Raw genomic sequence first — 115,343 nt, forward strand, 5'->3', positions numbered from 1 at the left:
CAGCCACCCTATGAGCTACCCCATGAGGCGCCCCACGGGCCACCCGACGAGCTGCCACATGATGCGGCCCATGGCGCGGTTCTGGCGGCAATTACCGATCTTGCCAAAAGCCGCCGACCCGGTTGGCAGGCAGCACTTGCACGCCTGATGGAGGTCGTGGTTCTGGAAATTCTCGGATCGCAGCTGGGCAAGGATGATTTGCCGCCCGGTGTTTTGGCGGGGCTTGCAGATCCGCGGATCAGTCGTGCCCTAACCGTCATGCACCGCAATCCCGAACAGGACTGGAATGCCGAAAGCCTTGCCCGTCATGCCGGGATGTCGCGGACCCGGTTTGTTGTGCGGTTCGGAGCATGTGTCGGGGTGCCGCCGATGCAATATCTTCAGGATTGGCGCATGATCCGCGCACGCACCATGTTGCGCGACACCAATCTGTCGATGGACGAGGTCGCCCTGCGCTGCGGATATCAATCGATGCCGGCCTTTTCGCGGCGCTTCAAGGCCCGTTTCGGGGAAGGGCCCGGCGGATATCGGCGGGGCTTGCGCAAGCAATCCGGGGCAGGCTGATGGTTATTTGGCGATCATGACCTTGTCGGATGGTTTTTCCGCTGCCTTGTCGGTGCGCAGGCTGGCCAGATAATCCTGGCTGATGTCATGAACCGACATGATGTGCCCATAGAGCAATTCTTCGGCCGCCTTGACGTCGCCACGCAGGATCGCATCGACAATGCCCTGATGTTCCTCGTGCGAGGAGGCAAGCCGGGCCAGACTTTGGAACTGCACGCGGCGAAATGGCGCGACCCGGCGGCGCACCGACAATGTCACATCGACCAGAACATCATTATGGGTGCCGCGATACAGCGCATTGTGGAAGGCCCGGTTCAGGGTTTCATAATTGTCGCTGTCGCCATGGCGGACGGTCTGTGCCAGGTCGTGATGGATTTTTTCAAGATTGTGGCGTTCGCCGCTGGTCATGCGTTTGGCAGCAAGGCGCCCGCACATGCCTTCGAGTTCGGCCATGCTTTCAAACATTGCAGTCAACCGTTCCGGGGTGGCAAGCGACACATAGACCCCACGATTGGGGATCTTTTCGGCCAGTTCGGTTGCGGTCAGAAGTTGCAGGGCCTCGCGGACAGGGGTGCGTGACACGCCGAAACGCTTTGCCAGAAGCGGTTCTTCAAGGCGCTGCCCGGGCGGCAATTTGCCCTTCACGATGTCATCTTCAAGGGCCTGACACAATTGCTGGGCAATGCCGACGGAATCCGGCTGGTCGGAGGCGGTGCTGAGCGTTTGGCGAAGCTCGATCATATGGCGTTTTAACCCTTCTTACGAGGTTTATGCGGTTTCCCTTTAAGGGATGTATACATCAATTTTGCCATCAAATCCAAGAATACCAAGAGTTGCGTATTATTGCTTTTACGCGCCCCGGTTTGCTGCATATTTTATGTGCAATAAATATATGCAGTGCAAGATAATGATTAAATAATAAACATAACTTATTGTTCGGTGGAAGGCAAAATCCAAATAAGTCATTGAAAAATATGAAATGGCACGACGGTTGCAAGATGTATACACAATGCGGAATGCATTCCGTTGAGAGTACGTTTCAAAGAAATAGCTATCTCTATCAGGGAGACATCAATGACGAATGTGAAACGGCGCGACTTTTTGACAAAGTCCGCAGTCGGTGCGGCAGCTGCGGGGGCAGCTGTTGTGGCGGCACCAAATATCGTGCGTGCCCAGGAAACCTTTAACTGGAAAATGACCAATGCCTATGGTCCGGGATCGCCTTTTTATGTGACCGGTCCGGGCAGTCCCGAGGATTTCTGCAAACGCGTGACCGAGATGTCAAACGGGCGTCTGAATATCCAGCATTTTGCCGCAGGCGAGCTGATCCCGGCCCTTGAAGGATTTGACGCGGTTCAGGCCGGCACGGTCGCAATGAATGCGGCTAACGCCTATTTCTGGGCTGGCAAGATCTTTGCTGCCCAGTATTTCACCACGGTTCCGTTCGGCCTGAACTTCCAGGGGATGAATGCCTGGCTTTATCATGCCGGTGGTCTGGATCTGTGGCATGAAGTTTACAAACCATATGGTCTTGTCGCCTTCCCGATGGGCAATACCGGTGTTCAGATGACAGGCTGGTTCCGCGAGCCGATCGAAAGCCTTGATGATTTCAAGGGCCTGAAAATGCGTATTCCGGGGCTGGCAGGCAAAGTGTACCAGCAGATCGGTGTTGAAGTGAAACTGCTTCCGGGTGGGGAAATCTTCCCGGCCCTTGAACGTGGTGTGATTGATGCCGCCGAGTTTGTCGGCCCTTATCAGGACCGTCGTCTGGGTCTGCAGAAGGCAGCGAAATACTATTACACCACCGGCTGGCACGAACCGTCCAACGTCACCGAACTTCTGATCAATCAGAAGGCCTGGGAAAGCCTTCCGGCCGACCTTCAGGCGATTGTCAAGAACGCAGCCCAAGCCTGCAACCTTGACAGCCATTCCTGGTGCGAAGCCAATAACGCAGCCGCCCTGCGTGATCTGGTCGAAAACTTTGGCGTGACCGCCCAGACCCTTCCTGATGAAGTGGTCACCAAGCTTAAGGGCATCACCAAGGAAACCCTCGAAGCCGAAGCCGCCAAGGACCCGATCACCAAAAAGGTCCATGAAAGCTTCATGGCGTTCCGCGACAACCATCACGAATGGGCGGCCGTCAGTGAAAAACCCTATCACGGGATCATTTCATCCAAAGACGGGATGAGCTGACATGACGACGACCCGCACCGAACCGCTTTTTGACCGTGTTCTTGGCCTGATTGTCGATATTGCCGGATGGGGGGCTGCGATCAGTGGTCTGGCCCTTGTTCTGGTGGTCGGCGGCAATGTGTTGCTGCGCTATCTTTTGAATTCGGGAAGTGTGGCAATGCAGGAGCTTGAATGGCATCTGGTCTCGCCGATTGCATTGATGGGCATGGCGTATGGCATGCGTCATGGTGGTCATGTGCGGGTCGATTTTCTCTATGAACGTCTGGGCCCGCGGGCCCGGGCGGTCATTGACCTGTTTTCGGCTGTTCTGATGGCAATTCTTGGCGCGGCATTGATCTGGTTTTCGATCCCCTATGTCGAGCAATCCATCATGATGGGCGAAGGATCCCCCGATCCGGGTGGTTTGCCATATCGCTTCCTGCTTAAGGCATTCATTCCCGTCGGCTTCGGGCTTTTGCTGGTGCAGGCCGTGTCACAGGCAATGATCAATTATCGACAGATACGCGCCGAAAGCGGCGTTCCCACCTATGAGACATCCGCCGCGATACCACAAAGCGGCGCAGGAGACTAATCAGACATGACCGGAAATGAATGGCTGGCCATCGGCATGGTCGGGGGCTTCTTTGGCTTCCTCGTGCTTGGTGTGCCGGTGGCGATCTCGCTTGCGATTTCGGGATTTGCCTTTGGAATTATGGGTTTTGGAACCGGCCTGTTCAATCTGTTGCCTGCGCGCGTTTACGGGGTTGTGACCAACTATACGCTTCTGGCCTTGCCGCTTTTTATCTTTATGGGGGTGATGCTTGAAAAGTCGAAGCTGGCCGAAGAACTGATTGATGTGATCGGTCATGCCATGGGGCGGCTCAAGGGCGGCATGGGGCTTGCGATTGTTATTGTCGGGGTTCTGATGGGCGCATCATCTGGCGTGGTCGGGGCGACGGTTGTGACGGTGGGTTTGCTGTCGCTCCAGCCGCTGATCAATCGCGGCTATGACAAGGGCGTTGCCAGCGGGGTGATCTGTGCATCGGGCACCCTTGGGCAGATCATTCCGCCCAGTCTGGTCCTAATTCTTTTGGCTGATATTCTGGGCGAATCTGTCGGGACCCTGTTTGCCGCGGCCATGGTGCCGGGGCTGATCCTGGCGGGGATGCTTGGGCTTTATCTTGTCCTTTTGGGGATCTTCAAGCCTGAAATGGTGCCAGCCATTCCACAGGATGAGCGCGATGCGCTCAGTTCGCGCGACCTGCTGATCAAGATCATCAAGGTGGTTCTGCCGCCGCTGGCGCTGGTTTTTGCTGTGCTTGGATCGATCGTTGGCGGGATTGCCGCCCCTACCGAGGCAGCATCGATGGGGGCGCTCGGCGCGTTGCTTCTTGCGCTTTTTACCCGGCGTCTAAGCCTTGGCGTCATGCGCGATGTTTTGCATGACACGCTGATTACCAGTGCGATGGTGTTCTTCATCCTGATCTGTGCGCAGCCATTCGGTCTGGCCTTCCGCGGGCTTGGTGGCGAGGGGCTTGTTCATGCGATGTTTGAATGGGTGCCGGGCGGCGATATGGGCAACCTTCTGTTCATGATGGGCGTGATCTTTGTTCTCGGGTTCTTTCTTGAATGGATCGAGATTTCCTATATCGCGCTTCCGATGTTCTTGCCGGTATTCCACAATAGCGGCATCGACATGGCCTGGCTTGCCATTCTGGTGGCGATGAATTTGCAGACCAGCTTCCTGACACCGCCTTTTGGCTGGGCGTTGTTCTTCCTTAAGGGGGTGGCACCGCCGTCGGTTTCGACAGTCGATATCTATCGCGGTGTGATACCGTTTATCGGTATCCAGGCACTGGCCCTGATCTTGCTGTTCATTTTCCCGGAACTGACAAGCTGGTTGCCTGATCTGATCGGCTGGTAGGATTTCTTTCTACGATGTGAAAAGCCGGGCGCCGTTCTGGAAAAACGGCGCTAAGAAGAAATCACCGGACAATGTGCGAAAAGCACGCAGCACGACCGAAAGCATTACGGCAGGGAGGCCGGATTACGATGTTACGTTCAAGAACCGCACTTGGTGGCATGGTTACGGCCCCCCATCATCTGGCAGCCCAGGCCGGGCGCGATATCCTGCGCGATGGCGGCAATGCGGTCGAGGCAATGATTGCCGCGGCCGCCACCATTGCGGTTGTCTATCCGCATATGAATGCGATCGGGGGCGACGGGTTCTGGCTGATTGCCGAACCGGGCAAGGACCCGGTTGCCATTCGGGCTTGCGGCGGGGCTGCGGGGGCTGCGACCCCCGATTTCTATCGTCAGCAAGGCCATGCCGCGATCCCGTCGCGCGGGCCGCTGGCGGCGTTGACGGTTGCCGGGGCGATTGGTGGCTGGATCAAGGCTGCTGATATTGCAACAGGGATCGGCGGGAAAGTTCCGCTTGAACGGTTGCTTGCCGATGCGGTGCATCACGCCCGGGCCGGGGTGCCGGTCACGAAATCGCAGGTCGAACTGACCACAACCAAAATGGCGGAACTCAAAGACGTTCCGGGCTTTGTCGATACCTATGCCGCCAATGGCATTCCCGCGATTGGCGATGTGTTGAAGCAACCAGCCCTTGGCGCGACGCTTGAGCATCTTGGCAAGGTCGGGCTGGATGATTTTTATCGCGGCGACATTGCGCGCAGCAATGCCAATGGTCTTGCCGCCGTCGGCAGCCCGATCGCGCTTGCCGATCTGGAAAGCTATCACGCCAAGGTCATGACGCCGCTTTCGGTCCGGCTGTCGGCCGGCACGGTCTTTAACATGGTGCCACCGACCCAGGGGGTGGCATCGCTTATGATCCTTGGTCTTTTTGACCGGCTGGGGGTGAAGGCGGGTGACGGATTTGATCATGTCCATGGACTGATTGAAACGACCAAGCGCGCCTTTATCGCCCGCAACAATCATGTTGGCGATCCCGATCGCATGACCATTGATCCGATGGCGTTGCTTTCGGATGAAAACCTTGCGCAGGAGGCTGCAAAAGTCAGCATGCAAACCGCGCAACCCTGGCCGCATGTCGCCAAGCCCGGCGATACCATCTGGATGGGGGCGGTTGATGCCAACGGTGTTGCGGTCAGCTATATCCAAAGCATTTTCTGGGAATTCGGATCGGGCATCGTGGTGCCGGAAACCGGCGTTTTGTGGCAGAACCGCGGGGCCAGCTTTACGCTTCATGACGGTCCCAATCAGCTCGGACCGGGGCGCTTGCCGTTCCATACGCTCAACCCGGCGATGGCAAGGCTCAATGACGGATCGGTTCTGACTTATGGCACCATGGGCGGCGAGGGACAGCCGCAAACCCAGTCGGCGGTCTTTACCCGCAATGTCCTGTTTGGTCAGGATTTGCAGGAAGCAATCACCGCGCCGCGCTGGTTGCTTGGCAAGACCTGGGGCGATGAAACCACCACGCTTAAACTTGAAAACCGCTTTGACCCGGCCCTGATTGATCAGCTTAAATCAGCAGGCCACGCGGTCGAGATCGTTGGCCCCTATGAAGACATGATGGGCCATGCCGGCGGCATCCGGTTGCGTTCGAACGGGGTTATGGAAGGTGCAACGGACCCGCGCGCGGATGGAGCCGTGGCCGCCATCTGATTTGGATATTTTGAGTTGTGATCCTGACGGTCTTTTATCGCTGATTAAGTTGATTTTGTGGTTTGATCCGGTAAATTTTGAAAAGCATCACCGCTTTATGGTGATGCCAAACAAAAATATCGGATGGGAAATCCATGAGCAGTGTTGAATTGATTCTGGGCGGCCTTGTCGTTCTGGTTGTCATTGCCTTTGTCTACGGGGTCGGTATTTACAACCGTCTGGTTTTGAAGCGCCAATCAGCAAAGGAAGGTTGGAGCGGGATTGATGTGCAGCTCAAGCGGCGCAGCAACCTGATCCCTAATCTGGTCGAGACGGTAAAGGGCTATGCCGATCACGAAAAAAAGCTTTTTGCAGAGGTTACCGAGCTTCGCGCAAAAACGGCAGCGGCAGAAGAAAATCCTGCACGGCGCCAGGAGCTTGAAGGGCAGCTTTCAAACGCTTTGATGCGTATCTTTGCTGTCTCGGAAGATTATCCCGAACTGCAAGCAGATAAGACATTTCGTGAATTGCAAGTATCGCTTGGCGAGCTGGAAAATCAAATTCAGATGGCACGCAGATACTACAATGGAACGGTTCGGGACCTGAATGTTGCGGTGAAATCTTTTCCCAGCAACATCGTTGCTGGCATGTTCGGCTTTGCCGAGGAAGAGTATTACGAGGTTGAGCACGCGATTGACCGTCAGGTGACAGAAGTGAAGTTCTCCTGATGGGACAGATATGGCGGGTTCCTGTTGCTCGTTACCTTCAGGTTTCTGGAAAACTGGTCGCGATATGCGCTTTTCTGTTTGCTGTCGCGCTGTGCGGGGGGATTGATGCCGCCGCGCGCCCTAACCTGACAGAGCGGATTACCGACTTTTCATCTGACATCCGTGTTGGAACGACAGGTGATATCACTGTGCGTGAACGCATTTCTGTGTTTGCCTATGGCAGGGACATACAACGAGGTATCTTTCGCGATATCCCCTATGTTCGGACAAGTATTCTCGGCTTTTACGAGCAAGGCAATATTACGGTGAACTCGGTTCTTCGCGATGGAAAACCAGAGCCGTTCGTGGTTCGCGATTTCGGTTCTTATGTTCGGATAAGAATTGGCAACCCCGACCGTCATTTGGTTTTGGGGGATCATGTCTATGAAATTACCTATTCGATGTCCGATCAGATTACCTTTGGTTCTGGCATTGATGAACTCTACTGGAACGTCACCGGAAACGGTTGGCAGTTCTGGATCGACCATGCGCGGGTAATTGTACATTTGCCCGATGGCGCACGCTCTGAGAGCCTTGCGGTTTATACAGGCAAGACCGGCGAACAGGGTACAAATTTCGATATCATTTCAGACAGCGGAAATACGATCGAGGCCAAGACATTTGGGCGCTTGAACCCTTATGAGGGGCTGACAATTGCTGTTTCCTGGCCCAGCGGTTTCGTGAAGCCGCCTGATAGGCTTGAGCGCGCACAAGACTTTGTTCTAGATAATAAAGGTATCCTGAGTGGCTTTGCCCTGACGGTGCTATTGGTTGGTTATTTGTGGTGGAGTTGGAACCGGTTTGGTCGGGATCCGGCGATTAAAACGGTAATCCCGCTTTTTAAGCCGCCAGAAGGGCTGTCTGCCGCTGAGATCGGGTTTCTTTGGCGCAGGGGAAATAGCGATGATGGGTTTGTAACCCGCGCCTTTGCGGTAATCCTGACAAGCCTTGCGGTGAAAAAGAAGCTGACGATCGAGGTAACACACCAGGACACCTATATCCTGAAACGCTTGCCTGTTGATAACGGCGGGCTATCGGATGATGAGGTTGCTGTACTTGAAAGACTGTTGCCCCAAGACGGCAACAACTACGCAGCTATTGGGGATGGGTATAACGAGAACCTCTATGATGCGCGTGTCAGCATCGGTGTGGCTTTTGATCGACAGCACCGCGAGAAATATATCAAACACAATCGCGGTGCTTGGAAAATTGGATGTATCATTGCTGTTCTGGCAGTTTTGGCAACGACCCTGCTTGACCCGTTGGTCGGGGCGCACGGGGCGGAAAGTCTTGTCGCAAGTGCGACCATCAGCGTTGTGTTCGTGATTGGGGCAAATTTGATCTTTAATCTGCTTCAGGCGCAGTGGAAAAAGCTACGTCGGCGTGGTGCTATCGGACTGGGGCAATATTTCGGGTTTGTGCTTACATGTATCGGGTTTGCCGCGCCCGTATTTGTCATCGGCTATTTGGCGATTGGATTTGTCTCGCCGATCCCGATCATTATTGCTTTCATCGCCATTGCCATTTGCTGCCTGTTTTATGGTTGGCTTGAAGTTCCCACTAAAGAGTTCAATGAGTTATATGCGCAGATTCTTGGGTATCGGCGTTATCTTTCTGTTGCAGAAGAAACGCGCCTTAATTTCAAAAGTCTGAACGCACAAGACCTGATCGAGCTTTTTGAGTTTCATCTGCCATACGCAATGGCGCTTGAAGTCGAAGACATTTGGTCATCTCGGTTCGAAAACGCTCTGGCCAAGGTGGCGCCTCAAGGAGGCGATAGCATCAAGACCTATAAGCCGGTGTGGTATAACGACCCCAAACATGGCTGGCACGGCCTCGGAACATTCGGTCATCGGAGTGGCAATTACCTGAGTGCCAGTGCTGTCAGCTATGGTGCGCCGGTCGCTTCCACGGCCGGTATTGCGTCGGCTAATATGCCAGGCGGCGGACTTTCGGGGGGAGGTGGCTTTTCTGGCGGCGGCGGAGGAGGTGGCGGCGGCGGCGGTTGGTAGCCGCAAGCTTGTACCTCTTTAGTCAAAAAAGCCCCGTAAATGCGGGGCTTTTTCGTTCATGAAAACTCCCACTCAATCACATGCTGGTAAGTTTCGCCGGGTTTCAGCCAGGGGCTTGGGAAGTCCGGGCGGTTGGGGCTGTTGGGCCAGGTTTGTGGTTCCAGTGCGATGCCGGCGGATGTGTGTAGGGGCACGCCGGTTGCCGATTTCATGGCGTCGATGAAATGTTGGGAAAGATAGAATTGCAAGCCGGCCTCGGTTGAGGACAGTTCGATCGAACGGCCGCTGTCGGGATCGGAAAGGGTGGCGATATGGCGCAAGGCGCCGCGATCCCCGGTCAGGCAGAAATTATGGTCAAAGCCCTGTGTCGCGCGCGGTAGCATGTCTGATATCCGGGCCGGGCTTCGGAAGTCATAGCCAGTACCGGTCACGTCGCGTTTATCGGCAAGCGGGATCAGTTTTTCATCGACCGGAAGCCAATGATTGGCCGTGATTTTCAGGACATGATCGGCCGCCGATTGATCAAATTTACCCGTCAGGTTCCAATAGGCATGGCTGGTCATATTGACCGGGCAGGGCGCATCGCAGGTTGCCGAAATATCAAGACGCACGCGGTTTTCCCCAACAATCGAATATGTTGCCGTCGCATTCAGCGTGCCCGGGTACCCCTGATCCCCGTCAGGTGAGGTCAGCTTGAACGTCACGATTGTTTCCGACTGATCGGCAATATCCCAGACCCGCCGGTCAAACCCGTCCTTGCCGCCGTGAAGGTGGGTTTCACCCTCGTTGGCGGAAAGCGTTATGTCATGACCGTCTGGATCGGTATAGCGGGCCTTTTCGATCCGGTTGGCGTAGCGGCCGCAAATAGCCCCGATATAGCTGTCTTGTGCCAGATAGGCCGCGTCATCTGCAAGGCCTATGGCGATGTTTGTGCCGCTGGAATCTGAATCCTCATACAAATCAAGGGCGCAAATGCGCGCGCCAAGCGCAGAAACCGTAAGGCGAATCTGCGACGTGCGCAGCTCCACACGCGGGGCATTTTCACCCGAATTACGGGTTTCCGAGGATGGTTCTACCATGTCTGATGGTTGGTGGCTTTTGGGCATTTTGTTCTCCCGTAATCTTTGATTTTTCTCGGTTTATCCGATGCTTTTGATCGTTATAGGCGATAGGTGGCGGATCGCAATCACTATATGGTTGAGCGTTAACAAATCATATTGTAATACTATATGGCTTTTAAGCAATAAAACCACACTTAGGGAGGAAATCGTGGTGAAATTCAAAAAGCTTGCAGTGTCAACTGCGGCACTTGGCGTTGCGCTTGGTCTTTCATTTGCGGCACAGGCTGAAATGATGATCGGCTTTTCGCAGATCGGGTCTGAAAGCGGCTGGCGGACGTCTGAAACCGCATCGATCAAGGCCGAGGCTGAAAAACGCGGTATTGATCTCAAATTCTCCGATGCGCAGCAAAAACAGGAAAACCAGATCAAGGCTGTCCGTTCTTTCATCGCACAGGGCGTTGACGGCATTCTTCTGGCCCCGGTTGTTGAAACCGGCTGGGATCAGGTCCTGAAAGAAGCGAAAGATGCCGGTATTCCGGTGGTGCTGGTGGATCGTGGCGTTGACGCCAGCGAAGACCTGTATCTGACCAAGGTGGCATCGGACTTCGTGGTTGAAGGCGCGCTTGCCGCTGCATGGCTTGCGGCGGAAACCAACGCGGTTTGCGATGTTGTCGAATTGCAGGGCACGGTTGGATCATCCGCGGCCAATGACCGCAAAGCCGGGTTTGAATCGGTCGTTTCGAACTTCCCGGGCATCAATATCATCCGGTCGCAGTCGGGCGACTTCACCCGTTCGGGTGGTAAGGAAGTCATGGAAAGCTTCCTGAAGGCCGAAAATGGCGGCAAGGATATCTGTGCGGTTTACGCGCATAATGATGACATGGCACTTGGTGCTGTGCAGGCCATCAAGGAAGCCGGTCTGAAACCGGGGACCGATATCCTGATCGTTTCGATTGATGCGGTGCCTGATATCTTCAAGGCGATGGCCGACGGCGACACCAACGCCACGATCGAGCTGAACCCGCATCTGGGCGGGCCGTCCTTTGACGCGATCAAGGCCGCCAAGGCCGGTCAGGAAGTTCCGAAATGGATCAAGGCAAATGGTCCGCTTTTCCTGCCTGATACCGCAGCAGAAGAATACAAAATGCGCAGCAAATAACATGTCAGTCGGCACCGTGATCCCTGGGTGACGGTGCCGGTTGCGTGGCTGGGTAGCGGGTGTGACGTGCTTCGGCTTTAGCCGGGGTGCGTCGCGCCGTATCAGGAACAAAAATCAAAAAGCAGGGAGAGGGTGAGGAACATGTCAAACGCCGCACTTTCTAACGGGGGACGCGACACCGTACTTTCGGTGCGTGGTGCGGGAAAATTCTTTCCCGGGGTCAAGGCGTTGCAGGATGTCGATTTTGACCTGAAACGTGGGGAAATTCATGCCCTTTTGGGAGAAAACGGGGCGGGAAAATCCACCCTGATCAAGGTGATTACCGGGGTGCATCCACGTGATGCCGGGGCGGTGATGCTCGATGGCATCGAAATCCACCCGCAGCATCCGGGCGATGCACAGGGGTTGGGGATTTCCACGGTCTATCAGGAAGTCAATCTGGTGCCGACCCTGTCGGTGGCCGAGAACCTGATGCTTGAACGCCAGACGCGGAAATTCGGCCTTATTTCATGGAAAAAGACCGAGGCCGATGCCAAGGCCGCCCTTGAAACACTGGGTCTTGATATTGATGTCAATCGGCCGCTGGGGTCCTATTCGGTGGCGATCCAGCAGTTGGTGGCGATTGCGCGCGCGGTTGCGCTGGATGCCCGGGTTTTGATCCTGGATGAACCGACCGCATCGCTTGACGGTGATGAAATCCAGACACTCTTTCGCATCATGCGTGACTTGCGCGACAAGGGGCTGGGCATTGTTTTTGTTACCCATTTCCTAGAACAGGTTTATGCCGTAACCGACCGGATCACGGTTTTGCGCAACGGGCGCCTTGTCGGCACCTTTGTGACCAGGGACCTGCCGCAGATTGATCTGATCAACCATATGCTGGGCCGTGAACTGGCCGAGGTCAGTGCGCACCGCCATCAGGACGAGGGCAGCTATGCCGGGCCCAAACGGACCATTCAGGTCAAGAACCTTGGTAAGAAACGGGTGCTGGAGCCGGTGTCGCTTGATCTGAATGCGGGCGAAATCGTTGGTCTGACCGGGCTTTTGGGTTCCGGGCGGACGGAGCTTTCCGAACTGATATTTGGCAGCCAAAAGGCCGATAGCGGCCTTGTGTTTCTGGATGGGGAGCCGGTGATGCTGCGGTCGCCGCGCCATGCCATCCGGTCGGGATTTGGGCTTTGTCCCGAAGACCGCAAACAGGATGGCATTGTTGCGGAACTGAGTGTGCGCGAAAACATCGTTCTGGCCCTTCAGGGGCGGCGCGGATGGCTTCGCCCGATCCCGCGGACCGAGCAACAGCAATTTGCCGATGACATGATCAGGGCCCTTGGCATCGCAACACCGGACAGTGAAAAGCCGGTCGGGCAGCTGAGTGGTGGCAATCAGCAAAAGGTCATTCTGGCGCGCTGGCTGGTGTCCAAGCCGATCCTGCTGATCCTTGATGAACCGACACGCGGCATTGATGTCGGTGCCCATGCCGACATCATCAAACTGATCAAGGAACTGTGTGACGAAGGATTGGCGTTGCTTGTGGCATCAAGCGAGCTTGAAGAAATCGTTGCCTTTGCCGACCGGGTTGCGGTGATGCGTGATCGCGAAAAGGTTTCCGAACTGGTGGGGGCGGAAATCACCCAGACCCGGATCATCGAGGCGATTGCACGATGACCAGTTTGCAGGACAAAAAGAAATTACGGGAAAGCAGCACCATGTCTGCATCTTCTTTGATAAGTAGGCCGTGGTTTGGCCCGGTCGCGGCACTGGTTCTGATCGTGCTGGGCATCGGGATCATTTCGCCGGACTTTTTCAATATTCGCATTGTTGACGGGCATCTTTACGGATCGCTGGTCGATGTTGTCCATCGCGGGGCATCGACGGCCCTTGTTGCCGTGGGCATGGCGATTGTGATCGGAACCCGCGGCATTGATTTGTCGGTTGGTTCGATCATTGCCATTTCGGGTGCCGTCATGGCGGTCCTGATCCGCGATACCGATCTTCATCCGGCGGTGATCATTCTGGCCGCCCTTGGGGCCGGGATTTTATGCGGCCTTTGGAATGGCATATTGGTCGCATTCCTTGATATTCAGCCGATCATTGCGACCCTGATCCTGATGGTGGCCGGGCGCGGGATCGCGCAAATGATCACCGATGGGCAGATCGTGACATTCCATGGTGCGTTCTTTGAGGCGATCGGCAGCGGCTATTTGCTGGGCATTCCATGGCGGGTGATCATTGCCGCGGCGGTGATTGCGGCAATCTTTTTCGTGATGCGCAAAACGGCCCTTGGCCTGTTTGTGGAATCTGTGGGCGGTAATGCGCGCGCCAGCCGGGTGGCCGGGATTGATGCACGCGGCATCAAGTTGATGGCTTACGGGGCATCCGGGCTGTGTTCGGCCTTTGCCGGGATCATTATTGCGGCCGATATTCGCGGGGCGGATGCCAATAATGCCGGGCTGTGGCTTGAACTTGATGCAATTTTGGCGGTCGTGATCGGTGGCGCGTCGCTGATGGGCGGGCGGTTCTTTATTGGCATGACAGTGATTGGCGTTCTGATCATTCAGGCGCTGAGTACCGGTATTCTTCTTTCGGGGTTGCCGTCGCAATATACCCTGATCGTCAAGGCGGCCGTGGTGATGATTGTTCTTCTGGTGCAGGCACCGAAATCTCGCCAACTGGTCGGGCAGGCGATGGATCGCATCAAACGGGGAAAAGCCGATGAAAATTAATGAACGTTTTTACCCGATCCTTGCAACGCTTGCGGTTCTGGCCTTGCTGTATGGCTACGGAATTTTTGAACATCGCGCCTTTTCCGATACTTACGTTCTGGGCGCGCTTCTGACCGATAATGCGTTCCTGATCATTACGGCCGTGGGCATGACATTTGTCATCCTTTCGGGCGGTATTGATCTTTCGGTCGGATCGATGATTGCCTTTATCGGAGTATTAATGGCCGAACTTGTCACCGGGTTTGGCATGCATCCGTTAATGGCGGCATTGATTTCCCTGATTGTCGGCGCGGCATTCGGGGCTTTCATGGGGGTGATCATCGCCAAGTTCGATATTCAGCCCTTTATCATCACGCTTGCCGGCATGTTCTTTTTGCGCGGTGTGTGCTTCCTGATCAATCTGGATTCCGTTCCGATTGATCATCCGTTTGTCGCAGCCTTTAGCGGGTTTAAAGTGCCGCTGCCCGGACGCGGCTGGCTGACGGCATCGGCGTTGCTCATGCTGGCGACCGTGATTGGCGGGGTGGTGATTGCCCATTACACGCGTTTCGGGCGCAATGTCTATGCGATTGGCGGGGATCGTCATTCGGCCGAACTTCTGGGCATCCCGGTGCATGGCACCATAATTCGCGTCTATACCCTGTCGGGCTTTTTCAGTGCGCTTTCGGGTGTGGTCTTTGCCTTCTATACCGCGTCTGCCTATCCGCTGGCAGCAGTCGGGGTGGAGCTTGATGCGATTGCCGCGGTGGTGATTGGTGGAACGCTTCTGACCGGGGGCATGGGCTTTGTCATGGGCACGTTCTTTGGCGGGATCATCATGGGGGTAATCCAGACCCTGATTGCCTTTGACGGATCACTCAATAGCTGGTGGACCAAGATCATGATCGGGGCATTGCTGTTTGGCTTTATCGTCCTGCAACGCCTGATCACAAGGTCGTTTTCGGGCATGCGGGCCGGGGCGACCTGATTGATGATGCAATCACGCATAATGAAAAACGGGCGCCATTGGCGCCCGTTTCTGTTTGGTTTAAAACCGGCAATCGGTTGCGAATTACAGCCCGATCTTGTCCCAGTCGTGATCGACCGACATGCCAAGTTGCTGGCGGAGCTGGCGCATGGTGCGGCGAAGCAGTTTGTGCATGGTCGCGCGCGCTTCGTCAGGGTCGCGGTGGCTGATGGCGGCATAGACCGCATGATGGTCGGGAAGCGATTGCACATGGGCCTTTGGGCCACCTGACGACAGGCGGAATGATCCGATCAGGGCGGTTTCAATCAGCATACCGAATGATTTCATGAAATCGTTGCCAGATGCATTAAGGATCGCCTGATGGAATTGCAGATCGGTAAGATAGACCGCCTCGGTCCCCGGTTCGGCCTTTTCCATGGCGTCATAGGCATCGCCAATCGCCTTGATTTCCTCGGGCGTTGCGCGCACTGCAGCCATGGCGACCGTATTGGGTTCAATGATCAGACGCGTTTCAAACAGCGCATACAGGAATGCCGGGTCCGGGTCCGGGAAGTGCCAGGACAGGACATCAGGGTCCAGAAGGTTCCAGCTTGACCGCGGTTTGACGCGCGTACCGGTTTTCGGACGGCTTTCGATCAGGCCCTTGGCCGACAGGATCTTGATCGCTTCGCGCAGGGCCGTGCGTGATACATCAAGGGATTCACTTAATGCCGCCTCGGTCGGAAGCACATCCCCCGGCGCCAGCTGGCCCGAAACAATCCGTGCACCAAGATCATGGGCAACGATGCTGTGCAGGCTGCGTTTGGCGTAGGTTCTTGACATCGACGACATTAAATTCCCTCCGGCATGGCCATGGGCCAGGACCTTGTAAAAATGCAAAACGGCAAAAGGCCCGCTTTGATATTATTCATATAATATGAATTAATTTCGAGGGCAACTTATCTGACCCCTCCAACGCTTTGTGTTGCAAAGCATATAATTATTTCGGGCAGGGGTGTAGTGATCGACGGTGAAGTGCCAAAGGTCATGGTGTTATAAACTACTGCGCGACAGATCGAAAGAATTCACTTCACCCGTTTGTCGCTTGACAGGCCCGGATATCCTGATCATTAATGTTATTGTATGAAGAATTAAAAACATAATTTTCAGGAGGAAGCATCATGATCACGGGCCGGATGACAATGCCGCAAAACTGATCCGCACAGTTGCCCGATGCGGGCAATTGGCACCGCAACCCGTTTTACGGACAGGTGTCTTTTGCGCTGCACATATCGGCAATGATGCCTATTCTGAACATTATGGAATGCAAATCCGGATCGCGTGCGGGGTGGAGTCCCCGTGCCGGACCGGCAGAGAGACACCAAAAGAGAAACCACACGACGGGAGAAGCACCGATCATGTCTGATCGCATGCCGACACACTATACCAGCCTTGAAGATAAATCGGTATTCATCACCGGTGGCGCATCGGGTATTGGCGAGGCCCTTGTTACCGCCTTTGTCGAGCAGGGCGCCAAAGTCGCCTTTGTCGATATCATGGAAGATGCGGGCAACGCCCTTGTCGAGAAGCTTTCAAAAGACGCGCGCAATGCGCCGGTCTTTATCAAATGCGACCTGACCGATATCCCGGCCCTTCAGGCTGCGGTTGCCAAGGCCGCTGAAATCAACGGACCGATCACCGGGCTTTTGAACAATGCCGCCAATGATACCCGCCACAAATGGCAGGACGTGACCCCGGAATACTGGGATGACCGCCAGGCAATCAATATTCGTCCGTCCTTCTTTACCATTCAGTCCGTCGCCCCGATGATGCAAAAGGCCGGCGGTGGTGCCATCGTTAATTTCGGGTCGGTCAGCTGGATGATGGGGCAGGGCGGCATGCCGGGCTATACCACGGCAAAGGCCGCAACCCACGGGCTGACACGCGGCATGGCGCGCGATCTGGGCAAGGATCATATCCGGGTCAATACCCTTGTTCCGGGCTGGGTGATGACCCAGCGCCAGCTTGATCTTTGGGTTGATGAGGCGGCCGAGCGCGAAATCGATGAACGCCAGTGTCTGAAGAACAAGGTGATGCCACAGGATATCGCGCGCATGGCGCTGTTCCTGATTTCCGATGAAAGCCGGATGTGTACCGCCCAGAACTTCATTGTTGATGGCGGCTGGGTCTAGGGCGGTTTTGCCCGTGGCGATCAAGCCGACATTCACATAACCGACAAAGATCATTCAGGACGAACTTTCATGAGACTGGTTCAATACAAGGATACCGCGGGTGCGCAGCATGTTGCCGTGGTCGAAGACGAAAATACCCTTATCCCGCTCAAGGGCGTTTCCACCACCCGTGAACTTGCGACCATCGCACTTGCCAAAAACATGACGATGATCGAAAAGGCGAAAATTCGCATGGGGGACGACCGCGTTGATTATAACGAGGTTGTCCGTGACGGACGCCTGTTGCCGCCGATTACCCATGTTGATCCGGCGCATTTCCTTGTCACCGGGACCGGGCTTACCCATCTTGGTTCGGCCTCTGCGCGCGCAAACATGCACAAGGCCAACAACAAGGCCGCCGATGAAACAGATTCTATGAAGATGTTTCGCATGGGCGTCGAAGGCGGCAAGCCCAAGGCCGGTGAGCATGGTGTGCAGCCCGAATGGTTCTATAAGGGCGATGGATCCATTGTTGCCAATCCCGGGGCGGCGATCCCGAGCCCGTCCTTCGCCCTTGATGGCAGCGAGGAACCGGAAATTGCCGCAGTTTATATCATTGACCATGACGGAACCCCGGTGCGCATCGGCTTTGCGATCGGAAACGAGTTTTCCGACCATGTGATGGAGCGCCAGAACTACCTTTATCTGGCGCATTCAAAGCTGCGCCATTGCGCGATGGGGCCGGAATTGCTGCTGGGGGATCTGCCTAGCCATGTCGAGGGGACCTCGCGTCTGTATCGCGATGGCAAGGTGATCTGGGAAAAGCAGTTCGTCAGCGGCGAAGACAATATGTCGCACTCGCTCGCCAATCTTGAATATCACCACTTCAAATACGACCTGTTCCGCCGCCCGGGTGATGTGCATGCGCATTTCTTTGGCACGGCGACACTGAGCTTTGCCGATGGCATCACGACACAGGACGGTGATGAATTCGAAATTTCATCTGCCCTGTTTGGCCGCCCCATCCGTAACCGCCTGATGGTTCAGGCAGAACGCCCGGTGGTGGTCAAAGCCATCTGATTTTTCGGGAATTCTGTGATTCCAAAGGGCGTAAAAGCCCAGTCTCCCTCCGAACGACACCAACTTCCCCGGCGCCGCAATGTGCCGGGGTTTTCTTTTGCCGCATTGGCGATGCAGGCGTAACATGCCTGAAAATAAAGTTCGGCCTGCAAAAAGGAGCGTTCAGATGAGGAAGGTGATTGTATCGGCCTTTGTGTCGGTTGATGGCGTGATGCAGGCCCCGGGCGGCCCGGACGAAGACATCGCCGGCGGATTTGAATTTGGTGGCTGGACTTTCCATTATTGGGATGCGGAAATGGGCAAGATCATGGGGGATCATTTATCCGCGTCCTATGATCTGCTGCTGGGGCGATATACCTACGATATTTTTGCAGCCCACTGGCCCTATGCCGGCGATGATGATCCGATCGGGCAGAAATTCAACAGTGTTGCCAAATACGTCGCGACTTCCGATCCCGACAGTCTAAGTTGGCAAAATTCGGTGGCGCTTGATGGCGACATTATCGATGCCATTCGTACTCTTAAGGCGGGCAATGGACCGGATTTGTTGACACAGGGAAGCAGCAAGCTTGTCCAAGCCCTTATTGCCAATGATCTGGTTGATGAATATCGCCTGTGGGTGATGCCCGCCATCCTTGGCAGGGGCAAGCGCCTGTTTGGCAACGACGGTGCGCCAACCAACCTGAAACTGGTTTCAAGTCAGTCCTTTTCGACGGGCGTGTGCCTGAATATTCTGCGTCCGGACGGGGCTGTTAAATGCGGGTCCTTTGCCCATCACGCCCCGTCGGATGCTGAACGTGAAAGACAGCGCAAAATGCGCATCGCCGAAGGGCTTGCCTGACTTGATCGAAGCCTATGAGCAGGGTGGTCAAATGTAAAAAAAAGCAGCGGATAACCCGCTGCTTTTTCGTTTGTCGTGTGATCTGTGTTGCAGGTGGTGCGAGGGATCAGGCCTGTTCGCTGACAGCCGGGGCGGGGCGCAAGACAGCAGTAACAACGACCGAGGCAACGACAAGGGCGATGCCGCCAAGTTCAAAGACGCCAAGTGCACCGATAAAATCAAACATCACCCCGCCAATGATGGCGCCGGCCGCGATTGCGGTTTGAAAACCGGCAACCAGAAGCCCGCCGCCGCTTTCGGCTTCATCGGGAACCATGCGGGTGATCCAGGTCGACCAGGCGACCGGCACACCGCCAAACGCCATGCCCCAGATCGCGACCAGAACAATGGTCGGGTTAAGCGCGCCATTGATCATCACCATGGCAAGGGCGCAAAGCCCCATGATGAAGGGCATCAGGGCAATGGTCATGCGCAGTGACCGCGCAATCAACGCACCGGCCAGATGGGTGCCGAAAAAGTTGGCGACCCCGAAGCCCAGCAGCACACCGGAAATCCCCGCCGTTGCCACACCCGTGACGTTTTCAAGGAACGGGCGGACATAGGTAAACAGGGCAAAGTGACCGGTAATGATGATGACCAGTGACAGCAGCCCGAATTTCATGCCCGGACGATTGATCAGATCAACAAGGGTGCGCAGCGATGCGCGTCCGCGCGGTGGCAGGGATGGCAGGGTTGCGAATTGTACGACGAAGGTAATGACGCCGATGCCCGCAGCCAGCAGGAAGACCGCACGCCAGCTGATGATATCGCCAAGGAAGCTGCCCACCGGGGCGGCAAACACGGTGGCAGCCGAAACGCCACTGAACATGATAGCAAGCGCACGCGGCACATGGTTTTCGGGCACCAGTCGCATGATGGTTGCTGCCGACATTGTCCAGAAACCGCCAAGCGCGATGCCCAGAAGAACGCGGCCAACCAGCAGGAAGGCAAAATTTTCTGCCGACGCAACGATGATGCTTGAGACCACCAGCAATATCGAGAAGGAAAGCAGGACATTGCGGCGGTCAAACCGGCGGGTGACGGTGGCAATCAGAAGACTTGTGATCAGGGCCAAAAAGGCCGTTGCCGAAATGGCCTGACCGGCGAGGCCTTCGGATACCGAAAGGTCGGACGCAATCGGGGTTAGAAGACTGACCGGCAGGAATTCGGCTGTGACCAGCCCGAATACCCCCAGTGTCATTGAAATGACGGCGGCCCATGCAGCAGGTGCTGGCGCGACGGCGGACGTCTGCGCGGGCCGGGCGTCGGATTGTGGTTCACTCATGCGGAAGTCCTTTTACAGGTGTTTGTGCATTGCACCTAAAATAGACTGGACCGTTCGGACGATCTATGACAGTTTGTCTGGATTAATTGATCAATCGTCCGGAATGTCATGTCCCCCATCCCGAATGCCGCATTCAACAGCCCGTCAAACCATATCGAGGGCCAGTTCAACGAAGCGGGCCATGATATGGTCAATGATCTGCTGTCGGGGGTTCGATTGCGCGGACTGGATTATCGCCGTATCGAGATTTCGGCGCCTTATGGCCTGCGCTTTGGCGAGGATATGGATGACACCCGTGCCTGGTTTCATTTTATCGGGCAGGGTACAGTTCATCTTCGCACCAAAAGCGGGGCGGTGCATGTTCTGGGTTGCGGGGATGCGGTATTGCTGCCTTGTGCGGGCATTCACGATCTTTACAGCGAAGATGGCGTTGCCATGCGCAGTGTCGATGCCTTTGAAAAGGCACCGCTTTGTGATGCGGCGTCTGAAATCCGGGCGTGCGAAGCGGATGCCTGCCGGTCAAAGGACAATCTGATTTTCAGCTGTGCGATGGAATTTGATCTGGGGTGGCTGCATCCGCTGGCGCATCTCAAACCGGAAATCATGCATATCGAAACCGTGCCCGATCATGATCCGCAAATTCCCGCGATCCTGGATGTCATGACCAGCGAATTGCGCGCCAAGCGTCCGGGCTATGGCGTGATCCTGACAAGGCTTGCCGATGTGGTGGCCGCCGCCATCCTGCGGCGCTGGGTCGAGGCGGGTTGTGATGTTTGCGGCTGGGTCGAGGCCGTGCGTGATCCCAAACTTGCGCGGCTGCTGGCCGCCTTGCACAAGGAGCCGGGCCGCAACTGGTCGGTTGCCGATATGGCATCGGAAATGGGGATGTCGCGGTCGGTCTTTGCCGAACGGTTTGTCGAACTGACCAAGGCCACCCCGCAGCAATATCTGACCAATTTGCGCATGCGTCTGGCCAGCCAATGGATCGGGCGTGAAAACCTGTCACTTGACGAGGTTGCCGAACGGCTTGGCTATGCCTCGGTCGCGGCATTCAGCCGCGCGTTCAAGCGCACCACCGGCAAATCACCCGGCGCCATCCGTCATATGGATTACTCCGCGCCGTAAAGGGCCTGGCGGGCGGTTTGTTTGGCCGATCGCAGATGATCAAGCAGACTGTCGCGATGCTGGCCAAGGATTGCGGGGGATGCGCCGAAAACCGAAAAGCCTGAAATCATTTTGCCATGCTGGGTCGTGATCGGAACAGCAATGGCATAAATATCATTTTCACGTTCGCCATTATTGGTGGCAAAGCCCTGTTGACGGATTGTTTGCAGTTCGTCCCGAAGGGTTTTTATGTCGGTGATGGTGTGATCGGTCATGCCATGCAGTTGGGCGTTCTTGAAATAGCGGTCCTGATCTTCAGAGCCCATATGCGCCAGCCATAATTTGCCGTGCGCCGTGCAAAAAGCATCCAGTTTCGAGCCGATCCGGATATCGACATAAAGCGGCCGGTCGGGCAGGGATTTGGCGATGCAGACCGCCATGTCACGATCAAATTCGGTTGCCATGCAGGCTTCCCCGGTGTCACGCGCCAGCTGATCAAGGATCGGTTGCAACAGGGTCGGCAGATTGCCGTCATGCAAAACCCGTTCGCCCAGATCGGCAAACATATATCCCAACCGGAAAACTCCGCGTGACGATGCCCGCAACGCGCCGGCATGGACCAGCGTGTGCAAAAACCGATGTGCGGTAATCATATTGATGCCAAGAGCGTCTGCGGTTTCCTTTGCCGTCAGTTCGGATTTCCCCGCGGCAAAAAGGTCCAGAATTTTAAAAGCCTTCAGGACAGATCCATTGAGCTGGCTGGTCATGATTTTCCATTCACATAAAAACGCCACGGGTCAAAGCCGGACGCGATGCTTGACGCCGCCCGGATTTCAATAATAAACTATATTATAAATCATATTTCAAATATAGAAATATTGAAAGAGCAAAACAAGAGGCGTCTGATGACAAGCGACACGCGTGACAAATCCGGTCAGATTACCCTGACCGCCGGCGGGGCGGTTCTGGCCCGCATGAAGGCGATCGGGATTGATTATATCTTTGCCAATTCCGGCACCGACTTTCCGCCGATCATCGAAGGTCTGGCCGAAGCCGCAGCAAAGGATATCGATCTTCCCAATGCTTTGATCATGCCGCATGAAAATGCGGCGATGGGCATGGCGCATGGCTATTACCTTGCGACCGGAAAAGCGCAGGCCGTTATGGCGCACACCAATGTCGGTCTTGCCAATTGTGCGATTGGCGCGATCAATGCCGCGACCGAACATGTGCCGGTCGTCCTGATGTCGGGCAGAACCCCGGTGATGGAAAAGGGCCGCCTTGGTGCGCGCACCGTTCCGATCGGCTGGGGCCAGGAAATGCGCGATCAGGCAGCACTGGTGCGTGAAAGTGCGAAATGGGAATATGAACTTAAATTCCCCGAACAGGTGCCCGAAGTCGTTGATCGTGCCTATGCCATCGCATCATCGGTGCCCAAAGGCCCGACCTATGTCAGTCTGCCGCGTGAGGTTCTGTGTGAACCCTGCCCAGGGGACGAGATTGACGGGCCGCTTCGCATGCAGCCGGTTCCGGTTGCCCCGCCGCAAGCCAGTGTCGAGCAGGCCGCCGACATTCTTGCCACTGCCAGGAACCCGGTGATCATTGCCCAGCGCGGGACGGGAACAGCCGAGGCATTTGGCCGCTTTTCCGAACTGGTTGATCAGTGGGGCATTCCGGTCGTGCAATATTGGGCGATCCAGCTTGCCATCGGCACCGAACATCCGATGTTTGCCGGGATGGATCCGGCACCCTGGCTTAAGGATGCCGATGCGGTGGTGGTGATTGATTGTCTGGCGCCCTGGTCGCCCGATATCCATACGCTGCGTCCCGACTGCAAGGTGGTTCAGATCGGTCAGAACCCGCTTTATTCCCGTTTCCCGGGGCGTAACTTTGCCGCCGACATCTCGCTTGTTGGCGAAACCGGTGATGTCATCATGATGCTGGCAGATGCCATGGATCGCCGTCATGCCGATCATGCTGCCGTCTGTTCGGATCGTCGGGGCAAAATTGCCACGATCAATGCCGAAACCCGCAAGAAAGCACTGGCGATGGCCAATACCGGGGCGGTGGACCCGATGACCAAGGCCTATGTTTCGCGCTGCCTGTCCGATGCGATTGCCGGTCGTGCGGCAACCGTCTTTTCCGAGCTTGGCTGCCCGCTGGAGCCGCTTTCACTTTCGGAACATGGCAGCTGGTATCAGGAGCCGCATTCCGGTGGTCTTGGCTGGTCGTTCCCGGCATCGATGGGCTACCAACTTGCCGATAAGGACAAGCTTGTGGTCGCCACCATGGGCGACGGATCATACATGTTCGCCAACCCGACGGCCTGTCATCAGATCGCCGAGGCGCTTGAGCTTCCGATCCTGATCCTTGTTCTGAACAATAATGAATGGGGGGCGGTGCGTCAGTCGGTGGCGGGGATGTATCCCAACGGCTATGCGGCGAAAACCAATGAAATGCCGCTAACAGCCCTTAAGCCCAGCCCGGATTTCACCAAGGTTGCCGAGGCCAGCCGCGCTTGGGTCGCCAAGGCCAAACGCCCCGAAGACCTTCCGGGGATCCTGCGCGATGCCATCAAACATATCGACACCAAGCGTACCCATGCGCTGGTCGAGGTAACGATTGCGCCGTAAGGCACGATCGTTGCAGTCGCCATGTTGTAGCGCCCGGCCTTGTGCCGGGCGTTTTGCGTATTAATGCCTGCTTTGTCGGCAGAATGGAATCCCTGCTTGCATCCTGTGCAATTTCATTATTTCATTGCGTAATGCTTTGAATTGCCTGCCCGGAAGGAGCCAGTATGGATCGTGTTGTCGGAACCTCGGGACGGATTGCGTTTGCCAGCGCGATGCGCAACCTGCTTGCAGATGTTTATCCCGAACACGATCACGAAGCATTGGTGCTGCGCGTTTTTGACGAGCTTGGCCTGCCGGTCGAAGGTGACGGGCCGGAACCCAAAGAGGAAAACCTGCGCAAATGGGATCAGCGCGATGCGTTTCTGATCACCTATGGCGACAGCATCCATCAGGACGGCAAAAAGGGTCTGCAAAGCCTTGGCGAATTTCATCGTAAATGGCTGAAAGACTGGCTTACCGGCATTCATATCCTGCCATTTCATCCCTTTACATCCGATGACGGATTTTCAGTCAGTGATTTCAGCCAGCTTCGCACGGAGCTTGGCGATTGGGGCGATGTCGAGGATCTGGCGAAGCATGGCACGGTGATGGCCGATCTGGTGGCCAATCATATTTCGGCGTCGCATCCCTGGTATCAGCAATTTCTGGCCGGTGAAAAGCCCGGTGTCGATTACATCAAAACCGCAAGCCTTGAAGATGATCTTTCCGATGTGGTGCGCCCGCGCAGTCATGCGTTGCTGAATGATGTAGTGACCAAGGACGGCGAAAAGTTCGTCTGGTGCACCTTCAGCTATGATCAGGTTGACCTTGATTACGGCAACCCGGATGTGTTTTTCGAAATGCTGCGCGTGGTGCTGAATTACCTGAAGCATGGCGTGCGCGTGGTGCGGCTTGATGCCATCGGCTTTATCTGGAAAGAGGTCGGAACGACATCCATCAATCTTGATCAGACCCATAAACTGATCAAGGCCATGCGCCTGGCCTGTAATGCGCTTTATCCCGATGTGCTGTTTATTACCGAAACCAATTTGCCGCTTCTGGAAAACCTGTCCTATTTCGGCAATCAGGATGAAGCACACCTGATTTACAACTTTTCGCTGCCACCGGTGATCATTCATGCATTGCTGAGCGGGCGAAGCGACTATATCCGCAAATGCATCATGGCGATGCCGCCGGCCCCGGCGGGCTGTACGTTCTTTAACTTTACCGCCAGCCATGATGGTATTGGTCTGCGCCCGGCCGAAAACCTTATTCCCGATGAAGATATTGATGGCCTGCGCGAGCATGCGCTCAAGATGGGCGGGCAGGTCAGTTACCGTGCGCTTAAGGGGGGCGGGCAAAAGCCCTATGAGCTCAATGTGACGCTTTACAGCATGCTGGCGGAAAACTTCGCCGGTGAAGCGACCATGGGGCTTGAACGGTTTGTGATGAGCCAGGCAATTGCCATGTCGCTTGAAGGGATCCCGGCGATCTATGTTCAGACCATTCTGGCAACGGAAAATGATCAGGCGGCTTATGAGGAAACCGGTATTCCGCGCCGCCTGAACCGCAAGATCTGGAAGCTTTCCGATGCAGAACGGGTTCTGTCCGAAGATGGTCCGGCCAAATCGGCGTTTGATCAGTTGCGCGCGCTTATGTCGATCCGTATGGGACAACCTGCTTTTCACCCCAATGCCACGCAATATACCCTTAATCTCGGTCCGGATTTGCTGGGCATCTGGCGGCAGTCGCATTTGAATGAACAAAGCATTTTCTGTGTCTTTAACCTGACCGAGACCCAACAGGATCTTGATCTTTCGAAGATCAATCTGATCATGACCGAAGGCTGGCAGGATTTGATCACCCAGCAAGTGATCGAAGATTACGACGGGATCATGAAACTGGCGCCCTATCAGATCGTGTGGATTTCCAACCGGGACGGGCGCAACCGTACCGAAAGCCGGTTGCTGCAACGCTATCGGGATGCCATGCCGGTCTGATCGGTTTTTCAGATTGTGCAAAAAATACGCAGCCGATGCGTTTATCGTTGCGTCACAAAATGTGCTTTGCAAAACTCGTGTCCAGATAGCAGGACATAGAGGGCAATTTACGCACATGGCGTATGCGCAGGAAATCGAAATTCCGCACTTGCCCGATGATACAGAAAGCCGCGTAAGATCCTATTTCGAGGTTTGGCAAGCGGCGGCAAAGGGTGGCAAGGTTCCTGACCGAAAGGTGCTGAACGGTCATGTTCTGGCGCCTTGGGTCGATGATATCTGTATCTATGAATATCTTCCGCAAAAGCGTGATTTTATCATCCGCATCGATGCCCCGAACATCATTGACGCCAGCGGCGAAGATTATCATGGCTGTTCACCCCGGCAGATTGATCTGGATTTTGGCACCACATTACACGCGACATTGCTTGAGGTGATCGATCACGGCAAGCCGGCCTTTCACCGCATCGGTTATGAACGCAAGGTCTGGGAAGAATGGCTGCGTCTTTTGTTGCCTATGCGGGCAACCGACCGGCAGGGGCGGGTTATCGAACAGGTTTTCGTCACCCACTTCTTTTATCGCGGGGCATCGTGATTATTTGGCTTTCATACTTGTTTCGGGGCGTGATTTACCCACGTGCATATCTGGGAAAATGCCATGATACCATCACGCGCGCTTGAATCAGCAGACACCGAACTGGACGGGTTGCCCGAGGACGTTGATGTCCGGGTCATTGCGCTTGTCGACACATGGTATGATGCATGGACCCAGACCGGAATAAACAGCGTGCCGTCACGCGCCATTCTGAATGCGGAACGTCTGATCCGCTGGCGCGACGAGATCAGTGTTTATGAATATCTGCCGGTCCGGAATGACTTTCTGGTGCGCATTGATGCACCGTCAATTGTTGCTGCCACGGGCGAAAATTTTCAGGGATCTACCCCGCGCGAGATCGACCTGAAATATGGCACCTGTCTGATGGCGGCATTGCTAAAGACAATGTACGAAAAGCGGCCGACTTTCCATTATGTGAATGTGGCCGGAAATCATGCCAAACACCGTCATTGGTTGCGTGTCCTGTTGCCGGCGCAAACCATGGACCAGTTTGGTGACCCGATCTATCAGGTGCTTGGCGCACGTTTCCCCTACGAGCCGATGCACTATATCTGACGGATGTGCAATGGCCGGGCTTGGTGGTTCGCATGACAAGGAAGTGCCGCTGGATCGGCTTGGCGCGGATGCACCGGCCGGGGCGCATGCGCTTTTGGCATTGTGGGGCCGGGCTGCTGCACGGCGCAGAATTCCGACCCGTTGCGACTTTACCCCGGATACGTTGTCCCCATGGATTGATGATATCAGCATCTATGAATATCACCCGGACAAGGATGATTTTCAGATTTTGCTCGAAGGTGAAAACATCATTGCGCTGACCGGCGAGGATTGGCGCGGTGCCTTTGCCCGTGAAGTGGATTGCCATTTTTCAACTGCATTGCATGCGGCCCTGTCCGCGGCACGCAAAACAGGCAAGCCGCAAATCCATCATTTGCAGATCTTTCAAAAAGACTGGCGCAAAGGGGTGCGGCTGTTATTGCCGGTGGTTCTTGAACGAAAAGGCCAGGAAGACGTTCTTCAGGTCTTTCTGGCCATATTTCCATTCCCCGATCATACGCAATAGCAGCGAGCCGCAAGCGCGTTCGAAACAGCGTGCCGGATCAAGCCCCGCTCTTAACCCTTGCCGATTTCGGTGTCGTTCAGATCGTCTTCAACTGCACTTGAAAGATGTTCGAAAATGTCACCCATCGCACTTTCAACACGCTGCCAGCTTGGGATGAACGGGCTTTCAAGCGGGTTGTCGAGATAGTGCTGACCGGCACTGATGATGACTTCCGACAGGACCTCGACGCATTTTTCTTCTTCGTCGCGATTGATTTTAAGGCCGTTAAACAGGGCATCGGCACGGTATTGCTCAATCAGGTCGAGTGCCGCGCGATAATAGGTTGCCTTAAGGGTGCGGAATGTCTCGTGCGAGAAAATCGTCCCCTGTGTTGCCAGTTTGCGGAACAGGGATTTGGCGATGTCACCCGCCATGCGCGACAGGCCGTCATCTTTTTGCGCCGGGTCGAATTCGCGGTGCTTGTGGTCATAGATATCGGCGATATCGACCTGGGCCAGACGATGGACCGTGTGATTGCGATACATTTCCGAAAGCATGGAAATTTCAAGCCCCCAATCGGACGCAACCCGCAGGCCATAGGCAACATCGGTGCGGATCGCCATTTCACCGGACAGGGAATAGCGGAAACAATCGAGATAATTCAGGAAATCGGTCTTGCCGACCACCTGTTTCAACGCCCGGATCAGCGGGGTGACAAACAGGCGGCATACCCGGCCCTTGAGGGTGCCATTGGCAACACGGGCGTAATATCCCTTGGCAAAGGCGAAATTGAACGCCGGATTGGCGATCGGATACATCAGCTTGGCCGGAAGATCGGGGGTATAGGTCGCAATGTCGCAATCATGAATGCCGATCACGGAACTGCGCCCCGATGCCAGGGTGTAGCCCATGCAATACCAGACATTGCGGCCCTTGCCGGGTTCGTAACGGGCCAGACCAAATTCATCAAGCCGGTCATGAACACCGCGCAGGCGCGGCCCGTCATTCCACAAAATGCGCACATGCTGCGGCAGGTCTTTGAAAAATTCGCGCGCATGAAGATATTGCTGCGCATTGGCGCGGTCCAGACCAACGACGATCTGATCGATATAGGTCGCCTGTTTGAGCCCATCGACAATGGTTGTCATGGCCGGGGTTTCAAGTTCCGAATAAAGGCACGGCAAAATCAGGGTCTGGCGCCTTTGGCGGGCAAAGGCAGTCATTTCATAGGCGAGTTCTTCCGGGTTGCGGTCAAGAATGCGATGAAGGGTTGTGATCGGGCCACCCTGATGGAAATCAGCCATGAAGTACCTCGCTGTTTTTATTGGTATTGGTTAACTGGTCGAGAAGGTCGTTGATCGCAGCGTTCCAGCCCGCAGGACCGGGGGCGGGCGCGATCCGAAGATTGGCATGGTCAAGCAGCGGCGATGTCCGCGCGCCATGTTTGGTTGGAATCTGAATGGCAAAATCGGCCTCGGCCAGCATCGGGATGTCATTGGGGGAATCCCCAAGCGCGATGGTGGTGAACCGTTTGGGCGGGGAGGTTTCGCTTTTGCCGCTTTGCGACAGGGCAAGCCATTGCAGAATGCGTTTCATGGCTTCGCCCTTGGTCGAGGGGCCGCACAAGGTATGGAAACGGCCACCCTTGACCAGTTTCAGTGACCATTTTTCGGCAATGGCGCGCGCCGTGGTGACATCCTGCTTGCTGGCTTGCCAGATCAGCGGGTCGGAACAATGGCGCTGACCGGCGCGAATGGCATCGTCAAGCGGAAGACCGGTTTCCGATGCAATGATTTCCGGCGAGACGGTCCGAAAACTGCCAACAGGGACGGAAACTGCATCGCGGATCTGATTGCGCGCAGCATCGATTGTTTCGGATGACGGGCCAGCCTGTTCGATTTCGCCATTCAGGGAAATGACGCCGCCATTTTCGCCAATCAGCCCGTCAAACAGCATGGATTGCTGATTGATATGTTCAAGTTCGGCAAGTGTTTTCGAGGATACGGCGATCAGGGGGATGGCAAGCTGTTTCACGCGATCAAGTGCCGGACGTGCGGCGTCCCAGCCATAGGTGTCATGATCAAGCAATGTGCCGTCAAGGTCGGTAAAGATGGCGATGGCGCGGCTGTTTGGCATCATCCCGTTCTGTCGCGGTTTTTGACATGTGCAAGACCGTAAACTGGTCTCTTGGTCAGAAGCTTATCACAGTGATCGGGGCGGATCGACCTTTGGGAAGGTTAATTTTTGATCACAGCGATAATTTGATCAAAAAACATGCGATGGCGTCGGGTGCGCAATACCGGTTTGGGGGCGGACGCGCATTTTCCTCTTCAATATCACCAAATGATGCTATTGTTGGTATGGCATTGATCCATCAATGGTTTTTACAGCGCCTGTCACGGTCACATTTTCCGGAGATGCCTATGGGGTTATATCGGGAAGCGCATGTGCGATGGTTGCAAAGAACAGTTGTCATCGGGTTCATATGTGTTGCGGTCATCCTGGATGTCGCGGCAACCGCCCGTGCCGGATCGGTCATTATGCCGGCAAAAGGCCAGAATACCCACAACCAAGCCAACACCCACACCCAAACCAACACCAAAACTGACCCCCATGCCGGTGGCAATGTTGGCGATGATGCCAGAAGCCGGGCAGGGGACGTGATCCGTGTCGGTGATGCCCGGCAAACCGGTCCGGGCAAATTGAAACCCGGATATGAGGTCTGGGTGGCGGTGGGCGAATGGCCGCCGATGATCAGTGAAACACTTCCTGATTTCGGCAAACACGCCAAACGGTTCCAGACGATTTTCAATGCGATGGGATTTGACGTCCGGTTCATTTTCGTGCCCTGGCAACGGGCCTATGAGCAAACCCGCCAGGGCATCTATGTCGCGACATTTCCGTGGCTTCGGACAGTCGAGCGCAGGGATGCCTTTCATATTCCGCGCTATCCGATTGCCCAGGCCCATCAAAAGGGATTTTACAAAAAGTCCCGTTTCCCCGAGGGGATCGATATCAACGCGTTGCGTGATGTTGTCGGGCTTGGACTGCGTCCGGTCGGGATTGCCAGTTACTGGTATGAACAGGAATTCAGACGACTTGGCATCGAAGCCGACATTGTAAATAACCCGGAATCCGCCTGGCGGTTTCTGCATGCAGACCGGGCCGATATCCTGTTTGAAGAGGAAGCCGTGGGCTGGCACGACCTGACCGGGCTTTTGGGCGAACAGGTGGCCGCACGTTATGCCACCACCAACACCATTACAACCAATGACATGTTCATTCTGTTTTCGCGCAAACATCCGTTCGGCGCGGAACTGATGCAGGCCTATGAAACCTTCATGATGTCGGATGACGGACAGGAAATCTGCAAGGAATGGGCGTTGTGCAAATCCGATTTTGTCACAGCCCCCGGGACGGCCGATGGCGGGGATCAGGCGCCGTCGGGGCAATTGAACTGAACCAGACCAGGCGGTGATTTGGCCGCAAGAGCCAAAACCAGATCAAACCCGATCCATAACCAAATGTGGATACGTGTTCGATTTGTCCAATCATTATCCCGGTTTGTCCATTCTGTCCAACTGCGAACAGGCGTATTCTTTCCGCAATGGAATGGTTCTTATTCCAATAAAAACCAACAACCGTGATCTTGTGAGGAAGCCGTCATGCATGTCCCTGTCGTCATTATTGGTTCCGGCCCCGCCGGTTTGCTTCTTTCCCATCTGTTGCATGTGCAGGGAATTGATTCCGTCATTCTGGAACGCAAAAGCCGCGACTATGTCGAAGGCCGCATCCGTGCCGGTGTTCTTGAAATGGGGACAGTCGACCTGATGAAACGGGTCGGGGTTGATGCCCGCATGAACAAGGAAGGCATCATTCACGGCGGCATCTATATCAGTGTGAATGGCAAGCGCACCCATGTGAATATGGAAGAGCTTACCGGTGGATCAACGGTGATGATTTATGGCCAGACCGAAGTCACCAAGGATCTGATCGCAGCGCGTCTTGCCCATGGTGGCGAAATCGTGTTCGAAGCCGAAGATGTCAGCCTGCATGACATTGATGGTGATGCGCCGCGTGTTCGATATGTCAAAGACGGCAATGAAGTCGAACTGCGGTGCGACTATATTGCCGCATGTGACGGGTTCCACGGTGTCGGCCGGAAAACCCTTCCGGGTGTTCAGGAATTCGAGAAGGTCTATCCGTTTGGCTGGCTTGGTGTTCTGGCCCATGCAAAGCCGGTGGCCGATGAACTGATCTATGCCAAGCATGACCGTGGTTTTGCGCTGTGTTCGATGCGTTCGGAAACGGTTGTGCGCCATTATGTTCAGGTGCCCAGCACCGATAAAATCGAAGACTGGTCCGATGACCGTTTCTGGGCCGAATTGCGCACCCGCCTTGGCGAAGAAGATGCCGAGCTGGTCAATGAAGGCGAAGTGTTTGAAAAAAGCATCGCGCCGCTGCGCAGCTTTGTCGCCGAACCGATGCAGCATGGTCGCCTGTTCCTGGCGGGTGACGCCGCCCATATCGTGCCGCCGACCGGTGCCAAGGGGCTTAACCTTGCAGCCAGTGACGTGCACTATTTGTCCGAAGCCCTGATCGCGAAATACAAGAAAAACCGCGAAGACCTGCTTGCGACCTATTCCGATACCGCACTTGCACGCGTCTGGAAGGCAGAGCGGTTTTCCTGGTGGATGACATCGATGCTGCATACGTTCGGGGATCAGAACGAATTTGACGGCCGCATTCGTGATGCCGAATTGCAATATATCCTGTCATCCAAGGCAGGATTGACCAACCTGTCGGAAAATTACGTCGGTTTGCCTTACTGATTGACGTAACGGGGATACCCACCCCCGTCGAAGAGCACCCACTCTTCATTTCCGCCCAGAAATTTCCGACAGGAACATGGAACGGCCCGCAGCCCACGCGGGCCGTTCTTTTTTTGGGCAGTTGGTAATCAATCGTTCCCGGTGCCGAAAATAATCATGAAATCGGTCTGGGCCGGGCAGGCAAAATCACCAATCGCATCGTCATAGGCAAAGCGATAGACATGCGTTGAGACCGGCGGGGCCAGATTGGTGACATAGGTCGAATTGTTTGCGCCAATAACACCGGTCGCTTGGTCACAGGTTTTCGATGATTTGTATTTCCCGGCACAGCAAAACAGATCCTGATTGCTGTCATTATTGACTTTGGCGTAGCTGCACGGGCTCATGCAGCCTTGGTATTTGCCATTGCTGGTGACCGTCAGGTCCCATTTGACGGGCGCATCGCCCTTGTTATAGCCCTGTGGCAATTGCGAGCTGCTTTGACAGGTCTTTTCACTGTCATTGATCCGGGCAAGAAAGATATCCGGGCCATATTTGCCAGCCCCGAGAATATTGGAATTTTCCGGCGGCACGGTATAGGTGCAATAGGTCGGCTTTGCCGGATAGCCGGTAACCGAAATGTTGTATCCGTCGACCGCCGAAATATCAAAATTGGTCGAACCTTCCGGGGAAGGGGCGCCGTTTTTGATCGGGACGGCCTTGTGGGTGAATTCGATCTTGGTGGCATAGGGGGTTTCGCCTTTGCCATATCCGCCGGTTTCAACCCAGTCGTCACTTGCCGACTTTTTATAGGCCGTGACGGTAAAGCCATAGGATGTCAGACCGGCAAGCGGCGTTTGGGCAGGTGTCGTGCCATCCCCATCGACATAAAAGGTCGCACTTTCCCCCTTGGCAATTTCATAAAGATTGAGGTTGTTGGCGCAGTTGGAATTGTCGGGGTTGGCCGAAACCGTGCAATGTTCGCCGATGCGGATCTGGGCGTATTGGGTATCGTTCTTGAAGGTGATCTTGCGTTTGGCGTAATCGACAGTGGTCGGGTTTGTCGGGGCCTGATCAATCGCGGGCCAGGCAATTGCCCCCATCGCCAGCGTATAGACATTGGAATTTGCGACCGGCTTGTTGATCACAGCCCCCGGGCAGGTGGTTGTCGTGGCGATCTGGCCGTTTGTCAGGACCATGTTACAACCGTGCCAGGCCGCATTTGAATCCTGATAGTAAAGGATGAAGTTCGCATTCGTAGCACCCGGCGCATAGTCGCCAAGGAAGGCTTGCTGGGTTGTGGCGTACAGATAATCGACCTGTGTGTCATTCTGATAGACATAGACCGGAAAACTGATCGCAGATCCCGGCAATTGCCACATCAGATAGCTGGTTGTTGTTGCCGCCGCATGGGCGCAGACCGGAAGGGAAAATGTCAGCAAAGCTGCACATAAAGTACCTTTGAAGGAACGCAAGAAACTTCTGAACATTGTTTAAGGCTTTCAATTACATGAATGATGGATTGAGAAGCGGTCGCATTCAGGACGTTTTGCCATGGCAATTGTGATGGCAGCACGCACATCAGGGCAATCGATATCGACCGGGTCGACAGGATCCCGGTGCCACTAAAACATCACAATTGAAGATGGAACCAAAGCCGGGCGGGGGCGTTTAGGGGGTGTTGCTGTTTTCAAAACAACAGGAGAAAACCATGGCGACCAAGACCGAGACGACTGCAGATACCGCAAAGCTTCAGGCCGATGTTGATGCCCTGCGCAATGATCTGGCCGAAATCACCAAGACCCTTAAGGCAATGGGTGGTGATGCGGCACAGACCAGAACCCAGGCGGCTGCAGAACGCATTCGTGAAGTTTCCGGTCAGGCCCGTGAGCAGTTTGATCACGCACGCGGTGTGGCCGTGGATCAGGTTCGCGAGAACCCGCTGGCATCTGTTGCCGTGACCTTTGGCGTTGGCCTGCTTGTTGGCCGTCTGCTGCAGAAATGATTGATCAACTGACAGATAGTCTGGCTGATCTGGCAAGAGCCGCGGCACGCAAGTGCGCGGCTTTTGCCGCCATCGCGATTGTGATGCTGATCGGGGCCGGTTTTCTGCTTGCGGCCATCTATATGGCGCTTGCGGCATCGTTTGGTGCGATTGCTGCTGCCACTGCATTGGGCGGAACGTTGGTGACGCTGGGATTGATTGCACTTGCGATCATTCTGCAACGTGATCCGGGTGATGCGGTTGATCAGCCCGATGCCGATGCGCAGATGGCAGCCGGGCGCAAATCCGAAGACGACATGCTGTTTGATCTTTTGGTGCATTCCGCAGTAACCGGTTACGCCACCGGACAGGGTAACAAGCCGCGCATGCAGACCGGGTTCGAACAGATCGTCGGCGATCTTGAAGCACTGGGCGTTTTTGATCGTCCGCCGGGGCGTGTGGATACGGCGCCGTCAGATGAAAATCACAATACAAAAATGGCGGGATAGCATCAGCTTCCCGCCATTTTAATTTCGATCGGGTCCCGGCCTATTCGCCGTGGAAATGCACCGTGCCGATATAGGGCAGGTTGCGGTTATTCTGGGCATAATCGATGCCATAACCGACCACGAATTCGTCAGGAATATCAAAGCCGCAGAAATCAATCGGGATTTCGACTTCGCGGCGCGACGGTTTGTTCAGAAGCGTGCAGATTTCCAGACGGTTCGGATCGCGGGTTTTAAGCAACCGGACAACTTCCGACAGCGTATAGCCGGTATCAATGATGTCTTCGACCAGAAGCACATCCTTGCCACGGATCTGGCCATCCAGATCCTTGACGATGCGCACATTGCGCGAACTTTCCGTAGAGTCGCCATAAGATGATGCGACCATGAAGTCGACTTCGACCGGAACGGTCAGTTTGCGGGCCAGATCAGCGATGAAAACAAAAGAGCCCCGCAACAGTCCGACAACAATCAGTTTTTCCGTGTCTTTGAAGCTCTCGTTGATCTTGGCGGCAAGCGCGTCGATCTGGGTGGCAATTTCGTCCGCCGTGATCAGCGGCTTGACATCATAATCGGCCATAAATTCTGGTCCTGAAGCGTTGGGTTGTGATGTTTGGCTTGCTAGCACACGAAGGTCGCTATGACCAGCCTGTGAATGGTAACAGAAGTATAATCCCTTAGATTGCAAACAGATTATCGCGCCTTGGGCGAGGCAAATTGCGCCATTGCGCGGCAGAGGTGCGCCACGACGCAGGCAATGCAAAGCCACCCATCAAGATGTTGGCGAGACGAGGCTGTTTTCAATGGTTGAGTGCGGGATAAGTGATTTGAGATTGCGGCTGCGCACCAGGTTCAGGAAAGCCTGGGCGGCGGGTGGTAATGTGCGCCCTGATCGCCAGATCAAGCCGATCTGGCGCAATAGAACCGGGCTTTCAAGCGGCCGGAAAATAAGCGGTGAACGCCCCAGAACCGGCAAGGTCAGCGATGGCAGGGCGGTAATGCACAGACCTTGTGACACCAGCGCACCCGCGGTTGCCAGATGGGCAACTTCAAACCGCGGGCGAAACAGGAAACTGTTTTGGGTGCAGGCCGCGTCAATAACGGCGCGCACACTTGTTTCACGCGACATGGCGACCATCGGCTGTGACAGGATTTCTTCCCACTTATATGTGCGTTCTTCCTGAAGAAAACTTCCGGGTGCCCCGACGGCGATGAACTTGTCACTCAGCAGGCGTTGAAAAGACAGATTGTCGCTGTCTTCGACCACATCGGCGGTAAAGCCGATATCGGCACGGCCCATTTCAACTTCGCGCAGCACACCTTCCGAAAGCATGTCATTAAGCTGAACATCGACATTGGGATGGGCATCCATGAATTCGGCAATCAGCGGCGGCAACAGCCCGGCGGTCACCGATGGCAGTCCGGCAATCGTCAATTTGCCGCGCCGGGTATTGAGATAGGTATCAAATTCAGCCAGTGCGGAATCCGTGGTGTTCAAGATCCGTTCGGCGAGTCTGAGAAACATTTTGCCCTGATCGGTCAGCGCAACATTGCGCGTGTCACGGTCAAACAGGCGGGCCTGCGTGCGTTCTTCGATGCGGCTGATCTGGCGGCTTAATGTTGATCCGGAAATTCCAAGTCGTTGAGCTGCTTTGCGAAAACTGCCCGTTTCTGCCAAAAGACAGAATGATCGAATTTCGTCCGTATCAAGATTGATGCGTTTCATGCATCAATTATCTCACTATTTGATCTTCCTGCAATAAAAAAACTGAACCACACTTTCGGTCCGTCGAAAAAATCAACGTCAAAACAAATCGACGGAACGTCAAACATGCCGTTAAAGGCATAGGGAGGAATACATTATGAAATTCACGAAACTCGCCTTGGCGGGCGCGCTTGCCATTGGTCTTTCCGTACCTGCATTCGCACAGGACAAATTGCTGATCGGATCAACGTCGGCATCATCATCGCATTACGGTTATTTCGTTTCTGTCGCCAAGCTGATCAATGATGCCGATAACGGTATCGAAGCATCGGTTGTCGAAACCGGGGCGACCATGGATAACCTGCGCCGTATCGAGCGCAACCAGATCGACCTTGGTCTGGTGACCACCAACGTCGCCCAGCATGCCTATTCCGGCAGCAAGGGCTTTGACGGCAAGGCGATGGAAAATCTGGGTCTGCTTTGGGTTTATACCGGCGCCCCGCAGAACGTTATCGTGCGCGAAGATGCCGGCATCAACAGCCTGGCCGAATTGGCCGGACAGCGTTTCAACCCGGGTATCAAGGGATCGGCAACCGAAAGCACGACCGAGGCGGTGTTTGCCGCACTTGATCTGTCATCGGATTATGTACGCGGATCGACCACCGATGTTGTCGACATGATCAAGGACAACCGTGTGAGCGGCTATGTGAAATCCGGTGCGGGTCTTAAGCTCGATAGCTCTACCCTTGATATCGCGACCTTTACCCCGATCAAGGTGCTGAGCCTGACCGATGCGCAAAAACAGGCACTGATCGAAAAAATGCCTGACGTTTCGGTGGTGGATATCCCCGAAGGTGCGGCTGATGGCATTCCGGCCTATTCGACCTGGAGCTTTGGCGTCGGCGTCGGTGCATCGTCAAGCCTGTCTGAAGACGCGGCCTACAAGATCGTTGATGCCATCATGGCTGACAAAGAAGTGCAGGGCGCGGCAATGGCCAGTGTGAAGGGCGTCGATCTTGCCAAGCTGACGCTGCAATATGCCACCATTCCCCTGCATCCGGGTGCAGCGAAATGGTTCCGCGAACATGGATATGACATCCCCGCGAACCTTGACCCGGCCAAACAATAAGAAACCAGAATAACAGGGGGAAAACCGCCATGTCTGTGCGCATCCGCGACGGGTTTGCGTTGCTTGTTGGTATTTTTGTCTTTTACACCGCGGCGACGGGCCCGTTTGAAAGTCTTGTTCAAAGGGCGGTTTTCCTCGCACTTGTGACCTGTTTGGGGTTGTGTCTTTATCCGCTGGGCAAAGACACAAACTGGCGAAAGCTGGGATTGGTTGTTGATCTTGTACTTGCTGCGGTCACGGTTGGTGCCTGTGCCTATATTGTTGTGAACTACGACGAGATCATGACGACCCTGCCATGGGCGACCCGTCTTGATATGGCCCTGACCGTCGGGCTGGTTGTGACCGTTCTTGAAGTCGGTCGCCGTGCGGTCGGGGCAATTTTTCCTTCCCTTGTGATTGCCGGTCTTCTGTATGCGTTGCTGGGCAAATATATTCCCGGAAGTCTCGGGCATCGCGGGTTTGATGTCGAATTCGTTACCGAGACGATTTTCCTGGGTGATCTCGGGATCTGGGGCATGCTGACCGGGGTTGCCGCCACGGTGATTGCCGCCTTTGTTCTGTTCGGGGCCTTGTTGCTTCATACCGGTGGCGGGCAAAGCTTTATGGATCTGGCGATGCGTCTTGGCGGTCGACAAAAAGGCGGCGCTGCGAAAATCGCGATTATTTCGAGCGGCCTGTTTGGCATGATTTCCGGATCGGCGGTGGCCAATGTTGCGACGACCGGCAATTTCACCATCCCGATGATGCGTCGTCTGGGCTATCCGGCACCCCTTGCCGCCGCGGTCGAGGCCGTGGCCTCAACCGGCGGGCAGATTGCCCCGCCGATCATGGGGGCGGCGGCCTTTGTCATGGCCGAAATTCTTGGCATTGCCTATGTCGATGTCATGATCGCGGCAATCATTCCGGCCATCCTTTTTTATCTTTCGGTGTTTGTGACCGTTCATATCGTTGCCACCAGACGCAATCTGAGCCTGGTGCCCGAAGATGAACTTCCGGCATGGTCCGAAATTCTTGCCCTGCGCAAGGTCTTGCCGATCATTGCTGCCCTTGGTGGTCTTGCCATCGGGATATTCATGGGCCGATCGGTTGCGACATCGGCATTTTATGGCATGGCGGCGTTGCTGGTGGCCTTTGTCCTGACGTCGGCCGGCCAGATATCGGTTGCCGAGATGGCAAAGCGGGTTCTGGACGGGGTGATTGATGCCGGCAAGGGCATGGTGATTATCGGTGTCTTGCTGGCCGGTGCGCAAATCCTTGTTTCCATGATCAACATGACCGGGATTGGCGTGACGCTCAGTTCCATGATTGTCGCGATTGCCGGTGATTCAACGGTTCTGGTGGCGGTGATTGTTGGTCTGGTGTGCCTGATCATGGGCATGGGACTTCCGACCACGGCGGCCTATGTGCTGGTGGCGGCGGTTCTGGCCCCGGCGATGACAGCGGTCGGGATCGAACCGCTTACCGCACATCTGTTTGTCTTCTATTTCGCGACCATTTCGGTCATCACGCCACCGGTCTGTGTCGCGGTGTTTGTCGGGGCGGGGATCGCGCAGACCAACTGGCTTCCCGCTGCGTTCGAGGCGGTGCGTCTTGGCGCGCTGACCTATGTCGTGCCGTTCATGTTGCTGCTGTATCCCGGCATGACAGGCGGCGGTGGCGTCATGGCGGTGACCAACGCCATTTTGTCCGGGCTTGTTCTTGTTGTGGCGATCCCGGCCTTGCTGGGCGGGCAGCCGTTGCTGGGGCGGGTATGGCTTGATCGCGGGATGCTGGTGATTGTGATTGCCATTGCATTGTGGCCGGCCTTCCTGACGCCGGTGATTGCCGCGGGCCTGCTGGGCGGGTTGCTGTTTTGGGGGCGCGATGCCCGTCGTGCTGCGATGGAGGGTGGACAATGAAGACCATCCGTATCGGAACCGGTGCCGGTTTTTCCGGCGACCGCATCGAACCGGCCGTCGATCTGGCCGAGCATGGCGATATTGATTATCTGGTTTTTGAATGTCTGGCTGAACGGACCATCGCGCTGGCGCAACAGGCAAAAATGCACGATCCCGATGGCGGCTTTGATCCGTTGCTTGAACGGCGCATGCGTGCGGTTCTGCCGATCTGCCACAAAAAGGCGATCCGGGTGATTTCCAACATGGGGGCGGCAAACCCGGTGGCCGCGGCACGGCGCACGGTCGATATTGCGCGCGAACTCGGCCTTTCGGGTTTGAAGGTGGCGGCAGTTGTTGGCGATGATGTTCTTGATATCCTGTCACCCGACCAGTTTCGCATTGATGAGGCCGGTTGCACCCTGGCCGGTTTTGAAAAACAGGTGGTGTCGGCCAATGCCTATCTCGGGGCGGGGGGGATTGTTGATGCGCTGGCGGCGGGGGCAGATGTGGTTCTGACCGGTCGTGCAGCCGATCCGGCGATGTTTCTGGCGCCACAGATTTTTGAATTTGACTGGCAGATGGATGACTGGACCCGGCTTGGGCGCGGGACGCTTGTTGGTCATCTTCTGGAATGTGGGGGGCAAATCACCGGGGGCTATTTTGCCGATCCCGGGATCAAGGATGTGCCGGATCTGGCCCGGTTGGGCTTCCCGATTGCCGAGGTTGCCGAAGACGGCAATGCCGTCATTACCAAACTTGCCGATACGGGTGGTTTTGTCACGGCGGCAACCTGCAAGGAACAGCTTCTTTACGAAGTTCATGATCCGAAACGCTATATCCAGCCCGATGTGGTTGCCGATTTTTCCAAAGTCGAGATTACCGAAATCGGACCGGACCGGGTTGCGATTACCGGCGGTGACGGATCGGCGCGGACCGGCACGCTCAAGGTATCGATCGGCTATGTCGATTCCTGTGTCGGTGAAGGTCAGATTTCATATGCCGGTCCCGGTGCCGAAGCCCGCGGGCGTCTTGCCCTTGATATCCTGCATCAACGGCTTTTGCTTGCCGGGATTGCGCATGAAGAAGTCAGGGGGGAACTGATCGGGGTGAATTCGGTGTTTCAGGACGCCAAATCAGGGCCATCAGAACCGGCGGAAGTGCGCCTGCGCTTTGTGGTGCGGAGCCGTGACCTTGCCACTGCCGCACGGATCGGCGAGGAAGTCGAAAGCCTGTATCTTAACGGGCCGGCCGGTGGCGGTGGGGTGACCAAATCCAAACGGGAAATCGTTGCGATCGTATCGGGACTTCTGCCCGAAGACCAGGTGCGCACGCAGTTTGAAATGATGGAGGCCTGATGTTGCAGTTACGCGATATTGCGCATTCGCGCACCGGGGACAAGGGCAACATTTCCAATGTGTCGGTGATTGCCTATCACCCCGAAGACTGGCCGCTTCTGATCGATCAGGTCACGGCAGAACGGGTGCGCGCGCATTTTGGCACAATGATTTCGGGCAAGGTCATCCGCTATGAATTACCACAGATCGGGGCCCTTAATTTCGTGATGCATGATGCGCTTGGCGGCGGAGTGACAAGGTCACTGGCACTTGATCCGCATGGCAAATGTCTAAGCTCTTTGATCCTGTCGCTGCCGATCAACAAGGCCGGGGCATAGGGCATCAAACACCGCCGGGTCAAACCGGCAAGGAACCAAAAAAGGGTGGCGTGATTGCCACCCTTTGGTCATCGTTGATTTGTTTGCCTTTGCCCGGCGTTTTCCAGCGTTTTCCGGTGTTTTTCAGTCCGGGCGCGCTTGATCAGGCGGCCCTGAAAATGACAGGGCTGTCGCCTTCGTGCCATTGATCATATTTGGTCATGGCCCGTTCAAAAAAGGACGAGGCGAGAAAATCATCCAGCCAGCGCTGGACATGCACAAACGGCATGGCCTCAAACGCATCCGGGTCGGTATTGGCGAACTGGCGGATAAAGGGTGCAATCGCAAAATCGGCCAGGGCCGGGCGCGACCCGAACAGGTATTTGCCAACCGCAAGCCGCCCGTCCAGACGATTAAGGATCTTTTCCGCATCCCGGCGATGTTCGGCGGGATCGGCATCCTCGTAGCGGGTATGGTATTTGTAACGATCAAGATGATGCTTGAACGGCCCGTCATTTTGCGCAATCAGCGCCAGCATGTCTTCAAGCGTGCCGCTTTCGGGGCTTAGCCAATCAAGCGGATCGTTTTCAGCAAGCGCCCAGACCATGATTTCAAGGCTTTCATCAATCACCGACCCGTCGGGAAGGATCAGGACCGGCACCGTTGCCTTGGGCGATGCATCGATCATGCTTTGCGGCTTGTCGCGCAGAACCACTTCGCGCAGTTCAACATCAATTTCCGCTGCCAGAAGCGACATCCGTGCCCGCATCGCATAGGGGCAGCGCCGGAAACTGTAAAGGATCGGGCGTTCGGGCGATGCGGTGGTGCCATGGTCGGTATCGTTCCCGGTCGATGCGTCATCGCGTGGCGGGATCGACGGACCGTCAGCAGACGGCATAAGGTCGGTGGTGTGATCAATTTCGGGCATATAACCGGATTAAACGGTGCGGGGGTCGAATGCAATGTCATTTGCAATGTCGTCGGTAATATCATCGCAACGTCATCGCAATATCATTCGGGGAAAATCGATCAAATCGCGGTTTTTTGATGCTGCGGGCTTGATTTCCGGGGGCAGTTTGTGAAAGGACAGTGCACCAGTTTTACGCACAGAGACAGGAAATGGGGCAGACGCCAAGGCGTCTATGCGATATCCTGTGATCTGAGAGATTAAAGCCGATTGGAAAGAACAAGGGGCAAGTCCTATGACACCGACCGAAATCGCGCGCGTTACCGATTATCTGCGCCGCACCTTTGACAATAACCAGATCGCGATTGATGCGCCGAAGAAAAAAGGCCATCCGATCGAGATGCGTATTGGCGATGAGTTCGTCGGCGTCGTGCATCGTGACGAGGACGAAGGCGAAGTCAGCTATTCGCTTAATCTGGTCATTCTTGAAGAAGACCTGCCGCCGGCACCGTGATCGGTCCTGTTATTGCAGGAAAATAAAAACGCCCCGGGCTTTGTTTCCCGGGGCGTTTTTTTTGTCTGTCGGATCGCTGCGATCAGGCCGCTGTTTTGGCATCTTCGGATTTGATGACCTTGTGGTTGTCTTCATTCATGCCAAGTTTCCAATAGCTTGAAATATAAAGATCATCCTTGCCAAGGCCGCGTTCTTCGCGGAAGTAGCTGCGCAGTTCCTTCATTGCGGTGAATTCACATGCCGCCCAGACCGACGGGCGTCCATCGCCCCAGGGAAGCTTTTTCACCACATCGACAAGGGCGTTGCTGACTTCGCCCGGACGCGGATTGATCACCCATTCGATGGTAATGTTGTCGGGCTTGGCAAGGGGCTGAATATCGGCTTCCGAGCGTACTTCGATCACCGCATAGCCACGTGCATCGGCCCCCAGCGTTTCGAGATTGACCGAAACCGCGGGAAGGGCGGTCATATCCCCGACAATCAGGAACCAGTCGGCATCCGGATCGACCAGCTTTTTCGGGCCGGGGCCACCGACCGTGATCACATCGCCGGGTTTGCAATTCACCGCCCAGTTCGATGCCGGGCCACCATGGTCATTGTGATCTGACCCATCGCCATGCATGACGAAATCAAGATCGATCTCGCGGCCCTGATCGGTCATGCGGTCATGACGCACGGTATAGGTCCGGCGCAATACCCGGTCCTTGTCATCGCCATCAATCGGAAAGATCAGTTTGACATAGGCGCTTTCCTGATCTTCGGGAAAGCCTGCCATGCCGTCACCGCCAAGGGTAACGCGCAGCATATTGGGGGTGACTTGCTTTTTTGCGATCACGACAAGATCGCGCGGGGCAGGTCTGTTCATGAGAAACTCCTAAGTCCTTTGGTGCGTTTTGTTTTTTGCACCATGTCCTATCCGCAGGGATCAAGGTTATCAGCCATAAGATTGGCGATTTCGACAAAATCCCTGATTTGTTGGGGGGTAAGACCGCGTGTCATTCGGGTTCTGACATGTTGCTCGACCGTGCGGAATGCTTCCATGCGGGTCTCGCCTGCGGCTGTCAAATGCAGTGTCTGGCTGCGTCGATCGATCGGGTGCGGGCGGCGTTCAATCAGCCCGTCATTTTCAAGTTCTTTCAAAAGCCGCGTGATGCGGCCTTTGTCCTGACCGGATTTTTCGGCCATTTGCTGGGCGGTGATGCCCGGAATGCGGATGATCCATTTCATCACGCGTTTGTGCGAAATCGGCATCGGCATATCGGCATCGACCATCGCATTCATCAGGCTGCGTTTATAGGCGTGAACAAGCCGATGCAGGGTTTCACCCGGGACATGTGCCTTGTCCAATGCCTGGTCTTGTGCCTGATCCTGTTCGATCATGATCTTTCTCGCTTTATCACACATTCGCGGCAATCAGGCCGGTACGAAGGGCATGGCGACGCCCTTCGCAAATCAGCGCCGATGCCAGGGCCGCACCACTTGCCACCATCATGATGGTATCAAGCTCAAACCCGCCGCCGGTGCCAATCAGGATCGCGGCCAGTGCCGCACCCACCGATTGCCCGGTCAGGCGCGCGGTCGATAACATGCCACTGGCCCCGCCGGAACGATCGCGCGGTGCCGATGTCAGCATCAGGCGGTTATTGGGCGCCTGAAACAGCCCGAACCCGATCCCGCACAGGGCGAGCGCGCCGATAATCCCGGCATAGCTTCCGCCTTCCGGTACAAAGGTAATGGCATAAAGCCCGATCGCAAACACCATCATGCCAAGCCCGGTCAGACGGATCGGCGAATATTTATCGGCCAGCCGTCCGGCAACCGGGGCGGCAACCGCGGTGGCAAGCGGCCATGGCGTCATCAAAAGGCCGGTGACGGTCGCGCTATAACCCAGCACGTCATGGAAATAGAATGGCAGGGTAACGAACGCAATCATCTGCGCACAGAAACCGCAAATCGATGATCCGATGGAACAGGCAAAAACCGGCAGTTTCAACAGATCAAGCGGCAACATCGGCCGGTCCTTTGACAATTGACGCCGGACCAGAAACGCACCGGCAATGACCGCCACGCCAAATTGCGCGCCAATCAGGGCCGGGTCACTTTCGGTGCCGACATTGCCAAGGGCCGAAATCAACCCGCCAAAGGTCAGCACATTCAAAAACGCGCTGATGAAATCAAACCGGGTGCGGCTTGGCGCGTTAAAGGGCAGGGTGAAATAGCCGACAATGATCGCCAGGATCGAAATCGGCACATTGATCAAAAACAGCCAATGCCAGCTTGCAACCGCCAGAATCGCCGATGCGATGGTCGGGCCACCTGCGGCCGACACCGATACCGTCATGGCGATCCAGCCAATGGCACGGCCCAGCTTGGCCTGCGGGAAGATATGGCGCATGACCGCGCCATTAATGCTCATCAATGCGGCACCACCAAGCCCCTGCAACACGCGCGCAGCAGTCAGAAATTCGATATTCGGGGCCATGGCACACAGGAATGATGCAATCCCGAAAATCGCAATACCGCTCAGATAAACCTTGCGAAACCCGATGGCCTCGCCAAGGGCAGCCAACGGCAATAAGGATACTACAATCGCCAGCTGATAGGCGGTGACAACCCAGATGGCATGGGCGGGCGAAACGCCCTGATCCTGCGCAATGATCGGAAGGGCGACATTCATGATCGTGCCGTCAAGCACGGCCATCATGATGGTCAGCAACACCGCCATTGCGGCAAATCCGGCCCGCGGGCTTGGCAATCCGTCCGGGTAAATGGTGCTCGAAATCTTCATGGGGCGATTTCACTTTCAGTCTTCGTGGCAACGCAGACGGCTCGTCCCGATCGGACGACACAGCACTGCGCAATTCGGTGACACGCGAGGGGTGCGGGGCGGACACAGAAGCCGGGGAATGGGGGGCGAAAAGCTTCTGTATCCGTAATCTTAATTGGTTGACTATATCAACTACATGAAGATGGTTGATTGTGTCAACTATATTTTTGAGGCCTGCACTTCCGGGTAGTTTCGATCCGCGCCATTGGGGCGTAACATCAAGGAAATGAACAGGGAGGACAGAATATGAAAACCGCAATGATGCTCGCCATCACAGCAATGATTGCGCTTGGCGCACACCCCGCGCCAGTACAAGCCGGATCAGAACCGACAATCGTTGATCAACAGATCGAACATGGCGGCGGCTGCCGCAAAAGCTCCCCGCCCGGTCAGTGTTGCCACATGGATCGCAAGGCCGGGACGGTGCATTGTCACTAGGAATAGATACTGTCCTAAACTCCAACTTCATGATGTGGGTTGCATTGGACGGCCACATTAATGCGGATGAATGTCTATCAGTAGCTATTCTCCGACGACGGGCTTTTTCGATAGAATTTGCCCTGTATATGAGATGCCTAGGATCTAATACTGAGAACGACTGTACTCATTAATAACTGTGTCGCAGGCCTCTAACACCGATGTACGGACCTCTTCAATATACACTTTCATTTCAATGGTAGAGTTTTCGACATAGTCGCGGGAAAATAAGTGATTGCTAGTGGAGGTTGGGTAGGTGTCGCATTCAGAGGCTACGCCTTTAAATGGCAGTAATAACTCCAAGTTAGAGCTTTGCAACTGATTGCCCAATAATACAATTGTCCGACATGCGTGTACTAAGTCTATTTGTTCGGATTTCACCAGAATGCATAAGCGAATGATTTCAGATTTGATCGCAATCTCATCGACATTCGCTTTTAAGCACTTGTTCTCCAACCAAGTCAAAAACTCGGTACACAAGTCCTTATCTATTGGATTGTTGATTTCGGAATTCGCGAGAGCCTGAACAATTGTGTCAATCTGCTCTGAGTATGCAGCCTCATACTCCAAGTCTTCCCGATATTCGACCAGATTTGCCCAGTCTGCGATCTCTTGAGCCGAGATGTATCCTTTCATAAAGCGTACAAGTAACGTTTGAAGCATTACAGCCTCAAGAATGACTCTCGGGTCCTCATGTTTCCTATCAAAAGTAGCCAACTCTGTTGATAGCTGAGCGCTACGGCCTCGAAGCCAAAGCAAGTCTTGCAAGGCTGCTCTTCGTTTTGGGTGCACTTTGGGAGCTCCCGTTATTTCGAATTGACGCTCTCTGCCAAGCATAAAGAGACAGGTTTAAATTTGGGCAAGGTCATTGCTCCAAGCACTGCGGATGGCCGCAGGCGCGTTGGCAGTTTTGGACGACGCGCTCTTGATCGGTTTTGTTGCACGAGAACGTTTTTGCAAAATCGAGTGCTGCGACCCGGCAGGCCTCTGTGCGGTAAGGGATGGTGATATCGCTTGTTACGCCCGTATCCGGGCAGGTGATCGTGGTATCGAATTCGTTGAGCTTTTCACCCGCAACAGTGCTGGTGCCGGTTGAGGAGCCTGTGCTGCCGCTGTTGTTCGAGATGGGCTGGGACAGGTTGCTAAGCCGGGAGTTATAGGCGCTTTGCAGGTTTTGCATATTGCTGCCGCCGGTGTCACCGAGGACATCCATTGCGAATGCGCCGCCGATTTCGGCCATGGATGTGGCATCAATATCAGCGGAGCCGATGGCAACGGCTCCGGCCGTCAAGGCAATGATCTTGCCGAAGTCAAAGTCGCTGTCCGGACTATCGACCCTGTCACCCTGATCGTAGGCGATGACAGCTTCGGACTCACCGAAGACGCCATGCGTGGTGGTACGGAATGCGCCATGGCGCTTGCCCTTGACATAGGTGCCGACGTCAAAGCTGTGCATCATGTTGCCGGCATCGAGGTCGGTCGAGTAAACGACACCGTTCAGAGCGCCATTTTTCCATTCACCGATGCTTGTACCGTTCGCGGTGTTTGACCAGGCGCCCCAGCCATTCAGGCTGCCGCGATGATAAAAGCCGATCCAGACATTCCAGATGGAACCGTCGGCATAGTCGCGTTTAATCTGTTTTGCGCCAAAACCTTCGAGCTTGTGCTCCTTGTACTGACCTACTTGATGCACATGCAGAAGGTTGACATATCCCCAAATATTCATGGCAAAGCCGTCAAACTGACCGCGGTTATTGAAATCGCCATAGAGATGCGATTGATAGCCATTCGTTCGCGACAGTGTGGTGAGAAAACGGGCGTTGCGATTTTCGACCGGGATGCCGCCAATCTGGGTTGTGCGACTGCCGTCTTTGCGTTTCATGGTGAAGATGCCGTTGGTCATCATGCCATGGTCAAACTCGCCAACAAACATTGCGTCCGATTGTGCTGCCTGAAGTCTGCCAACGCCATGGGCCAGGCCATTTTCGCAACTGCCTTTGACAAACTGCCAATCAAAACGGGTTGGTTCATCGTCCCGATTGAAGAAATAGCCGTCCTTGTTGGTGACGTCACACCCGGTTTCCGATCCGATGACCGGATAAAGGCTTGTGACCGCGGTTTCGTAATCGACCCGGGTTAGCGCCATGTTTGCCATAAGGTCGTTGTGATCATAGAGATCCTTGAAGTTATCAAGGATCGCCTTGTTGCGCGGGTCAAACCGGGTCTGGTATTCCGGACCGATCATCCGGTCTGCCATAACGATCTTTTCGATCCGTCGTTCGAGGTCTTTGACATGGGCGGCTTCGATATATGGATTGGAGCCGTATAAAGCCATATTTTGTGTGAATTCAGTGCGTTCGTCTGTCACACATGCGCCAAGTGATCCGAGTGCCGTGACGATAAATGCCGCGCGCAAAAGTGAATGCATCAATGTGGTTTCCCCCAACCAATCTGCCCCAGAATGTTTGTGCCCAATCCGGTAGCGTTGTGAAAACCGACTTGTGCATCGCATTATGGTTGAAAAGGTAAAACCTAACCGAATGTATGGTCAATTGAATTTCGGGCTTTTTTAACTGTATCTACAGTTACATAGTGTGAGTTGCGCTAGAAACCGCAGCTATGACGACAGGCAGGCGCTCAGCAAATACCCGCCCGTCGGGGCTTCCCAATCAATCATCTCGCCGAGGCAATAGGTGCCCGGGCGTTTGATGAGTTGGAAATTGTCATCGAGTTCTTCCCATGCAACGCCGCCGGCGGTGCTGATGGCCTCGTCGATTGGGCGGGGCTTTTTGATTTTGAGGGGGAGGTTTTTGATCGCGGTGGCCAGTTTGGCCGGATCGTTTTGAATGTCGCGCAGGGTGACTTCGAAAATCAGGGCTGTTTTGGTGGCATCGAGGCCGAGTGTTTTGCGCAGGTGATTGCCAAGCGAGTTTTTGCCGCGTGGTTTGGCAAGGCGGGTGGTGACGTCATCAAGTGTTCTGTCGGGGCAGAGGTCGAGTGTGAGGGTGCCGACCCCGGTTTCAAGCCATTGATCGCGAAGCGTGGCGGATATGGCGTAAACAGCACTACCTTCGATCCCGGTTTTGGAAATCACGAACTCGCCGCGCATGGTCTGGGTGCCGCAGGTCAGCGTCACGGCCTTGACCGGTGATCCGGCACATTTGTCGATCAGATGATCCGTCCAGTCGATGTCAAAGCCGCAATTGGCCGGTTTGAACGGATTGCATTTGATCCCGGCATTCATCAGGATTTCCATCCATTTGCCGTCCGATCCCAACCGTTTCCAGCTTCCGCCGCCAAGGGCGAGGATGGTGATATCGGCCTCTGCCGTCACGTCGCCATTGGGCGTTTTGAAAACGGCCTGACCGGCATCGTTCCAGCCGGTCCAGTAATGGCGGTAATGGATCACACAGCCCAACCCATCAAGGCGTCGCAACCAAGCACGCAAAAGCGGGCTTGCCTTCATGGCGGTTGGAAAGACCCGGCCAGACGAGCCGACAAAGGTTTCAACACCAAGCCCCGCGCACCAGTCGCGGATTTGGGTGGGGCCGAATTTGCGCAAATGCGGCTCAAGGCGGGCGCGTGACGCGCCATAGCGGGTCAGGAAGGTTTCCAGATCCTCGCCATGGGTGATGTTAAGCCCCGATTTCCCCGCCATCAGGAATTTGCGCCCGGCACTTGGCATGCCTTCATAGATCGTGACCGCATAGCCATCCCCCGCAAACCGTTCTGCCGCCATCAGGCCAGCCGGACCGGCACCGATCACCATGGCGGTTTTGCCATTCGGGGCTGGTTTTACGGGGGGGCTGGCTGTGGTCATGATCGGCCTTGTGATGCGATGCGGGTCTGTTGGGCGGTTTTAGCTTCTTTGGCGGGGATTGGCAATTTGTGCTGATGATCCTGTGGTGCCTGGGGTAAGAGGCCCGCGCCGTCGTACGGGTGACAAAGGGCGAGGCATAAGCCGACAGGTCACGCCCGCACTGGCGGGTATCCACCGGGGCGGGCGCAAAGCGCAAGGGTAGGGGAGATTGGCAAGTGTCGAGCATTCTCAACCGGATATGGGGACGGGGTCGCAGGGATTTCTCGCCTGTATCAGGTGATGATGAAATATCATTTCATGAATGGCGGGCTCTTGGGTGAATTCGACCCTTTTTGTCGCGGTTTGCGCCAAACATTGGCAATTTGTCGGCATTTCGGATAACAAAAAATCAGAAGAGGCAAACAAACCAAAAGACGACCAACAGGAGGAAACATGCGTTCTTACGATCTGGTGAAAGGGATCGGCGCGATTACCCGTCGTTCCATGCTGGCAACCGCACTTGGCGCCATTGCATTTGGCGCGGTGTCATTCGGGCAAGGGGCTGCGCAGGCGGCCGAGAAAATCAACATTGCGGCACTGACCTTTGTTTCAAGCTCGCCGTTGTTTATCGCCAAGGAAAAGGGCTATTTCGCGGACGAGGGGCTTGATGCGGAAATCACGTTCTTCCGCGCTGCACAGCCGGTTGCCGTTGCGATTGCATCGGGCGATGCCGATTTTGGCGTTACGGCCTTCACCGGCGGGTTCTTTAACCTGGCAGGCAAAGGCGCGCTTAAGGTAATCGGCGCACAGCTTCATGAAGATCCGGGCTATGACGGATCGGCGATCCTTGCATCCAATGCCGCCTATGAAGCCGGTTTGACGTCGGTTGACAAACTGGGCGGGCACAGCTTTGCGCTGTCGCAGGTTGGATCAAGTTTCCATTACATGATCGGCAATGTTGCGGAAAAGGCCGGCGTTGATATCGACAGTATGGAGCTGAAGCCGCTTCAGTCCGTTCCGAACATGATCGGTGCGCTTAAAAGCGGGCAGGTCGACAGCATGATCATCGTACCGCACATCGCCAAGCCGCTGGCAAATGCCGGTGCGGCGCATATCATCGGCTGGGTAAAGGATTATGTGCCTTATCAGGTTGGTGGTCTTTTCACGTCGACCAAGAATGTCGAAGAACGCCGCGACGTGGTCGAGAAATTCGTGCGCGCCTATCAGAAAGGTGTGGCTGATTACCGTGCGGGCCTTCTGGCGACCGATGCGGATGGCAAGCTGATTGAAAGCGATACCACGAACGAGATCCTCGAAATCGTTCACAAATATGTCTATGCCGATGACCCGGCCGAGAAGGCCTATCCGAAAATCCGCAATGGCGCGATGTACATCACCGAGGAAGGCAAGCTTGATGTCGAAGACGTCAAGGCACAGGTCAAATGGTATCAGGAGCGCGGCTATGTTTCCGAAAGTGCCGATCCAGATACCTTCATCGATACCAGCTTCATCGCGCCGCTTGGCCAGTAAGCGGATGTGATTTCAAACCGGGCCGGAACTGTTGCGTTCGGCCCGGTTGTCTTTGGGATGCCTGTTTTCCCGAATTGCCACCACGAATGTTAATTATCCAAAGAGTTGGCCATGCGGCTTACCATCAAAAATGTCAGCCATCGTTATGATCAGGTCGAAGCATTGCGCGACATTGATCTGACGATTGAACCGGGCGAGGTCGTTGCCCTGATCGGGCCTTCGGGCTGCGGGAAATCAACGCTTTTGTCGATCATTGGCGGGATGCTCAAACCCAGTTCCGGTGACGTCCTGATTGATGATCAGGCCAAACCCGACGGGTGCCTTAACCCCCTGACATATGTGTTTCAGGATTTTGCATTGCTGCCCTGGCGCACGGTTGCGGGCAATATCAGTCTGGTGCTTGAAGATCATCCATTGTCCAAAGCCGAACGGGATGCCCGGATCGAAGAAGTTCTGGCGCAAACCAATCTGTCGGATTTCCGCGATGCCTATCCCAAACAGCTGTCTGGCGGCATGAAGCAACGTGTCGGCATTGCCCGTGCCCTTGCGGTGCGCCCGGCGGTGCTGTTGATGGATGAACCGTTATCGGCCCTTGATGCGCAGACCCGCATTCTGTTGCTTGATGAATTTTCCGATCTGTTTGCGCGCACCGGCATGACCGCGGTTTATGTCACCCACAATCTGAACGAGGCGGTGCGTCTGGCCCATCGGGTGGTGGCGCTGCGCCGTCGTCCGGGCACGATCAAGGAAATCCACAGCATCGATATCCCGATCAGTGATCGCACTGAGGGCATGGCCGAACTTGTTGCCCATGAACAGGCGCTTTGGAACCTGATCCGGGATGAGGCGGTTGCCGCGGACAAGGAGCTTGAAAATGTCGCGTGAGGTCGCAAACAGCACTTCTGATGGCGCGGATAACAAGGTCCGTTTTCGCGCTACCGGCTTTAATCCCAAGGCCAACCCGGTTGCCGCATGGGCAAGCTTTGTGGTGGTGATTGCTCTTTGGCAATTGGGATCAAGCACCGGGTTTATTTCCGAACTGGCAATGCCAAGCCCGGTCGCGGTGGCCCAGGCACTTTGGCAATTGATTGTGTCGGGTGATCTTTGGCGCCATCTGGCGGCATCGCTTCAGCGCCTTGTTGGCGGCTGGGTGATGGGGACGGTTGCGGGCCTGATCGTCGGTTTTCTGGTCGGCATGTTTACCTGGGCGCGTTCGCCCGGTGTGGCATTGGTGTCCGCCCTGTTCCCGATCCCGAAAATCGCGCTTTTGCCGCTGTTTATCATCTGGTTTGGCATTGGCGAGCCGTCAAAATTTGCCACCATTGCCTTTGGCGTGTTTTTCCCGACTGTGATCAACACCTTTGGCGGGGTCGATAACGTCCAGCGTAACCTGATCCGCATGGGGCAAAGCTTTGACATGCCGATGTGGTCGGTGATCCGCAAGATCATCCTGCCCGGCGCATTACCAACCATCCTGTCGGGTTTTCGTATTTCATCCTCGATCGCGATTATCCTTCTGATCGCAGCCGAGATGATCGGGGCACAATACGGGATTGGTGCACTTATTCTTGCGGCAGGCAACCTGTATCAAACCGATCAGCTGATTGCCGGTGTGGTGGTTTTGTCGCTGCTGGGATTGTGCGTATCCTGGTTGCTGGGGCGGCTGGATCGCTGGTTGCTTGGCTGGCGCTAGGTTCTTCACAAGACACAGAAAAGCCGGGCAATTGTGACGATTGTCCGGCTTTTTTTATCTGTGATCGGCCCGGAACCTGGCCGGTGGCATGCCGGCCTTTTTGGCAAAGAAACGGGAAAAATATCCGGCATCGCGAAAGCCGAGTTCGCCGGCAATCTGCTGAACCGCGATGTCGGTATAGATCAGGGTGCGCTTGGCCTCCAGCATCAGGCGGTTTTGCAAGACCTCGCTTGCGGTCATGCCATAGATATCCTTGGCAATGCGATTGAGCTGGGTGGTGGTGACGCCGATTTCGCGGGCATAGAATTCAAGCGGTTTGTGATGTTTGTAAAACCGTTCGACCAGCATCTGGAATCTGCGAAATTTCGCGGTTTTCTGTTCCTGACGCGACAGATGGGCCGGATCGCCTTGTGGCGCGATCCGCCCGACATCAAGCAACAGCAATCCCAGAATATGACGAAGCGCAAACAGACGCCCGGTATTGTGGCTGTAATATTCGCGCGCCAACTGTGAAATCAGGAAATCAACCGGCCCGGATGGCTGGTTCTGATCGGGGTCAAGATTGGTATCAACACAGATCGCCTGATCAAGCCGGGCGAGCAATTTGGGGGCCGGGGCCAGAATTTCCTGAAGATGATGATCGGTCAGGGAAATGACCCAGCCATCAATATCATCACTGAATTTGAAACCATGCACCGTGCCCGGCGGGACAGTAATCAACTGCCCGGTCTGCATGGTCAGGTTCTGGTCATCAAAGCTGATTTCGGCTGTGCCCCGGGTGATATAAAGCAGCTGAAACAGGTTGGTGTGACGGTGCGGCTTGATGTGCAAATCATGCAGACGCGATCGTTCCGGGATGCTTTCAAGATGAAAGAATTCCGGTTCGGTGATCGGTTGCTGTTCACTGGTTTCCGCGCCATCGGGAAAATCATCGGCGAAACCATCGGACACATCCCGGTCAAACGCGTCGATTGGCGATTGTGCGCGATGGGCGTCGCGTTCGCCATACAGTTTGTAAATCGGGATGCTGTTGCGCATGGGGATCCTGATGGGGTTCCTGATGGAGTTCCAGACGATGGTGATCGGGCTTGGATGAAGTCTATCCGGTTTCAGACAGGACCAAAAGGGACCAAAACACCCAAAAGAAAAGCCCGCCACAGGGGAGTGACGGGCTTTTATGATCAGCTTTGTTTTGGCTATCCGCCCAGTATCGAGGGGACGAACAATGTCAGGACCGGTACAAAGATCAAAAGCAGAATACGAATGATCTCGGCCCCAAAGAACGGCATCACCCCGCGGAAGGTCTGGCTCATGGGGACACCCTTGGCCAGCGCGTTGATGATAAAGACGTTCAGTCCGACTGGCGGGGTTATCAACCCCAGCTCCACGACAATGAGTGCGAGAATACCGAACCAGATTTTAAGGTCCTCGGTCCCCATGCCATAGGCCGCGGTCGCCGCCGTTGCCCAGTCACCACCATTGATATCAACAAGGGCAGGCCAGAAGAACGGGATCACAACCACAATCATGGAAAGACTTTCCATGAAGCAGCCCAGCAGGATCAGCGCCATCAGCATCAGAACCATGATCAGCCACGGGTCCAGGCCACTGGTTGCGGCTGCTTCTGCCATATAGGCCGGAAGGTTCGCACGGCTGAAAAAGCCCTTGAGGATTTCCGCACCCAGCAGGATGAAGAAAATCATCGAAGACGTGATCGCCGTATCCTTAAGCGATTGACGCAGGCCTTCCCATGACAGGCCGCCTTTGCCTTTCCAGCGCATATAGGCGCCGTAAACCAGGATCGCGAACACCCCCACACCGGCGGCCGGGGTCGGCGTGAACAGACCGGCACCAAGACCCAGAATGATGGAGCCGAAAATCACCATGACCGGGATCAGACGCAGCAACGCTTCCTTGCGTTCGGCGGGCGGCATCGGTTCGGGTTTCGGGGCCAGCGACGGGTTCAGGCGGACCTGAATGGCGATTACGGCCATAAAGAACACAACGGCAATCAAACCCGGAATGATCGCGGCCTGGAACATCTGAATGATCGATGCTTCGACCGTGACTGCATAAATCACCAATGCGACCGATGGCGGGATCAGAATGCCAAGCGTGCCGCCAGCCGCCAGCGTGCCGGTCGCCAGACGCGGCGAATATTTCAGACGATCAAGTTCCGGAAGGGCAACCTTGCCCATGGTCGATGCGGTGGCAAGCGATGATCCGCATACCGCACCAAAACCGGCACAGGCCCCGATGGCTGCCATGGCAACACCACCACGGAACCGGCCCAGAATGGCATTCACCCCCTGGAACAGGTCGCGTGACAGATTGGCCTGGCTTGCCAGATATCCCATCAGAACAAACAGCGGAACGACCGACAATTCATAGTTAGACACAATCCCGTACAGCAGCGATTTGAACTGCTGAAGATAGGGGTCGAAACGCAGGAACGGGAAAAACAGGCTCAGCACATAGTTGCCGCCAATGCCAACGCCAACCATGGCAAGGCCGACGGGAACACGCAAAGCCAGAACGAAAAAGAGAACAGCAAGGCCACCAAGGCCGATCAATTCGCGCTCAGACATCGGCCTCTCTTTCGAAAATCTGACTTCCGGCAATGGCCGCCCACAGGAACATCGAAATGATGCCCGGGACATAGAACGGCCAGATGGTCCAGCCGAGAATTGCCGAAAGGGTATTGTCGCCACGAACCTCGATCAGGCCATTGACCATCATATAACCAAGGAACAGCGCCAGTCCGGTCATGAGAATGCTTGAAACCACGTCAATTACGCGGGCAAACCCGTCCGGGAACATTTTGATGAACACATCAACGGCAACGTGACCGCGATGTGCCTGGCAGTAGGGGAAGAACATCAGGGCAGCCGAGCTGACAATCATGCTGACGAAATCTTCATAGCCGATAATGGCCGGAAAGTTGGCGTCAAACAGCCGGGCGATCTTGTCCAGACCAAAGGCGGTAACGTTGACAATCGTTACAACGGCAATCAGCAGGGCAAGCAGGCCACCGATAACGGCGAACCATGATGCAGCCTTGTAGAGCACGTTTTTCATATGTCTTACAATCTAGAGGGCAATCTAGCGGGAAAAACAGGGTCACGCATCGGTATGATACGTGACCCCACAAGATTTTCCAGTAACTTGATATCGTTACTTGGTATGGGCCAGAACGGCTGCTTTTGCGTCTTCGACGAGTTTCGCGCCGTCGATGCCGTTGGATTTGGATTCTTCGATCCAGCGATCAACGACCGAGGCAGCGGCATCATCGAAGGTCGCTTTTTCAGCGGCGGTCAGTTTGACAACCTTACCCTTGCCTTCGTTGATCATTTTCTTGCCGACTTCTTCAACATTGTTGAAGACATCGCCGATTTCGGCTGCGAAGTCGCGGCCGGAATTGCGGTCGATGATTTCCTTGAGATCATCCGGAAGGCTTTCGTAACGATCCTTGTTCATTGCGAACAGGAAGGTCGAGGTGCCAAAGCGCGAATTCACGCCTTCGCCTTCAACAGAATAGGAAATCAGTTCAGCCAGTTTCAGCGGCGGAACAACTTCGAACGGAACCAGGCCGCCGTCAACAACGCCAAGCGACAGTGCCTGCGGCAGGGCCGGGACCGGCATGCCAACCGGCTCTGCGCCCCAGGATTCAATAACCCAGGAACCGGTACGGGTCGGGGTACGCAGTTTCAGACCTTTGACGTCATCAACCGTGCGGACTTCCTTTTCCGTCAGATGGATGGCCTGACCGGCATGGACGTGAACCGCCAGCGGGTGGATGTCTTTAAGGTCTTCGGCGAATTCGTCCTTAAGATCCCACATCGCAAGGTTGGTTGCGCGCGCGTCACCAAGATGCACGCCCGGCAGTTCGAAAACTTCGATGCGCGGGAATACGCCCGGGGTGTAACCCGGAAGGGTCCAGACGATGTCTGCAACGCCGTCACGAACCTGACGGTACAATTCCGGCGGGTTGCCGCCAAGCGACATGGACGGGAAGATTTCAAACTTGATACGGCCGTTTGATTCTTCTTCGATTTTCTTTGCCCACGGCTCAATCATTTTGGACTGTGCCGGTGCCTTCGGACCCAGGAAATGGTGGATCGTAAGCGTGACTTCCTGTGCGTGTGCGCCGAACGACACCATGGTCGCAACAGCTGCACCCGCAAGCAATTTGGTGATGTGTTTCATTCTTCCTCCTTTGAACGTCTTGTCGCGGTCATGACGCCGACAAACGTTTCAGCCATGATGCGCATCTAGCGTGCGAAGTTTTCCAAGATACTTGGTTGTTGTTTTTATTATTATTTTTGGAATGGCCTGCGTTTGGTGCAATTCTGCCATACCGAATTGGAACCAATCTAATGGGCACGTGATGGTTATGTATAATGATATGTCCGCACATTTGCATAACCAAACGATTATGTATTAAGGCCTGAATGGGTTGCGTGATGCAGTGCCGCTTCTTCGCGCACAGCATTGATCAGCATCTCGACAGGCGGTGAAATCGGCGAGTCAATTCGGGTCGTCAACCCTACGGGTCCAAAAGTGTCACTGGTATCTATCGGTAATTCAACAAGATGGCCCTCGGCGATGTCAGATGCAACAGCCCCGTTCGAGATGATCCAGATCGCATCGGTCTCGCGCGTAAAGGCACGCCCGAACGATGTTGAAACCGTTTCGATCCGGTCGGGAAGGGCACCGATGCCATGGGCAATCAGCATCTTGTCGACCGTCGGATGAATGATCGCATGTTTGGGCGGCACCAGAACGGTGAATTCGCGGATACGCGTAATGTCGGGGTTTTCATCGGTCAGCAACGGATGCCCCGGACGCGCAACCAGCGAAATATGTTCCGAATATAAATGTATGAATGACAGGCCCGACATCTGATCGGGTTCGGCCAGTCGTCCGACCACAAGATCAAGTTCACCAACGCGCAATTGTCCCATCAGCATCACGTTCGGACCGGCAACCACCTTGACCGTTGTGTCGGGACTAAGGGATTTGAACCGGCGGATGGCATTGGGCATGACGCTGGCGGCGACGGTCGGCAATACACCAAGATTGATCGAAAGACCGCCCTGCATGCGGACCTGGCTGATGCTGTCGACACCCTGGCGAAGGGCGGTGACGCTGGCCCCGGCATATCGCAGGAAAACCTTGCCGAAATCGGTCAGGGTCACGCCGCGTTTGGATCGGTCAAACAGCCGCGCATCAAGATGTTCTTCAAGTTCGCGGATGGTCTTGGAAACGGCGGGCTGGGTGATGGACAGGGTGTCGGCGGCCTTGACAACGCTGCGCTGACGCGCGACTTCCAGAAAACAGGTCAGATGACGGAATTTAATGCGTTGATCAAGCATGCGTGCCTACGTCGCGTCGTTGTAGAATAAAGTAATCAGAACACAATGCATAATTATATAGTTATGCAAAATACGCAATTCCTCATTTTACATAACCAAAACCATCTGCGAAATTGTGCGCAAATAAGCAGGGTGGAAACGACATGAGTCTACAAGTCGCCCCGATCAACGGGACACATATCCATTACAGCCAGTCCGGGCCGAAAGACGCGCCTGTGCTGGTGTTTTCGAACTCGCTTGGTACCGATCTGCGCATCTGGGATGATGTTGTTGCGGCATTGTCTGACCGCTTCAATATTGTGACCTATGACAAGCGCGGTCATGGATTGTCAGGCATCGGTGATGCGCCATATGACATTGCGCTGCATGCCAATGACCTGATCGGGCTGCTTGATCATCTTGGTCTTGGCAAGGTGATCATTTGCGGTCTGTCGGTTGGCGGGCTGATTGCCCAGAAAGTCACGCAATTGCAGCCCGAACGCGTTCGCGGCCTGATCCTTTGTGATACCGCCCCCAAGCTTGGTGATTATAACGGCTGGAATACCCGGATCGAAGCCATCAAGGCCGACGGGATTGATGTTCTGGGCGATGCGATCATGGAACGCTGGTTGTCGCCGACGTTCCGCAAGGACCGTCCGCTTGAAACCGCGATGTATCGCGACATGCTCGTGCGCACGACAGAGGCCGGCTATATCGGCACTTGTGTGGCGCTGCGCGATGGTGATTTGCGCGAAGCGGCGGGCAAGATTGCGGTTCCGACCTTATGTATCTGTGGATCGGATGACCTGGCGACACCGCCCGATGTGGTGCGCGAAATGGCGACCATGATCCCGAATGCCGAATTTGAATTGATTGACGGGGTCGGGCATTTGCCCTGCATCGAAACCCCGGAATTGCTGACCCGGTTGATCGACCGATTTACCAAGGAGAAGAACCTTGTCTGAGAGCCGGTATGACATTGGCATGAAAACCCGCCGTTCCGTTCTGGGCGATGCGCATGTGGATCGTGCGTCAAAAAACATCACCGAAATTGATGAAGGTTTTCAGCGCTATATCACTGAAAATGTCTGGAATGGTGTCTGGACCAGCGACACATTCACCAAACGCGAACGGTCCATCGTTACCATCGCCCTTCTTGCGGGGCTCGGTCACGAAGAAGAACTCGCCATGCATATCCGGGCGACCCTGAATACCGGGGCGACACGCGATGATATCCGTGAAACCCTGATGCATGTTGCGGTCTATGCCGGCGTTCCCGCCGCCAATACGGCATTCCGCATCGCCAAACAAGCCTATGCCGAGATCGACGCGGCATCCAAGGGAGAGTAAGTTAAATGTCCGTTTTCAAACCGCGTGACTGGGGATCCCACGCCCCGTTCATTGCTCCGGGCTACAAATCCACCATTCTGCGTGGCCCGTCGCGCCCGCCGCTGGCGATCAAGTCCGGCCTGACCGAAGGCACCGGACCGCGTTTTGCCCCGGCCAGTGTGCGTGCACTTGATTTCGATCTGACCAAAAACGGGATCACCAACGGCGAACCGCTTGGCGAACGCATTGTGGTGCATGGCCGTGTCATGGATACCGATGGTCGCCCGCAACCGAACATTCTTGTCGAAATCTGGCAAGCGAACGCGGCAGGCCGCTATGTGCACAAGGTTGATCAGCACGAAGCGCCGCTTGATCCGAACTTCCGCGGTTCGGGACGCTGCATGACCGATGAAAACGGAAATTACAAATTCTATACCATCAAGCCGGGCGCCTATCCGTGGGGCAACCATTTCAATGCCTGGCGTCCGAACCATATTCATCTGTCGCTGTTTGGTCCGGGCTTTGCCACACGCCTTGTAACCCAGATGTATTTCCCGGGTGATCCGCTGCTTGAACTTGATCCGATTTTCCTGGGCACCGAAGACCCGGTCGCACGCGAACGTCTGATTGCCAAATTCTCGATCGACAAGACCGAGGAAAGCTTTGCGCTGGGTTATCAGTTTGACATTGTCCTGCGCGGACGCAACGGCACCCCGATGGAGAATTAAGTTATGGCATTTGGTGAAACCCCTTCACAGACGGTTGGTCCGTATTTCGCCTATGGCCTGACAGCAGGTCAATATGGCTATGATTTTACCGATATCGCCGATCCGGTTGTTGCCGGTCCGGATGCCAAGGGTGAACATATCCGCATCACCGGCACTGTGTTTGATGCCGAAGGCAACCCGGTCAATGACGCGATGATCGAAATCTGGCAGGCCGATGCCGATGGCGTTTACAGCGAAAAGCCGGTCGATGTTGCTGATGCCGGTTTCCGTGGCCTTGGCCGGTGCGGCACGGGCACGGATGCCAAAAACCGATTCTGGTTTGATACGGTCAAGCCGGGCGTCGTTGCCGATGCCCAGGCCCCGTTTGTCAATGTGATCGTGTTTATGCGCGGCATGCTTGTTCACGCCTTTACCCGTTTTTACTTCGACGACGAAGCTGAACTGAATGCCAAGGACACCGTCCTGCAATCGGTTCCGGCAGATCGTCGCGACACCTTGATCGCCAAGCGTGTCGAAACCCCAAGCGGGATCGAATACCGGATCGACATCCACATGCAGGGGGACGCGGAAACCGTGTTCTTTGACTTGTAGGCCGATCTGGTCCGATGGCTGCGTCCGCTGCTTTGGGGAAAGCCGGCGGTCGCAGCCATCGATCCGATTTCCCGCATGATGCGGGGCAGTTGCCCCGAATTTGTTTTGTTCTGTTTTGGTTTGATACCACAGGAGTTTTACCGTGGTTGCACGTTTCATGTCGCTTAAAGAGGCTGTCGCGTCCTGCGTTAAGGATGGCGACACCATTTCGATGGAAGGCTTCACCCATCTTATCCCGCATGCTGCCGGGCACGAGATCATCCGTCAGGGGATCAAGGATCTGACCCTGATCCGCATGACGCCTGATATGATCTATGATCAGCTGATCGGTGCCGGCTGTGCCAAAAAACTGATCTTCTCCTGGGGCGGGAACCCGGGTGTTGGTTCGCTGCATCGTCTGCGCGAAGCGGTCCAGGAAAGCTGGCCGCACAAGCTTGAGATCGAAGAACATTCCCACGCAGCGATGGCCAATGCCTATGACGCCGGTGCGGCCGGTCTGCCCTGTGCGGTGTTCAAGGGATATCGTGGTGCGGAACTGCCGCGCGTCAACCCGAATATCAAGTTCATCAAATGCCCGTTCACCGGCGAAAGCCTGGCCGCGGTTCCGTCGATCCGCCCGGATGTGACGGTTGTTCACGCCCAGAAAGCCAACAAAAAGGGCGATGTCCTGTTTGAAGGCATCGTTGGTGTTCAGAAAGAAGCCGTTCTGGCCGCCAAGAAATCCATCGTGACGGTCGAAGAGATCGTTGATGATTTCGGCGATATCTCGTCAAACGCTGTGATGCTGCCGAACTGGGCGGTTACCGCGATTGTTGAAATCCCGGGTGGGGCGCATCCGTCCTATGCGCAAGGCTACTACAAGCGCGACAACGCGTTTTACAAGGCATGGGATCCGATTGCCCGCGATCGCGAGGCCTTCCTGGCCTGGATCGAAGAACATGTCATGAATGGCGGTCCCGAAGATTTCGCGGCCAAGCGTGAAGCAAACAAAGGCTAAGCGGAGAAAAGATCATGGTTGAATATACCCCGACTGAAATGATGACGGTATCCGCCGCACGCGCGCTTAAAAACGACGATGTGTGCTTTGTTGGTATCGGTATGCCGTCTGCGGCCTGTAACCTGGCCCGTCTGACCCATGCACCGGACATCACCCTGATTTATGAAAGTGGCACGATTGGCACCAAGCCGGACGTTCTGCCGCTGTCGATCGGTGATGGCGAACTGTGTGAAACCGCTGTGAACACGGTTCCGGTGCCCGAAATGTTCCGCTACTGGCTTCAGGGCGGCAAGATTTCGGTCGGTTTCCTTGGTGCGGCCCAACTTGATAAATATGGCAACATCAACACCACCGTGATTGGTGATTACGACAACCCCAAAGTCCGTCTTCCGGGCGGTGGCGGTGCGCCGGAAATCGCAACCAGCTGTGGTGAAGTTTTCCTGGTGATGAAACAAAGCAAACGCGGCTTTGTTGAAAAGATCGATTTCGTGACGTCGCTTGGTCATGGCAAGGGCGGTGATGACCGCGCGTCCTATGGTGTGGATACCAAAGGACCGTCGCGTCTGATTACCGATCTTTGCATCATGGAACCGCATCCGGTCGGCAAACAGTTCATCGTGACGTCGATCCATCCGGGCGTAACCCGCGAAGAAATCATCGAAAATACCGGTTGGGATGTTGAGTTTGCCGACGAAGTCGCCGAAACTGCGATCCCGTCCGAGAAAGAATTGCAGGTTCTTCGTGAACTGCATGCTCGTACCGCCAAGGCCCATGCGGGTCAGCAGTAAGAGTAATAACAAGGATCTTAGAAATGGCTGACGCATATATTTGCGATTACATCCGTACCCCGATTGGCCGCTTTGGTGGCAGCCTGTCACAGGTACGTGCCGACGATCTTGGCGCGGTGCCGCTCAAGGCACTGGTTGAACGTAATCCCGATCTTGATTTTGGTGCGGTTGACGATGTGGTCTTTGGCTGTGCCAACCAGGCAGGTGAAGACAACCGCAACGTTGCACGCATGTCATCGCTTCTGGCCGGATTGCCCGAAACCGTAACCGGAACCACGGTCAACCGTCTGTGCGGTTCGGGCATGGATGCGATCATCATTGCCGCACGCGCGATCAAGGCGGGCGAAGCCGACCTGATGATAGCCGGTGGCGTTGAAAGCATGTCACGTGCACCGTTCGTGATGCCCAAGGCAACGTCGGCGTTTTCGCGCAATGCGGAAATCTATGACACCACTATTGGCTGGCGGTTTGTCAATCCGGTGATGAAAAAGCAGTACGGTGTGGATTCCATGCCCGAAACCGGTGAAAACGTTGCCGAAGATTTCAACATTTCGCGCGGTGATCAGGATGCCTTTGCCGTGCGTTCACAGGAAAAGGCCGTCGCTGCCCAGCAGAACGGGACCCTTGCCCAGGAAATCACCCCGGTGACCATTCCCCAGCGCAAAGGCGATCCGGTTGTGGTTGATACCGATGAACATCCGCGTGCGGGTACCACGGTTGAAACCCTTGCCAAATTGCCGACCCCGTTCCGCGAAGGCGGTTCGGTAACGGCGGGTAACGCATCGGGCGTCAATGACGGGGCGGCTGCATTGATCGTGGCATCCGAAGCCGCGGTCAAGAAATATGGCCTGAAACCGATTGCCAAGGTTGTCGGTGGTGCGACGGCGGGTGTTGCCCCGCGCATCATGGGCTTTGGCCCGGCACCGGCATCGAAAAAGCTTCTGGCACGTCTGGGCTGGACCACTGATCAGCTTGATGTGATCGAACTGAACGAAGCATTCGCATCCCAGGGTCTTGCGACCCTTCGTGATCTTGGCATCGCCGATGATGACGCGCGTGTGAACCCGAATGGCGGGGCGATTGCCCTTGGTCATCCGTTGGGCATGTCGGGTGCACGTATTGCCGGTACGGCGGCCCTTCAGCTTAAACGCACAGGTGGCAAATACGCACTGGCGACCATGTGCATTGGTGTCGGTCAGGGGATTGCGATTGCGCTTGAAGCAGTCTGATCCCGGGAACGATTTGCCTATGAGTTGAAAGACGCCCCTGTGCGCTCAGATTTTTCTGAACGGGCAGGGGCTTCTTTTTGCGTTGTTGACCAACCCGTTGCACAGCGCGACACTATGAATTCGCACCTGATTACCATGGTGGATTTGACCTGATGACGATTTCGCCTTTTGACTCGGCCCTGCTTGGCGGGCTGTTTTCCGATCCGGAAATTGCGGCCCTGTTTGATGACCGGGCACAGATTGCCTCGATGTTGCTGTTTGAATCTGCCCTTGCCGCGGCAGAAGCCCGCGCAGGTGTCATTCCGGGGGAAAGTGCCGCACGGATTGCCGACGTTTGCCGCGATTTCAATCCGGATCCGGCGTCGTTGGCGGCGGGAACGGCAAGTGCCGGTGTGCCGGTCCCGGCCCTGGTCAAGGCATTAAAGGCCGAAATTGGCGGTGAAGATGCCCGGTTCGCCCATTTCGGTGCCACCAGTCAGGATGTGGTTGATACGGCACTGGTATTGCGGTTGCGCGACGCAATCGGCATCATCCGTCGGCGCATTCGCAAACTGGCCAGATCGCTTGCGGCCCATGCAGATGCACATCGCAAGACCGTGATGATCGGGCGCACCCGTTCACAACAGGCTGTTCCGACAACATTCGGCCTGAAGGCAGCCGGTTGGTTGGCTCCGCTGGTGCGGATCGACCGGCGGATCGACAGCTTGGCGGCGGATTTGTTGCGGCTGTCCTTTGGCGGGGCGGCGGGCACGCTGGCATCAATCGGGGCAAAGGCCGCCGATGTCGAAAGCAACCTGGCCGAAGAACTTGATCTTCCGGCATCTGATATGCCCTGGCATGCGCAGCGTGATGTTCTGGTGGATTTCGCAAGTCAGTTAACAGTGTTAACCGGTGCGCTTGGCAAAATGGGTCAGGATCTTGTTTTGCTGGCGCAATCGGAAATCGCCGAAGTCCAGCCGGGCAAGGGCGGTGGGTCATCCACCATGCCCCATAAATCCAACCCGGTGCAGGCCGAAATGCTTGTGACCCTTGCGCGGTTCAATGCCGGGCAACTTGGCGTTTTCAGCCAGTCACAGCTTCATGATCATGAACGTTGCGGGTCAAGCTGGCTTTTGGAATGGTTGACCTTGCCGCAGATCATTATGGCGGCGGGAACGGCATTGGCGCAGGCGGTTGATATGGTGCCGGACCTTAAAATCAATACCGGGCGCATGGCCGAAAACCTTGAATTGTCGCGCGGGGCGATGCTGGCAGAAGCCGCGACCTTTGCCCTTGCCGACCATATCGGGCGTGATGCCGCGGACAAGCTGGTCAAGGACGCCATTGCCAAATCATCGGCAAACGGGTCGAACCTGTTTGATGAATTGCCCAAATTGACCGACGCGCCGGTAAACTGGGCACAGGTCGGTGATCCTGCAAACTATGTCGGGCAGGCGGATTTGTTCATCGATCGTGTTTTGGGAACGGCCAAACGCGGATTGCGCGACTGATCAAACCGGGCTCAAATTCAAAAGGCTGCCAGCGACGAACCGTTGGCAGCCTTTTTTATGCGGGTTGGCCCGGTTTGCGCAGGCGCTTTTCAACGGCATAATTGTGGATCGGAACGCCATTGATTTCAAAGTCGCGCCGCTCGACCACGGAAAATCCCTGTTTAAGCAGGAAGGATTTGGCAAGTTCGCTGGCTTCGGAATAGAGCTTGCCGATATTTTGCGCATTGGCGGCGTTTTCAAGTTCACCATAAAGGCTGGCAACCACCCCGGTTCCTGCCACATCGGGGCTGGCATATAAAAATCCGATATGGCCATCGGGTTCAACATCGCCAAAGGCAACCGCACGATCATTCTGATCAACGGCGACCAGGCAATAGCGCCCGTCGGTCATCAGTTTTTTGAACTGATCGGGATTTGGTTGCAGGCTGGCCCAGATCGCCACCTGTTCCGGGCCATATGATTTCGGGCCGAGTTCGGCGACCGCCCGGGCATATATGTCGGTCATTGTCGCGGCATCTTCGTCGCGAAACCGGCGAATGGTGATCATTGCGCTGATCCCCATGCGGTATCAAAGAACCGGACTTCAAGTTCCGTTGCCCGCGCAAAGAACGAAAGGCAGCCGTCGCGGTCCGATGCCGACAGGGTGGGGCCAACCTGATCAAGCTGATCATTCAGATAGCCAACCACACTTTCAAAATACGCACCGACATGAAGATCAAGCCATTCGGCATACCAGAAATCCTCGGGACGCTCTGTCAGGGACCGGTTGACCCGGTCGGCCCAGCCAAGATAGGTGCCTTCGGCCACGGCAAGTACGGCCAGCATATCGGCATAGCTGGTGCCATTGGCGGCATCGGCCATCAATTGTTTGAAATCGCTGGTGGCAGACCAGTCGGGCTGTGTTGCGCGGGCCTCATCGGTGACGCCAAGTGCGACAAAGCATCGCTCGAAATAGGTGTTTTCAGCCCCGGTCAGAAGAGCCAGAAACTGGCAGCCGGGAATGCGGTCCTTCAGTGTCGGGGCGCGCGATACCGCCGCAGCCAGAAGGGCAACAAACCGGTCGATAAAGCGATGATCCTGAATAAGATAGTTTTCAAGATTGCGTTTTGGGATTGCCGCCTTACCCCAGGCATCCGTAAAGGGATGATGCGTGACGCGATGCCAGTTTTCAGCAACCGATGCCTTGAGCCAATCTGAAAATCTGCCGTCCGGGTTGGCGTGCTTCCATTCGGGATAATCCGGGGCGGATGAAGCCGCAGCAGGCTGGGGGATATCGATCGTCACGGCACGGTTCCTGATGTGTTTTGATGTGTTTTGATTTTTCCCCTTTTTACATGCCGCTCATATAAGGGCAATAATCCAAATCACATGTCTTCGAATTGGCCGCCAATTGATCATTATCAATGTAAATCAATACATAATGATATAATGCTTGTGTGATCTTACAGCGACGGCCCAAGGAGGATGTCATGGCAAATGTCGGGATGATTGATCGTGTATTGCGTGCCTGTGTCGGTGCGTTTCTGATTGCCTTGCCGCTGATTATGGCAACACCCGAACAGGGGATGGTGGCCTATGGGACATTCGGCTGGGTGATGGTTGCAGCCGGGATTGTCATGTTATTGACCGCGGCCTTCCGGTTTTGCCCGCTTTATCTGTTGCTGGGTGTTCGGACCTGTCCGCTTTCGAAATAACGTGCGGGTTGCTGTCAGTCGTCTGCACATGACAATTTTCTGTTCAAGCGGTTGCAACGACCGCGCTATAGTGGCATCCGTATCAGTTAAGGTGTTCTGCGCATGTCCGTTTTGACGGGCAGATTGCGGTACGCCATCGGCAAGACATAACGGAACAGAAAAATGAAACGCCTGAGCGACGACCTGACGGTATCCCCGCAATTGCCACTTGATGCGATCGACGAGATTGCCAAGGCCGGTTACAAGACCATCATCTGTAACCGCCCGGATAATGAAGACCCGGGCCAGCCATCCTTTGCCGAGATTGCCGCCAAGGCCGAAGCCGCCGGCATCAAGGCAATTTTCCAGCCGGTCGCAAGTGGCAATGTCTCGGACGCCGATGCCGACGCATTTGCCGCCAATCTTGCCGCGGCGGAAAAGCCGATCTTTGCCTATTGCCGGACCGGCACGCGTTGCACGATCCTTTGGTCGCTGGCCAACGCCGGAAATCTGCCGGTTCAGGACATTATCAAATCGGCATCCGATGCCGGTTATGACATGTCGCCGCTATTGCCGCGCATTGCTGCGCGCGCCTAAGTGCGGATGTCCGTTTATTGACCTTTATGCGATGGGAACGGTCCCCATCGCATAAATGCGCGGCACGCCTGCCAAAATTGCACTATCGCATTTTTGCAAATCATGTCGATATGACAGGACGGTATGATACCGTGTGTCAGATTTTCTGCTGTGGGTGTGACTTTGAATACGCGTGAAAAGGCCAAAATTGATATCCGGTTGGCCGTGCCTGGCGACATTGATGCGCTGTGCGAAATTGAAGATCAATCCTTTGAAATTGACCGGTTGAACCGGCGCGCATTCAAACGCTTTGTCGGAAGCGAAACCGCGCGTCTGTGCGTTGCCTGCACCGATGGTGGCGTTGTTGGCTATGCGCTGGTGATTTTCCGGCGCAATGTCGCACTTGCGCGTCTTTATTCCCTGGCGGTATCGCCGCACTGGCGCGGGCAGGGGATCGGGCAGCAATTGATCACCCGGGCCGAAGAACTCAGCCTTGATTTCGGCGCGCCGATCCTGCGTCTGGAAGTCAGTCAGAAAAATGATCGCGCCATTTCGCTGTTTCATGCTGCGGGCTACCGCGAATTTGCGCTTTATCCGGATTATTACCCCGATCATTCCGACGCGTTGCGCATGGAAAAGGTATTGGTGCCCAATGCCCTGCGCCTGCCATCCCCTATTCATTTCTATCACCAGACATTGCCATTCACCTGCGGCCCGGCGGCCCTGATGATGGCGATGAATGCACTTGATCCGTCACTTGAACTTGATCGCAATCTGGAAATTGCCCTGTGGCGCGAAGCAACCACCGTGTTCATGACATCGGGTCATGGCGGGTGTGGTCCGCTGGGACTGGCATTGGCGGCCAATCGTCGCGGATTTGGTGCCGAGGTGCTAAGCAGCCGCGACGGGCCGCTTTTTGTTGATACGGTGCGCAAACCCAAAAACCGCGAAGTGGTCGAACTGGTGCATTATGATTTTGCCCGTCAGGCCCAGGATGTCGGCATTGTGGTGACGACCGGACCGTTTGGCGTGGCCGAAATCGAAGAACGCGCCAAACAGGGCAAGATGGCGCTGGTCCTGATCAGCCAGTACCGCATTTACGGTGACAAGATCCCGCATTGGGTCGTGGTGTCGGGCTTTGATGACCGGTTTGTCTATGTGAGTGATCCCGATATCGGCGATGATCACGAACCGTTTAATGGCAGTGATTGTTTGTCGGTGCCGATCCTGCGCAACGAGTTTGATCTGATGGCAAGATACGGGCGCGACAAACTGCAAGCCGCCGTCTTCATAGACAAAAAGGCCGGGTAAACCCGGCCTTTTTTATGGTGCGATTGCGAATTCAGGGGCGGGCAATCTTGCCCAGAAGATGCGCAATGATGCGGCGATATAGCTCCATGCCCAGAACCACATCCTCGACCCCGGCATCCACATTGGGGTTGTCGTTCACCTCGATCACCATCGGGCCATGCGGGGTTTCCTTGACATCCACACCATAAAGGCCATCGCCCATCAGGCGGGCCGCGGCAAGGGCGGTTGCAACGATATCGGCGGGCGCATCTTCAACGGCAAGCGTTTCAAACCCGCCTTCCTCGAAACTTTTGCCGTCATCTTCATGTTTGACGATCTGCCAATGGCCCGGCGCCATGAAATAGCGGCTGGCAAAGATCGGCTCGCCGCCCAAAACACCGATACGCCAGTCAAATGTCGTTTCGACATATTCCTGAATGACCAGAAGTTCCGAGTTCTTGAACATCTCGGTCGCGACTTCATTAAGGTGTTCGGGTGATTTCACCTTGCGCACCCCGCGCGAGAAGCAGCCATCCGGCACTTTAAGAACCGACGGGAAGCTGAACTGCTGACCGATTTCGGCAATGCGGCGCTTGTCAAAAATCGCACTTTTCGGGGCGGGGATACGATGGGTGCGCAGCAACTCGGCCAGATAGACCTTGTTGGTACAACGCAACATCGAGTCCGGATCATCAATCACCGGGATGCCTTCCTTTACCGCGCGTTTGGCAAATCGATAGGTATGGTGATCAAGGGCCGTTGTCTCGCGGATCAAAAGTGCATCAAATTCCGAAAGATGATGGAAATCCTTGGCCGTGATCAGTTCGGCCTTGGCGCCAAGATCGGATGCGGCCTGAACAAAGTTTGCCAATGCTTCCTTGTCTGACGGCGGCAAAACTTCGTCCGGGTCATGCAGGATCGCGACCAGTGCGGTCGGCGGGGTGACGTTGCCCTGCTTGCGCACACGTCCGCGCAAATAGGCGCGGAGGGCTGCTTCAAATTCGGCAAGGTTGCTGTCATCAAGCTGACCCAGGGACGGGGCTTCGATTTCGCGCAAAATCTTGCGGTCCTGCTTGTTCAGATGCAGGCGCAGGATCGGGCAGCGGAACTGGTCAAACGCCCGTTCGGCGATCTGGCGGAACCGTTTGTCGGCGGTGCGTCCGAAATAGACATCAATATGATCCGGTGCCTGTTCCGGGCCATGGCCGGATTTTGCAAGGGCATCAATGATCTGCGGGCTGAGTTCCGAACGCGCGGTTTTCTGAAGACGCTTCCAGTTAAGGTCCAGAAGCACATCTGCCTCGGGAATGACACGTTCGGCACGCGCAGCAGCCAGAAGGCTGCAATAATAGCCGCGCGACAGATATTCATAGGATTGGCACAGGTTGATCACACGGCGGTTGCGCACCCCGTGATCAAGCGCAAGATAGTCACGCACCCGCATGACGCGCGCACCCGAAACAGCAAAACGCTGATCGGACAGGCGATCAACAAGGATCAGCGGCGCACCGGTGGCAACCGCCGGGGTAACATCGGTCTGACCGTCATAGAGCGCATGTTCAAGGCGAATGCCGTCACCGCCATCTTCGTAATAGCCCGGAAGATCGGCGACCTTCTGATAGCCGTGGCGCTCATACAGATTACGTGCGGTGTCGTTTTGAACCCGCACTTCAAGGCGCATACGATGGCAACCGGCATCCATTGCCAGATTCTCAAGCCCCGCCAGAAGCTGTGTACCAAGACCTTTGCCGCGCCATTCCTGTGAAATCGCAAGCGAGTAAATCCGGGCGACGACCGCATTCGCCCGCAACAGCAGCAATCCGTATCCGACAATGGCCGGTTTGTCGGCATCGCCGGCATCCGCAACAAGCAGACGCGCAGATGCCTGACGCAAGAAGCGCGAAAAAGAGGCGCGCGAAATCAGGTCGCTTTGGAAATTGGCGTTCTCAAGGGCGCAAAGCCCATCAAGGTCGGCACGTACTGCGTTGCGAATAATGACGGTATTGGTCTGGGTCGAAGCCACGAGACGGACCTCCTGCGATTGGATGTGATGCATATGTTGCGCGCAACTCCCGGTACGCTCAAACCAAAAAGCTCACAAGTGCGAATATTGTTCACAGCCATGCCATTTTTTCATGGGAAGTGGCACAGGTGACACTCGACCTGTAAGATGAATGAAAATATGGTGTTTTCAGTTCGCTGTTTTGAAAATAACAACAATTCTGTTTGCAACAATCCCTGATGGGATCAAAGGGTATAAAAGAACGCCAAACGATGTTAACTGGCGTCACCTGACCGGACACAAAGCACAAGGGATATGACGTTTGACAAGCCGCATCCGCCGCAAATTTGGATCATATGGGCGATCTGCTGCGATTGTTCCGCTCTTGATGGCGGGAACGATGCTGGCTGCGTGCTCATCTGACGAAGGAATTGGCGGGCTGGATTTCGGGTTTGGCAATGGCGAATCACAAGCCCCGGCTGATCTGCGCACCACCATCCCCTATGAGGTGGAACTGACCGGCATTGACGATCATGAAGAACAGCTGATCGAGGCATTGAACGCGGTCAGTACCGCGCGCCGGTTACAGTCACGCCCGACCGCATCGCGTGCCGGACTGCAACGCCGGGCCGAAGATGATGTTGAACGGTTCCAGGCGGTTCTGCGATCCAACGGATTCTATGACGGCCAGATCACGTTCGAGATCACCGAAAAAACCGGTGATGACGCACCGGTCGAAGAAAACGGCAATCCGGCGGGCAGCGAGAATAATGAAAATGACGATGTCACCGCAAATGACACAGTGAATGGCACCGCATCGCAAGACACGGTTGATGAAGCTGATAACCGGGGCAATGGTGCAGACGGTGATAGTGGTGAGAATGGGGATGGCGCACCCACACCGCTTGTTCTGACCTATATGATTGATACCGGTGCGCCATATCTGATTGCGTCGGTTGACCTGGTGATTGTGCGCCCGGACGAAGTCCTCGAACGCCCGGCAACTGATGCCGAACTTGAAAGAACCCGCCTGCAAATCGGTCAGCGCGCCACGGCAGAGCCGATCATTCTTGGTGAACAATTCGGTGTCGATATCCTGCGTGATCAGGGCTATCCGCTGGTCAAGGCGACCAAACGCACGGTAATGGCCGATACCGCACAGAAAACCATTTCGATCAAATATGCCTTTGAAACCGGGCCAAAGGCCAATTTCGGCGCGGTCACGGTCAATGGTGCAGACGAGGTCGATCAGGATTTCATCGCGGGATATCGCAGCTGGCGGGCCGGCGAACAATACAGTCCCGAACGGGTGCGCGAAACGCGGCGCGATCTGGCGCAGACCAACCTGTTTGACAGTGTGATCGTCAAGGTCGCAGGCCCGGTGGGCGAAAGCGGCGAGATCCCCGTTGAAATCAATGTGGTTGAACGTAAAATGCGGTCAATCGGCGGCGGGGTTGATTTTTCGACTGCGGATGGTCCGGGCGCCAACGCATTCTGGGAACATCGAAATCTGTTCGGCGCCGGTGAACGGTTGCGGCTTGGTGCCGATGCCTCAAGCCTTGAACAGGGTCTAAGTGCGGAATTCAAAAAACCGCAATTCCTGCAACGCAAACAGGCCCTGGTGGCCGAGGCGAATGCAAAAAACAATGATACCGATGCCTATCAGGGTGCAACGGTTGACAGTTTTGTCGGTGTCGAACGTCCACTTGGTGAAAACTGGTCGACGACCCTTGGCGTGACGGCGGAATATTCCGACCTGACCGGGTCGGATTCCCCGAACGAGGAATTCTATCTTGCCGGTTTGCGCGGTATCCTGCGCCATGACAATACGGACAATCCGCTTGATCCCACGCGCGGAACGCGGTTTGAAATCAATGTGTCGCCCTATATGGGACTGACCGATCATGATACCAATTTTACATCGGTGTCGCTGTCCGGGTCGCAATATCTTTCGATTGATGATGACGGGGATTATGTTTTGGCCGCACGGGCGCGGACCGGGACAATCATTGGCGAGGAACGCGGCAATTTGCCGTCGAACAAACGCTATTATTCCGGTGGTGGCGGGTCGATCCGTGGTTATGAATATCAGAAAGTCGGCCCCCTTGATGATGATCATGATCCGCTTGGCGGGCGTTCGGTTCTTGAACTCGGTTTTGAATTCCGTGCTCGGGTCACCGAAAGTTTCGGCGTTGTGCCGTTTGTCGAGGGCGGCAATGTCTATGCACGCAGCGAACCCGAAGACATTTCCCTGTTATGGGCGGCCGGTCTCGGTTTCCGGTATTACACCGCCGTCGGGCCATTGCGCTTTGACGTTGCCGTGCCACTTGATAAGCGTGAAAACGTCGATGATGACTATCAATTCTATATCAGTCTGGGGCAGGCATTTTGACCAGGTCTGAACTTCCGTCAGAGAATAATCCGCATGAACATGAACGCCGTAAACCAGCCCTGAAATGGGCGCGTTACGGTGCGTTTGGTGTTGGTGGTACCGTCCTTGCGGTGGCTGCTGTTGCCGGGATTGCCGGGACCGGACCGGTATTGCGCGCATTGACGCCGATGATCAATGAAACGGTTTCGGCTGCGACCGACAGTTCATTTGAGCTTGGCCGGATCGAGGGCAGCTTGTGGACCGGACTGACACTTGACGGTCTGCGAATGGAACGCCCGGCAGACGGCTTTCACCTGGATCTTGACCAGGTCGATTTTGACTGGTCGCCACTGGCCCTTTTGGGCGGGAAATTGCAAATCAATCACGTCGGTTTGCAAACGGCCAGCATTGTGCTTCCTGATGGCAGTCTTCCCGATACCCCCGATGACGAAACACCCGATGAAAGTGGCGGGTTCAGTTTGCCGCTTGCTGTGTCGGTTGATGCGATTGATCTTCGCGAAATTGCGCTGGTTGAACCGGTTTCGGGCAAGGGATTTTTATACAGCCTTAAGGCCAATGGCGCGATCGGCACCAATCTTTCGGCGACAGCTGCGCTGAATTTGCAGCCACTTGATGGTGGCACCGATCAGCTTGATGTCGATCTTGATTTTGATGGTCCCAAACAGCGACTGTCGGCCAGAATTGACGGGGAACTTGGCCGCGAAGGTGTGGTCATGACCCTTGCGGGGGTGACGCCCGATATTGCACCCGATGTACGCATCAAGCTTGCCGGGGATGGTCCGGCCGATGACTGGAACGGCAAACTTGAACTGACCGCAGACGGTTATGCGGCGCTGACCGGCGATGTCGGTGTGCAATTGTCATCCGATGTTCTGGCCTTTTCGCTGGATGGCGGGGTTCGGACATTTGACCGTATTTCCGGTGATTTGCCCGAACCGCTAAGGGGGGATATTGCCCTTGGCATTGGCGGGGCATTCAATGCGGATGATCAAAAACTTGCCCTTGATCGCATCACGGTGGCAATGGCAGATGTGCTTGATCTGTCGGCAAGTGCACATCTTGATCTGGCCGAAAACCTGATTGCCGCACGGCTGGATGGCGATATTGATCCGGCCTTGTCCGGGTTGCTTGATGATGCGGTACGCTGGGGGCAGGTTGCACTGTCGGTCGAGGCCAATGGCGATCTTGCCATGCCCGGTCTTGTCGTTGCAATTGATGGTCAGGATGTTGCAACACCGGTTTCGACGATCGCACGCATGCAAGTGCGCGCCAACATGCCGGCATCTGATGGGGACGGGCCGGTTGCGGCAAACCTTGATGCATCGACATCGGGCACCGTCTGGCAGGACAGCGACCTTGGCGCATTTTTGGGTGCGGATCAGGAACTTTCGCTCGATGCGTTGGTAAACCCGGATTTTTCGAGGGTATCAGTCGGTAAACTGTTGCTGACTGCGCCGCAAATGGCGGTCAACGGGTCTGCTGAAATTGATGACACATTTTCGCTTAACGGCGCCAAGCTGGTCGGTGATGTTGCCGATCTGTCGATCTTTGCGCCGATTTCCGGTCTTGATCTTGGCGGGCAGGGGCAGGTTACGCTTGATAATCTGAGCTGGTCGGAACTGGACGGTCTGAAAAGTGATGTGACGGTTTCGGGCACACAAACCGTGTTCGGGATTTCCGATCTTGACCGGATTGTCGGACCGTCCCCGACGATTTCGGGTAAGGTTGCACTTCTGCCCAACCTTGATCTGATGGTTGATCTGGATGCAGTGAATGCCGCAACGCTCAAAGGACCGGTCAAAGTCGACATCACAAACGAATTTGAACGTCTTGCTGTTACGGCCGATTTTGATGTCGCGCCGGGTACGGTGCCACCCGATATCGGGGTGACGATTGCACCGGCAAAACTTTCGGTGCGTCTGGACGGGGATATTGCCGCCCCGCCCGGTCAGATTGACCTGCGCGTCCCAAGTGTCAAAGCCGGCGGACAACGCATTGATAATGTGGTGTTATCGAGCCGCATGTCATGGTCTGATCAGGCGGTATTGGCGCTGCGCAATAGCGGTTCTTTCAATCTGGGCAAGCATGCATATGACATCGCGGCGAATTTGCGCCTGCCGGAAAATGATCTGTTGATCAGCGACATTCTGTTGCGCGGTGAATTTCTGGATCTGGGCGGTGAACTTGTTCTGCCGGGGTATGCCGTCCCGATGAAGGGCAGTCTTGAGCTAACCAAGCTTGATGCCGAAATGCTTGGCGATTTCGGGGTGCCCTTTGCCAATGGAACGATCAGTGGCGATATCGGATTTGTGCCGGAAGACGGGCGTCAAACCGTCACGCTGTCGGCCTTGGCCAAAGGACTGCGTATTGATCAGCAGCCCGATGGCAATCCGGCAATGATCGAGAATGTGAATATTGCCGCGACAATTCGTGATGCCTTTGCCCAGCCCGATATCAAGGCCAATATTGATGGCAAGGATATCGTCTTTTCACCCATCGCCATTGATGACGTTACCGTCGGGATTATGGGTGGGCTGGATGCCTTTGACGTCACGATGAACACGACCGGATTTTATCAGGGCAATGTTCCGATGTCGGCGGATTTGGCCGCCAATATCGGGTTGGGTGATGATATCCGTGTGGTTGCGGACAAGTTCGACTTCGCGCTTAGTGACCAGACCATCAAGCTGCGCAGTCCGTTGCAATTTGTCATGGCAGCAAACGGTCAGCAAAACCTGGATGCTGATGTAACCGTCGGGTCCGGTCGTCTGGTGGCAACGGTTGCGCAGGAAGCAGGTCAGAAATCAATAGCCGGTGACCTTTCGCTTGATGATGTCGATCTGGGGCCATGGGGCCGTATTGCCGGGTATGACGGGCTAAGCGGTGTTGCAAATCTGTCGGCCAACTTGCGCGAAACCAAGGGCACTTTGCCCGTGGCGGCGGTCAAAGGCCGGATCAGTGGCATTACCGCAAACACGGTCAAGGATATGGAGCCATTTGAAATGGTTCTTAACCTTGATCTTGCCAAGGGGATCCTTAACGGGACGGCCAATCTTGGCAATCGTGATGTCAAAATCCTGTCGGCACAGGGGACAGTCCCGCTTGCGGTTTCGGTCCTTGCACAGAATTTCAGTCCTGATCTTGCGGCACCGGTATCGGCAAGTGTGCGGATGAATGGCGAAATTGCCGAATTCTGGCCCTATGTACCGGCACCGGATCATCAGGTATCGGGCACGATCAATCTGGAACTTGATGTTGCCGGAACACTTGATGATATCGGCTGGAAAGGCAATCTCGGCCTGTCTGACGGGCATTACGAGAACCTTGTTTATGGCACGATCCTTGAACAGGTTACACTTGCGGGCGAGTTTGATCAGAACGGACTTTCGATCCCGTCAATCAGCGCAACCGATGGCGGCAACGGCAAACTTGATGCATCGGTTGACCTGACGATGAAGGATGGCGGCGAGGCGGCCTATGACGTAACCGCCACCTTGCGCAATTTCGCCCTGTCGCGGGTCGATGAATTGCAATTCTGGGCCGATGTTGACACCAAGGTCACCGGCAATCAGGAAAGTGCCGATATCGAAAGCACGGTTACCGTTCAGCGTGGCGAGGTGGATTTGTCGCTCGCGCTGCCGGAATCCGTTCCGACGATCGAAGTCGCCAATCTGCCTGACGAGGAAGAAAAGGAAGAAGCCCGCAAGGCGGCTGAAAAGGATAACGGTTTTTCCGGCAACCTTGACGTGACCGTTGATATTCCCGGCCGCTTGTTTGTGCGCGGCAAGGGGCTTGATTCCGAATGGGGCGGGCGCCTTGAAATTTCGGGCACCACCGATGATCCCAGCATTGTCGGTCAATTGTCCGCCTTGCGCGGGCAGCTTGATATCATCGGCAAGACATTCGTCATCAAGGACTCCAAAATTACCTTTGCCGGGGGATCCCCACCCGATCCGATGCTTGATATCAAAGGCGTCTATAGCACGGCCGATCTGGAAGTCACCGCCGGGTTCCAGGGCCCGTCAAGCGATCCTGAACTGGTTCTGACGTCGGTGCCGTCCTTGCCCGAAGATGAAATTCTGTCCCAGGTCCTGTTTGGCAAATCCCAGGGCAGCCTGAGTGCTGTCGAAGCCGTGCAGTTGGCCAGTGCCGTGAACGAGCTTTCAGGCGGGGGCAGTGGGCTTGATGTGGTCGGAAGTGTCCGGCGCTTTATCGGTGCCGATGTACTTCAGGTCGGTGGTGGTGAAAACGGGCCCGAGGTCAAGGTCGGCAAATACCTGACCGAGGGGGTCTATGTCGGCACCAAGGCCGGATCAACACCGGGATCAAGCGGGGTTGAAGTCGAAATTGAAGTCACGCCAAATATCAGCGTGACCAGCGAAACCACTGAAATCGACAGCAAGGCGGGTGTTCAGTACCGGCTGGATTACTAGGTCGGGGCGAACTTAGCCGAATTTCAGGTCGCTGATATCAACCAGCGCCCCGTGGCGGCAAATCACCATTCCTGCGACCTTTTGGGCGACGGCAATGGCGTTTTCGATGCTGTTGCCGTGTGACCGTGCTGCCAGAAACGCCCCGTTAAAGGAATCACCGGCCGATGTTGTATCGACAATGTCGGTGATCACGGGCGGGGTCACAAAGTCCGACTGTCCGTCACTATTGCACCAATAGGTCGGCGCACCGCCCGATTTGACCACAACTTCGCGCAGACCGGCATCAAGCCATCTTTGGCCCGTCTGTTGCGCGGATATATCCCCGAAAAGGGCAGCATCATCGTCAAAGGTCGGAAGTACCGTGTCACAATATGGCGCAATCGCCTGATAGATCTCGATTGCGGTTTTTGCATCAGGCCAAAGGCGCGGGCGATGGTTGGTATCAAAGTAAACCTTGCCACCCTGATCGGCATATTCGGCGACAAGCCTGATCATGTTCTGGCGGTCAGCAGGCGACAGGATCGCAAGACTGATCCCCGAAAGATAAAACCCGTCAAAGCGCGCAAATGCATTTTTGATGGTCTGGTCATGTCCGCCCGCCAGAACCTGTTTGGCGGCGGCCTGATCGCGCCAATAGGAAAAGCTTCGTTCGCCGGTCGCATCGGTCTGGATGGTGTAAAGACCGGGCAGGGCGCCATCGATCTGACGGACCAGATCGGTCGCAATGCCATCGGCCTGCCAGGCCGCAATCATCGCATTGCTATAGGCATCGCGACCAAGTGCCGTGATATAGGCAGCCGTCCCCGATTGTGCCGGATCAAGAAGGCGGCTGGTGCGCGCCATATAGGTCGCGGCATTCAACGTATCCCCGGCAAAGCCAAGCTTTGCAGCGCCGAAAACAGACCCGGGCTGTGCCCCGGAAAGTTCAAGCATACATTCACCGATAAATGCGATCTGGGGCATGGGGTAACCTTTGTGCGGGGCAGATAAATTTGGTGGGCGCGCCTAGTCCCCGATGGGCTGGCGCCCGGTCGGCAGATTGACCGTCAGAAGGGATGATCTGATACGGCGCAGCTTTTCTTTTGCCTGATCTGGCATGCGGCGCGCAACAGCGGTGGCAATGACATCGATGGTGGCCAGAAACGCATGGCGTGTTGCCGTGGGTTTATAGATATCGGGGTTTTCAGGCATCTCTATCCCGATGACAAGATCGCTTTCCGCAGCAAGCGGGCTGTCAGGATTGGTCAGCGAGATGACCTTGGCACCATATTGCCGGGCAATGGCAGCGGAATGGATCAGCTCGGTCGGGCGACCGCTGGTCGAGATGGCAAAAACCACATCGTCGGGCCCCAAAGTTGACGACAGCATGCGTTGCAAATAGCCGTCACTTTGCGATTGTGCCGGAATGCCCAGACGGAAAAACCGGTTGGCAGCATCAAACGCCACGGTGGTCGAACCACCCCCGACGCCGAAAAACGCAATCTGGCGGGCCTTGACCAGAATATCGGCGGCCTGATCGACCTGGCTTGATGAAATCTGTTCGCGCAGAAGACGCAAATTGTCGATGATAACGCCCAGAACGTGACTTGAAAGAACGTCTGCATCTGTTGTGTCATCCGAAATGTCTTCGGATGTCAGATACTGCATACTGACCGCAAGGTTCTGCGCCAGACGCATTTTGAAATCACGGAACCCGTCACAACCAAGTGTCCGGCAAAAACGAATGACCGTCGGTTCGCTGACGCCAACATTGTTGGCAAGATCGGAAAGGGCAATCGTGGTAACCGCTTCCAGATTCTCGCTGACATAATTGGCAACCAGCTGTTCCCGGTTGGGGAATTCACCCGACTGGTTACGCAGCAAACTGATAATGTCGGCCGTCGGTTGCATGGGTCTTGTCCGGTTCTGTTTCAAAGGTCGGGCAGGGGTGCCAAAAATGGCACCCCTTTGGGAAATATCACTTTTCCGGTTTGTAGGCGATAGCTTCAATTTCAATCTTTGCGTCAACCATCATCTGGGACTGTACCGTGGAACGTGCAGGACGCTCACCCGGGAAGAATTCGGCATAAACGCGGTTAAAGGTCCAGAAATCGCGGGTATCAGCCAGCCAGACGTTGATCTTGAAGACATCATCAAGCGTGCAATCGGCCAATGCGAGTGCGGCCTTGACGTTTTCCATGGTCAGACGGGTCTGGTCTTCGATACCGCCATAGGCGATTTCACCATTTTCCTTCATTGCGACCTGACCGGAAATATAGACGTAGTCGCCTGCGCGAACTGCGGGTGAAAACGGCAATTTCTGTCCGCCGGCACCGCTGCGTTCATTGCCATAATGTTTGATCGCCATTGAAAACTCCCTGCTTTGGCTGATGGATCGTTGTAAAAACAATATCCTGCTTAAAATGTAGTTTAACTACCTAAATCAGTTTCAAATTTCGGTCAATAGCCAAAAAATTGTGCTTTTAATGTCAAAAATGTGTAGACAAGCTACAAAATGATACTCAATATGTAGAAAAAATACACAAAAGATTCATCAGCGGAGAGTTTGGCGAAGATGGCATTACGCCGTGTTGAAACCATTGCAGCAATGTTAAGCCGTGGCCTGAACTGGGGTGTCGAACGCGTGATCGCGGTTCTGATGCTGGTTCTGGTTCTTGATGTATGGCTTGGGGTTATTGACCGATACATTTTCCATTGGCAATTGCCATGGCCCGAAGAACTTGCCCGTTACCTGATGATCTGGGCGGCACTTCTGGCGATTTCGGCCGGGATTGCGCGCCGCGAACATATCGGCATCGGGATGTTTGTCTTAAGCCTGCCAATGCCGATCCAGCGCACCATCCTGTTTCTTGTCGATCTGATTGCGCTTGCAGCCTTCCTGTATCTGGCGATCTACGGATTTGGTTTTGCCGAAGGCGGCATGCGCCGACAGGCGATGATTTTCGGCATGTCGCTGGCAATTCCCTATGCCGCAGTGCCGGTTTCGGCACTTCTGGCAGCCATCCAGCTTCTTCTTGTTGCCTTGCGTGATCAGGGCCGTTTCATCCCGGTTGATCTTGCGGAGGGCGCAGAATGATCGTCGCCATTATCTTTGTTATTCTGATGGTTCTGGGCATGCCGATCGGCTTTGCCCTTGGTGTGGCGGGCGTTGTCGGCCTGTTTGACATGGGCGGGGGAATGTTCCTGTCCCAAGGCCCAAGCAAGGTGTTTAACGGTCTGAACGTATTCCCGTTCCTTGCCATGCCGTTCTTTATTCTGGCTGGCGAAATCATGAACCATATCGGCATTACCAGCCGTCTGGTCAAATTCGCCCAGGCCCTTGTCGGGCATATGCGCGGTGGTCTTGCCCATACCAACATGCTGGCATCCGTCTTCTTTGCCGGTCTGACCGGGGCGGCGACCGCGGATGCGGCGGCCTTTGGCAAGACGCTTGTGCCTGCGATGGTTGAACGCGGATATCGCCGCGACTATGCCTGTGCGGTTACCGCGGCCGGATCAATCATCGGCCCGACCATTCCGCCGTCAGGCCTGATGGTGGTTTATGGGTCGCTGATGGGCGTTTCGATCGGTGGTCTGTTTGCCGCCGGGATCTTGCCCGGTCTGATGATCTGTCTGATCTGCATGACCGTGATTGCCGTGACTGCACGTGCCAAGAACCTGCCAAAAAATGAACGCCGGGCGACACTTCTGGAAATCTGGCAGATTTTCAAATCATCGATTACCGCCCTGATCATGCCGCTCATCATTCTGGGGGGTATCCTTGGCGGGGTTGTCACACCGACCGAGGCAGCATCCGTTGCCGTCGGCTATGCGCTGTTTATCGGGGTGTTTATCTATCGCGCGCTCAGCTTTGCGGATTTCTTCAAGATGCTGGTGCGCACCGCACGTGTGACCGGGGTGATCTTTGTGATCATTGCCTTTGCGTCGATCCTTGGCTGGTGGCTGAGTTTCAACCGCATCCCGCAAGAAGTCGCAAGCCTCGTTCTGGGCGTTTCGGAAAACCCCTATATCGTGATCTTCATGATTGTCGGGCTGCTTTTGATGATCGGCATGGTGATGGATATCAATGCCATCCTGATCATTCTGGCGCCGGTTCTGGTTCCGCTGACCCTTCAGATCGGGATGGACCCGATCCATGCCGGGATCATCTTTGTCCTTGCACTCAATATCTCGCTGATGACGCCGCCCGTCGGGGCCTGTCTGTTCGTGCTGTCATCAGTGACGGGTGAAAAGCTTGAAAAAATTGCTGCACAGCTTTGGCCGTTCCTTCTGGCCGAGTTGGGCGTGTTGTTCCTGTTTGCCTTCTGGTCGGATCTGGCTCTCGCGATACCGCGACTGCTTGGCTTCCGCTAGGCCAGCGGGTTGAAGACAGCCCCGGTCAGTCCGGGCCGGGGCGCGCACCAAAACAAGATGCCGGACACCATAAAGTCGTTACATCAAGGAGAGGTAAGAATGAAAACCGTAAAGCGTTTGGGCGCTGCTGCCCTGGCCACTGCGATGCTGATGGGCAGCACCTCGATGGCGTTTGCCGAAACCAAGGTTCTGAAATTCGCGCATGACAACAAGGCCGACCCGTTTGAGAACCCGGCCCATGCCTGCACCGCGGTTTTTGCCAATATTGTCGAAGCTGACACCAATGGCGAAATCAAGGTCGAAGTCTATCCGTCCAACCAGCTTGGTTCGGCAGCCGAACATGTTCAGATGGTGCGCGATGACCTGATTCAGGCGACGCTGACCTCGACCGGTGCGCTGGCATCCTATTATCCGCGCATTGATGTTCTGAACCTTGCATTCGCGTTCGACAGCAACGCATCGACCTATGATGTGTTTGACGGTCCGTTCGGTTCGGCACTTGCATCGGATATCGAAGGCACCCTTGGTGACGTCAAGGTTCTTGGCTTCCCCGATACCGGCGGGTTCTTTGCGGTGACCAACTCCAAGCATTCCATCGCGACGCTTGAAGATTTCAAAGGCATCCGTATCCGTACCATGTCGCTGCCGTCGCATCAGAAAATCATGCAGGCGCTGGGTGCAGAAGCATACCCGATGGCCTGGGGTGAAGTTTATGCCGGCCTTCAGACCGGTGTGATCGATGGCCAGATGAACCCGGTTCCGACTGTGACCTTTGCCAAGTTCAACGAAGTCCAGGGCTACCTGACACTGACCAACCACCTGTTCTCGCCTTACACCATGATGCTGTCGAAAACCTTCTGGGATGGCCTGACTGCCGATCAGCAGAAAATCATTCGCTATGCTGCGCAGTCTTGCGTTGTTGCAAGCCGTGGTGTTTCGCGCGTGATCGAGGCATCTGATCGTGGTCTTGCCGGTCTTAAGGACAAAATGGAAATCACCGCACTGTCGGCTGAAGACCGTGAAAAGTTCAAAGAAGCAACCCAGCCGGTCGTGGTCAAACACGTTCAGGAAAGCCTCGGTGACGAAGGCGTCAAGCTTCTGAACCTGTTCCAGCAGGAAGTCGATAAGGCCAACGCCAGCCGTTACATGGAATAAGCCGTTCCATCTGCCGAAGGGGCAGGGTTCTGCCCCTTCGGATTCCATTTTCCAATTTCATAAGACCAATAACAAAGGCACGGGCCATGCGGATTTTTTGCGCCTCGATTGCAACCGAGACCAATACATTTTCCCCTTTAAGAACTGATTTTTCCGATTTTCAGGAAAGCTTTTACGCACCTCCCGGCCAACATCCGGTCACACCGACGCTGTGCAGTGCCGTCTTTACCGAAGGCCGTCTTCGCGCAGCCAAGGAAGGCTGGGAACTGATCGAAGGAACCGCAACCTGGGCCGAACCGGGCGGGTTGGTCAGCCGCGAGACGTATGAACAACTCCGTGACGAGGTTCTTGGTCAATTGCGTGCGGCCATGCCCGTTGATGGCGTGATCCTTGGCTTGCACGGGGCAATGGTGGCCCAGGATTATCTTGATTGCGAAGGTGATCTGATTTCGCGCATTCGCGATCTGGTCGGTCCGGATGTCGTGATCGGCACCAGTTTCGACCCGCATAGTCATTTGACAGCACTTCGGGTCGACAATGCCGACATTATCGTGGCGTTCAAGGAATTCCCCCATACCGATTTTGTCGAAACCGGTCGGGCGGTTGTTGATCTTGTCCTGCGCACCTTGCGCGGTGAAATCACCCCGACCAAGGCGGTGTTTGATTGCCACATGATCGAAGTTCTGCCGACATCGCGCGAACCGATGCGGTCCTTTATCGACCGGGCAAAGGATATGGAGGGCACGGGCGATATCCTGTCGATATCGTTCATTCACGGATTTATGGCTGGTGACGTTCCCGATCTTGGGGCCAAGGTCGTTGTCACCACCAACAATAACCCTGCGGAAGCCAAACAGATAGCACGAGACCTGGGGGTTGAGTTGTTTGGTTTCCGTGGGGCCACCCGCCCGACATTCCTTAAACCCGAAGCCGCCCTTGATCAGGCATTGGCATCCGATGCACAGCCGATTGTTCTGACCGATGTCTGGGACAATCCGGGCGGCGGTGTTCCGGGCGACAGCACGATTTTGCTGCGTGCGGTAATGGAACGCGGGCTTTCCGATTATGCCTTTGGCACGCTTTGGGATCCGATGGCGGTAAAGACTTGTTTCTCGGCTGGCGAGGGCGCGACATTGCCGCTGCGCTTTGGCGGGAAAACCGGGGCCCATGCGGGCGCACCCATTGATGCCGAAGTGGTGGTCAAAAAGCTTGAACGCGATGCCTGGCAGTATTTCGGCCAAAGCATCGTGCCGCTTGGCGATTGCGCGGTGATTGAACTTCCTGGCGGCGGCGAGGTCATTTTGAACACCAACCGGTCGCAAAGTTTCGATCCCAGCCTGTTTTCCAATATGGGCATCGATCCGAAATCAAAAAAATATCTGTTTATCAAATCGACCAATCACTTCTACGATGCCTTCGCCAAGATCGCGGGCGAGATCATCTATATCGATGTGCATGGTCCTTATCCGTCGGATCCGAAAACCAACGGATACCGTCATGTCAAACGTCCGCTTTGGCCGATTGTCGATGATCCGTTTGCCCAAAAGGCAGGCTGATTGTCGATTGCCACTGCACCCTTCGCGTCACCACCGAATATCAAAGGACGTTTTTCATGACCCGTTCACCGCAATATCCCGAACTTGATACGCCTTGTGCGGTGGTCAATCTTGATACGGTAGATCGGAATATCGATGCCTATCAGGCCTATTGCGACAAGCATGGGATTGCGCTGCGCCCTCATATCAAAACCCACAAACTTCCGGCCTTTGCCAAACAGCAACTTGATGCCGGGGCCAAGGGGATTACCTGTCAGAAAATCGGCGAGGCCGAAGTCATGGCCGATGCCGGCATGGATGACATTCTTCTGACCTATAACGTGTTGGGGGATCGCAAGCTTGCCCGTCTGCGTGCTTTGTTTGACCGGGTCAAAACCCTGCGCGTGGTGGCCGATAACCTGCCGGTGATCGAAGGTCTGTCGCGTGCCTTTGCCGATAGTGCCAAGCCGCTTGAAATCCTGATTGAATGCGATACCGGTGGTGGGCGCTGCGGCGTTCAGACACCGCAGGCGGCGCTGGAACTTGCGCAAAAGATCAAAGGCCTTCCGGGCGTATCATTTGCCGGTCTGATGACCTATCCGGCGGCCGGGGGCGGTGACAAGGTTGCCGCATTCTTTGGGGATGCGATGACCAAGCTTGCGGCGGTCGGCATTGACTGCCCGATCAGAAGTTCCGGCGGAACTCCGGACATGTGGAAGGCCCACGAGGTCGCCAATATCACCGAATACCGTATCGGAACCTATATCTATAATGACCGGTCATTGATGGCGCGCGGTGTGTGTGCGGAAGATGATTGTGCGCTTCGTGTTTTGACCGAAATCGTGTCACTTCCGGCACCGGGCCGCGCGATCATTGATGCCGGGTCCAAGGTTCTGACATCTGATCTTCTGGGACTTGACGGGTATGGCTATGTCGTTGGTCATCCCGATGTTGCAGTGGTCGGGCTCTCCGAAGAACACGGCATTTTGCATTTTGACGCGGGTCTGACCCCGTTTGAAATTGGCGAACGGATTGAAATCATCCCCAACCATGTCTGCGTGGTCAGCAATATGCTTGATCAGGTGCATCTGGTGCGCGGTGATGCAATCCAGACCGTCGATGTGGAAGCGCGCGGCAAGGTTCTGTAATCAAACGAAAATATGTTGGATGAACCCGGGATTTACGCCGGGTCATGGTTGGGCAGATAGCCGGTAAACCCGGTAATCAGCCATTTTCCATCCGGCTGCTTTTCGCAGTAATAATGGGTTTTCCAAAGCAGACGGTCTTCTGTGCCGTCTGCTTTTTTGATGCGCCCGTTGAAATGTTTGCGCACCAGTGCCCGGTTGCCGGTGATGTCGATCTTTTCCAGTCTGGTGGCGCGAAATACCCCGTCAAACAGGTCTTCGGCAAAGTCGATCTTTTGGGCTGCGACGGCCTGGCGCAGCCATTCATCGCGATAGGCGCCAAGATCGGGAAACATCATTTTCCAGTCATCGGGATTATCGGATTTGCAGGCATCAATCGCGTAAAACCCGTCTGCCTTGAAATCATCCGCAACCATTGACCAGTCGGCGGCGACAAAGGCCGCAATATCACGCAAAACCAGCATTTCCCAGATACGGGTGCGATCGGTATCCGTGGACGGAAACGGGCAGGAACGGGGCAGGGACATGGGGTGCTATCCGGTTGATATAAAAATTGTTTCCATCACTTTCGCATTCCGGTCCCGACCAATCAATCACCGGGTATGAAAACGCGTAAAAATACGCATCCCTTATGCGAAGTGATTGCAAACAGGGTAAAATTGAAGAAAGATCGAAACAGGACGTCAAATCCTGTGGCGTTCAGTCCCGCAATGTCCGAGGTGCCGATGGCTTGGGGTGGTTTCACATCTGCTGAACTTGAATGGCAATATAATCCGCGCGAAACCGTGCCGGAATTCATGACCCATTTCGAACGGTTTGTGAAACTGTCCGATGAAACGCGTGCCCAGCTTGGCGGCAAGATTGATGTCCGCTTTGGCGATGGTCCCAAGGAAACCATGGATGTTTTCATGGCATCGGAACCGGGGGCACCGGTTCATGTGTTTTTCCATGGCGGATATTGGCGCAGCCAGGACAAAAAGGATTACGCCTTTGTCGCCCGTGATCTGGTGGCGGTCGGGTTTACCGTGATTTGCCCGAATTATGATCTGTGCCCGGATGTGACGGTGGCTGATATCACCGACGAAGCCGTGCGCTGCATTGATTATATCTATCGCCATATCGAAGACTTTAACGGTGATCGCGACCGCATTTCGATTTCCGGCCATTCAGCAGGCGGTCAAATTGTAGCCCGTCTTGCCACCCATGACTGGGAAGAAACGCTTGGCGATCCGGCACCATTTTCCGCCGTTGTTCCGATATCGGGTGTGTTTGATCTCGAACCGGTCCGTCATACGACGCTGAATGAGGATATCCGACTTGATGCGGCGTCTGCGGCCGATAACTCGCCGATGCTTGATGCGGTGCCGGTCGATGTGCGGATGATGGTGATTGTCGGCGGTAATGAAAGCCCGGAATTCGTTCGTCAAAGTGATGCCTATGGCGCCTATTGCGGTAGTGCCGGGCACAAGGTCCCGGTCTATAAGGCATGGGGGGCAAACCACTTTACCGTGCTTGAAGAAGTCTTTTTGGGCACGGGGTCACTGTTTGGGCATCTCAAGCGGTTTCTGCTGCCCTAAACGACGGCAATTTCCATAAAAAACAGCATAAAAAACCGGTGCTCATCCTGTGACGGGGCGGTCCTGACGTGGTATAAAAAACGTCCGCTACCAAACTGAAATCAAAAATAATTCTACAGGAAGGCACATGCGTTTCATCACTGCTGAAGATATCGACAAATTTGTATCGCCCCGGGATCTGGTCGAAGCCCTGCGCAACGGATTTGCCCAAGGGTGCGAAGCCCCGCTGCGCAGCCATTTCAACATGGAACGCAGCAACGAGGATGATGCGACTTTCCTGATCATGCCGGCCTGGCAAAAGGACGGGGCGGCCGGGGTGAAAATCGCCGCCGTTGTGCCGGGGAATTCGGCGCGCAATCTTCCGGCGGTTTCGGGGACCTATGTTCTTCTGGATGCGGTAACCGGTCAGCCATCCGCCGTGATTGATGGCACCAAACTGACCACGCGCCGCACGGCGGCGGCATCGGCCCTGGCGGCGGATTATCTGGCGCGCAAGGATGCGACTGACATGGTCATGGTCGGATCGGGTGCGATGGCCCCGCAACTGATCAAGGCCCATGCATCGGTGCGCCCGATCAAAAACGTCACGATCTGGAACCGCAATGCGGATAAGGCGACAAAGCTTGCCGCGGAAATTACCGAACTTGGTTTCAATGCGTCGGGTACAGATGATCTTGAAACGGCCTGTAAGTCCGCAGACCTGATTTCATGCGCCACCCTTTCGACCGAACCGCTTGTGCGCGGTGACTGGCTGCGCGACGGCACCCATGTTGATCTGGTTGGTGCCTTCAAACCAACCATGCGCGAAACCGATGATGGCGTGATGGCAAAATGCCGGATATTTGTCGACAGCTTCGAAGGGGCCAGTGCCGAAGGCGGCGATGTGGTTCAGGCGATCAATAGTGGTGCGATTGCCAAAACCGATATTCTGGGCGATCTGTTCGGTCTGACCCGCGGGGACGTTTCCGGACGCCAAAGCGACGGGGAATGCACCGTTTTCAAATCGGTCGGTCATTCGCTTGAAGATTTCTTTGCCGCGGTGGCCGTGGTAAAGGCGGTCGAAAAATGATCAGTGCCGATCTGTTCGCACCGGAACCGCTCGAAGCGTTTCGTGGCAAAATCAAACCGGAATGGATTGATTTCAACGGGCATATGAATGTCGGCTATTACGTCGTTGCCTTTGATCTGGGATCGATGGCGTTTCTTGATGCGGTGGGGATGGGATATACCTATCCCGAACGGCGCGGCGGGTCGACTTTCGGGCTTGAAATGCATGTGACCTATGATCGGGAAATTCATCAGGATGACCCGTTCGTCATCTATACAAGGGTGCTCGATTGCGATCAGAAACGCATTCACATGTATCATGAAATGCGCCACGGCACCGAAGGCTGGCTGGCCTCGACCAACGAAATCATCACCATGCATATCAATATGGCGGAACGCCGGTCGGCCCCGTTTCCCGATGATATCATGACGACCCTTAACCGGATCCGCGAAGCCCATGCCGAACTTCCGATCCCGTCCGGGGTCGGACGCAAAATCGGCATTCGCCGCAAGTAAAATGGAAAACCCCGCAGTCATCGATGCGGGGTTTTCTTTTGGGCCTATGGGCGGGTTGCCATATAAAGTCGGCACATCTCGCCCGACAGATTGACATCCTGATCACGCAGGAATGTCAGGCCAAGCTTTTCCAGCATGTGAATGGATGGGCCGTTGTCAGGCAGGCAATACCCGTAAACCTTGTCAAAGCCATAGACGTTCCAGCCATGATCAAGCAGGGCGGAACAAACTTCGTAGGCATATCCCTTGCCCTGGTGGGCCTCGGTCACGGCATAGCCGATATCAGGCGCATCAAGAGTATCGCGTTTGACGAAACCGATCAGTCCAATCGGGCTTTGTGTATCCTTTTCAACGGCAACACACATTCCAAATCCCAGCTTTTCATAATTCTCGCGAAAGCGCAGATCGATGTAATCGCGCGCAGCCGCAAGATCATGGATATTGCGATCGCCGATGAACCGGATCCAGCCCGGTTCGTTCAGTAGTTGCAGAATGAACGGGGCATCGTCATGGTTGGCTTCGCGCAGGATGGTGCGCTGTGTTTCAAGAATGGTCATGATGTGGGGCGCTTGTTATGGTGGAAACTGTCGATCAAAACTGTAGCGTGAATTCCATGTAATCAAAGCCGTTTTTCGTTTGCAAACGCGGAGGAATCAATGCCGGTCAAGCCCATCAAACTGACATTCGAAGGTGCCCATGGCGCGCAACTGGCCGCAAGGCTGGATTTGCCGGTCGGGCCGGTGCGGGCCTATGCGCTGTTTGCCCATTGCTTTACCTGCAGCAAGGATTTGACTGCGGCGCGTAAAATTGCCCAGTCCCTGACCTTGCAGGGGATCGGCGTTTTGCGATTTGATTTTACCGGGCTTGGTGGATCGGGCGGGGATTTTTCATCGACCAATTTTACATCGAACCTTGAAGATTTGCGACGTGCAGCGGATTTCATGCGTCATGAATTTGCCGCGCCCAAACTTTTGATCGGCCATTCGCTGGGCGGGGCGGCGGTTCTTGCCGTGGCCGATAGCGTGCCCGAGGCAACGGCAATTGCCACCATCGGTGCCCCGGCCGATGTCGAACATGTTACCCATAATTTTGACGATTACCTTGCCGATATCGACCGCGACGGGCAGGCGGAAGTATCACTTGGCGGGCGTCCCTTTGTGATCAAGCGGCAGTTTGTCGATGATCTGCGCAATCACAGCATCGAAAAATCGGTGGCCAGGCTGCACAAGGCGTTGCTGGTTTTGCATGCGCCGATGGATCAGACGGTGGGGATTGAAAATGCCGGGCGGATTTATGATGCGGCCAAACATCCCAAAAGCTTTGTCTCGCTTGATGATGCGGACCATTTGCTGCGCAATCCCGATGATGCCCAATATGTGGCAACGGTAATTGCCGCATGGGCGACGCGTTATATTCCAAAAGCCTTGGAAGACATTCCGGAACCAGCCGAAGGCGTGGTGGTGCGCGAAACCGGTCTTGGCAAATTCCAGTCGATGGTCATTGCCGGGCACCATCGCATGATTGCCGATGAGCCGGAAAATGTCGGCGGGTTTGACAGCGGTCCGTCACCCTATGATTTTCTTGCGGCTGGGCTTGGGGCCTGCACGGTCATGACGCTTCGCATGTATGCCGATCACAAACAAATACCGGTTGATGGCATCCGGGTCGAAATCCGCCATCAGAAAGTTCACGTGGATGATTGCGCCGAATGTGCGTCGGAAAAAATCGGCAAGTCCGGCAAGATTGACCGGTTTGAACGTCTGATCACCCTGCATGGTGATTTTACCGATGACGTGCGCAAACGGCTGCTTGAAATCGCGGATAAATGCCCGGTCCACCGGACACTAGAAGCCAGTTCCGTGATTGTGACCCGGGAACACGGGGCCTGACCCGAAGCATCCCAAACAAAAAGCCCGGCATATGGGGATATGCCGGGCTTTTGTGTTCGGATCGATCCGATTACGGTTTTGCCGCAACCACGATGAATTCGACAAGGTATTCCGGGGTGGCAAGCTTTGCCTCGCCGCATGCACGCGCCGGGGTGTGGCCCTGCGGTACCCATGCATCCCAGATTTCGTTCATGGCAGCGAAGTCTTTCATGTCAGCCAGCCAGATGGTGGTCGACAGGATGTTTTCCTTGCTCGAACCGCATTCGGCCAGAAGCGCGTCAACCTTTGCCAGGCATTCTTTGGTCTGGTTGGTCACGTCGCTTTTGGGATCGCCAACCTGGCCTGCAAGATAGATGGTGTTGCCGTGAACAACGGCCTGGCTCATACGCGGGCCGGTGTGGAAACGTTGAACGCTCATGAAGCTCTCCTTTGGTGACAAAATTGAATAATTTATTCGGGTTTAGCTATCACGCTTTTGCACACCGCACCAGTCTGCAATGAACAGCGCAAGGACCTCGGTGACTTCCATCATCGATGCGATTGAAACCCGTTCATCAATGCCGTGAATCCGTTCGGCCTTGGGCCCGTAACAGGTGGCCGGGATATTGCCGTAAATCTGGAAGAAACGCGCATCCGTGGTCGCGGTCGAGGCATAGTTTTTAATCGCGTCTCCGGTCACTTCCTGATGGATATCGCCAATCATCGTCATCATTGGATGATTGGTATCCATCTCGCATCCTTCGGCCTGAAAACCGCGATAGGTGATGTCGATCTTTGCACCCTTGCAGGCCGGATGATTATCAAGCGCGCTTTGCCTGACCATCTCGATGGTTTCGCGTACTTTTGCAAGCTCCATCCCCGGATAGAAACCGACACGGATATCGGCCGTACATACCGGCGGCACGGTCGATGCCCATTCACCGCCTTCGATCTTGCCGAGGTTGAAGTTCACGGGGTGAACATGCGCCCCGTATGCACAATGCCGGTCGGTCGGATGGTTCCAGATATCCTCGACTTCTTTGAGAACTTCAAAAAAGCCAAAGGCCGCCTCAATCGCGTTGCTTCCGGCCGAGGTGTTGAGAACGTGCGCCGGGCTTCCCGAAACATGGATCTGGAACCACATCACGCCAAGCTGTGCGGTCATAAGCGTCTGGTTGAACGGTTCGGGAATGATCGCGCAATCGGCACGATACCCGGCATGCAGACAGGCAAGGGCACCATTGCCGGTGCATTCTTCCTCGATCACCGATTGCAGGATGACCGGGGCGGTGGGTTCAAGCCCGATATCATGAAGTGCCCGAAGGGCATGGCAATAGGCAATGATACCGGCCTTCATGTCACCGGCACCGCGCCCGTAAAGCCAGTCACCATCGACATGCGGATCAAACGGACCACGCCGCCATTGATCAACCGGTCCGGTCGGCACAACATCCATATGCCCGTTCAGGATCAGGCTGCGACCGGTCGGATTTTTTGGGCGGTGCAAGCCGACAACATTTTCCCGCCCGTCATAATCATCAATCACTGGCGGGGAAAAGCCCGGCTGATCGCGCAATGCGTCGATGTCGATCGTCACGCGTTCAACATCCAGGCCCATTTTGGCAAACTGATCGGCGATCCAGTCTTGCGCCGATGCTTCATTGCCCAAAAGACTGTCATGACGCACCAATGCGCAAAGATCATCAATCGCCTGTGATGTGCGGTCGGCCACCGCCTTGCGAAGGGCGGCGCGATCAAAACCGGTCATGCTGTTTTCTCCATCAGGCAGGGGGCTTTCATCCCTGCCGGTATTTGATCATTTGCCAGATGCAAGTGTCGGGCGGCTTGCCGACAGGGCATCTTCGCTTACGCCAAGCTTTTCCATATGGGCCGGAATGCCGTTGCCACAGATCAGGCTTGCGGCATATTCACCCATGGCGGGGGCTGTCTGAATGCCATAGCCACCCTGGCCGGCCAGCCAATAGAAGCTGTCATCTTGCGGATCAAAGCTTGAAACAGGATCGCCATCGGCAAAGAAGCTGCGCAACCCGGCCCAGGATTCACCCGGGCGACGGACCACAACGCTGGTCGCGGTCATCAGACGGTCAATCGCAATGGCGATATCAAGTTCTTCGGGCTGGACATCATGGGGTTCGGTCGGGGTTTTATCGGCGGGCGATACCAGCAACCGGCCTGCGTCTTCCTTGAAATACAGGCTTTCATCAAGGGCCGCGACCATTGGAAGACTATGAATATCCATGCCATCGGGTGCATCCACCATCACGGCAGTCCGGCGTTTTGGCACAATGCCAAGCGGTTTGACACCGGCCTTGCTGGCGATGTCATCGGCCCAGGCACCTGCGGCATTCACAAGGATTGCACCGCTATGAACGTCGCCATTGGCAAGGGTGACCTGCCAATTGTCACCGGCTTTGGCAATCGCACTGACATCGGCCTTGATGACAAGGTTGCCACCCACGGCCTTGAACTGACGGATAAAGCCCCAGTGAAGGGCATGAACATCAATGTCCATCGCATCGGGTTCATGCGCACCCTTGGCGATCAGATCGGTATTGAGGATCGGTACGATTTCCTTAAGCGCATCCGGGGTCAGTTCGGTGAAGTTCGCGCCGTTCGCCCGGCCTTCGGAAATCAGCGCATCAAGTTCGGCTTCTTCGCCCGGACCGGCATACATGATGATTCCGCGCGGGGTCAGGATCGGGTTTTCGGTAAAGCCGGCTGGCGGGTTCAAAAAGAAATCGCGACTTGCCGTCGACATCTTGCGGATGATTTTCGGGCCATAGGTTTCGCTATAAAGGGCGGCGGACCGTCCGGTGCTGTGATAGCCCGGCTGATCTTCGCGCTCCAGAACGGTGACGGATTTTCCCGCCTTGGCCAGAAAATATGCGGCCGACATACCGGCGATGCCGCCGCCAATAATCAGGATGTCTGAATGGGTCATTTGGGGCCTTCTGATATCGAAATGTTTTTGTTGGTGGCGCCAAAGGCGCTTAGAAACTGATACAGGTTTTCCGCCAGCGTGACGCTAACATAACCACCTTCCTGCACTATCACGGTTGGGCAGGTAAGGGTGCCAATTTTTTCACCGATCCTGGAAAAACCATCCGGGCTGACAGCAAGGCCGCCAAACGGATCATCGCGCGATGCATCAAGACCAAGTGCGACCACCACCGCATCGGCCCTGAATTCGTCAATCGCTGCCATCGCCCGGTCAAGTGCGGCAAGGAACACGTCATCGCCACTGCCCAGTGCCAATGGATAGTTCTTGTTAAAACCAACCCCGTCCTTTGCCCCGATTTCTTCGGCATTGCCCCAGAAGAACGGATAAAAATCCATCGGGTCGGCATGGATCGAAAGGGTCAGCACATCGGACCGTTCATAGAAAATATGCTGGGTGCCGTTGCCATGATGCAGATCGACATCAAGGATTGCCACGCGGTCATGTTTTTTGCGCAATTCCTGTGCGGCAATCGCACTGTTATTCAGATAACAGAACCCGCCGGCAAGGTTGGAACTGGCGTGATGTCCGGGCGGACGACACAGCGCATAGGCCGATTGTGCACCGCCATCACGTACATAACGGGCGGCTGAAATCGCGGTTTGCGCACTGGCATAGGCCGATTGCCACGTGGTTTCCGATATCGGGCAGGATGTATCGCCCAGATGAAAACCGGCCTTGCCGGCATGATGACGCGGGTAGGGGCCATTACGATCAAACGGGTGAATGTTGGGGATCACCAGCTCCGACCCGCCCGCAGCAATCCATTCCGGGTAAATGGTTTGCAGGAAATCCAGATATTGATTGTTGTGAATGGCGGCAATCGGGGCCATACCGGCATCTGATGGTGCACAGACCTCAAGCCCCAGCCGCGCAATTGCCGTATGCAGGATTTCGGCGCGTTCGGGGACTTCCGGGATCGGCTTTTTCTCGCCCGCGACAATGAATGTCTTGCCGTGGTGGCGTAACTGATCGTCTGAGAAATAGGCACGCATCATCGCTGCCGCCTTTCACTGTTACGTGGATAAACGGTTGTCGTATCAACTGGTTCGTCGTTTCTGGCGGGCTAAAAGGCGACCTTGTCAGCCCCTTTAAGCCCCAAAATCGCACGCGCCTCGTCCGGTGTTGCGATTTCAAGAGACAACCCGTCCAGGATTTCGCGGATTTTGCGAACCTGTGATGCGTTGTCCGGCGCAAGTTCGCCCTTGCGCAGATAAAGATTGTCTTCAAGTCCGACCCGGACATTGCCACCCATCGCGGCTGCCATGCTGGCAAGTGGCATCTGATGACGACCGGCCCCCAGAACCGAGAACTGGTATTGATCACCAAACAACTTGTCAGCGGTGCGTTTCAGATGGGCAAGGTTATCGGGATCAGCCCCGATCCCGCCCAGAACACCCAGCACAAACTGGATAAAGATCGGGCCCTTGATCAGGCCACGGTCAACGAAATGGGCAAGGGTATAAAGATGACCGACGTCATAGCATTCAAATTCGAACCGCGTGCCGTTGGCTTCGCCAAGATCGGCCAGAATTGTCTCGATGTCGGAAAACGTATTTTTGAAAACAAAGTCGCGGCTGCTTTCAAGAAATTCCGGTTCCCAGTCATGTTTCCATTCGCTGCGTCCCGCAAGGGCCGGGAACAGGCCGAAATTCATCGTCCCCATATTGAGCGACGCCATTTCCGGTGATGCATGGGTGGCGGCACGAATGCGGTCCTTGACCGTCATGGTCATGCCACCGCCGGTCGAGATATTGATCACCGCATCGGTCGCGGCCTTGATCTTGGGCAGGAAATCCATGAACAGGTCGGGATCCGGGCTTGGAAAGCCGGTCTTGGGATCACGGGCATGCAGATGCAGGATCGATGCACCGGCATTGGCCGCATCAATCGCGTGCCTGGCGATTTCATCCGGGGTGATGGGCAAATGCGGGCTCATGGACGGGGTATGAACCGATCCGGTAACCGCACAGGTGATGATAACTTTCCGGCTCATGAAAAGGCTCCGGCGACGAGAAGTTCATCCTGAAGTTCGGCAAGGGCGGCACGCAATGGCACCATAATGTCGTCGAACTGTTCGGGCTTGATGGTCATGGGCGGGCAGACCATCACGTGATCGCCGCGATATCCGCCGCGTGTACGGCGCCAGTAAATGATCAATCCCTTGTCATAGGCGATATCGACCAGTCGGGCGGCCGCCATATGTTTGGGATCAAGCGGTTCCATGGATTTGCGATCCTTGACCAGCTCAACCGCAAGCAACAAGCCCTTGCCGCGTACATCGCCGATCATGGTGAATTCATCTGACAGCTTGGAAAGTTCGGCTTTCAAGGACGCACCGCTTGTTGCGGCATTTTCAAGAAGGCTGTCTTCGTCAATCACATCAAGAACCGCATTCCCCGCCGCACAGGCAAGCGGGTTCCCGGCATAGGTATAGCCATGGATGAACCCGCCATGATCAAGAACCGGGCCGACGATACGATCGGGCGCAATCATCGCGCCAAGCGGCGCATAACCCGCGGCCAAACCCTTGGAAACGGCAAGGATGTCGGGCGTGATGCCCCAATGTTCGCAGGCAAAATATTTCCCGGTACGACCGGCCCCTGTCATGACCTCGTCATAGATCAGAAGAATACCGTATTGATCGCAAATCTCGCGGATGCGCCCATAATAGCTGTCCGGGGCAACCAGCGCCCCGGTGGCGGCCCCGCCAACCGGTTCCATGATGAAACCAAGAACGGTTTCCGGGCCCTGTTTGATGATCTCGGCTTCGAGCATATTGGCGTATTTGATGCCGCGATCATGATCGGACAGATCATCACGATCCAGATAACAGGTCGGGGCGGGGATTTTGGGTTGATCGACCATCATCGGCGCGAACGGCGCATGCATCGGCGTATAGCCGGTCAGTGCAAGCGCGCCGAGTGTGGAGCCATGATAGCTTGGGAACCGTGAAATGACTTTGGTGCGCTGGGGTTCGCCCTTGGCCAGTGCGTATTGGCGGGCAAGCTTGATGCAGCTTTCAACCGCCTCGGACCCGCCCGAAACAAAGAACACCCGTTCAAGATCGCCCGGTGCACGTTCGGCCAACCGCCAGGCAAGGTTTTCGGCCGCGTCATTTTCAAAATGCAGGCGATAGGCGAAACTTGCCTTTTCAAGCTGTGCATTCATTGCGGCAATCACGCGCGGGTCACTATGGCCGATATTGCTGACCATCGCCCCGCTGGACGCATCGATATAGCGTTTGCCATCGACGTCCCACATATAAACGCCTTCTGCGCGGTCAATCAGCGGGCGGCGCGACCGGCTTTGATAAAACAGGCGGGATTCCCGGTTATGACCGACCGGATTTTTCATATCATGCGTCATTTATGGTGGCTCTCCTGAACCGGTATCAGCGATCCTTAATCCTGATGACCGGGCAACAACACACAATTACGTGCCGCGATATGCATAAAGATATCGGCACCTTCCTGATGGGGGCGGGCATCAATCGGATTGATCACCTGCCAGTCGCGGCCATTGGCCGTAACGAAATATCGGGCCTGCTGGCCAAGATAATCGACTGTCTTGATCTTGCCGGGAATGGCGATGCTGCCATCCTTGGCGCTGTTTTGATCTGACAGTTCAATCTTTTCCGCACGGATGACCGCACGGACATCCTTTGATCCGTTGGCCTTGACGGTTTGTTCCGCTGTGGTCAAAAGCGTTTCACCACTTTGCAGATTAACACTGGTAAAGGCCGCATCCGGGCTGCCAAGGTTTGCGGCAATAATGTTGGAATGTCCCAGGAAGTCGGCAACGAATGCGGATGCCGGATTGTTATAAACATCTTCCGGGGCGCCTTCCTGTTCGACGATGCCGTTATTCATCACCACCAGCTTGTCAGACATGGCAAGGGCCTCTGACTGGTCATGGGTGACAAAGACGGTCGCAACGCCCAGTTCGCGTTGAATGCGTTTAAGCTCGACCCGCATTTCTTCGCGCAGGTTCGCATCAAGGGCGGATAGCGGTTCATCAAGCAACAGCACATCGGGTTCGATCACAATCGCACGCGCAAGCGCAATACGCTGTTGCTGGCCGCCGGAAAGCTGATTGGGATAACGGTCCGCGACATGGGGAAGCTGCACCAGTTCAAGCGCGTCGGTTACTTTTTTGGCAATGTCGGCCTTGGCGACTTTGCGGTATTTCAGGCCAAAGGCGATATTGTCGAAAATCGTCTTGTGCGGAAACAGGGCGTAGTTCTGAAACACAAGGCCAAGATTGCGCTTATGGATCGGAAGACTGTTGACCCGTTTGCCCCGGATCAACAAATCACCCTCGGTAACGTCGGTCAGACCTGCAATCATGCGCAAGGTTGTCGTCTTGCCACAGCCCGACGGGCCAAGGAAGGTGACAAAGCTGTTATCAGGTACGGTCAGATCCATGCGTTTGACCGCGGTGAATTCCCCGTAACGTTTCACGACATTTTGCAGTTCAACAGCGTTGGTTGTGTCTGCCATTGTTAGATACCCTGTCAGAATAAATGTGCCTGCCGCCATTGCGGGGCAGATGTGTCCTGGCCGGTTGTGCGAAGGCCAGGACACAGGTTCAGGTGTGCTATCGGGCCTTAATAGCCGCGCTGCACACGAGAGAAGGTTTTCGACCAGTCCGCTTCGTTTTCGTTCCAGTATGCCGGATCAAAGAAGCTAAGCGATGCAAGCGTGCCTTTCGGGTCGAACGCTGGCAGGGTCGGGATGATTTTGCCAAGATCGACCTTGTTCGGGTCAAGGGCCGGCGGGTAGCTCTGACCTTCGGCAACTGCAATCGCGACTTCCGGTTCAAGCATGAAGTTCAGAAGTTCTTCACAGGCGGCCATCGGGCTGCCGCGCAGCACAAACAGACATTCCTGCCAGCCAAGACCACCAGCCGGATCAAGATAACCGATGTCATGGCCCTGATCCTGAAGCGCCTTGATGCGGCCCGACCAGCCTTCGGTGACATAGATTTCTTCTTCGGCCAGAAGGCTCATCAGTTCTGCGCCCGAACTCCAGTATTTAAGGGCCAGATCACGGTGCGAACGGATCATGTCCCAAACCGCATCGATATCCTTGATATTGTTCGGGTCCTGATCGGACTGAAGCGCGCCGTACCAGATGCGGGTTTTCCATTCGCCCCAACCGCCGATCTTGCCTTTATAGGCTTCATCGACCATCAGCTTGGCACCCTTGGCCTTGGCTTCATCGTCGCTGATATATTTGCGGTTATAGGCAATGCCCGTGGTGCCGTAATCATACGGAACCGCCGAAAGCGTGCCGCCACTGATCTTGCGCAGCGGATCAATCAGGGTCGGGATCACGTTTTTAAGGTTCGGGATATTGGCTTCGTTCAATTCCGAAGTCAGTTCCAGACCGTGATAGCGCGCATAGTCAAACACACCCGACAGGTGAGCAAGGTTGAACTCGCCCGGCTGGCCGGCCTTGACGCGTGCGATATATTCATCGGCCCCGCCAAAGGTGCCGGAAATGACCTTGATGCCGGTTTTCTGGGTATAGGGCGCGAAGGCATATTTTTCGAATGCCTCGGAAACAACGCCGCCCCAACCGTCAAAGCGGACCTGTTCCGGGGTGGCGGCGCGCGCATTTTTGGCAAGCATGCCCATCGGGCCACCGGTGACACCGGCAACAACACCGGCTGCGCCAAGGGCGGTCAGGAATGTGCGGCGGCTGATATCGCCGTCACGGTAACGATTAAGCAGGCGTTCATAGCGTTTCGTATCGTCCATTTAAGGCCTCCTGATAAAACAATTTGTTCCGTTATCGGTTTTGTTCTTGGTCGTTGGTCTTTTGGTCTTGTTGTTGGTTTTGGCGGTTACCCGCGATATTCGAAATCCACTAGGCAGTCTGTGTCTTGCGGTTTGATGCCCGAAGCTTGCGTGCGGACATCACCCGCGCAATCGATGCGGCAATCAGCGGAAGGGCGATGGTAAAGATCACCATGACCGCACCAAGCGCGTTGATTTCCGGGCTGATGGAATTGCGCAGCATGGCAAAAATCTGGGTCGGGACTGTTTCCACACCGCCCGGTTTCCAGAACAGGGTGCCGGTGATGTCATCAAAGGAAATCGTAAAGGAAAACAGCATCCCGGCCATCACCGCCGGCAGCATCAGCGGCAGGGTGATTTCAAAGAATGTCTGAACCGGGGTAGCTCCCAGGCTCATGGCGGCTTCTTCTACGTCGCGGCGGATCGATACCAGGCGGGCCTGAACCACAAGCACCACAAAGGGCAGGGTAAACACAACATGCCCCATCAGAAGCAGGCCAAAGCTTTTGGGCATGGAAAGCGCCTGAAGGAACAACAGCAACGCAACCGCAAGAACCACTTCCGGGATCAGGATCGGCGCAACCAGCAAGGTCGAGATCGTCCGTTTCCCGGGGAAGTCATAGCGCACCATGGCAAGGGCCGCCATGGTGCCAAGCGTTGTTGACACCGCACTGGTCAAAAGGCCCAGCAACAGGGACGTTTTGAACGCCCTTACGATGGCATCATTGTTCCAAAGCGCTTCGAACCAGCGCAGTGAAAACCCTTCGATCGGAAATCCGCCAAACTGATTGGCGTTGAATGCCAGAAGGATCACCACGGCAACAGGGGCGAACAGGAACAGATAAACAAGGATCGTGGCAATACGGATCATCGACCAGCCGGACATTGTCATATACCTCCCTTACTTGAAGCTCTTGGCGATCTGATCGATGCCGAGATAGCGGGTGTAAATGACGACCAGCGCGCCCAGAAGGGCCAGCAGGACGAGTGAAAGTGCCGATCCAAGCGGCCAGTTCAACTGGGTGACGATTGCTTCAAACACCAGATTGGCGAACATCGCATCGCGTGGGCCGCCCAGAACAATCGGGGTGATATAGGTGCCCGCCGCCAGCACAAAGCACAGAAGCGATCCCGCAGCCAGACCGGGAAGCGAGAGTGGCAAGGTGACTTCGCGAAAGGCCTGAAATCCGGTGCAGCCAAGGCTTTGGGCCGCTTCGGTCAGGTTCTTGTCAATGCCATCAAGGCTGACATAGACATTCAGGATCATGAAAGGCAGCAGATAATGCACCAGACCCAGAACAACCGTGGTCTGGTTATAAAGCATCTGGATCGGTTCATCGATGATGCCAATTGACAGCATCACGGTATTAAGCGCGCCCGACGTGCCCAGAATATTGATCCATGACATGGTGCGGATGATGTAGCTGATCCAGAATGGCAGCATCAGCATCAAAAGCAGAAACGCCTTTGATTTCATCGGTGTGTTGGCCACGAAATAGGCCGGGATATACCCAACCAGGGCACAGATCACCGTGGTGTAAAAGGCAATGGCAAAGGTTTGAAACAGAATATCGCGATAGAACCGGTCGCCAAGGACCTCGATCCAGTTATCAAGATAAAAGCCGACCTGATCGGCTCCGGTCGCCGTGCGCAACCAGAACGAATAGACGACGATAAACAGCATCGGGATGATCAAAAGCAGCCCGACTGTTGCCAGTGATGGCGATAACAGCATCCAGGGTGCGCGACGCGCCCCGGCGATATCTGCGGCCATTTATGCCTCCCGTTATTGTGCTCCGGCGATGCCGTGCGCGGTTATTTGGCCGTTGAAATATTTTCTGGAACCATTTCACCCCAGACTTGCGCATAGCGCAAATAGATAAGTAGAATAGATCCCATAGCCAATAACTATGGTATGGCTGGCCATACCGGTCCGGGGGATGAAATGAACGAATTGATGCGCCGCCAGTTTGACTGGAACCTGTTGCACACATTCACCGTCATTGTCGAAGAACGCTCGATAACCGGGGCGGCCAACCGGCTTTTATTGCGCCAGCCCAGTGTCAGTAACGCCCTGAAACGGCTTGAAGATCAAATCGGTGCGCGCCTGATTGACCGCGAACGCGGGCGGTTTGAAGTCACCGAGCAGGGCTTGGCGCTTTATCATGAATGCCGGGAAATTTGCGGGGCGATCGGGCGATTGTCCGATGTGATGTCTGATAGCGGCAATCAATTGACCGGGCATCTGCATTTGTGGCTGGCCAGTCATGTGGTGTTTCCGCCTCTTGATGATGCGCTGTTTGATTTCAACCGGTCCCATCCCGAAGTGACCTATGAAATCAATGTCGCGACCTCGATGCATGTGATTGATCAGGTGCTTTCACAACAGGCAAGTTTTGGCATCTGTCTGGTCAAGGAACAGCATCCGAGGCTTGAATATCGCAGGCTGTACCGCGAACATTTTGGTTTTTTCTGTGGGCCGACCCATCACTTGTTCGGAAAAAGTGACCTGACGCTTGCCGATTTGCGCAGCGAAGCATTCGTCTCGTTTTCCACCGACCAGTTGACGGATGCGCTGGCCCCGGTGGCCATTCTGCGCGCCCAGCAGGGGATGAAGGGGAAGGTCGTTGCGGTAAGTCCCCATCTTGAAGAAGTCCGGCGTCTGATCAATGCGGGGCTTGGTATCGGGCCCCTGCCGATCCATGTGGTGCAAAACGCCACCGAACGCGGCCAGTTGTGGCGTTTACCCCCTTATGACGCGCCGCCTGCTATTGATATCTATCTTGTAACCAACCCGCGCATGTCGCTCAGCCGGGCAGAACGGTTTTTCATCGATAACCTGACCGCACGCCTTGAAAATGCGCCCGATGGATATTTTGTCTATCCCTGACGGGATCGTTCACGGCTTCGGGACTTGCGTCTTGGGGGCGATTGCGCAAGCATGGCGCCAAATTCAATATTGCCATCAGGAACACTTATGAAACTGGTCTATTTTTCGTGGGTCAAGGACCGCATCGGTTTTGGCGAAGAAGACATTGATCTGCCTGATCATGTCAAAACCGTTGACGGGCTTTTGGCCTGGCTTCCCGAACGTGGCGAAAATTTCGCCAATGCCCTTGCCGATCCCGCAATCATCCGTGTTGCGGTCGATCAGGAATATGCGACATCCGATGCTGACGTGACCAAAGCCCGCGAGATCGCGCTGTTTCCGCCGGTCACAGGCGGCTAATCATCATACAAAAAGGGCGCCGCAAATTTGCGACGCCCTTTTATCATCATACTATTTCTGACGTCAGTCCGCGACCGTTGCCGTCTGCGTCAGACTGTCAAAGAATTCCTTGCGGCCAAGCGTTCCGGAAATCTTGCCCTCGCGGGTCAGAATGACCGGGTTCTGGGTGATGGACCGCATATCAATCAGATCCTTAAGCAGCACCTCATCCTTGGCGACAAAGATGATCGTATTGTCAGTCGGATCCAGATCGGCCGGAAGGCTGCCGTCATAATTGATCAGCTTAAGCTCCCCGCGCGCACCATTGGTTGCGGCACGCACAACACCGTTTTCAAGGGTGATCCGGATGTTTTCATCTTCGATCTGAAGATCACCCGAACCGTTGCGCTGATCCTTGGCAACCCGCTGCATGATGGCGCGACCGCGCAGGATATTGACCGGGTTCATATGGGCGACAAAGTCGGCAACATATTCATTGGCCGGGCGCAATGCGATGTCTTCGGGGGTGCCATGCTGAACCACATAGCCGCCTTCCATGATCGCGATCGAATTGCCAAGTTTCATGGCTTCGTCAAGATCGTGACTGACAAACAGAATGGTCTTGTTGAGCTTTTCCTGAAGATCAAGCAACTCGTCCTGAAGCCGGTTACGGATCAGCGGATCCAGGGCCGAAAACGGTTCATCCATCAAAAGGATTGGTGCATCGGTCGCAAAGGCGCGGGCAAGGCCGACACGCTGCTGCATGCCACCGGACAATTCATGGGCATATTTGTCCGCCCATTCATCAAGCCCGACCAGTGCCAGTTTTTCATTGACGATGTCACGGCGTTCCTTGCTGCCCATACCGCGCAGCTCAAGCCCGAAGCCGACATTTTCCGCAACCGTACGCCATGGCAGCAGCCCGAATTGCTGAAACACCATGGCAACGCATTCACGGCGCAGCTTGCGCAATGTCGGGCCATCGCATTTGGTGACATCGGCCATCCAGTCGCCATCGCGCACCCGCAACGATCCGCGCGACACGGTGTTCAGTCCGTTCACACAGCGCAGAAGCGATGATTTGCCAGACCCCGAAAGCCCCATAAGAACGCAAATCTCGCCTTCGGGAACGTTGAAGCTGACATCGGCGACGCCAAGAACGTTGTTGGTTGCCTCGGCGATTTCAGCACGCGTTTTGCCTTCGTCCAGCAGTCTGAGCGATTCAGCCTGACGGTCGCCAAAGATCACATCAATATTATCGAATTCAACAGCATTGGTCATGATCACTGCCCCGTTGTTTCGGCGTTTTCGCGACGGCAAATGCGATCAAGCACAATGGCCAGAATCACAATTGCAAGGCCCGCTTCGAAACCCTGGGCGACATTCACGGTGTTAAGTGCGCGCACCACCGGTTTGCCAAGGCCGTCGGCACCGACCAGGGCTGCGATCACAACCATGGAAAGCGACAGCATGATGCATTGGGTCAGGCCCGCCATGATTGACGGCATCGCCGACGGCAATTCGACCTTGAACAGAAGCTGGCGCGGGGTGCAGCCGAAACTTTCACCGGCTTCAAGCAAGGCCTTGGGCGTGCTTGAAATACCCAGGTGGGTCAGGCGGATCGGGGCGGCGATGGCAAAGATCACGGTTGAAATCAGACCCGGAACAACCCCCAGACCAAACAGAATAAGGGTCGGGATCAGATACACGAACGTCGGGATCGTCTGCATCAGATCAAGAACCGGGCGCATCGCCTGATAAAGCCACGGCCGATGGGCCGATGCCACGCCAAGCGGCACGCCGATCACCATGCAGAACAGCGACGCATAAATCACCAGCGCCAGCGTCTCCATCGTTTCTTCCCAATAGCCCAGATTGACAATCAAAAGCAGGGACAGAACGGTAAAAGCCGTCAGCTTCCAGGATTTGTGCAAAACAGCCGCCAGGGCGCCAAAACCGGCAATAATCAATAGCGGCGGCAACCACACCAGAAAATCGATGGTGTTTTCAATAATGAATTCAAGAACATCCGAGATGGTATAAAAAACGAAATCAGCATGTTCGTTCAGACCATCCATCAAGGACGATATCCACTGTCCCAGCGGAATCTTTGTTTCCGTGAGCCATTCCATGGGAAAATTTCCGTTGTTTTCAAAGTAAATAAAGATGCGATACGCCCGCGCAAAGCCCATGCGGGGCGCGGGCGTATCAGCATTATAGCAAAATCGGGCAGGGCCCGGTCATTTGCCGGACTTAAAGGCCAAGTTCGCTTTTGAGCGCGGCCTTTGCATCGCCACCGTCAAAGGTGGTGACGCCGTCAAGCCATGCATAGGCCGCATCCGGATTGGCTTTGATCCAGGTTGCGGCTGCTTTTGCCGGGTCGGTGCCTTCGTTCAGGATCGCGTCCATGATTTCGTTTTCCATGGCGAGGCTGAATTTCAGGTTGGTGACGAATTTGCCGGCATTCGGGCAGTCGTCGGTGTAACCGGCACGCAGGTTGGTGTGAACCGTGGCACCGCCAAAGTTCGGGCCAAATACGTCATCGCCACCATCAAGATAGGCCATGTCGTATTTCGCGTTCATCGGATGGGGTTCCCAGCCAAGGAAGACGATGAACTGATCACGTGCGGACTTGCGTTTGACTTCGGCCAGCATGCCCTGTTCGGAGGATTCAACAAGTTCGAATTCGCCCAGACCGAACTGGTCGCCATCGATCATGTCCTGAATCAGGCGGTTGCCGTCATTACCCGGCTCGATGCCGTAAATTTCGCCATCAAGTTCGTCCTTGAATTTGGCGATGTCAGCGAAATCTTTCAGGCCTGCATCATAGGCATTCTTGCTGACCGCAAGGGTGTATTTCGCACCTTCAAGGTTGGCACCGGTCGAAACAACCGTTCCCTTGTCGAGATAGGGCTGAATGTCTGCTGCCATGGTCGGCATCCAGTTGCCAAGGAAGACATCCACGTCGCCATTGGCAAGGCTGGTATAGGTGACCGGAACAGACAGCAATTCGGTTTCTGCGTCATAGCCCAGTGCTTCAAGAATGACAGATGCGGTTGCCGTGGTGGCCGTAATGTCGGTCCAGCCAACATCGGAAAATGTCACGGTTTTGCAGGCTTCGCTATCGGCGGCCTTGGCGGATGCGGCACCCAGAAGGGTGGTGGCAATGATGGTGCTGCCAAGAAGGCGGCCGAAAGTGGAAAGTTTGGTCATGTTTCTGGTTCTCCCTTGTGTGGACCTAACGGTTACTAATGACTGCGAACAAGCGGTCATCAGACTCTCGGTTCCGGAGGCCAGACGAACATCAACGTAATGTAAAAGGTCGCTAACACTCGCCCAGAGCCACGCCATCAGGCTCCCTCGAACCTGTTGGTATGGACCGGAATAATCACAAAAACGGTCGCAATGCTGCGCAACAAGGGATCCTGTCCTTTGCTGAACGCGCCGCGAAAGACGACGTGTTTTTATTGATTGATTGTTCAATTAAAATACAGCATATTCGTCAGACGTCAATTGCGAAGGGTTAAAAACTGCATCGCAGCTTGTTGTGATCGTGCTTAACCCTTTGGATCGCTTTGAATTGGATGATGTGAATGCCCAAGGTTGGTATGCAGCCTGTGCGCCGCAGGCAGTTGATCGACGCGACGATTGAAACCATTCATCGTCACGGATTTGCCGATACGACAATTGCGCGTATCGCCAATGCGGCGGGTATGTCGTCGGGCATCATTTCGCATTATTTCGGCGGCAAGAACGCACTTCTCGAAGCCACCATGCGGTTTTTGATGCAGGAATTGCGCAAGGATTACCTGTCGCGCCTGGCCAAGGCAAAGACCCCGCATGAACGGCTCGAAGCGATCGTGAACACCAACTTCAACGAAGAACAGTTCACCCCGCAGGTCACTGTGGCGTGGTTGTCCTTCTGGGCACAGGTGCCGTTTTCAAAGGCACTGAGCCGTATCAACAATATCTATTTTCAGCGACTGGCGTCCAATCTGCGCCACGAGCTGCGCCAGCTGACGACTGTGCAGCGGGCAGATGAAATCGCGACTGCAATCGCGGCAATGATTGATGGCATCTGGGTGCGTTCCGGTCTGTCGGACGGACGTGCCGATGTCAAAGGGGCGCGCGAAATGGTGCTCGATATGATGCGCCTTTATCTGGCCAATTCGCCCGCGCGCTGAAGACAAGCAAACACACAAAGTTTTGGGCTGCCCGGATCCGGTGCGGCCCGCAGGAGTTTTGAAATGAGCCTTTACCAGATTCAGAATTTCATCAATGGCAAGAAAACCACCGGTTCCGGAGCCGAGATGGTGACCCTGAACCCGGCAACCAATACGGTTCTTGCCAAGGGGCATGAAAGCACGGCGGGTGACGTGGATGCCGCCGTAAAGGCTGCGCGCGCCGGGTTTGAAATCTGGAAAAATACCCCGGCTGCCGAACGGGCCCGCATTCTGTTCAAGGCCGCCCAGATTTTGCGTGATCGCAATGATGAACTGGCCTTGCTTGAAACCCGTGATACCGGTCGCGCCATCCAGGAAACCGAAATTGTCGATGTGATTTCCGGTGTCGAATGCCTGGAATATTTTGCCGGTGTCGCCGGAAGCCTTGCCGGGGAACATATCGATCTTGCCGGGAACTTTGCCTATACCCGGCGCGAGGCCGTTGGTGTTTGTGCTGCCATTGGTGCCTGGAACTATCCGATCCAGATCGCCTGCTGGAAGGCAGCACCGGCTTTGGCCTGTGGCAATGCGGTTGTCTACAAACCATCCGAAGTAACGCCGCTTTCGGCGATTGCGGTGGCAGAAGCCTTGCAGGAGGCCGGTCTTCCCGACGGGGTTTATAACGTTGTGCAGGGCGCACGCGAATGTGGTGCGTCGCTTGTCGAACATCCGGGGGTGGACAAGGTGTCGCTGACCGGTTCGGCGGCGACCGGGGCAAAGGTCGCATCGGTTGCGGCGGGCGGCATGAAGGCCGTGACCATGGAGCTTGGCGGCAAATCGCCGATGATCGTGTTTGAAGATGCCAATCTTGATAACGCGGTTTCCGGTGCGCAGATGGCGAATTTCTATTCGTCAGGTCAGATTTGCTCGAACGGGACGCGGGTTTTTGTCCATGAAAGCGTTGCCGATGCCTTCATTGAAAAACTGATCGCACGGTCGAAAAACCTTGTTCTTGGCGATCCGGAAAAACCGGAAACCCAGGTTGGCCCGATTGTGACCAAAACCCAGTTCGATCAGGTCATGTCCTATATCGAAAAGGGCAAGCAGGAAGGGGCAGCATGCGTTCTGGGTGGCCATGCTGTTTCCGATGGCATGCCCGAAGGCGGGCTTTTTGTTGCCCCGACGATCTTTACCGACTGCCGCGACGATATGTCCATCGTGCGCGAGGAAATCTTTGGTCCGGTCATGTCGGTCCTGACATTTAGTGACGAGGACGAAGTCATCAAGCGCGCCAACGATACCCAGTATGGCCTTGCTGCGGGCGTGTTCACCAAGGACCTGTCGCGTGGTCACCGCGTTGTTGCCCGCCTTGAGGCCGGTACCTGCTGGATCAACACCTATAACATCACGCCGATCGAAATGCCGTTTGGCGGGGTGAAGAAATCCGGTGTCGGACGTGAAAACGGCCGGGCGGCAATCGAACATTACACCCGTATCAAGTCGGTTTATGTCGAAACCGGCGATGTCGAGGCGCCTTATTGATCACCATCATTGTTGATGTGACGGGCTGCCCACACTGCTTGAAGAAACAAGGGATCAGATATGACGACCCCAACGACGACTGAAAAATTCGATTACGTGATTGTCGGTTCCGGTTCTGCCGGTGCCGTGCTTGCCAACCGGTTGACCGAAGATGCCGACGTCAAGGTGCTGGTGGTTGAAGCCGGACCCAAGGATCATTGGTGGGATTGGCGTATTCATATGCCGACCGCACTTTCCTATCCGATGCAGTCGGAAACCTATAACTGGGCCTATTGGACAACGCCGCAGCCCAACCTGAACAATCGCCGGATGGAAACCCCGCGCGGACGGGTGTTTGGCGGTTCAAGTTCGATCAATGGCATGGCCTATGTGCGCGGTCATGCGCTCGATTACAATCGTTGGGCCGAAGAAGACCCGGCGCTCAAGGATTGGGACTATGCGCGGTGTCTGCCCTATTTCCGCAAGGCCGATACCCGCAATGAAGACCCGGGCGGCGACGAGTATCACGGCAACGGGCCACTTCATGTGACCACCGGTGCGTGCCGGAACGATTTGCACAAAGCCTGGATCAAGGCCGGGCAACAGGCCGGATATGAATTCACCCCGGATCAGAACGGCTATCGCCAGGAAGGTCTGGGAACCATGGATATGACGGTCTATAAAGGCCGGCGCTGGTCCACGGCACGGGCCTATTTGCATCCGGCAATGAAACGCCCGAACCTGACCGTCTATCACAAGGCCTTTGCCCAAAGCATTGTTTTTGAAGGAAAACGTGCAATCGGGCTTGATTTCGTCCATCAGGGTGAACTCAAACGCGTACTTGTTGACCGTGAAGTCATCGTATCTGCCGGATCGATCAATTCCCCGAAACTTTTGATGCTGTCTGGTGTTGGTCCGGCGGCCCATCTGCGCGAACATGGCATTGATGTTGTCCATGATTTGCCAGGTGTTGGGGAGAACCTTCAGGATCATCTCGAACTTTATGTTCAGATGGAATGCACCAAGCCGATCAGCCTCAACAGCAAGCTTGATCCGTGGAGCAAATTCAAAATCGGTCTGGAATGGTATCTGTTCAAAACCGGTCTTGGTGCCACCAACCACTTTGAAGCAGGTGGCTTTATCCGGTCCAAAGCCGGTGTCAAACACCCCGATCTGCAATATCATTTCATGCCGGCGGCAATTAACTATAACGGGTCAAAGGCCGCTGAAAAGGATGGTTTCCAGGCCCATGTCGGACCGATGCGATCCAAGTCGCGCGGCACGGTGCGACTGGCATCAAGCGATCCCAAAGATCGCCCGATCATTGATCCGAACTATATGAGCCACCCGGAAGACTGGGAAGAAATGCGCGCATCGGTGCGTCTGACCCGCGAAATCTTTGGTCAGGAAGCCTTCGCCGATCTGCGCGGGGCGGAAATCGCACCGGGCAAGGATATCCAGACGGACGAGCAGATTGACGCCTGGGTCGCCGATCATGCCGAAAGTGCCTATCACCCGTCCTGTTCGTGCAAGATGGGCAGTGATGACATGTCCGTGGTCGACGAAAAGACCCGCGTGCATGGCATCGAAGGCCTTCGGGTGGTCGACAGTTCGATCATGCCGTCGATTGCCACGGGTAACCTGAATGCGCCGACGATCATGATCGGTGAAAAGGCTGCCGACATTATTCGCGGACGCGATCCGTTGCCGCCATCAAACGCACCGTTCTTTGTCCATCCCGAATGGGAAACAAAGCAACGTTAACAGCCATAACGTCAAAGCCCCTGATCATTGGTCAGGGGCTTTTTTTATCTGGTGCGATGTTATCGACGCCGTGATCTGGCACGGGGCAGGTCGCGCCGCTGGACCGGGCGGTCACCGTTGCCACCACCAACACCATCACGCAGTCTGTGGTGCAACCCCGCACCGATGGCGGTGCCGATCGCGCTGCCCATGGCTGTTCCCATTGCGATATATGGGGCATGGTTTCCGGTAACTGTGCCCAGAAAAATACCGGCAGTAGTACCCGAAAGCGTCCCGACAAGCAGGCAAATTGACATCGACATTACCGGATCATCCGCTGTGCAAAGGGTGAGATTAAGGGGCAATAATGCGCAAGCACGAACCGGTTTGCAAGATAAGTAGATTGCAATTGCCGCAATGGCGGGTGATCATTATGGAATATTGTATGCAATGCGCATGTTGTTTCCCGCAATCATCCGAAGTCCCGCCATGCAAGAAATCAGTCTGCTTAATTCCGTGATCGGCCCCGTGATGCGCGGGCCGTCAAGTTCGCACTGTGCCGCGCCCTATATGATGGCAAAGCTTGTGCGCGAACTTTCATGTTCTAATGGCGAGGTCCTGCAAAAGGCGGTGGTGCGGTTCGATCCGCGCGGCTCGTTCGCCCCGTGCTACAAGGCGCAAAGTTCGGATGAAAACTTTGCCGCCGGTCTTTACGGGGCCAAGCTGACCGATGCGGATTACCGTGACATTCTGGGGCGGGTGGAACGCGGCGAAGGGTTCCATTTCGCAATAGAGGTCACCGAACTTGATAACAACAACCATCCCAACCGGGTTGATCTTGAACTGACCCTGCAAACGCAAGATGGCGGGCAGCGCACCGATCTTTATACCGGGGCGTCGGTTGGCGGCGGGATGTATTACATCGACAGTATGAATGGCGAGGCCCTGTTTCTGACCGGGAAAACCGCAAGCGTCTTTGTCTGGGGTGAGGCGGCGGTAACAGATGCCGACACCATTGCCGAAATGCTGGCCGGTGGTGGCAACATGTTGCTGGGGGTGGCTGTCGATCAGAAACACCCACGCATTGAAGTTTCCCTGCAATCCGTGCCCGCGATGGACATTCTGGGGCAAGTTGCCAAACGCGAAGGCGTGACCGATCTGCGCTTTGCCGATGCATCGCAATATCCGGTCTGTGCGATGGATGATCTGTTTTCAACCAGCGATGCGGTAATTGCCATTGCCGATCAGCAGGAAGGCGGATCGATTGCCGATGCTGCCCTGGCACTTGAAGCCAAACGTCTTGGTCTGTCGCGCCAAGCAACCCGCGATCTGTTTCGTGAACGGTGCGAATTGATGCTGCGCGTCGTGGCCGAGGGATTTGATGCCAAACCCGAAGATAACGTGATGCGGTTCCTGACACTTCGGGCGCGCAAGGTGCGCGATGCCAATTTGCCCGATGGTCTGGGCGGTCCGGTATTGCAGGATGCGATTGCCGGTGCGCTTTCGGCAATGGAACGTGACAGCAATCGCGGGTTGGTTTGTGCGGCCCCGACGGCGGGCAGTGCCGGGGTGGTGCCCGGAACGCTATATGGTTTGATCCGCCATGGCATTGATATCGAAGGTGCGACCGATGCGCTTCAGGTCATGGCATTGATCGGGGCGGTGTTTGCTGCACGCGGGACCTTTGCCGCGGAATGCGGGGGATGTTCGGTCGAAACCGGGGCGTCGGCGGCAATGGCGGCGGCCGGTGTGACCCAGGCCTATGGCGGGACGGCACAGCAGTGCTTTGACGCCGCCAGCATGTGTTTGATGAATACGCTTGGTTTGGTCTGTGATCCGGTCGGCGGCGATGTTGAAATCCCGTGCCATGCCCGCAATGTGGCCGGTGTTTCGCATGCCTTTTCATCGGCGATGGCGGTATTGGCCGGGTTTGATGCGGTTCTTGGCTATGACGAACTGGTTGATCAGACCGTCAAGATCGGGGCAATGATGCATCCCGATTTGCGCTGTACGGCGCGCGGTGGCTGTGCTGCGACCAAGACCGCCTTGCGCATGGTCGAAGCCGCAAGTCTTGGCAAATAGGACAGGACTCCGTCCGTGACGGCGGGCGGGATTTGTCATCCTTCCTGTTTTGGATGGTTTTGACGGATTTCTGCTGACAGATATCGCGTTGCGGATGCGGGTTGACGCAATCCTTTATCCCGATGGTTGCCTGTTTTGGCATAATTCGCGAAATCCGGTCAAAGTCATTAAAAACAGGCAGTTTTCCCTTGATAGCTGCCCCTGATCGGGCAGGATAGAGCCACAATATTCAACGAAAATGAGGATTCCTCATGTTTACCCCGAACCTGCTGACCGCCAATGACCGGGACGGCACCTATCCGGCATCCTATTACGCGGCAACGGCGAATGCGACCGACCCGTTTGCCAGGCTGGAAGGCGATCAAACCTGTGACATTGTGGTGATTGGCGGGGGCTTTACCGGGTTGTCATCGGCACTGCATCTGGCCGAGCGCGGTTTTGATGTGATCGTGCTTGAAGCCCATCGTGTGGGGTGGGGCGCATCGGGGCGTAATGGCGGGCAGGTCGGGTCGGGCCAGCGCCGCGAACAGGATGATCTTGAAAAAATGGTCGGGCGCAATGATGCCCGCAAACTTTGGGATATCGCCGAACAGTCCAAGGATATCGTCAAATCCCTGATCACCAAACACGATATCAAATGCGACTGGAAACCGGGCATCCTTCATGCCGATCATCGGGCGCGTTTTGTCCCGGAAACCCATGAATATGTTGAAAAGCTTCAATCCGAATATGGCTATGACCAGATCCGGGCCGTGGATCGTGATGAAATGCGTGCCATGCTGGGATCGGAATTTTATCATGGCGGGTCACTGGATATGGGGGCTGGGCATATTCATCCGCTGAATTTCGCATTGGGGATTGCCGATGCGGCACGTGCAGCCGGGGCGCGGATTTTTGAAAATTCCGTTGTGACGTCCTATGAAAGTCGGGCAGGCAAGGTAACGGTGAAAACAAGGGATGGCGGCGTTGTTAGCGCTAACAAATTGATCCTTGGCTGTAACGGGTATCTTGATGCGCTTGATGATCGTGTCGCGAAACGCGTCATGCCGATCAACAATTTCATCATCGCGACCGAACCGCTGGGCGATGATTTGGCGCGTGAATTGATCCGCGATGATGTGGCGGTCGCAGATTCAAAGTTCGTGATCAACTATTACCGGCTGAGTGCCGATAAACGCATGTTGTTTGGCGGCGGGGAGACCTATGGGTATACCTTCCCCAAAGACATCAAATCGTTTGTCGCGCCCCATATGCTGGAAGTTTATCCGCAGCTTAAAGACGTTAAAATCGATTATGGCTGGGGCGGGACATTGGCGATCACCATGAACCGCATGCCGTTCTTCCGCCGGATCGAGGATAATATCTTTACCGCCAGCGGCTATTCCGGGCACGGGGTGGCGATGGCGACCCTTGCCGGTCAGATCATGGCCGATGCAGTGGGCGGAACCATGGAACGGTTCGATGTGATGGCCAATATCAAGACCCCGATTTTCCCGGGGGGCAAGGCATTACGGTTCCCGATGCTGGTGGCGGCCATGCTGTGGTATTCGATCCGCGACAAGCTTTGATCGGTGCGGGCAAATCCGGATGGGCTGCCTGACAGGGTCAGGTGTCGCCGTCCCCTGGGGACCAGCTTGTCACCGGGTCATAGCGTTCACCCTTGGACAGGATGACGCCGTTATGGGCGGCAATCCCGATTTCAAAACTTGATGCAATACGCAGCGCACGTTCCATGAAATGCCGTGCGGCGGGTTCATTGCAATGTTCCGAAAGGGTCAGCGCAAACAGTTGCAGCCAGCGATCAAAATGATGGCGGGTGATTTTAAGCGGCAGGTGCTTTTGCATCGGGCGGCCGTCATAATTGCCAGTGGCAAGGGCAACCGATGACCAGAACATCACCATGCGATCAAGGTGATGGTCCCAGTTTTCGACCTTTTCGGCAAATACCGGGCCGAGCATTTCATCTTCGCGAACCTTTGCATAAAAGCCGTGAACGATGTTTTTGATCATGTCGTGATCGATCCCGGTATCTTCCTTGATACGGCGGGTGGCGATTTCGCGGCGTTCCTTGATTTCGGCAAGGGTAGGCTGTTTTTCAGACATGTCACATGGCCCGTGGTTCGCTTGATAGACCGCAGTTTTACGCAAATCCGCGATGTTGGAATATGACATATGTCACTTTGACCCGGGGCGCAAACAGATCACGGCCCCGGTCGGGCAGACCTGTTATGCGTAACGGTCGCGCAAACCGTAATAGCGATAGGCAACCGACCGGGCAACGCGCCGAAGGGCTGGCAGCGGGAAACGCTGCATCGGTGTTGCAAGAACAGCACCCAGATCTTCCTGATCGCTGATGCCCAGCATGCATTCCGCCAGCATCTTGCCGCCGAGACTGGCCAGCGCCACACCATTTCCATGCCAGGCAAGTGCGGTCCAGACATCATGATGACCGGGCACGCGACCGATATAGGGACGCCAGCTTTGCGACAGACAGGCAAGCCCGTTCCAGTGATGGGTCAGTTC

At 55.3% G+C, this 115,343-nt stretch carries 108 protein-coding genes (2 of these 108 running past the window's edge); 62 read left to right on the plus strand and 46 right to left on the minus strand.

Features of this window, described 5'->3' with window-relative positions:
- Positions 1-564 carry the final stretch of an AraC family transcriptional regulator gene (locus tag SIB88_RS11115; RefSeq protein ID WP_289078040.1) on the plus strand. The gene continues 579 nt to the left of window position 1, outside the view, so only the last 564 of its 1,143 coding nucleotides appear in the window; its start codon lies beyond the left edge, outside the window; the stop codon is at positions 562-564.
- Between the two features lie 3 nt (positions 565-567).
- Here SIB88_RS11115 and SIB88_RS11120 read toward each other — a convergent pair whose 3' ends face one another.
- Positions 568-1,305 carry a GntR family transcriptional regulator gene (locus tag SIB88_RS11120; RefSeq protein WP_412558082.1) on the minus strand — a complete coding sequence of 246 codons (738 nt, stop codon included), beginning with the start codon at positions 1,303-1,305 and terminating at the stop codon, positions 568-570.
- Between the two features lie 333 nt (positions 1,306-1,638).
- Between SIB88_RS11120 and SIB88_RS11125 the strand changes: the two genes are divergently transcribed.
- The 6 genes from SIB88_RS11125 (at position 1,639) to SIB88_RS11150 (ending at position 9,130) form a co-directional block, all read left to right on the plus strand.
- A complete protein-coding gene (locus SIB88_RS11125; RefSeq protein WP_412558083.1) occupies positions 1,639-2,757 on the plus strand; it encodes a TRAP transporter substrate-binding protein in 1,119 nt (372 codons plus the stop codon).
- A 1-nt stretch (position 2,758) separates the two neighbouring features.
- Positions 2,759-3,328 (plus strand): TRAP transporter small permease subunit, encoded by a 570-nt coding sequence (locus tag SIB88_RS11130; RefSeq protein ID WP_206927750.1) that lies wholly within the window; start codon positions 2,759-2,761, stop codon positions 3,326-3,328.
- 6 nt (positions 3,329-3,334) lie between these two features.
- Positions 3,335-4,660, plus strand: coding sequence for a TRAP transporter large permease (locus SIB88_RS11135; protein WP_412558084.1), 1,326 nt, complete (start codon positions 3,335-3,337; stop codon positions 4,658-4,660).
- Between the two features lie 128 nt (positions 4,661-4,788).
- Entirely contained in the window at positions 4,789-6,372 is a 1,584-nt protein-coding gene (locus tag SIB88_RS11140) for a gamma-glutamyltransferase family protein (protein WP_412558085.1), read from the plus strand.
- 134 nt (positions 6,373-6,506) lie between these two features.
- The gene (locus SIB88_RS11145) at positions 6,507-7,079 is read left to right on the plus strand and encodes a LemA family protein (protein WP_288350914.1); all 573 of its coding nucleotides are present in this window, start codon (positions 6,507-6,509) and stop codon (positions 7,077-7,079) included.
- Positions 7,079-9,130 carry a DUF2207 domain-containing protein gene (locus tag SIB88_RS11150; protein ID WP_412558086.1) on the plus strand — a complete coding sequence of 684 codons (2,052 nt, stop codon included), beginning with the start codon at positions 7,079-7,081 and terminating at the stop codon, positions 9,128-9,130. Before SIB88_RS11145 ends, SIB88_RS11150 begins: the two co-directional genes overlap by 1 nt.
- A gap of 56 nt (positions 9,131-9,186) precedes the next feature.
- Here the strand turns inward: SIB88_RS11150 and SIB88_RS11155 are convergent, their stop codons facing one another.
- On the minus strand, positions 9,187-10,236 hold the full coding sequence (locus tag SIB88_RS11155) for an aldose epimerase family protein (RefSeq protein ID WP_412558087.1): 1,050 nt from the start codon (positions 10,234-10,236) through the stop codon (positions 9,187-9,189).
- Positions 10,237-10,402: 166 nt separating this feature from the next.
- On the opposite strand from SIB88_RS11155, the gene SIB88_RS11160 reads away from it, so the two are divergent.
- From SIB88_RS11160 to yjfF, 4 genes are all read left to right on the plus strand, one after another.
- Positions 10,403-11,350 carry an ABC transporter substrate-binding protein gene (locus SIB88_RS11160; protein WP_068517323.1) on the plus strand — a complete coding sequence of 316 codons (948 nt, stop codon included), beginning with the start codon at positions 10,403-10,405 and terminating at the stop codon, positions 11,348-11,350.
- A 141-nt stretch (positions 11,351-11,491) separates the two neighbouring features.
- Positions 11,492-13,015, plus strand: a complete 1,524-nt coding sequence (locus SIB88_RS11165) for a sugar ABC transporter ATP-binding protein (RefSeq protein ID WP_412558088.1) — start codon at positions 11,492-11,494, stop codon at positions 13,013-13,015.
- Between the two features lie 41 nt (positions 13,016-13,056).
- Positions 13,057-14,073 (plus strand): ABC transporter permease, encoded by a 1,017-nt coding sequence (locus SIB88_RS11170; protein ID WP_289078048.1) that lies wholly within the window; start codon positions 13,057-13,059, stop codon positions 14,071-14,073.
- Positions 14,063-15,040, plus strand: coding sequence for a galactofuranose ABC transporter, permease protein YjfF (gene yjfF, locus SIB88_RS11175; protein ID WP_101246397.1), 978 nt, complete (start codon positions 14,063-14,065; stop codon positions 15,038-15,040). Before SIB88_RS11170 ends, yjfF begins: the two co-directional genes overlap by 11 nt.
- A gap of 84 nt (positions 15,041-15,124) precedes the next feature.
- Here the strand turns inward: yjfF and SIB88_RS11180 are convergent, their stop codons facing one another.
- Positions 15,125-15,871, minus strand: coding sequence for a FadR/GntR family transcriptional regulator (locus SIB88_RS11180; protein WP_412558089.1), 747 nt, complete (start codon positions 15,869-15,871; stop codon positions 15,125-15,127).
- Between the two features lie 566 nt (positions 15,872-16,437).
- On the opposite strand from SIB88_RS11180, the gene SIB88_RS11185 reads away from it, so the two are divergent.
- From SIB88_RS11185 to SIB88_RS11195, 3 genes are all read left to right on the plus strand, one after another.
- The gene (locus tag SIB88_RS11185) at positions 16,438-17,211 is read left to right on the plus strand and encodes an SDR family oxidoreductase (RefSeq protein WP_341653820.1); all 774 of its coding nucleotides are present in this window, start codon (positions 16,438-16,440) and stop codon (positions 17,209-17,211) included.
- A 69-nt stretch (positions 17,212-17,280) separates the two neighbouring features.
- Positions 17,281-18,270: an AraD1 family protein gene (gene araD1, locus SIB88_RS11190; protein ID WP_286887916.1), complete on the plus strand. Its 990-nt coding sequence runs from the start codon at positions 17,281-17,283 to the stop codon at positions 18,268-18,270.
- Between the two features lie 166 nt (positions 18,271-18,436).
- Positions 18,437-19,111 (plus strand): dihydrofolate reductase family protein, encoded by a 675-nt coding sequence (locus SIB88_RS11195; RefSeq protein WP_412558090.1) that lies wholly within the window; start codon positions 18,437-18,439, stop codon positions 19,109-19,111.
- Between the two features lie 106 nt (positions 19,112-19,217).
- Here the strand turns inward: SIB88_RS11195 and SIB88_RS11200 are convergent, their stop codons facing one another.
- Positions 19,218-20,435 carry an MFS transporter gene (locus SIB88_RS11200; RefSeq protein WP_412558091.1) on the minus strand — a complete coding sequence of 406 codons (1,218 nt, stop codon included), beginning with the start codon at positions 20,433-20,435 and terminating at the stop codon, positions 19,218-19,220.
- Between the two features lie 108 nt (positions 20,436-20,543).
- Here SIB88_RS11200 and SIB88_RS11205 point away from each other — a divergent pair, with 108 nt between their 5' ends.
- Positions 20,544-21,560, plus strand: coding sequence for an AraC family transcriptional regulator (locus tag SIB88_RS11205; RefSeq protein WP_412558092.1), 1,017 nt, complete (start codon positions 20,544-20,546; stop codon positions 21,558-21,560).
- Here the strand turns inward: SIB88_RS11205 and SIB88_RS11210 are convergent.
- Entirely contained in the window at positions 21,545-22,306 is a 762-nt protein-coding gene (locus tag SIB88_RS11210) for an IclR family transcriptional regulator (RefSeq protein ID WP_412558093.1), read from the minus strand. The two genes, SIB88_RS11205 and SIB88_RS11210, sit on opposite strands and share 16 nt — an antisense overlap.
- A 138-nt stretch (positions 22,307-22,444) precedes the next feature.
- Between SIB88_RS11210 and SIB88_RS11215 the strand changes: the two genes are divergently transcribed.
- The 5 genes from SIB88_RS11215 (at position 22,445) to SIB88_RS11235 (ending at position 27,824) form a co-directional block, all read left to right on the plus strand.
- Positions 22,445-24,172 (plus strand): thiamine pyrophosphate-requiring protein, encoded by a 1,728-nt coding sequence (locus SIB88_RS11215; protein WP_412558094.1) that lies wholly within the window; start codon positions 22,445-22,447, stop codon positions 24,170-24,172.
- Between the two features lie 164 nt (positions 24,173-24,336).
- Positions 24,337-26,151 carry a sugar phosphorylase gene (locus tag SIB88_RS11220; protein WP_250283859.1) on the plus strand — a complete coding sequence of 605 codons (1,815 nt, stop codon included), beginning with the start codon at positions 24,337-24,339 and terminating at the stop codon, positions 26,149-26,151.
- Between the two features lie 115 nt (positions 26,152-26,266).
- The gene (locus SIB88_RS11225) at positions 26,267-26,743 is read left to right on the plus strand and encodes a hypothetical protein (protein WP_101246391.1); all 477 of its coding nucleotides are present in this window, start codon (positions 26,267-26,269) and stop codon (positions 26,741-26,743) included.
- Positions 26,744-26,806: 63 nt separating this feature from the next.
- Positions 26,807-27,319 carry a hypothetical protein gene (locus SIB88_RS11230; protein WP_170310171.1) on the plus strand — a complete coding sequence of 171 codons (513 nt, stop codon included), beginning with the start codon at positions 26,807-26,809 and terminating at the stop codon, positions 27,317-27,319.
- A gap of 10 nt (positions 27,320-27,329) precedes the next feature.
- A complete protein-coding gene (locus tag SIB88_RS11235) occupies positions 27,330-27,824 on the plus strand; it encodes a hypothetical protein (protein WP_101246389.1) in 495 nt (164 codons plus the stop codon).
- Between the two features lie 50 nt (positions 27,825-27,874).
- Here the strand turns inward: SIB88_RS11235 and SIB88_RS11240 are convergent, their stop codons facing one another.
- Both SIB88_RS11240 and SIB88_RS11245 read right to left on the minus strand, forming a co-directional pair.
- Positions 27,875-29,107 (minus strand): glycosyl transferase, encoded by a 1,233-nt coding sequence (locus SIB88_RS11240; protein WP_101246388.1) that lies wholly within the window; start codon positions 29,105-29,107, stop codon positions 27,875-27,877.
- Positions 29,100-29,942 (minus strand): HAD-IIB family hydrolase, encoded by an 843-nt coding sequence (locus SIB88_RS11245; RefSeq protein WP_412558095.1) that lies wholly within the window; start codon positions 29,940-29,942, stop codon positions 29,100-29,102. Before SIB88_RS11245 ends, SIB88_RS11240 begins: the two co-directional genes overlap by 8 nt.
- A gap of 284 nt (positions 29,943-30,226) precedes the next feature.
- On the opposite strand from SIB88_RS11245, the gene SIB88_RS11250 reads away from it, so the two are divergent.
- A complete protein-coding gene (locus SIB88_RS11250; RefSeq protein ID WP_101246387.1) occupies positions 30,227-31,264 on the plus strand; it encodes a hypothetical protein in 1,038 nt (345 codons plus the stop codon).
- A 204-nt stretch (positions 31,265-31,468) separates the two neighbouring features.
- On the plus strand, positions 31,469-32,635 hold the full coding sequence (gene pobA / locus SIB88_RS11255; RefSeq protein WP_068517339.1) for a 4-hydroxybenzoate 3-monooxygenase: 1,167 nt from the start codon (positions 31,469-31,471) through the stop codon (positions 32,633-32,635).
- Positions 32,636-32,763: 128 nt separating this feature from the next.
- Here pobA and SIB88_RS11260 read toward each other — a convergent pair whose 3' ends face one another.
- The gene (locus tag SIB88_RS11260) at positions 32,764-34,104 is read right to left on the minus strand and encodes a thaumatin family protein (RefSeq protein ID WP_101246386.1); all 1,341 of its coding nucleotides are present in this window, start codon (positions 34,102-34,104) and stop codon (positions 32,764-32,766) included.
- 221 nt (positions 34,105-34,325) lie between these two features.
- On the opposite strand from SIB88_RS11260, the gene SIB88_RS11265 reads away from it, so the two are divergent.
- Together SIB88_RS11265 and SIB88_RS11270 are read left to right on the plus strand one after the other, a co-directional pair.
- On the plus strand, positions 34,326-34,619 hold the full coding sequence (locus tag SIB88_RS11265) for a DUF883 family protein (RefSeq protein WP_068517341.1): 294 nt from the start codon (positions 34,326-34,328) through the stop codon (positions 34,617-34,619).
- On the plus strand, positions 34,616-35,107 hold the full coding sequence (locus SIB88_RS11270) for a hypothetical protein (protein ID WP_412558096.1): 492 nt from the start codon (positions 34,616-34,618) through the stop codon (positions 35,105-35,107). The genes SIB88_RS11265 and SIB88_RS11270 overlap by 4 nt, the downstream gene beginning before the upstream one ends.
- 40 nt (positions 35,108-35,147) lie before the next feature.
- On the opposite strand, the gene hpt is transcribed toward SIB88_RS11270, so the two are convergent.
- Together hpt and SIB88_RS11280 are read right to left on the minus strand one after the other, a co-directional pair.
- Positions 35,148-35,684, minus strand: a complete 537-nt coding sequence (hpt, locus tag SIB88_RS11275; RefSeq protein WP_068517343.1) for a hypoxanthine phosphoribosyltransferase — start codon at positions 35,682-35,684, stop codon at positions 35,148-35,150.
- Between the two features lie 192 nt (positions 35,685-35,876).
- Positions 35,877-36,830 (minus strand): LysR family transcriptional regulator, encoded by a 954-nt coding sequence (locus tag SIB88_RS11280; protein WP_068517344.1) that lies wholly within the window; start codon positions 36,828-36,830, stop codon positions 35,877-35,879.
- A gap of 136 nt (positions 36,831-36,966) precedes the next feature.
- Between SIB88_RS11280 and SIB88_RS11285 the strand changes: the two genes are divergently transcribed.
- From SIB88_RS11285 to SIB88_RS11300, 4 genes are read left to right on the plus strand one after another with little or no spacing between them, the layout of a single operon-like run.
- Entirely contained in the window at positions 36,967-37,938 is a 972-nt protein-coding gene (locus SIB88_RS11285; RefSeq protein WP_068517345.1) for a TAXI family TRAP transporter solute-binding subunit, read from the plus strand.
- 29 nt (positions 37,939-37,967) lie between these two features.
- On the plus strand, positions 37,968-39,836 hold the full coding sequence (locus SIB88_RS11290; protein WP_412558097.1) for a TRAP transporter permease: 1,869 nt from the start codon (positions 37,968-37,970) through the stop codon (positions 39,834-39,836).
- Positions 39,833-41,170 (plus strand): acyclic terpene utilization AtuA family protein, encoded by a 1,338-nt coding sequence (locus SIB88_RS11295; RefSeq protein ID WP_412558098.1) that lies wholly within the window; start codon positions 39,833-39,835, stop codon positions 41,168-41,170. Before SIB88_RS11290 ends, SIB88_RS11295 begins: the two co-directional genes overlap by 4 nt.
- The gene (locus SIB88_RS11300) at positions 41,170-41,487 is read left to right on the plus strand and encodes a hypothetical protein (protein ID WP_369813516.1); all 318 of its coding nucleotides are present in this window, start codon (positions 41,170-41,172) and stop codon (positions 41,485-41,487) included. Before SIB88_RS11295 ends, SIB88_RS11300 begins: the two co-directional genes overlap by 1 nt.
- A gap of 142 nt (positions 41,488-41,629) precedes the next feature.
- Here the strand turns inward: SIB88_RS11300 and SIB88_RS11305 are convergent, their stop codons facing one another.
- Positions 41,630-42,394, minus strand: coding sequence for a glutathione S-transferase (locus SIB88_RS11305; protein WP_258548260.1), 765 nt, complete (start codon positions 42,392-42,394; stop codon positions 41,630-41,632).
- Between the two features lie 274 nt (positions 42,395-42,668).
- On the opposite strand from SIB88_RS11305, the gene SIB88_RS11310 reads away from it, so the two are divergent.
- On the plus strand, positions 42,669-42,887 hold the full coding sequence (locus SIB88_RS11310; RefSeq protein WP_068517348.1) for a DUF3126 family protein: 219 nt from the start codon (positions 42,669-42,671) through the stop codon (positions 42,885-42,887).
- 82 nt (positions 42,888-42,969) lie between these two features.
- Here SIB88_RS11310 and SIB88_RS11315 read toward each other — a convergent pair whose 3' ends face one another.
- From SIB88_RS11315 to SIB88_RS11325, 3 genes are read right to left on the minus strand one after another with little or no spacing between them, the layout of a single operon-like run.
- On the minus strand, positions 42,970-43,752 hold the full coding sequence (locus tag SIB88_RS11315) for a siderophore-interacting protein (RefSeq protein WP_228195645.1): 783 nt from the start codon (positions 43,750-43,752) through the stop codon (positions 42,970-42,972).
- 47 nt (positions 43,753-43,799) lie between these two features.
- Entirely contained in the window at positions 43,800-44,267 is a 468-nt protein-coding gene (locus SIB88_RS11320) for a MarR family winged helix-turn-helix transcriptional regulator (RefSeq protein ID WP_412558099.1), read from the minus strand.
- A 16-nt stretch (positions 44,268-44,283) separates the two neighbouring features.
- Positions 44,284-45,675: an MFS transporter gene (locus SIB88_RS11325; RefSeq protein ID WP_412558100.1), complete on the minus strand. Its 1,392-nt coding sequence runs from the start codon at positions 45,673-45,675 to the stop codon at positions 44,284-44,286.
- A 285-nt stretch (positions 45,676-45,960) separates the two neighbouring features.
- Between SIB88_RS11325 and SIB88_RS11330 the strand changes: the two genes are divergently transcribed.
- Positions 45,961-46,152 (plus strand): hypothetical protein, encoded by a 192-nt coding sequence (locus tag SIB88_RS11330; protein ID WP_068517353.1) that lies wholly within the window; start codon positions 45,961-45,963, stop codon positions 46,150-46,152.
- Positions 46,153-46,296: 144 nt separating this feature from the next.
- Here the strand turns inward: SIB88_RS11330 and SIB88_RS11335 are convergent, their stop codons facing one another.
- The 3 genes from SIB88_RS11335 to SIB88_RS11345 form a co-directional block, all read right to left on the minus strand.
- Positions 46,297-46,959 carry a hypothetical protein gene (locus SIB88_RS11335; RefSeq protein WP_412558101.1) on the minus strand — a complete coding sequence of 221 codons (663 nt, stop codon included), beginning with the start codon at positions 46,957-46,959 and terminating at the stop codon, positions 46,297-46,299.
- 97 nt (positions 46,960-47,056) lie between these two features.
- Entirely contained in the window at positions 47,057-48,619 is a 1,563-nt protein-coding gene (locus tag SIB88_RS11340; RefSeq protein ID WP_412558102.1) for a hypothetical protein, read from the minus strand.
- Between the two features lie 189 nt (positions 48,620-48,808).
- Positions 48,809-50,011, minus strand: coding sequence for a TIGR03862 family flavoprotein (locus tag SIB88_RS11345; RefSeq protein WP_412558103.1), 1,203 nt, complete (start codon positions 50,009-50,011; stop codon positions 48,809-48,811).
- Between the two features lie 432 nt (positions 50,012-50,443).
- Between SIB88_RS11345 and SIB88_RS11350 the strand changes: the two genes are divergently transcribed.
- The 3 genes from SIB88_RS11350 (at position 50,444) to SIB88_RS11360 (ending at position 53,213) form a co-directional block, all read left to right on the plus strand.
- Positions 50,444-51,520: an ABC transporter substrate-binding protein gene (locus SIB88_RS11350; RefSeq protein ID WP_412558104.1), complete on the plus strand. Its 1,077-nt coding sequence runs from the start codon at positions 50,444-50,446 to the stop codon at positions 51,518-51,520.
- Between the two features lie 111 nt (positions 51,521-51,631).
- Positions 51,632-52,405 (plus strand): ABC transporter ATP-binding protein, encoded by a 774-nt coding sequence (locus SIB88_RS11355; protein WP_101246376.1) that lies wholly within the window; start codon positions 51,632-51,634, stop codon positions 52,403-52,405.
- Positions 52,395-53,213: an ABC transporter permease gene (locus SIB88_RS11360; RefSeq protein WP_220153978.1), complete on the plus strand. Its 819-nt coding sequence runs from the start codon at positions 52,395-52,397 to the stop codon at positions 53,211-53,213. Before SIB88_RS11355 ends, SIB88_RS11360 begins: the two co-directional genes overlap by 11 nt.
- Positions 53,214-53,267: 54 nt before the next feature.
- On the opposite strand, the gene SIB88_RS11365 is transcribed toward SIB88_RS11360, so the two are convergent.
- From SIB88_RS11365 to pcaQ, 5 genes are all read right to left on the minus strand, one after another.
- A complete protein-coding gene (locus SIB88_RS11365) occupies positions 53,268-54,251 on the minus strand; it encodes a helix-turn-helix domain-containing protein (RefSeq protein ID WP_412558105.1) in 984 nt (327 codons plus the stop codon).
- A gap of 158 nt (positions 54,252-54,409) precedes the next feature.
- Positions 54,410-55,801, minus strand: a complete 1,392-nt coding sequence (locus SIB88_RS11370) for a TRAP transporter large permease (protein WP_288350861.1) — start codon at positions 55,799-55,801, stop codon at positions 54,410-54,412.
- Positions 55,794-56,291: a TRAP transporter small permease gene (locus SIB88_RS11375; protein ID WP_068517360.1), complete on the minus strand. Its 498-nt coding sequence runs from the start codon at positions 56,289-56,291 to the stop codon at positions 55,794-55,796. Before SIB88_RS11375 ends, SIB88_RS11370 begins: the two co-directional genes overlap by 8 nt.
- 96 nt (positions 56,292-56,387) lie before the next feature.
- On the minus strand, positions 56,388-57,419 hold the full coding sequence (locus SIB88_RS11380; RefSeq protein WP_412558106.1) for a TRAP transporter substrate-binding protein: 1,032 nt from the start codon (positions 57,417-57,419) through the stop codon (positions 56,388-56,390).
- A 227-nt stretch (positions 57,420-57,646) separates the two neighbouring features.
- Positions 57,647-58,588, minus strand: a complete 942-nt coding sequence (pcaQ, locus tag SIB88_RS11385; RefSeq protein WP_068517362.1) for a pca operon transcription factor PcaQ — start codon at positions 58,586-58,588, stop codon at positions 57,647-57,649.
- A 143-nt stretch (positions 58,589-58,731) separates the two neighbouring features.
- Here pcaQ and pcaD point away from each other — a divergent pair, with 143 nt between their 5' ends.
- From pcaD to SIB88_RS11425, 8 genes are all read left to right on the plus strand, one after another.
- Positions 58,732-59,532, plus strand: coding sequence for a 3-oxoadipate enol-lactonase (gene pcaD / locus SIB88_RS11390; protein ID WP_101246372.1), 801 nt, complete (start codon positions 58,732-58,734; stop codon positions 59,530-59,532).
- The gene (pcaC, locus tag SIB88_RS11395) at positions 59,525-59,917 is read left to right on the plus strand and encodes a 4-carboxymuconolactone decarboxylase (RefSeq protein ID WP_101246371.1); all 393 of its coding nucleotides are present in this window, start codon (positions 59,525-59,527) and stop codon (positions 59,915-59,917) included. Before pcaD ends, pcaC begins: the two co-directional genes overlap by 8 nt.
- A 5-nt stretch (positions 59,918-59,922) precedes the next feature.
- Positions 59,923-60,624 (plus strand): protocatechuate 3,4-dioxygenase subunit beta, encoded by a 702-nt coding sequence (gene pcaH, locus SIB88_RS11400; RefSeq protein WP_068517365.1) that lies wholly within the window; start codon positions 59,923-59,925, stop codon positions 60,622-60,624.
- A 3-nt stretch (positions 60,625-60,627) separates the two neighbouring features.
- Positions 60,628-61,215: a protocatechuate 3,4-dioxygenase subunit alpha gene (gene pcaG, locus SIB88_RS11405; protein ID WP_412558107.1), complete on the plus strand. Its 588-nt coding sequence runs from the start codon at positions 60,628-60,630 to the stop codon at positions 61,213-61,215.
- 142 nt (positions 61,216-61,357) lie between these two features.
- Positions 61,358-62,212, plus strand: a complete 855-nt coding sequence (locus SIB88_RS11410) for a CoA transferase subunit A (RefSeq protein ID WP_068517367.1) — start codon at positions 61,358-61,360, stop codon at positions 62,210-62,212.
- Between the two features lie 14 nt (positions 62,213-62,226).
- Positions 62,227-63,000, plus strand: a complete 774-nt coding sequence (locus tag SIB88_RS11415; protein ID WP_068517368.1) for a CoA-transferase subunit beta — start codon at positions 62,227-62,229, stop codon at positions 62,998-63,000.
- Positions 63,001-63,023: 23 nt separating this feature from the next.
- Positions 63,024-64,229, plus strand: coding sequence for a 3-oxoadipyl-CoA thiolase (pcaF, locus tag SIB88_RS11420; RefSeq protein ID WP_250283817.1), 1,206 nt, complete (start codon positions 63,024-63,026; stop codon positions 64,227-64,229).
- Positions 64,230-64,381: 152 nt separating this feature from the next.
- On the plus strand, positions 64,382-65,719 hold the full coding sequence (locus tag SIB88_RS11425; protein WP_412558108.1) for a 3-carboxy-cis,cis-muconate cycloisomerase: 1,338 nt from the start codon (positions 64,382-64,384) through the stop codon (positions 65,717-65,719).
- Between the two features lie 55 nt (positions 65,720-65,774).
- Here SIB88_RS11425 and SIB88_RS11430 read toward each other — a convergent pair whose 3' ends face one another.
- Both SIB88_RS11430 and SIB88_RS11435 read right to left on the minus strand, forming a co-directional pair.
- Positions 65,775-66,266: a GNAT family N-acetyltransferase gene (locus tag SIB88_RS11430; RefSeq protein WP_082817695.1), complete on the minus strand. Its 492-nt coding sequence runs from the start codon at positions 66,264-66,266 to the stop codon at positions 65,775-65,777.
- Entirely contained in the window at positions 66,263-67,003 is a 741-nt protein-coding gene (locus SIB88_RS11435; protein WP_412558109.1) for a TenA family protein, read from the minus strand. The genes SIB88_RS11430 and SIB88_RS11435 overlap by 4 nt, the downstream gene beginning before the upstream one ends.
- Before the next feature lie 185 nt (positions 67,004-67,188).
- Between SIB88_RS11435 and SIB88_RS11440 the strand changes: the two genes are divergently transcribed.
- From SIB88_RS11440 to SIB88_RS11450, 3 genes are all read left to right on the plus strand, one after another.
- On the plus strand, positions 67,189-67,413 hold the full coding sequence (locus tag SIB88_RS11440) for a DUF2892 domain-containing protein (protein WP_068517372.1): 225 nt from the start codon (positions 67,189-67,191) through the stop codon (positions 67,411-67,413).
- A 162-nt stretch (positions 67,414-67,575) separates the two neighbouring features.
- Complete coding sequence (locus tag SIB88_RS11445) at positions 67,576-67,989, plus strand: TIGR01244 family sulfur transferase (protein ID WP_068517373.1); 414 nt, start codon at positions 67,576-67,578, stop codon at positions 67,987-67,989.
- Positions 67,990-68,151: 162 nt separating this feature from the next.
- Entirely contained in the window at positions 68,152-69,279 is a 1,128-nt protein-coding gene (locus SIB88_RS11450; protein WP_412558110.1) for a peptidase C39 family protein, read from the plus strand.
- 31 nt (positions 69,280-69,310) lie between these two features.
- Here SIB88_RS11450 and SIB88_RS11455 read toward each other — a convergent pair whose 3' ends face one another.
- Complete coding sequence (locus SIB88_RS11455) at positions 69,311-71,281, minus strand: GNAT family N-acetyltransferase (protein ID WP_206927715.1); 1,971 nt, start codon at positions 71,279-71,281, stop codon at positions 69,311-69,313.
- A 301-nt stretch (positions 71,282-71,582) separates the two neighbouring features.
- On the opposite strand from SIB88_RS11455, the gene SIB88_RS11460 reads away from it, so the two are divergent.
- Positions 71,583-73,652 (plus strand): autotransporter assembly complex protein TamA, encoded by a 2,070-nt coding sequence (locus tag SIB88_RS11460; protein ID WP_412558111.1) that lies wholly within the window; start codon positions 71,583-71,585, stop codon positions 73,650-73,652.
- Positions 73,649-78,085 carry a translocation/assembly module TamB domain-containing protein gene (locus SIB88_RS11465; RefSeq protein WP_412558112.1) on the plus strand — a complete coding sequence of 1,479 codons (4,437 nt, stop codon included), beginning with the start codon at positions 73,649-73,651 and terminating at the stop codon, positions 78,083-78,085. The genes SIB88_RS11460 and SIB88_RS11465 overlap by 4 nt, the downstream gene beginning before the upstream one ends.
- 12 nt (positions 78,086-78,097) lie before the next feature.
- Here SIB88_RS11465 and SIB88_RS11470 read toward each other — a convergent pair whose 3' ends face one another.
- From SIB88_RS11470 to SIB88_RS11480, 3 genes are all read right to left on the minus strand, one after another.
- Complete coding sequence (locus SIB88_RS11470; protein ID WP_412558113.1) at positions 78,098-79,048, minus strand: sugar kinase; 951 nt, start codon at positions 79,046-79,048, stop codon at positions 78,098-78,100.
- Between the two features lie 42 nt (positions 79,049-79,090).
- Positions 79,091-79,975, minus strand: a complete 885-nt coding sequence (locus tag SIB88_RS11475; protein ID WP_068517377.1) for a MurR/RpiR family transcriptional regulator — start codon at positions 79,973-79,975, stop codon at positions 79,091-79,093.
- A gap of 67 nt (positions 79,976-80,042) precedes the next feature.
- Positions 80,043-80,432, minus strand: coding sequence for a RidA family protein (locus SIB88_RS11480; protein WP_068517378.1), 390 nt, complete (start codon positions 80,430-80,432; stop codon positions 80,043-80,045).
- 207 nt (positions 80,433-80,639) lie between these two features.
- Between SIB88_RS11480 and SIB88_RS11485 the strand changes: the two genes are divergently transcribed.
- The 5 genes from SIB88_RS11485 to SIB88_RS11505 all read left to right on the plus strand — a co-directional run bounded on the left by SIB88_RS11485 (position 80,640) and on the right by SIB88_RS11505 (position 86,276).
- On the plus strand, positions 80,640-81,161 hold the full coding sequence (locus tag SIB88_RS11485) for a TRAP transporter small permease (protein ID WP_412558114.1): 522 nt from the start codon (positions 80,640-80,642) through the stop codon (positions 81,159-81,161).
- Positions 81,158-82,438, plus strand: coding sequence for a TRAP transporter large permease (locus tag SIB88_RS11490; protein WP_068517380.1), 1,281 nt, complete (start codon positions 81,158-81,160; stop codon positions 82,436-82,438). The genes SIB88_RS11485 and SIB88_RS11490 overlap by 4 nt, the downstream gene beginning before the upstream one ends.
- A gap of 99 nt (positions 82,439-82,537) precedes the next feature.
- The gene (locus SIB88_RS11495) at positions 82,538-83,593 is read left to right on the plus strand and encodes a DctP family TRAP transporter solute-binding subunit (RefSeq protein WP_068517381.1); all 1,056 of its coding nucleotides are present in this window, start codon (positions 82,538-82,540) and stop codon (positions 83,591-83,593) included.
- 86 nt (positions 83,594-83,679) lie between these two features.
- Entirely contained in the window at positions 83,680-85,149 is a 1,470-nt protein-coding gene (locus SIB88_RS11500; protein ID WP_068517382.1) for a M81 family metallopeptidase, read from the plus strand.
- Between the two features lie 56 nt (positions 85,150-85,205).
- Positions 85,206-86,276, plus strand: coding sequence for a D-TA family PLP-dependent enzyme (locus tag SIB88_RS11505; RefSeq protein ID WP_412558115.1), 1,071 nt, complete (start codon positions 85,206-85,208; stop codon positions 86,274-86,276).
- Positions 86,277-86,308: 32 nt separating this feature from the next.
- Here SIB88_RS11505 and SIB88_RS11510 read toward each other — a convergent pair whose 3' ends face one another.
- Entirely contained in the window at positions 86,309-86,800 is a 492-nt protein-coding gene (locus tag SIB88_RS11510; RefSeq protein WP_412558116.1) for a hypothetical protein, read from the minus strand.
- Positions 86,801-86,965: 165 nt separating this feature from the next.
- On the opposite strand from SIB88_RS11510, the gene SIB88_RS11515 reads away from it, so the two are divergent.
- From SIB88_RS11515 to SIB88_RS11525, 3 genes are all read left to right on the plus strand, one after another.
- Positions 86,966-87,850 carry an alpha/beta hydrolase gene (locus SIB88_RS11515; protein WP_412558117.1) on the plus strand — a complete coding sequence of 295 codons (885 nt, stop codon included), beginning with the start codon at positions 86,966-86,968 and terminating at the stop codon, positions 87,848-87,850.
- Positions 87,851-87,977: 127 nt separating this feature from the next.
- Complete coding sequence (locus SIB88_RS11520; protein ID WP_412558118.1) at positions 87,978-88,919, plus strand: ornithine cyclodeaminase family protein; 942 nt, start codon at positions 87,978-87,980, stop codon at positions 88,917-88,919.
- Positions 88,916-89,413, plus strand: coding sequence for a thioesterase family protein (locus SIB88_RS11525; RefSeq protein ID WP_068517386.1), 498 nt, complete (start codon positions 88,916-88,918; stop codon positions 89,411-89,413). The genes SIB88_RS11520 and SIB88_RS11525 overlap by 4 nt, the downstream gene beginning before the upstream one ends.
- 44 nt (positions 89,414-89,457) lie before the next feature.
- On the opposite strand, the gene SIB88_RS11530 is transcribed toward SIB88_RS11525, so the two are convergent.
- Positions 89,458-89,970 (minus strand): GNAT family N-acetyltransferase, encoded by a 513-nt coding sequence (locus SIB88_RS11530; protein WP_412558119.1) that lies wholly within the window; start codon positions 89,968-89,970, stop codon positions 89,458-89,460.
- A gap of 99 nt (positions 89,971-90,069) precedes the next feature.
- Here SIB88_RS11530 and SIB88_RS11535 point away from each other — a divergent pair, with 99 nt between their 5' ends.
- A complete protein-coding gene (locus tag SIB88_RS11535; RefSeq protein ID WP_412558120.1) occupies positions 90,070-91,302 on the plus strand; it encodes an alpha/beta fold hydrolase in 1,233 nt (410 codons plus the stop codon).
- 70 nt (positions 91,303-91,372) lie between these two features.
- Here SIB88_RS11535 and SIB88_RS11540 read toward each other — a convergent pair whose 3' ends face one another.
- The 10 genes from SIB88_RS11540 to SIB88_RS11585 form a co-directional block, all read right to left on the minus strand.
- Positions 91,373-91,720, minus strand: a complete 348-nt coding sequence (locus SIB88_RS11540) for a RidA family protein (protein WP_068517389.1) — start codon at positions 91,718-91,720, stop codon at positions 91,373-91,375.
- Between the two features lie 42 nt (positions 91,721-91,762).
- Positions 91,763-93,049, minus strand: a complete 1,287-nt coding sequence (locus SIB88_RS11545; RefSeq protein ID WP_412558121.1) for a M20 family metallopeptidase — start codon at positions 93,047-93,049, stop codon at positions 91,763-91,765.
- A 48-nt stretch (positions 93,050-93,097) separates the two neighbouring features.
- The gene (locus SIB88_RS11550; RefSeq protein ID WP_412558122.1) at positions 93,098-94,243 is read right to left on the minus strand and encodes an NAD(P)/FAD-dependent oxidoreductase; all 1,146 of its coding nucleotides are present in this window, start codon (positions 94,241-94,243) and stop codon (positions 93,098-93,100) included.
- On the minus strand, positions 94,240-95,298 hold the full coding sequence (locus tag SIB88_RS11555) for a histone deacetylase family protein (protein ID WP_412558123.1): 1,059 nt from the start codon (positions 95,296-95,298) through the stop codon (positions 94,240-94,242). The genes SIB88_RS11550 and SIB88_RS11555 overlap by 4 nt, the downstream gene beginning before the upstream one ends.
- A 68-nt stretch (positions 95,299-95,366) precedes the next feature.
- Positions 95,367-96,296 carry a 3-keto-5-aminohexanoate cleavage protein gene (locus SIB88_RS11560; protein ID WP_412558124.1) on the minus strand — a complete coding sequence of 310 codons (930 nt, stop codon included), beginning with the start codon at positions 96,294-96,296 and terminating at the stop codon, positions 95,367-95,369.
- Positions 96,293-97,669: an aspartate aminotransferase family protein gene (locus SIB88_RS11565; RefSeq protein ID WP_412558125.1), complete on the minus strand. Its 1,377-nt coding sequence runs from the start codon at positions 97,667-97,669 to the stop codon at positions 96,293-96,295. Before SIB88_RS11565 ends, SIB88_RS11560 begins: the two co-directional genes overlap by 4 nt.
- 35 nt (positions 97,670-97,704) lie before the next feature.
- Positions 97,705-98,802 (minus strand): ABC transporter ATP-binding protein, encoded by a 1,098-nt coding sequence (locus tag SIB88_RS11570; protein ID WP_412558126.1) that lies wholly within the window; start codon positions 98,800-98,802, stop codon positions 97,705-97,707.
- Positions 98,803-98,909: 107 nt separating this feature from the next.
- Positions 98,910-100,064 carry an ABC transporter substrate-binding protein gene (locus tag SIB88_RS11575; protein ID WP_101246351.1) on the minus strand — a complete coding sequence of 385 codons (1,155 nt, stop codon included), beginning with the start codon at positions 100,062-100,064 and terminating at the stop codon, positions 98,910-98,912.
- Positions 100,065-100,173: 109 nt separating this feature from the next.
- Positions 100,174-100,989: an ABC transporter permease gene (locus SIB88_RS11580; RefSeq protein WP_101246350.1), complete on the minus strand. Its 816-nt coding sequence runs from the start codon at positions 100,987-100,989 to the stop codon at positions 100,174-100,176.
- A gap of 15 nt (positions 100,990-101,004) precedes the next feature.
- Positions 101,005-101,877, minus strand: coding sequence for an ABC transporter permease (locus tag SIB88_RS11585; protein WP_101246349.1), 873 nt, complete (start codon positions 101,875-101,877; stop codon positions 101,005-101,007).
- 171 nt (positions 101,878-102,048) lie between these two features.
- On the opposite strand from SIB88_RS11585, the gene SIB88_RS11590 reads away from it, so the two are divergent.
- Both SIB88_RS11590 and moaD read left to right on the plus strand, forming a co-directional pair.
- A complete protein-coding gene (locus SIB88_RS11590) occupies positions 102,049-102,993 on the plus strand; it encodes a LysR family transcriptional regulator (protein ID WP_242512869.1) in 945 nt (314 codons plus the stop codon).
- 87 nt (positions 102,994-103,080) lie between these two features.
- Positions 103,081-103,332: a molybdopterin converting factor subunit 1 gene (gene moaD, locus SIB88_RS11595; protein WP_068517396.1), complete on the plus strand. Its 252-nt coding sequence runs from the start codon at positions 103,081-103,083 to the stop codon at positions 103,330-103,332.
- Between the two features lie 63 nt (positions 103,333-103,395).
- Here the strand turns inward: moaD and choV are convergent, their stop codons facing one another.
- The 3 genes from choV to SIB88_RS11610 all read right to left on the minus strand — a co-directional run bounded on the left by choV (position 103,396) and on the right by SIB88_RS11610 (position 106,524).
- A complete protein-coding gene (gene choV, locus SIB88_RS11600; RefSeq protein ID WP_068517397.1) occupies positions 103,396-104,592 on the minus strand; it encodes a choline ABC transporter ATP-binding protein in 1,197 nt (398 codons plus the stop codon).
- Between the two features lie 2 nt (positions 104,593-104,594).
- The gene (choW, locus tag SIB88_RS11605) at positions 104,595-105,443 is read right to left on the minus strand and encodes a choline ABC transporter permease subunit (protein ID WP_412558127.1); all 849 of its coding nucleotides are present in this window, start codon (positions 105,441-105,443) and stop codon (positions 104,595-104,597) included.
- Between the two features lie 121 nt (positions 105,444-105,564).
- A complete protein-coding gene (locus SIB88_RS11610; protein WP_412558128.1) occupies positions 105,565-106,524 on the minus strand; it encodes a choline ABC transporter substrate-binding protein in 960 nt (319 codons plus the stop codon).
- 380 nt (positions 106,525-106,904) lie between these two features.
- Between SIB88_RS11610 and betI the strand changes: the two genes are divergently transcribed.
- The 3 genes from betI (at position 106,905) to betA (ending at position 110,759) form a co-directional block, all read left to right on the plus strand.
- Positions 106,905-107,495 (plus strand): choline-responsive transcriptional repressor BetI, encoded by a 591-nt coding sequence (gene betI, locus SIB88_RS11615; RefSeq protein WP_068517399.1) that lies wholly within the window; start codon positions 106,905-106,907, stop codon positions 107,493-107,495.
- Positions 107,496-107,558: 63 nt separating this feature from the next.
- Complete coding sequence (gene betB, locus SIB88_RS11620; RefSeq protein ID WP_412558129.1) at positions 107,559-109,016, plus strand: betaine-aldehyde dehydrogenase; 1,458 nt, start codon at positions 107,559-107,561, stop codon at positions 109,014-109,016.
- A gap of 60 nt (positions 109,017-109,076) precedes the next feature.
- Positions 109,077-110,759 carry a choline dehydrogenase gene (betA, locus tag SIB88_RS11625; protein WP_412558130.1) on the plus strand — a complete coding sequence of 561 codons (1,683 nt, stop codon included), beginning with the start codon at positions 109,077-109,079 and terminating at the stop codon, positions 110,757-110,759.
- A gap of 59 nt (positions 110,760-110,818) precedes the next feature.
- On the opposite strand, the gene SIB88_RS11630 is transcribed toward betA, so the two are convergent.
- A complete protein-coding gene (locus SIB88_RS11630) occupies positions 110,819-111,061 on the minus strand; it encodes a hypothetical protein (RefSeq protein ID WP_250283763.1) in 243 nt (80 codons plus the stop codon).
- 166 nt (positions 111,062-111,227) lie between these two features.
- Between SIB88_RS11630 and SIB88_RS11635 the strand changes: the two genes are divergently transcribed.
- Together SIB88_RS11635 and SIB88_RS11640 are read left to right on the plus strand one after the other, a co-directional pair.
- Positions 111,228-112,820: an L-serine ammonia-lyase, iron-sulfur-dependent, subunit alpha gene (locus tag SIB88_RS11635; protein WP_412558131.1), complete on the plus strand. Its 1,593-nt coding sequence runs from the start codon at positions 111,228-111,230 to the stop codon at positions 112,818-112,820.
- Between the two features lie 251 nt (positions 112,821-113,071).
- Positions 113,072-114,388 (plus strand): NAD(P)/FAD-dependent oxidoreductase, encoded by a 1,317-nt coding sequence (locus tag SIB88_RS11640; RefSeq protein WP_412558132.1) that lies wholly within the window; start codon positions 113,072-113,074, stop codon positions 114,386-114,388.
- Positions 114,389-114,425: 37 nt separating this feature from the next.
- On the opposite strand, the gene SIB88_RS11645 is transcribed toward SIB88_RS11640, so the two are convergent.
- Complete coding sequence (locus tag SIB88_RS11645; RefSeq protein ID WP_412558133.1) at positions 114,426-114,923, minus strand: group III truncated hemoglobin; 498 nt, start codon at positions 114,921-114,923, stop codon at positions 114,426-114,428.
- A gap of 123 nt (positions 114,924-115,046) precedes the next feature.
- Positions 115,047-115,343, minus strand: the final stretch of a protein-coding gene (locus tag SIB88_RS11650; protein WP_412558134.1) for an NAD(P)/FAD-dependent oxidoreductase. 1,053 nt of this gene lie beyond the right edge of the window; the window shows 297 of its 1,350 coding nt (coding positions 1,054-1,350); the start codon falls outside the window, past its right edge; it ends in the stop codon at positions 115,047-115,049.

It is taken from the genome of Thalassospira sp. MIT121401 (genome assembly GCF_047125595.1).
Taxonomy (GTDB): Bacteria; Pseudomonadota; Alphaproteobacteria; order Rhodospirillales; family Thalassospiraceae; genus Thalassospira; species Thalassospira povalilytica.

Bases quoted from the DNA above. Each gene is read 5' to 3' on its own strand.
- SIB88_RS11120 (WP_412558082.1), bottom strand. From the start codon at position 1,305: ATGATCGAGCTTCGCCAAACGCTCAGCACCGCCTCCGACCAGCCGGAT.
- SIB88_RS11125 (WP_412558083.1), top strand. From the start codon at position 1,639: ATGACGAATGTGAAACGGCGCGACTTTTTGACAAAGTCCGCAGTCGGT.
- SIB88_RS11130 (WP_206927750.1), top strand. From the start codon at position 2,759: ATGACGACGACCCGCACCGAACCGCTTTTTGACCGTGTTCTTGGCCTG.
- SIB88_RS11135 (WP_412558084.1), top strand. From the start codon at position 3,335: ATGACCGGAAATGAATGGCTGGCCATCGGCATGGTCGGGGGCTTCTTT.
- SIB88_RS11140 (WP_412558085.1), top strand. From the start codon at position 4,789: ATGTTACGTTCAAGAACCGCACTTGGTGGCATGGTTACGGCCCCCCAT.
- SIB88_RS11145 (WP_288350914.1), top strand. From the start codon at position 6,507: ATGAGCAGTGTTGAATTGATTCTGGGCGGCCTTGTCGTTCTGGTTGTC.
- SIB88_RS11150 (WP_412558086.1), top strand. From the start codon at position 7,079: ATGGGACAGATATGGCGGGTTCCTGTTGCTCGTTACCTTCAGGTTTCT.
- SIB88_RS11155 (WP_412558087.1), bottom strand. From the start codon at position 10,236: ATGCCCAAAAGCCACCAACCATCAGACATGGTAGAACCATCCTCGGAA.
- SIB88_RS11165 (WP_412558088.1), top strand. From the start codon at position 11,492: ATGTCAAACGCCGCACTTTCTAACGGGGGACGCGACACCGTACTTTCG.
- SIB88_RS11170 (WP_289078048.1), top strand. From the start codon at position 13,057: ATGTCTGCATCTTCTTTGATAAGTAGGCCGTGGTTTGGCCCGGTCGCG.
- yjfF (WP_101246397.1), top strand. From the start codon at position 14,063: ATGAAAATTAATGAACGTTTTTACCCGATCCTTGCAACGCTTGCGGTT.
- SIB88_RS11180 (WP_412558089.1), bottom strand. From the start codon at position 15,871: ATGTCGTCGATGTCAAGAACCTACGCCAAACGCAGCCTGCACAGCATC.
- SIB88_RS11185 (WP_341653820.1), top strand. From the start codon at position 16,438: ATGTCTGATCGCATGCCGACACACTATACCAGCCTTGAAGATAAATCG.
- araD1 (WP_286887916.1), top strand. From the start codon at position 17,281: ATGAGACTGGTTCAATACAAGGATACCGCGGGTGCGCAGCATGTTGCC.
- SIB88_RS11195 (WP_412558090.1), top strand. From the start codon at position 18,437: ATGAGGAAGGTGATTGTATCGGCCTTTGTGTCGGTTGATGGCGTGATG.
- SIB88_RS11200 (WP_412558091.1), bottom strand. From the start codon at position 20,435: ATGAGTGAACCACAATCCGACGCCCGGCCCGCGCAGACGTCCGCCGTC.
- SIB88_RS11205 (WP_412558092.1), top strand. From the start codon at position 20,544: ATGTCCCCCATCCCGAATGCCGCATTCAACAGCCCGTCAAACCATATC.
- SIB88_RS11210 (WP_412558093.1), bottom strand. From the start codon at position 22,306: ATGACCAGCCAGCTCAATGGATCTGTCCTGAAGGCTTTTAAAATTCTG.
- SIB88_RS11215 (WP_412558094.1), top strand. From the start codon at position 22,445: ATGACAAGCGACACGCGTGACAAATCCGGTCAGATTACCCTGACCGCC.
- SIB88_RS11220 (WP_250283859.1), top strand. From the start codon at position 24,337: ATGGATCGTGTTGTCGGAACCTCGGGACGGATTGCGTTTGCCAGCGCG.
- SIB88_RS11225 (WP_101246391.1), top strand. From the start codon at position 26,267: ATGGCGTATGCGCAGGAAATCGAAATTCCGCACTTGCCCGATGATACA.
- SIB88_RS11230 (WP_170310171.1), top strand. From the start codon at position 26,807: ATGATACCATCACGCGCGCTTGAATCAGCAGACACCGAACTGGACGGG.
- SIB88_RS11235 (WP_101246389.1), top strand. From the start codon at position 27,330: ATGGCCGGGCTTGGTGGTTCGCATGACAAGGAAGTGCCGCTGGATCGG.
- SIB88_RS11240 (WP_101246388.1), bottom strand. From the start codon at position 29,107: ATGGCTGATTTCCATCAGGGTGGCCCGATCACAACCCTTCATCGCATT.
- SIB88_RS11245 (WP_412558095.1), bottom strand. From the start codon at position 29,942: ATGATGCCAAACAGCCGCGCCATCGCCATCTTTACCGACCTTGACGGC.
- SIB88_RS11250 (WP_101246387.1), top strand. From the start codon at position 30,227: ATGGGGTTATATCGGGAAGCGCATGTGCGATGGTTGCAAAGAACAGTT.
- pobA (WP_068517339.1), top strand. From the start codon at position 31,469: ATGCATGTCCCTGTCGTCATTATTGGTTCCGGCCCCGCCGGTTTGCTT.
- SIB88_RS11260 (WP_101246386.1), bottom strand. From the start codon at position 34,104: ATGTTCAGAAGTTTCTTGCGTTCCTTCAAAGGTACTTTATGTGCAGCT.
- SIB88_RS11265 (WP_068517341.1), top strand. From the start codon at position 34,326: ATGGCGACCAAGACCGAGACGACTGCAGATACCGCAAAGCTTCAGGCC.
- SIB88_RS11270 (WP_412558096.1), top strand. From the start codon at position 34,616: ATGATTGATCAACTGACAGATAGTCTGGCTGATCTGGCAAGAGCCGCG.
- hpt (WP_068517343.1), bottom strand. From the start codon at position 35,684: ATGGCCGATTATGATGTCAAGCCGCTGATCACGGCGGACGAAATTGCC.
- SIB88_RS11280 (WP_068517344.1), bottom strand. From the start codon at position 36,830: ATGAAACGCATCAATCTTGATACGGACGAAATTCGATCATTCTGTCTT.
- SIB88_RS11285 (WP_068517345.1), top strand. From the start codon at position 36,967: ATGAAATTCACGAAACTCGCCTTGGCGGGCGCGCTTGCCATTGGTCTT.
- SIB88_RS11290 (WP_412558097.1), top strand. From the start codon at position 37,968: ATGTCTGTGCGCATCCGCGACGGGTTTGCGTTGCTTGTTGGTATTTTT.
- SIB88_RS11295 (WP_412558098.1), top strand. From the start codon at position 39,833: ATGAAGACCATCCGTATCGGAACCGGTGCCGGTTTTTCCGGCGACCGC.
- SIB88_RS11300 (WP_369813516.1), top strand. From the start codon at position 41,170: ATGTTGCAGTTACGCGATATTGCGCATTCGCGCACCGGGGACAAGGGC.
- SIB88_RS11305 (WP_258548260.1), bottom strand. From the start codon at position 42,394: ATGCCCGAAATTGATCACACCACCGACCTTATGCCGTCTGCTGACGGT.
- SIB88_RS11310 (WP_068517348.1), top strand. From the start codon at position 42,669: ATGACACCGACCGAAATCGCGCGCGTTACCGATTATCTGCGCCGCACC.
- SIB88_RS11315 (WP_228195645.1), bottom strand. From the start codon at position 43,752: ATGAACAGACCTGCCCCGCGCGATCTTGTCGTGATCGCAAAAAAGCAA.
- SIB88_RS11320 (WP_412558099.1), bottom strand. From the start codon at position 44,267: ATGATCGAACAGGATCAGGCACAAGACCAGGCATTGGACAAGGCACAT.
- SIB88_RS11325 (WP_412558100.1), bottom strand. From the start codon at position 45,675: ATGAAGATTTCGAGCACCATTTACCCGGACGGATTGCCAAGCCCGCGG.
- SIB88_RS11330 (WP_068517353.1), top strand. From the start codon at position 45,961: ATGAAAACCGCAATGATGCTCGCCATCACAGCAATGATTGCGCTTGGC.
- SIB88_RS11340 (WP_412558102.1), bottom strand. From the start codon at position 48,619: ATGCATTCACTTTTGCGCGCGGCATTTATCGTCACGGCACTCGGATCA.
- SIB88_RS11345 (WP_412558103.1), bottom strand. From the start codon at position 50,011: ATGACCACAGCCAGCCCCCCCGTAAAACCAGCCCCGAATGGCAAAACC.
- SIB88_RS11350 (WP_412558104.1), top strand. From the start codon at position 50,444: ATGCGTTCTTACGATCTGGTGAAAGGGATCGGCGCGATTACCCGTCGT.
- SIB88_RS11355 (WP_101246376.1), top strand. From the start codon at position 51,632: ATGCGGCTTACCATCAAAAATGTCAGCCATCGTTATGATCAGGTCGAA.
- SIB88_RS11360 (WP_220153978.1), top strand. From the start codon at position 52,395: ATGTCGCGTGAGGTCGCAAACAGCACTTCTGATGGCGCGGATAACAAG.
- SIB88_RS11365 (WP_412558105.1), bottom strand. From the start codon at position 54,251: ATGCGCAACAGCATCCCGATTTACAAACTGTATGGCGAACGCGACGCC.
- SIB88_RS11370 (WP_288350861.1), bottom strand. From the start codon at position 55,801: ATGTCTGAGCGCGAATTGATCGGCCTTGGTGGCCTTGCTGTTCTCTTT.
- SIB88_RS11375 (WP_068517360.1), bottom strand. From the start codon at position 56,291: ATGAAAAACGTGCTCTACAAGGCTGCATCATGGTTCGCCGTTATCGGT.
- SIB88_RS11380 (WP_412558106.1), bottom strand. From the start codon at position 57,419: ATGAAACACATCACCAAATTGCTTGCGGGTGCAGCTGTTGCGACCATG.
- pcaQ (WP_068517362.1), bottom strand. From the start codon at position 58,588: ATGCTTGATCAACGCATTAAATTCCGTCATCTGACCTGTTTTCTGGAA.
- pcaD (WP_101246372.1), top strand. From the start codon at position 58,732: ATGAGTCTACAAGTCGCCCCGATCAACGGGACACATATCCATTACAGC.
- pcaH (WP_068517365.1), top strand. From the start codon at position 59,923: ATGTCCGTTTTCAAACCGCGTGACTGGGGATCCCACGCCCCGTTCATT.
- pcaG (WP_412558107.1), top strand. From the start codon at position 60,628: ATGGCATTTGGTGAAACCCCTTCACAGACGGTTGGTCCGTATTTCGCC.
- SIB88_RS11415 (WP_068517368.1), top strand. From the start codon at position 62,227: ATGGTTGAATATACCCCGACTGAAATGATGACGGTATCCGCCGCACGC.
- pcaF (WP_250283817.1), top strand. From the start codon at position 63,024: ATGGCTGACGCATATATTTGCGATTACATCCGTACCCCGATTGGCCGC.
- SIB88_RS11425 (WP_412558108.1), top strand. From the start codon at position 64,382: ATGACGATTTCGCCTTTTGACTCGGCCCTGCTTGGCGGGCTGTTTTCC.
- SIB88_RS11430 (WP_082817695.1), bottom strand. From the start codon at position 66,266: ATGATCACCATTCGCCGGTTTCGCGACGAAGATGCCGCGACAATGACC.
- SIB88_RS11440 (WP_068517372.1), top strand. From the start codon at position 67,189: ATGGCAAATGTCGGGATGATTGATCGTGTATTGCGTGCCTGTGTCGGT.
- SIB88_RS11445 (WP_068517373.1), top strand. From the start codon at position 67,576: ATGAAACGCCTGAGCGACGACCTGACGGTATCCCCGCAATTGCCACTT.
- SIB88_RS11470 (WP_412558113.1), bottom strand. From the start codon at position 79,048: ATGCCCCAGATCGCATTTATCGGTGAATGTATGCTTGAACTTTCCGGG.
- SIB88_RS11475 (WP_068517377.1), bottom strand. From the start codon at position 79,975: ATGCAACCGACGGCCGACATTATCAGTTTGCTGCGTAACCAGTCGGGT.
- SIB88_RS11480 (WP_068517378.1), bottom strand. From the start codon at position 80,432: ATGGCGATCAAACATTATGGCAATGAACGCAGCGGTGCCGGCGGACAG.
- SIB88_RS11485 (WP_412558114.1), top strand. From the start codon at position 80,640: ATGGCATTACGCCGTGTTGAAACCATTGCAGCAATGTTAAGCCGTGGC.
- SIB88_RS11490 (WP_068517380.1), top strand. From the start codon at position 81,158: ATGATCGTCGCCATTATCTTTGTTATTCTGATGGTTCTGGGCATGCCG.
- SIB88_RS11495 (WP_068517381.1), top strand. From the start codon at position 82,538: ATGAAAACCGTAAAGCGTTTGGGCGCTGCTGCCCTGGCCACTGCGATG.
- SIB88_RS11500 (WP_068517382.1), top strand. From the start codon at position 83,680: ATGCGGATTTTTTGCGCCTCGATTGCAACCGAGACCAATACATTTTCC.
- SIB88_RS11505 (WP_412558115.1), top strand. From the start codon at position 85,206: ATGACCCGTTCACCGCAATATCCCGAACTTGATACGCCTTGTGCGGTG.
- SIB88_RS11510 (WP_412558116.1), bottom strand. From the start codon at position 86,800: ATGTCCCTGCCCCGTTCCTGCCCGTTTCCGTCCACGGATACCGATCGC.
- SIB88_RS11520 (WP_412558118.1), top strand. From the start codon at position 87,978: ATGCGTTTCATCACTGCTGAAGATATCGACAAATTTGTATCGCCCCGG.
- SIB88_RS11525 (WP_068517386.1), top strand. From the start codon at position 88,916: ATGATCAGTGCCGATCTGTTCGCACCGGAACCGCTCGAAGCGTTTCGT.
- SIB88_RS11530 (WP_412558119.1), bottom strand. From the start codon at position 89,970: ATGACCATTCTTGAAACACAGCGCACCATCCTGCGCGAAGCCAACCAT.
- SIB88_RS11535 (WP_412558120.1), top strand. From the start codon at position 90,070: ATGCCGGTCAAGCCCATCAAACTGACATTCGAAGGTGCCCATGGCGCG.
- SIB88_RS11540 (WP_068517389.1), bottom strand. From the start codon at position 91,720: ATGAGCGTTCAACGTTTCCACACCGGCCCGCGTATGAGCCAGGCCGTT.
- SIB88_RS11545 (WP_412558121.1), bottom strand. From the start codon at position 93,049: ATGACCGGTTTTGATCGCGCCGCCCTTCGCAAGGCGGTGGCCGACCGC.
- SIB88_RS11550 (WP_412558122.1), bottom strand. From the start codon at position 94,243: ATGACCCATTCAGACATCCTGATTATTGGCGGCGGCATCGCCGGTATG.
- SIB88_RS11555 (WP_412558123.1), bottom strand. From the start codon at position 95,298: ATGATGCGTGCCTATTTCTCAGACGATCAGTTACGCCACCACGGCAAG.
- SIB88_RS11560 (WP_412558124.1), bottom strand. From the start codon at position 96,296: ATGAGCCGGAAAGTTATCATCACCTGTGCGGTTACCGGATCGGTTCAT.
- SIB88_RS11565 (WP_412558125.1), bottom strand. From the start codon at position 97,669: ATGACGCATGATATGAAAAATCCGGTCGGTCATAACCGGGAATCCCGC.
- SIB88_RS11570 (WP_412558126.1), bottom strand. From the start codon at position 98,802: ATGGCAGACACAACCAACGCTGTTGAACTGCAAAATGTCGTGAAACGT.
- SIB88_RS11575 (WP_101246351.1), bottom strand. From the start codon at position 100,064: ATGGACGATACGAAACGCTATGAACGCCTGCTTAATCGTTACCGTGAC.
- SIB88_RS11580 (WP_101246350.1), bottom strand. From the start codon at position 100,989: ATGTCCGGCTGGTCGATGATCCGTATTGCCACGATCCTTGTTTATCTG.
- SIB88_RS11585 (WP_101246349.1), bottom strand. From the start codon at position 101,877: ATGGCCGCAGATATCGCCGGGGCGCGTCGCGCACCCTGGATGCTGTTA.
- SIB88_RS11590 (WP_242512869.1), top strand. From the start codon at position 102,049: ATGAACGAATTGATGCGCCGCCAGTTTGACTGGAACCTGTTGCACACA.
- moaD (WP_068517396.1), top strand. From the start codon at position 103,081: ATGAAACTGGTCTATTTTTCGTGGGTCAAGGACCGCATCGGTTTTGGC.
- choV (WP_068517397.1), bottom strand. From the start codon at position 104,592: ATGACCAATGCTGTTGAATTCGATAATATTGATGTGATCTTTGGCGAC.
- choW (WP_412558127.1), bottom strand. From the start codon at position 105,443: ATGGAATGGCTCACGGAAACAAAGATTCCGCTGGGACAGTGGATATCG.
- SIB88_RS11610 (WP_412558128.1), bottom strand. From the start codon at position 106,524: ATGACCAAACTTTCCACTTTCGGCCGCCTTCTTGGCAGCACCATCATT.
- betI (WP_068517399.1), top strand. From the start codon at position 106,905: ATGCCCAAGGTTGGTATGCAGCCTGTGCGCCGCAGGCAGTTGATCGAC.
- betB (WP_412558129.1), top strand. From the start codon at position 107,559: ATGAGCCTTTACCAGATTCAGAATTTCATCAATGGCAAGAAAACCACC.
- betA (WP_412558130.1), top strand. From the start codon at position 109,077: ATGACGACCCCAACGACGACTGAAAAATTCGATTACGTGATTGTCGGT.
- SIB88_RS11630 (WP_250283763.1), bottom strand. From the start codon at position 111,061: ATGTCGATGTCAATTTGCCTGCTTGTCGGGACGCTTTCGGGTACTACT.
- SIB88_RS11635 (WP_412558131.1), top strand. From the start codon at position 111,228: ATGCAAGAAATCAGTCTGCTTAATTCCGTGATCGGCCCCGTGATGCGC.
- SIB88_RS11640 (WP_412558132.1), top strand. From the start codon at position 113,072: ATGTTTACCCCGAACCTGCTGACCGCCAATGACCGGGACGGCACCTAT.
- SIB88_RS11645 (WP_412558133.1), bottom strand. From the start codon at position 114,923: ATGTCTGAAAAACAGCCTACCCTTGCCGAAATCAAGGAACGCCGCGAA.